The sequence below is a fragment of the Streptomyces shenzhenensis genome, assembly GCF_021462265.1.
Taxonomy (GTDB): Bacteria; Actinomycetota; Actinomycetes; order Streptomycetales; family Streptomycetaceae; genus Streptomyces; species Streptomyces shenzhenensis.
Map to the genome: position 1 here is coordinate 1 of NZ_JAJONF010000032.1, position 112,050 is coordinate 112,050.

The following is a 112,050-nucleotide window of genomic DNA, read 5'->3' on the forward strand; positions in this document are numbered from 1 at the left end:
CCCCGTCACCCCGCGTCGCCCCCCGTCACCCCGCGTCGGTCCAGCACCTCGGCCCGTCGAGCGGGCCGTGCGCTCCGGAACGCGCCCGCCGTAAGCTGTCGACCCGCTGTCGAACAGGCGGCCGAAAGGCCGTAAGACCGACATAGTGCGGGCAGTTGTCCACAGGCGAGTGACACGAATCGGTAACGGCAGCAAGAATGCGGTGTGGGACGTCACGCGGAACCATTCACGCGTGGTGTCCGTGATTCGGGGTGGGCCGGTTATGCGTGACGAAGCGCCGGCCCGAGCAATAACGGGCCGAGGAGGGCCGGGTGACGACCTATGACGATCGAGCGAGCCTTAGTGATCTGACCGCCACTGTGGAGCGGGTCCGCAGTTCGGTGGAGGGTGTGATCGAGGGCAAGCCCGAGGTCGTACGGCTCTCGCTGACCGTACTGCTCGCCGAGGGGCATCTGCTGATCGAGGATGTTCCCGGCGTGGGCAAGACGATGCTGGCGAAGGCGTTGGCGCGGTCCATCGACTGCTCGGTGCGGCGCATCCAGTTCACGCCGGACCTGTTGCCTTCGGACATCACCGGTGTGTCCATCTGGGACCAGCAGCGCCGGGACTTCGAGTTCAAACCGGGCGCGATCTTCGCCCAGATCGTGATCGGCGACGAGATCAACCGGGCCTCCCCCAAGACGCAGTCCGCGCTGCTGGAGTCGATGGAGGAACGGCAGGTCACCACCGACGGGCAGACCTACGAACTGCCCAGCCCGTTCATGGTGGTGGCCACCCAGAACCCGGTCGAGATGGAGGGCACCTACCCACTGCCCGAGGCCCAGCGCGACCGCTTCATGGCCCGCGTCTCGGTGGGCTACCCCAGCGTGGAGGCCGAGTTGCAGATGCTCGACGTCCACGGCTCGGCCAACCCTCTCGACGACCTCCAGCCGGTGGCGCACGCCCATGACGTGGTGAAGCTGATCGAGGCCGTGCGCGGAGTCCATGTCGCCGCGCCGGTCCGCCGGTACGCGGTGGACCTGGTCGCCGCCACCCGCACCCACCCCGACCTCAGACTCGGCGCCTCACCGCGCGCGACGCTGCACCTGCTGCGCGCCGCGAAGGCGTCCGCCGCCCTGAGCGGCCGGGAGTACGCGCTGCCGGACGACGTGCAGACGCTCGCCGTCGCGGTGCTGGCCCACCGGCTGCTGCCCACCGCCCAGGCCCAGCTCAACCGGCGCACCGCGGAGCAGGTCGTCCAGGAGATCCTGCAGTCCACCCCGGTGCCCGCGGCCCCCCAGCAGCAGACCGGCTTCGGCGGTCTGGGCCGGGGCGTGCCGGCGTATCCCCAGCAGCCCCCGCGGAGTCTGTGATGAGCGCCCCCGCGGAGGCCGACCGCGAGGAGGCGGGCGGGATCCGCACGGCCCTGGCCGGGCTGACCACCCGCGGCCGGTCCTTCCTCGCGGCCGGCATCGCGGCGGTGATCTGCGCCTACATACTGGGCCAGGCCGATCTGCGCCGGGTCGGGCTGCTGCTCGCCGTACTGCCGCTGATCTGCGCCACCGTGCTCTACCGCACCCGCTACCGGGTGGCCGGCAGCCGCCGGCTCTCCCCCGCGCGGGTGCCGGCCGGCAGCGAGGCCCGGGTCCATCTGCGGATGGACAACGTCTCGCGGCTGCCCACCGGCCTGCTGATGCTCCAGGACCGGGTGCCCTACGTCCTCGGCCCGCGTCCCCGCTTCGTCCTGGACCGGGTGGAGCCGGGCGGCCGCCGCGAGGTGTCCTACCGGGTCCGCTCGGACCTGCGCGGCCGCTATCCGCTGGGCCCGCTCCAGCTGCGCCTGACCGACCCGTTCGGCATGTGCGAACTGACCCGTGCCTTCTCGACGTTCGACACCCTGACCGTCGTCCCGCGCGTGGAGCCGCTGCCGCCGATCCGGATCGGCGGCGAGGCCAAGGGGTACGGCGACGGGCGGCAGCGCTCGCTGGCCCTGGCCGGCGAGGACGACGTGATCCCGCGCGGCTACCGCCACGGCGACGACCTGCGCCGCGTGCACTGGCGCTCCACCGCCCGCTACGGCGAGCTGATGGTGCGCCGCGAGGAGCAGCCGCAGCGCGCCCGCTGCACGGTGCTCCTCGACACCCGGGGCGGCGCCTACGAAGGAGCGGGCCCGGACTCGGCGTTCGAATGGGCGGTGTCCGGTGCCGCCTCGGTCCTGGTCCACATGCTCGAACGCGGCTTCTCGGTCCGGCTGTTGACGGACACCGGCAGCTCGGTGCCCGGCGAGGGCGCCGACGGTTTCGCCGGCTTCGGCCAGGAGTCGGCGGAGGCGGCCGGGCTGCTGATGGACACCCTGGCCGTGATCGACCACTCGGACGGCACGGGCCTGTCCCGGGCCTACGACGTGCTGCGCGGCGGCAACGAGGGACTGCTGGTGGCCTTCCTGGGCGACCTCGACGAGGAACAGGCGACGACGGCCGCGAAGATGCGCCAGCGCAGCGGCGGCGCCGTCGCCTTCGTACTGGACCCGGACACCTGGGTCAGGGAGCCGACCGACGTGCCCGCCCCCGGCAACGCGCACGAGGAGCGGCTGCGGATGCTGCGCGAGGCGGGCTGGACGGCCGTCGGCGTGGAGCGCGGCGCCTCGGTGGCCGAGCTGTGGCGGCAGGCCGACCGGGAGCGCACGGGGCTCGCCGCGCTGGGCGGGGAGGCACGGTGATGAGCGGACGGGCCCGGCTCGCCCTCACCGCGGCCGCGGCGACGCTGATGGCGTCCTGTGCCCTGCTGCCCCTGGTCTCCCCGGTGACCTGGCTGTTCCAGGCGGCGTTCCTGGTGGCGGTCCAGACCGGCGCGGGCGCGGCCGCCCGGCGGGTGCCGCTGACCCGCCCGCTGACCGTGGCCGCGCAGGCCCTGGTCACGCTGCTGATGCTGACCCTGGTGTTCGCGCGGAGCCACGCGCTCGCCGGGGTGGTCCCCGGCCCGGACACCTTCCGGTACTTCGGCGACCTGCTCCAGCAGGGCTCGGACGACGTCAGCCGGTACTCGATACCCGCGCCGCTGACACCCGGCATCCGGCTGATGGTGATCGGCGGCGTGCTGGCCGTCGGGCTGATCGTGGACACCCTCGCGGTGACCTTCCGCAGCGCGGCCCCGGCCGGGCTGCCGCTGCTCGCGCTCTACTCGGTGGCGGCGGGCCTGTCCGACGGGCCGACCGACTGGCTGTGGTTCCTGGTGGCGGCGGCCGGCTATCTGATGCTGCTGCTCGCCGAGGGCCGGGACCGGCTCTCGCAGTGGGGCCGGGTGTTCGGCGGCGCGCCGCGCACCCCGGGCGGCCAGGAGAGCGGCGCGGTGGCCCCGGTGCGCACCGGGCGCCGGATCGGCTTCGCCGTGCTGGGCGTCGCCCTGTTCGTGCCGTTCGCGATGCCCTCGATCCAGGGCGGTCTGCTGGACGCCGCCGGGACCGGTGTCGGCATCGGCAACGGGAACGGCGGCACGATCTCCGCCGTCAACCCGCTGGTGTCGCTGCGGGACAGCCTCAACGTGGACGAGGACCGGCAGGTGCTGTCCGTGAGGACCAGCGACAACGCCGGCGTCTCCGACCTGTACCTGCGGATCGTCTCCCTGGACGACTTCGACGGAACCACCTGGAAGCCGGCCCAGCGGCACATCACCGGTGTGCCGGACAAGCTCCCGACCCCGCCCGGCCTCGGCGGTGACGTCAGGCGGACGACGGTGAAGTCGACGATCACGGCGGCCGACTGGTACGCCCAGGACTGGCTGCCGATGCCGTACCCGCCGAGCGGGGTGAAGGTGGCGGGCAGCTGGCGCTACGAGCCGGTCGGGATGACCCTGGTCGGCGACCACGGGCAGAACACGCGCGGTGAGACCTACCAGGTCACCAGCCTGGACGTGCAGCCGACGGCGGAGCAGCTGGCCGCGGCGCCGGAGCCGTCGGCGGCGATGAAGAGGGAGTACACCGAGGTGCCCTCCTCGCTGCCGTCGGTGGTGGCGAAGACGGCGCAGGAGGTCACCGCCGGTTCGACCAGCCACTACGAGGAGGCGGTCAAGCTCCAGGACTACTTCGCGGTGTCCGGCGGCTTCCAGTACGACACCCAGGTGGAGGTCGGCCGGGGCGAGGGCGCGATCGCGAACTTCCTGAAGCAGAAGCGCGGTTTCTGCGTGCACTTCTCCTTCGCGATGGCCGCGATGGCCCGGACGCTGGGCATTCCGGCCCGGGTGGCGGTGGGCTTCGCGCCGGGCACCCCGCAGGCGGACGGCACGGTGTCGGTGGGCCTGAAGGACGCGCACGCCTGGCCGGAGCTGTACTTCGAGGGCGTGGGCTGGACCCGCTTCGAGCCGACCCCGACCCGCGGCACGACGCCGTCGTACACGCTGTCGCAGACGCCCGGCTCCGCCGTGCCGGACGAGCCCCTGCCGCCCAAGGGCGCCTCGACGGGGCCGTCTGCCTCGGCCTCGCAGAGCGAGAGCTGCGCGCCGCGGCTGCGCAAGCAGGACGCCTGCTCCAGCCCGTCGGCGGCGGCCGCGGTGCGCAGCGGGGACGGCGGGCCGCCCTGGTGGCAGCTGGCCCTGTGGGCGCTCGGCGGTCTCGCCGTGGCGACGGCGCCGCTGGCGCCGATGCTGTACCGGCAGGGGGTACGGGCCGGCCGGCTCGGGGCCTACGACCGCACGCCCGCCGGCGTGGCCGTGCACACGCTGGCGGTCTGGCTGGAACTGACCGACACCGCCTGGGATTTCGGCATCCTGCCCGACGAGTCGCTGACCCCGCGCAACGCGGCCGCCCGGATCGTCCGGCTCGGCCGTCTGGATCCGGCCGCCGGGGCCTCGGTGCACCGGGTGGCGGACGCGGTCGAACAGGTGCTGTACGCGCCGCGGCCGCGGCTGACGGCGGGCCTCGCGGACGACGTCCGCAGGGTCTCAGCCGCGTTCAACGGCACGGTCGGGGGGCCCGCGCGCCTGCGGGCGCTGTTCGCTCCGCGGTCGGCCGTGCGCGCGGTGTGGGCGGCGTCGGCGGGCTGGTCCCGGCTGCGGGACCGGGCGGCCGCGCTCCGGCCGGCCCCGCGAAAGCCCTCGAGGCAGCAGGGCTGACGCTGGACGGCGCGGGGGGGGCGCTTACCGGCGCTGGCAGGGTGCCTCCCCCAGCCTTCGGCCGGGGGGACCCCCAGCGCCCACCCGTGCCGCCCCAGCGGCACGACTGCCCGCGGCTGGATGAGCTGACACGAGCGCCCGCGGCTGGGAGGAAGCGGTGGCCGGAGCGCCCCGTCAGGGGCGCGGGGAACTGCGCGATCAGCCCCCACTCACCCGCAGTGGCTCACGGCCCGCAGTAAGGTCTCCGGCTACGGCCAGCAACGCCCTGAGGGGTGACCGCCGTCGGCGGTCACCCCTCAGTCACGCTCTGTTCGGCCTCTCGGCGTAGCCGTCAGCGGCCCTGTTCGTCGCGGCGGCGCTGCCAGCGCTCCTCGATGCGGTCCATCATGGAGCGCTTCGCCCGGCCCTGGCGGCGCGCCTGCGGGCCGCCCACGGGCTGCTCACCGGGCTTGGGGGCCTTGCGCCAGCCGGTGACGGCGAGGACCGCGCAGCCCAGCATGACGAGGAAGCCCACCACGCTGACCCAGACCTGCTGAACGACCATTCCGGCGATGAGGAGCGCGATACCCACGAGGAAGCCGGCGACCGCCTGGTAGACCCGTCGCCGGGTGTACATACGCAGGCCGCTTCCCTCAAGCGCTGTCGCGAACTTGGGGTCTTCGGCGTACAGCGCTCGCTCCATCTGCTCAAGCATTCGCTGCTCGTGCTCCGAGAGCGGCACGGCGTCCTCCTCATCGTGCAGTCGCCGGGGCGACCCGGGGGGTCCCTTCAGGATAGGCAGGGAATCGCCCCCGTGAAACCCGCCCCTCTAGGCCAATTGGCCAACCGGAATCCGCCACGACAGTCCCGGCTCTCTGAAGCTTCCATTCCCCAGCAGCCGACCCGTCATGCCGGGCGATCTCCCTCGATCATACGGCGCAAACCCCTCGATCGGGGGGCCTGTGGCGTACTCCATCCGCTGTCGAGCCCCTGATCAGCGGGGTCGCCTCAGGAGGCTCTCAGACCCCGGCGGCACCCGGTGTCTCGCCGAGCACGTGCAGCTGGGTGGCGACGGAGTGGAAGGCGGGGAGCTCGGCCGCGGCGGCCTCCAGCTTGAGCAGGGCGTCGAGGGCGCCGGGCTCGGTGTCCACCAGGACGCCGGGGACCAGGTCGGCGAAGACCCGCACGCCGTGCACCGCGGCGACGGCCAGGCCCGCGCCCTCGACCAGGCCGGTGAGCTGCTCGGCGGTGAAGCGGCGCGGCATCGGGTCGCCTTCGCCCCAGCGGCCGTCGGGGTCCTCCAGGGCCTGCTTGGCCTCCTTGAAGTGGCCGGCGAGGGCGCGGGCGATCACGGCTCCGCCGAGCCCGGCGGCGAGCAGGCTGAGGACGCCCTCGGAGCGCAGCGCGGCCACCGTGTTGCGCACGCCCTCGGCCGGGTCGTCGACGTACTCCAGGACGCCGTGGCACAGCACCACGTCGTGGCCGCCGCGCTCGACCACGTCGAACAGGCCGAGGACGTCGCCCTGGACGCCCTTGACCCGGTCGGCCACGCCGGCCTCGGCGATGCGGCGCTCCAGCGCGAACAGCGCGTTCGGGCTGGGGTCGACGACGGTGACGCGGTGGCCGAGCCGGGCCAGGGGGACGGCGAAGTTGCCGCTGCCGCCCCCGGTGTCCAGGACGTCCAGCGTGTCCCGGCCGGTGGCCTTGACCCGGCGGTCGAGGGCGTCCTGGAGGACCTCCCAGACCACGGCGGTACGGAGAGAGGCGCGGGGTCGAGTGGGGTCCGGCACGGCAGTTGACTCCTCGGCGCGGCACCGCCTGTTGCCCGGCGGCGCGAACTCGGTGCCTCCCCGGCCCGAGGGTGCGGGAGGAAGGAAGGCTTCAGGCGCTCTCCACCCTATTGCCTCCGCACCCGATTGCCGCCGCCTTGCCTGGTCATCCCGCGTCGGGCAGCTCCCTCCCCGGGGTACCGGCCGCCCGGTCGCCGTCGTCCCGGCGCGCCTGTGGCAGCACCGGCTGGAGGACGAGCATCCGCTCGACGATGCGAAGGAACATCGCCACGTCGCGTATCAGGTCGTCGGCGTCCCGGCGGCCCACCGCGCCCTGGATGCCGGCCTCGGCGCGGGCCCGGCGGCCGGCGCCGGAGGCGAACAGGGCGCTCCACTCGGTGAGCTCGGGCGCGACCTCGGGGAGCACCTCCCAGGCGCTGCGGATCCGGGCCCGGTGCCGGGGCGAGGTCTCGGGGCGGGCGCGGGCGGCGAGCACGGCGGCCGCGGTGCGCAGGGCGGCCAGGTGGGCGGTCGCGTAGCGCTCGTTGGGGGTGTCGAGCAGCTCGGCCTCGTCCAGCGCGGCGCGGGCCCGGGTGAGCAGGTCGAGGGCGGCGGGCGGGGCCGTGGCCCGGCGGAGTACGGGGTGCACGTCGCTCGCCGGGCCGGTCAGTGAGGGGGCAGGGCCGGTGGGGCGGCGCCGGTGGGCGGCGGCCGCTGACGAGTTGGCCATGACGAACCTCCTGTCGTCTCAGTGACGGCGCCCTCACACGGGGTGCCGTATGTGCCCATCGTGAGGTATGGCACTGACAATCCGTTCCGACCTGGGCTTTTGCTTCGATCGCGGGTTCGAGATAGTTTTTGAACTGACCAGTCAGTCTAAAAACTATGCCGCAGGGGGAACTGTGCACGGCGTATCTGTCACAGCCGAGCACCTCGGGCTCAAGGGCCCGCGGGGCTGGGCGTTCCGGGGGGTCTCCCTGGACGCCGGGCCGGGCGCGCTGATCGCGGTGGAAGGGCCGTCCGGCTCCGGCCGCACGTGCCTGCTGCTCGCGCTCACCGGCCGGATGAAGGCCACCGAGGGCACCGCGAGCGTCGGCGGAGCCCGGCTGCCCAAGCAGCTCGGGGCCGTACGGCGGATCAGCGCGGTGGCCAACGTGGCCGGGGTCACCGACCTCGAACCCGCCCTGACCGTCGGCGAGCACCTGCGTGAACGGGCCCTGCTGCAGAGCCGGTTCGGTGACTCGCTGCGTGATCTGGTGCGGCGCCGCGGGGCACGAGCCGCCGGCGCGGGGCAACGGGTGGGCGAGGCCCTGGCCGCCGCCGGGCTCGACCTCCAGTCGCTGCCGAAGGGCGCCCGGACCGCCGTACGGGATCTGGAGCGGATCGAGGCGCTGCGGCTGTCCGTGGCGCTGGCGCTGGTGGGCAAGCCGCGGCTGCTGGCCGTGGACGACGCCGACCTGAAGCTGTCGCAGGACGAACGCAGTGAGATGCGGCAGCTGTTGGCGTCGATCGCCGCGGCCGGGACGACGGTGGTGGCGGTGTGCGGGCAGGCGCCTCCGGGGGCCCTCGTCGTACGCACCGGGAACACGGAGGCAGCACAGCGGGAGGAGGCCGGCGATGCGCTCGCCACGACTGGCCGCGCTTGAGCTCAGGCGCTTCGGACGGGGCAGGCTGCCGCGCGCGGCCCTGGTGGCCCTGCTGGTGCTGCCGCTGCTGTACGGCGCGCTGTACCTGTGGTCGTTCTGGGATCCGTACGGCCGCCTCGACCGCGTTCCCGTGGCGCTCGTGAACGACGACAGGGGGGCGACGGCGAGCGGCCGGCGGATCACCGCGGGCGACGACATCGTCGCCGGGCTCAGGGACAGCAGGTCCTTCGACTGGCACGAGGTGAGCGCCGCCGAGGCCCGCCGCGGCGTCGAGAACGGCACGTACTACCTGTCGCTGACCATGCCCGCCGACTTCAGCGCGCGCATCGCCTCCAGCGCGGGCGACTCCCCGCAGACCGGAGCGCTGCAGGTGCGCACCAACGACGCGAACAACTACATCGTCGGACAGATCTCCCGCACGGTCTTCAACGAGGTGCGTTCGGCCGCGTCCGCCAAGGCGTCCCGGTCCTTCCTGGACCGGATCTTCATCTCGTTCTCCGACCTCCATGGGCAGACCGCGCGGGCCGCCGAGGGCGCCGACACGCTCGCCGGCGGCATCGGGAAGGCCGAACAGGGGTCGAAGGACCTCGCGGACGGCCTGTCGGACGCCAAGACCGGCAGCGGGAAGCTCGCCGGCGGGATCAGGAAGCTGGACGCGGGCGCGGGGACGCTGGAGGACGGCTCCCGGCAGGTCGCGGACGGCACCCAGGTACTGGCGGACCAGGTCAACGGCGTCTACGGCAAGGTCGGACCGTACCTGGCGAAGAACGAGAAGACCATCGGTGACACGGCCCGGCTGGTCGCCGACTCGGCGCGCACCGTACGCGGCAACCTGGGCGTCCTGGTGAAGACCGCCCCGGCGGCCGCGAGGACCGCGCACACGGCCGCGGACACCCTGGACGAGATCTACGCGACGCGCTGCCCGGCCCAGCAGCCGGCCGACCCGGTCTGCCCCGACCTGAAGAAGGCCAGGGACGCCGCCGCCGACGTGGCGTCGGTCGCCGACGACCTGAACAGGCTGATCGCCGACCAGAACGGCGACCTGAGCACGCTCGACCACAACCTCCGCACGCTCCAGACGCAGGCCCAGGCCCTCGCCGACCGCGCCCCGCGCCTGTCCGAGGACGTCGCCGGCGCCGCCAAGAAGATCAACAAGCTGAACGACGGCGCGGCCCGGGTCGCCGCGGGCGCGGCGCAGCTGCACACCGGCCTCGGCACGGCCACCACCGGCGCCACCGGCCTCGACGCGGGCCTGGGCAGGCTCAGGACCGGCGCGTACGACCTCGACGGCGGGCTCTACAAGCTCGTCGACGGCTCCGACACCCTCGCCGGCGGCCTGCACGACGGCGCGCGCAGGATCCCCGACTACGACAAGCAGGAGCGCGACCGGCGCACCGGGGTCATGGCCGACCCGGTGCAGCTCGCCTCCCAGGACCTGCACAAGGCGCCCAACTACGGTACCGGCTTCGCCCCTTACTTCATCCCGCTCTCCCTGTGGGTCGGCGCGATGGTGGCCTACATGCTGATCCAGCCGCTCAACCGGCGTGCCCTGGCGGCCGGTTCGGCGGCCTGGCGGATCGCGCTGGCCGGCTGGCTGCCCGTGGTCGCGGTCGGGGTGCTGCAGACGGCGGCCCTGATGGCCGTGCTGCACTGGGCGATCGGGCTCCAGATGGTCCGCGCGGCCGGCACGGTCGGGTTCCTGTTCCTGGTGGCGGCCTGCTTCGGGGCGATCGTGCAGTGGCTGAACGCGCGCTTCGGGGCGGCGGGGCGGATCCTGGTCCTCGCCCTGCTGATGCTCCAGCTGACGTCGGCGGGCGGCACGTATCCCGTGCAGACCAGTCCGGGCTTCTTCAACTGGATCCACCCGTTCCTGCCGATGAGCTACGTCGTGGCGGCACTGCGGCGGCTGATCACCGGCGGCGGGCTGGGACCGGTGTGGCAGGCCTGCGCCGTCCTGGTGGCGTTCACGGCGGGCGCCCTGGCGCTCACCGCCCTTTCGGCCCGGCGCCGCCAGGTGTGGACGCTGGACCGCCTGCATCCCGAGCTGAGTCTGTGAGGCCCGCCGCCATGCCCTCCTCCTCCGTGCCCGCGCGGGCCGCCGTTCCTGTGAGAATCGGGACCATGGAAAGCAGCAGCACCACGGGCGGCGGCACACGCCGTGAGGCCACCCGGCAGAAGCTCTACGAGGCCGCCGTCACGCTCATCGCCGAGCAGGGGTTCTCCGCCACCACGGTGGACGAGATCGCCGAACGGGCGGGCGTCGCGAAGGGCACCGTCTACTACAACTTCGCGAGCAAGTCGGTCCTCTTCGAGGAGCTGCTGCGGCACGGCGTGGGCCTCCTCACCGCCTCCCTGAGAGAGGCCGCCGAGCAGACCGCGCGGGAGGACGGCAGCCGGGTCGACGCCCTGGACGCGATGGTCCGCGCGGGCCTCGTCTTCATCGACCGCTACCCGGCCTTCACGCAGCTCTACGTGGCGGAGCTGTGGCGCACCAACCGGGCCTGGCAGTCGACGCTGATGGTGGTCCGGCAGCAGGCCGTCGCGGTCGTCGAGGGCGTACTGCGCGAGGGGGTGGACAACGGCGAGTTCAGCGACGAGATCGACATCCAGCTGACGGCGGCCGCGCTGGTCGGGATGGTGCTGGTGGCGGCCCTGGACTGGAAGTCCTTCCAGCCCGAGCGCTCCCTGGACGACGTCCACGCGGCCCTGTCCCGGCTGCTGCAGGGGCGGGTGAGCGGCAAAGGCTGAGCCCCGGCCGGCCCGCACGCGCGTGTGGGCGGCGAAAAGCGCCGGTCCGTGGTGGCCGCGTCCCCCGCGGGCCGCCGTCGGACCGGCGCCTTTCGCGCACCCCGTTTCCCCCGGGCCCCCTCTCCCCGGCTCCCCCGTGCTCCCCCGTGTCTCGCTTCCGCCGACGCGAATCGGCGGAAGGAGCGGTCAAGGCGCGATCGCCGTTCCGCCGCCCCGTGTCGGCGGTGCCGTGCCCCGCGCCCCTCTCCGTGTCTCCACTCTCCCGTTCACGCAGGTCGCCGCCCATCCGCGCGCGTACTCAACTCGCCCCTTAGGTACGCGTACTCAGGTGCGCGCGCACCGGCCCAGGACGTACGGCCGCCGACTGGTTACGATCTCGTCCGTGTCGGTACTCCCCTTGGTCTTCACCAGCGGCTGGGCCAGCGGAATCAACGCGTACGCGGTGGTGCTGCTGCTCGGCCTCTTCGGCGCGACGGGCCTGAGCGACGACGTCCCCGAGACGCTGCAGCGCCCCGAGGTGCTGATCGTCGCGGGCGCGCTGTTCCTGTGCGAGGCGGTGGCCGACAAGATCCCGTACGTCGACTCGGTGTGGGACTCCGTGCACACGGTGATCCGCCCGCTGGCGGGCGCCTGGGTCGGGGCGCTGCTCGCCGGGCACAGCGGCTCGCTCCCCGACGTGGCGGCCGGGCTGGTCGGCGGTTCCACGGCGCTGGCCAGCCACGCCGTGAAGGCCGGTACCCGGATGGCGATCAACACCTCGCCGGAGCCGGTCAGCAACATCGTGGTGAGCCTGGCGGAGGATCTCGGGGTCGCCGGGATCGTGACGTTCGCCATGTTCCATCCGCTGGCGGCGGCGATCGTCGCGGCGGTGCTGCTGGCGACCGGCCTGATCGTGCTGGTGTTCCTGATCTCGCGGATCCGGCGGTTCTGGCGCCGCCGCGCCCAGCGCCGGGAGGAACGGCGGCTCGCGGCGCAGGCGGGCCGGCCACCGGGCTGACGGCCCGCCGCGCGGGACTGTCGGCGGCGGTGGATAAAGTCGCGGGCATGGGACGGATTGCGGTGATCGGCGCCGGGATGGGCGCCATGGCGGCGGCCGCCCGGCTGGCCGTCGCGGGCCACCGGGTGACGGTGTACGAGCGTACGGAGACCTACGGCGGCCGGGTGCGCCGGTTCGAGCGCGACGGGTTCGCCTTCGACACCGGACCCGGGCTGCTGCCGCTGCCCGCCGTCTACCGCGATCTGTTCGTCAAGACCGGCAAGGAGCCGCTGGAGTCCTGCGTCGAACTGGTCCAGGTGGATCCGTCGGAGCGGCACGTCTTCGCGGACGGCACGGCGGTGTCCTTGCCGAACGCGTCCCGCGCGGGCGTCGTCGCCGCCCTGGACGAGGCCCTCGGCTCCGGCGCCGGGCAGCGCTGGGGCGACTTCCTGGTGCGGGCCCGGGAGGCCTGGGACCGCACCCGGCGCCCGCTCCTGGAGGAGCCGCTGTGGCCGAACTGGCAGGTGCTGGCCGAGCGCGAGCCGTACCCGTCGGTCCCGCACAGAAAGCTGCTGCGCACCCGCCGGGCCACCACCCTCGCCGAGATCGGCGCGTGGGAACTGCGCGACGAGCGGCTGGCCGCCCTGCTGAACAGCCACGCGCTCGCGTACGGCCTCAACCCCCGTGACACGCCGGCGAGCGCGGCCGTGCTGCCGTACCTGGAGCACGCCTTCGGCACCTGGTACGTGCGCGGTGGCCTACGGGAGTTGGCGCGTGCGGTCTACGAGCGGTGCGTGCAGCGGCGGGTGGAGTTCGTGTTCGGTGCCGAGGTCACGGCGGTGCTGGCGAAGGACGGCCGCGCGACGGGGGTGGAGCTCGCCGACGGCGGTGTGGTCGACGCGGACCATGTGGTGGCCGGAGTGGATCCGGTACGGCTCGAGACCCTCACCCGGCTGACGGGGTGCCGGCTGGACGCCGAGGGTGATGTGCGGGCCGGCCCGGAGTCGGCGCGCCCGGGCCGCCTCACCGTGCTGCTCGCGCTCCGTGGCGGGCCGGAGGCCGGCACCGTCCACCGCACGGTCGTGCACGCGCCGGACGACGAGACCGAGTTGGACCTGCTGACCGCGCCCGGCGGCGACCGGCCGGTGCGCCCCACCGTGACGGTGCTGCGCCCCGACGACCCGGCGCTCAGACCGGACGACGACCACGAGTCCGTGGTGGTGTCGGCGGTGCTGTCGAGGGACGCCGGCTGGGAGAAGGACAGCACGGTCCAGGCCTGCACGGACCTTCTCCTGGAGGCCGCCGAAGCCGCCGTCCCAGGACTGCGGCAGCGCCTGATCTGGCACGAGACGCAGCTGCCCGAACCCACCGCGGGCGCCCCGGGACCTGAGGAGATCCCGGCTCCCGCCCTCGCTGCCGGCAAGGGCCGCTTCCTGCACCCGGCCAACACCACCCGGCTCCCCGGGCTGTACCGGGTGGGCGGCTGGTCGCATCCCGGTGGCGGCCTACCGCATGCCGGCATGTCGGGGGCGCTGGTGGCCGGACTGATCGTGGAGGGGCCGGAGTTCCGCGGCTCGCAGTGAGCCAGGTCCCTTCGGGGACGCCTCGCCCTCAGAAGCGGTACTGCTGCTCGTCGTACCCGTTGCCCTGCTGCTGCCCCTGCCCGTCGCCCTGATAGGGGTACGGCTGCTCCTGCGGGAGTTCGCCGCCGTACGTCTCGTCGGCGCGCTGCTGCGGGACCCAGACCCCGCCGGCCGGGGTCTCCGCGTAGCCGCCGTTGCCGTACTGGCCCTGGGCGTACCCCTGCTGGTCGTACTGCTGGGTGCCGTACGACGACTGGTCGTACCCGGCGCCGCCGTAGGTCTGGTCGCCGATGTACGGGTCGGAGTAGTTGGCGTACTGCTGCTGGCCGCCGCTCGTGTCGTAGCCGTACTGCTGCTGGCCGTAACCCGAGTAGTCGTAGGCATAGTTCTGGTCGGTGCCCTGGGCGGCGTACGCCTGGTCCTGGCCGGCGGTCGCGTAGGCGGCGGCCTGCTGGTCGCCGGTGGCGGCGTAGCCGGAGCCGCGGTAGACGCCGTAGGAGCCGGTGTCGTCGGGCATCGGCTGCGGCTCGTACACCGCGGTGGACTCGGCCGCGCCGGGCTCCATGGTGCGGGCCGCCGGGGTGAAGACGTCGTCACGGTCGTAGTCGTCGTTGCCGTAGGACGGCGTGCCGTTCGTGGCGTAGGCGCTCTGCTGCTCGGCGTAGGCGGCGTCGGCCGCGTCCGGGTCGGTGGCCTCAAGGCCCCGGTCCTCTTCCGGCTCACCGCGGCGGCGCCTGATCAGGCCGCCGCCGTCACCCTCCGCGCCGGGACGCTTGACCGCCCAGCCCGCCTCGAAGCCGCGGCGGAACGACAGCGTGACGTAGGTCTGGCCGACCGCGAAGGCGATCGCGCCCACACCGATGACGATCACGGACGGGATCAGGACACCGAAGACGACGCCGAGGAAGCCGCCGAAGGCGAGCAGGCGCCAGCGCAGCCGCGCCTTGTACTGCAGCAGGACCTCGCCGAGCAACCACAGTGCGACGACGCCGAACGCTACGTAGAGGACCGTCCAGCCCATGTACGCCCCTCCTCCAGTGACCGCTACGCAGTGTGTCGTACTCCGGTGCGGCCGGTCTAGGCCTGCGGGGGATGGTGCAGGCCCAGGTTCTCGTAGATCTCCAGCGTCGCCGTGGAGTTGTTCAGCGTGATGAAGTGCAGTCCGGGCACTCCCTCGGACAACAGCCGGGCGCAGAACTCCGTGGCGTGTTCGATGCCAATGGAGCGTACCGCCGCCGGATCGTCTTTGGCTGCGAGGATCCGCTCTTTCAGGGCGTCCGGGAAGGTCGCGTTGCTGAGTTTGGGCAGCCGTTCCAGCATCTTCACACTGGTGACCGGCAGAATTTCCGGGATCACCGGGGTCTCGCAGCCGGCCGCGGCGACCGAGTCCCGAAGCCGGAGGTACGGCTCGGGCCGGAAGAACATCTGCGTGATGGCGTAGTCGGCGCCCGCGCGGCACTTGTCGACGAAGTGCCGGATGTCGGTGTCCCAGTCGTCGGAGCGCGGGTGCATCTCCGGGAAGGCGGCGACGCCCACGCAGAAGTCACCCGACTCCTTGATGAGCCGGACGAGTTCGGCCGCGTAGGTCAGCCCTCGCGGGTGCGCCACCCACTCGCCCATCGGGTCGCCGGGCGGGTCGCCGCGCACCGCGAGCATGTTGCGGATCCCGGCGTCCGCGTACTGGCCGATGATGTTGCGCAGTTCGGCCAGCGAGTGGTCGACCGCGGTGAGGTGCGCGACCGGGGTGAGCGTGGTGTCGGCGACGATCTGCTGGGTCTCCTTGACCGTGCCCGCGCGGGTGGAGCCGCCCGCGCCGTAGGTCACGGAGACGAAGTCGGGGGCGACCGCCTCGACCCGCCGGAGCGCGCTCCACAGGTTCCGCTCACCCTTGGGGGTCTTCGGCGCCGAGAACTCGAACGAGTACGTGGCCTTGCCGGTGGCGAGCATGTCACGCACAGTGCGTGCGCGGTCAGTCCTGGTGGATGCGGTTCCGAGGGCCATACCCGCAGGTTAGTCAGGCGCGGACGGCCACCCAACCGAACTCGTAATATTTGCCCGAATTGTCGATCTCATGTCCGCATACTGGACAAGTTTCCGGACAGCGGCCTCCTGCTCGTCACCGCGAGCGCAGCCGCTCGGCGAACTCGGCCGCCACCGCGCCCGGGTCGTCGGCCGCGGTGAGCGCGCGGACCACGACCACCCGGCGGGCACCCGCGTCCAGCACCTGGTCGAGGTTGCCGAGGTCGATGCCGCCGATGGCGAACCAGGGGCGGTCGGTGCCCAGGGCGGCGGTGTGGCGCACCAGGCCGAGGCCGGGGGCGGGACGGCCGGGCTTGGTGGGGGTCGGCCAGCAGGGGCCGGTGCAGAAGTAGTCCACACCGTCCTGCACGGCGGCCGCGGCTGCCTCGGACTCGGCGTGCGTGGAGCGGCCGATCAGGACGTCCGGGCCGAGAATCGCACGGGCGGCCGACACCGGCAGGTCGCCCTGGCCCAGGTGGAGCACGTCGGCCCCGGCCGCGTGGGCCACGTCGGCGCGGTCGTTGACCGCGAGCAGCTTGCCGTGCCGGGCGCAGGCGTCGGCGAACACGGCGAGGTGCTCCAGCTCCTCGCCGGCCTCCATGCCCTTGTCGCGCAGCTGCACGATGTCGACACCGCCCACGAGGACCGCGTCCAGGAACCCGGCAAGGTCGCCCTGCTCCTTACGGGCGTCCGTGCACAGGTAGAGCCGGGCATCGGCCAGCTGGGCGCGGGCGGTGTCGGACATCGTTCTTCCCCCGTTGTGTCGGTACTGGCTGCCTCAGACGGCGAGCGCCTGGGCGCGGCGCTTCACCTCCGTGCCGCGATTCTCGCTGAGTGCCTGCGCGGGGGTGCCGGGCAGGGTGGCGTCGGGGGTGAAGAGCCACTCCAGCATCTCTTCGTCCGTGAAGCCGTCGTCCCGCAGGAGCGTCAGGGTCCCGGACAGGCCCTTGACGACCTTGTCCTCGTCGATGAAGGCGGCGGGGACGTGCAGCGCCCTGTTCTCACCGCGGCGCACGGCGATGAGCTGGCCCTCCTTGACCAGCTGCCGCACGCGCGTCACCTCGACGTCCATCATTTCCGCGATGTCGGGGAGGGTGAGCCAGGCGGGCACGAGAGCATCGATCTTTACGTCAATCTCGGTCACGGGATCTAGGGTATGCGCTCCGCCAGGGGGGCCGCGATGGTAATGCCGGGAGGGTCGTCGTCCGGGTGCACCGCCGTAGGGGCTGGTCGAGCCCACGCGGCGGAGCCGCACATGTCACAGCCCCGCGCCCCTTTGGGGCGCGTTTCCCTCGGGGAGCTTTCAGGAAGTCGTGGCGTTCTTGAGCGGATTCCCCGGATCGGACAGCGCCTCCGGGTCCATGGGGCGCCCTGCCTCGATCAGGCGGCGGCCCTGGGCCAGGTCCCGGGGGCGGCCTACCGCCAACAGGGCTACCAGGCGGGTCTCGCGCAGCCAGCAGACGCTCCAGGACGGGCCGGCCGGGTCGCCGCGCCAGATCAGGCGGTCGGCCGCGGCGTGGTGGCCGGCGTACTGGACGAAGCGGCCGAACTGCTCGGACCAGAAGTACGGGACCGGGTCGTAGACGGCGTCGGTCTCGCCGAGGATGTTGGCCGCGACCGTGCGCGGGCCCTGCAGGGCGTTGTCCCAGTGGTGGATCAGCAGGCGCTCGCCGTAGCGGCCGGACGGGAAGGAGGCGCAGTCGCCGACCGCGTAGACGTCGGGTGCGGTGGTGCGCAGCCGGTTGTCGGCGAGCACCTCGCGGTGCGCGCCCAGCTCGATGCCGGAGCCGGTCAGCCAGGCGGTGGCCGGGCGGGCGCCGATGCCGACCACGACGGCGCCCGCGGGCAGCCGGGAGCCGTCGTCGAGCACCACCGCGCCGGGCTCGACGTGCGCCACGCGCGCGTGGGTGCGCAGTGCGGTACCGCTGTCCGCGTACCAGGCGGCCATCGGCGCGGCGACCTCGGCGGGCAGCGCTCCCGCGAGCGGGCGGTCGGCGGCCTCCACGACGGTCACCGCGCAGCCGGCCTCGCGGGCCGCGGTGGCGAACTCGGCGCCGATCCAGCCCGCGCCGACGACCACGACGTCGTGCTGCCGGGCGAGCACGGGCCGCAGCCGCTCGGCGTCGTCCAGGGTGCGCAGCAGATGGACGCCGGGCACGCCCTCGGTGCCGGGCAGCGTGATCGGCTCGGCACCGGTGGCGAGGACCAGGACGTCGTACGGCACCGGTCCGGCCTCGGTGTCCAGCTCGTGGTCGGCGGTGCGCACGCCCAGCGCCTCGCGGCCCAGCACCAGCTCGATGCCGAGCGCCTCGAAGTCGACCTCGAAGGCGGACCCCTCCGACTTGCCGAGCAGCACGGCCTTGGAGAGCGGCGGCCGGTCGTACGGCTGGTGCGGCTCGGCGCCGATCAGCGTGACGGTGCCGGTGAACCCCTGCTCGCGCAGGGCGACGGCGGTCTGCACCCCGGCCATGCCCGCGCCCACGACGACCACGCGCCGCGTCTGTGACGTGCCCCGTCGCTGCGTCTGCTCGCTCACCTGATCACCATAGACAAGAACGATAGACAACTGACAGAGAGTCAGTCAGGGGTCGTGGCGAGTGACCTGTTCCACAGCGCCGTCCGAGGCCGTCTTACGAGGGCGCAGCCGCGCGGGCTAGGGTGGCGGGGAAGCACACGCGGGAGCCCGGACGCACCGGGCTGAGAGGGAGGCTGGCGGCCTCCGACCGTACGAACCTGATCCGGGTCATGCCGGCGAAGGGAGGGGCTGGACGCCCATGTCCTCACGTACGTCCGACGTCCTCGTCATCGGGGGCGGGATCATCGGCCTGGTCACGGCCTGGCGAGCGGCTCAGCGCGGGCTCACCGTCGCCGTGGTCGACCCCGGGCCCGGCGGCGGGGCCGCGCAGGTCGCGGCCGGGATGCTGGCCGCGGTCACCGAACTGCACTACGGCGAGCAGACCCTGCTGGGGCTCAACCTGGCCTCCGCGCGCCGCTATCCCGGCTTCGCCGCCGAGCTGACCGAGCTCACCGGCCACGACCTCGGCTACCGGTGCTGCGGCACCCTCGCGGTCGCCCTGGACGCCGACGACCGGGCGCATCTGCGCGAGCTGCACGCCCTCCAGCAGCGGTCGGGCCTGGAGTCCGAGTGGCTGTCGGGGCGGGAGTGCCGGCGCCTTGAGCCGATGCTCGCGCCGGGCGTGCGCGGCGGGCTGCGGGTCGACGGCGACCACCAGATCGACCCGCGCCGGCTGGCGGGGGCGCTGGTGGCCGCGTGCGAGCGGGCCGGGGTGGTGTTCCACCGCGACTGGGCGGAGCGCCTGGAGGTGGTACGGGAGCGGGCCGCCGGTGTACTCACCCGCGCGGGCGAGGCGCTGGGCGCGGACCAGGTGGTGCTCGCCGGCGGGAGCCTCAGCGGGCAGCTGGCGGGCGTGCCCGAGGACGTGCTGCCGCCGGTGCGGCCGGTGAAGGGGCAGGTGCTGCGGCTGACCGTGCCCGCGCGGTACGCGCCGTTCCTCAGCCGGACCGTACGGGCCGTGGTGCGCGGCGGGAACGTCTACCTGGTGCCCCGGGAGAACGGCGAGCTGGTCGTCGGCGCGACCAGCGAGGAGCTCGGCTGGGACACCACGGTGACGGCGGGCGGCGTGTACGAGCTGCTGCGCGACGCGCACGAGCTGGTGCCCGGGATCACCGAGCTGCCCCTGACCGAGACCCGGGCCGGACTGCGCCCCGGCACCCCCGACAACGCGCCGCTGCTCGGGCCGACCCGCCTCGACGGGCTGCTGCTGGCCACCGGCCACTACCGCAACGGGGTGCTGCTCACACCGGTCACGGGGGACGTGATGGCGGAGCTGCTGGCCGGCGGCGAGCTGCCGCAGGAGGCCCGTCCGTTCACACCGGCACGGTTCGGCACCGTCGCCGCCGCACTCGTGGAGCAGACCGCATGAACACCTCCGTCACCGTCTCCGTCAACGGGGAGCGCCGGGAGATCGCCCCGGGCACCGCTCTCGACACCCTCGTACGGTCCCTCACGGCCGCGCCGTCCGGGGTGGCCGCGGCCGTCAACGAGACCGTCGTACCGCGCGGGCAGTGGGCGGCGACCGGGCTCGCCGAAGGCGACCGCGTGGAAGTTCTCACCGCCGTGCAGGGAGGCTGAGCCATGGCCGACGACACGTTCGTCCTCGGGGGTACGGCCTTCTCCTCCCGGCTGATCATGGGGACCGGGGGCGCGCCCAGCCTGGAGGTGCTGGAACGGGCGCTCGTCGCGTCCGGGACCGAACTGACCACGGTCGCGATGCGGCGGGTGGACCCGGGGGTACGGGGTTCGGTGCTGTCGGTCCTCCAGCGGCTCGGGATCCGGGTGCTGCCGAACACCGCGGGGTGCTACACCGCCGGGGAGGCCGTGCTGACCGCCCGGCTGGCGCGGGAGGCGCTGGGGACCTCGCTGGTCAAGCTGGAGGTCATCGCCGACGAGCGGACGCTGCTGCCGGACCCGGTCGAACTGCTGGACGCGGCGCAGGCCCTGGTGGACGACGGGTTCACGGTGCTGCCGTACACGAACGACGATCCGGTGCTGGCCCGGAAGCTGGAGGACGTGGGGTGCGCCGCGGTGATGCCGCTCGGGTCGCCGATCGGGTCGGGGCTCGGGATCCGCAACCCGCACAACTTCCAGCTGATCGTCGAGCACGCGCGCGTGCCGGTGATCCTGGACGCGGGAGCCGGGACGGCGTCGGACGTGGCGCTGGCGATGGAGCTGGGCTGTGCGGGGGTGATGCTGGCGTCGGCGGTGACGCGGGCGCAGGATCCCGAGCGGATGGCGCTCGCCATGCGGGCCGGGGTGGAGGCGGGGCGGCTCGCCCGGCTGGCGGGGCGGATTCCCCGCCGGTACCTCGCTGAGGCGTCCTCTCCCGCGGAGGGCCTGGCCGTGCTGGATCCCGAACGCCCCGCGTTCTGAGCGCCAGTCCGCTCCCGTCTCGTCTCCCACCCACGCACCGCCCGAAACCGTCTGCCGAGAAGCGGGGCTCTCCCGTGGAGGCCGGGCCTCGTCGGCGGCTGCGGGAAGGGGGAGAAGGCATGCCCGGGGCGGGCGTCGTCGGCGGCTGCGGGTGGGCAGGTGCATATTCCAGCCACGTGCGAAGCGTCACAGGTGCGCTGCAGTCGCCCGGGGCAAGCGGTCTCACCTGTGTGGGTGTCAGCCGGGGCTCGTACACTCGCCGGGTGGATACGACCCTTCAGGACCCCCTTGTCGGGCAGGTGCTCGACGGCCGTTATCGCGTCGACGCGCGGATCGCCGTCGGCGGGATGGCCACGGTGTACCGGGCCCTGGACGTCCGGCTGGACCGCGTCCTCGCGCTGAAGGTGATGCATCCGGCGCTCGCCGCCGACGCGTCCTTCGTCGAGAGGTTCATCCGGGAGGCCAAGTCGGTCGCCCGGCTGGCCCATCCCAATGTCGTCCAGGTCTTCGACCAGGGGGCCGACCGGTCGTATGTGTATCTCGCCATGGAGTACGTGGCCGGCTGCACCCTGCGGGACGTGCTGCGCGAGCGTGGTGCGCTGCAGCCGCGGGCCGCGCTGGACATCCTGGAGCCGGTGCTGGCCGCGCTGGGCGCCGCGCACCGCGCCGGGTTCGTGCACCGGGACATGAAGCCCGAGAACGTGCTGATAGGGGACGACGGGCGGGTCAAGGTCGCGGACTTCGGGCTGGTGCGGTCCGTGGACTCCGTGACCAGCACGACCGGCGCCGTCCTCGGCACCGTGTCGTACCTCGCGCCCGAGCAGGTCGAGAGCGGGGCCGCCGATCCGCGCGTCGACGTGTACGCGTGCGGTGTCGTGCTCTACGAGATGCTCACCGGGCAGAAGCCGCACGACGGGGACTCGCCCGCGGTCATCCTGTACAAGCATCTGCACGAGGACGTGCCGGCGCCGTCCGCCGTCGTGCCGGGGCTGGCCTACGAGCTGGACCAGCTGGTCGCGCTCGGGACCGCCCGCGATCCCGGGGCCCGGCCGTACGACGCGGTCGCGCTGCTCGCCCTGCTGCGGCAGGCGCGCGACCGCCTCGGTGCCGAGCAGCTGGACGCCGTACCGCCGCAGGCGCTGGCGGACGCGCATGACATCGCCGGGGACCGGACCAGTGTCATACCCCGGTCGCTGCACGTGCCCCGGCCCCTGCCGGTCAACGAGGAGGACGAGGGGGCGCTGCGGACCAGCAGGTTCGAGGCGCCGCCCGGGCCGGACCGGCGGCGCGGGGGCCGCCGGTCCCGGCGCGGGCTGGTGACGCTCGTGATCGCCGTGCTGGTCGTCCTCGGCGCCGGAGCCGGGGTCTGGTACATCAACTCCGGGCAGTTCACCAAGGTACCGCCGCTGCTGTCGAAGACCGAGGCCCAGGCCACCGCGCGCCTGAAGGCGGCCGGACTCGACGTCGGATCGGTGGAGCACGCCTACAGCGACACGGTGAAGCGGGGCACGGTGATCAGCACCGACCCGGCGGCCGGCGAGCGGATCCGCAGCAACGACTCGGTGGCGCTCACCGTCTCGGACGGCCCCGAGACGGTGAGCGTGCCGGATGTGCAGGGCCGGACAGTGGCGGGGGCCAAGGCGCTGCTGAGGGCCGGCGGGCTCGAACCGGGCATGGTGACCCGGGAGTTCAGCGAGAACGTGCCCAAGGGGTCGGTCATCTCGTCCGATCCGGGGGCGGGCACCGGGCGGCACGCGGGGACCGCGATCGCGCTCGTCGTCAGCAAGGGTGCCCCGGTCGACGTCCCGGACGTCACCGGCGACGACCTGGACGAGGCCCGGCAGAATCTCCAGGAGGCCGGGCTGAGGGTGACGGTGTCCGCCACCGAGATCAACTCGGAGTACGACCAGGGGCAGGTCGCCCGGCAGACCCCGGCCGGCGACGCGCAGGCCGCCGAGGGCGACACGGTGACGCTGACCCTGTCCAAGGGACCCGAGCTGGTCGAGGTGCCGAACGTGGTCGGGGCGAGCGTGGACGCCGCGACCAAGCTGCTGGAGCAGTCCGGTTTCCAGGTCAAGGAGGACCGCGGGCTGCTCGGGCTGTTCGGCGACACCGTGCGGAAGCAGTCGGTGAACGCCGGGGAGCAGGCGCCCAAGGGGTCGACGATCACCATCACCATCCGGTGACCGGGCGCGGGCCGCGCCGTGACACCCTTGACGGGTGAAGAGTCAGCAGTCGGGTCCCGCCCGCAACCCCGTCGGCGGCCATGTCCCGGTGGCCGGCGGCCTGCACTCCGTGGGGCTGTCGTACGCCCGTGAGCTGCGGGCCGAGACCGTGCAGGTCTTCGTGGCCAACCCGCGCGGCTGGGCCACCCCGGCGGGCAGCCCGAAGCAGGACGAGGCGTTCCGCGCGGCCTGCGCGCGGGAGTCGATCCCGGCGTACGTGCACGCCCCCTATCTGATCAACTTCGGCTCGCACACCGAGGCGACCGTGGAGAGGTCGGTGGAGTCGCTGCGGCACTCGCTGCGGCGCGGCCGGGAGATCGGGGCGCTCGGCGTGGTCGTGCACACCGGCAGCGCGACCGGCGGCCGGGCCCGGGACGTGGCACTGAAGCAGGTAAGGACGCGGGTGCTGCCGCTCCTCGACGAGCTGACCCATGACGACGACCCGTTCCTGCTCCTGGAGTCCACCGCCGGGCAGGGCGCCTCGCTCTGCTCGCGGACCTGGGACTTCGGCCCGTACTTCGAGGCGCTGGACGCCCATCCGAAGCTGGGTGTCTGCCTGGACACCTGCCACGTCTTCGCCGCCGGGCACGACCTGACCGGGCCGAGCGGGATGCACCAGACCCTCGACCTGCTGGTGTCGGCCGTCGGCGAGGGCCGGCTGAAGCTGATCCACGCCAACGACTCGAAGGACGTGGTCGGCGCGCACAAGGACCGGCACGCGAACATCGGCGCCGGGCACATCGGCGAGGACCCGTTCCGTGCGCTGATGACCCACCCGGCGACCGCGGGCGTACCGCTGATCATCGAGACACCCGGCGGCAAGGAGGGGCACGCGGCGGACGTCGAGCGTCTCAAGCGACTCCGGGACGGCTGACCCCGGCAGGATCCCGCGGGCCTGCCAGAGCCGGGCCTTCCGGAAACGCTCCGGCGGCTCGGTCTCAGAGCTCGGGGCCGTCCCCCGGCCCCTCCTGGTAGGAGTAGCGCTGCTCCCGCCAGGGGTCGCCGATGTTGTGGTAGCCGCGTTCCTCCCAGAAGCCGCGCCGGTCGGCGGTCATGTACTCGACGCCGCGGACCCACTTGGGGCCCTTCCAGGCATACAGCTGGGGCACGACCAGGCGGACCGGGAAGCCGTGCTCGGCGGTGAGGAGTTCGCCGTCCTTGTGGGTGGCGAAGACGGTGCCCTCGGCGGCGAAGTCCGCGAGGCGCAGGTTGGAGCTGAAGCCGTACTCCGCCCAGACCATCACATGGGTGGCCTCGGGGGCGGGCGGCGCAAGCTCCAGGACGGTCCGCGCCGGGATCCCGCCCCACTCCGCGCCGAGCATGCTGAACTTCGTCACACAGTGCAGATCGGCGACCACGGTGACGTACGGCAGGGCCGTGAACTGCTCGTGGTTCCAGATGCGCACGCCCCCGTCGGCGGTGGCGCCGAAGACCCGGAACTCCCACCGCTCGGGCCGGAACCTGGGCACCGGGCCGTAGTGCGTGACCGGCCAGCCGCGCTGCAACCGCTGACCCGGCGGAAGCCCGGCTCCCGCGGTTCCCCGAGACGCGTGCTCCACCGGATGACCCATGCCTTCCATCCTGACAGACCACGGGCGGTGCACTCGACCAGGCAGACCGCCCAAAGATCAGCAAATCGCTCAATTAGCACCAGACTTCCACTTACTTACTAAGTCCGCACTTACTGGACGATCTTCTGTGCCGGTGCAATCATGCGCCGCAAACGTCCCATCCGTCCGGTACGGAACCCATGCGGAAGGAGCCTCTGCGATGCAGGGCGACCCCGAGGTCATCGAATTCCTCAACGAGCAGCTCACCGGCGAGCTCACCGCGATCAACCAGTACTTCCTGCACGCGAAGATGCAGGAGAACTTCGGCTGGTACAAACTCGCGAAGTACACCCGGCACGAGTCGTTCGACGAGATGAAGCACGCCGAGGTGCTCACCGACCGCATCCTGTTCCTGGAGGAGCTGCCCAACTACCAGCGGCTGTTCCACGTCCGGGTGGGGCAGACCGTGAAGGAGATGTTCGAGGCCGACCGGCAGATCGAGGTGGAGGCGATCGACCGCCTCAGGCGCGGGATCAAGGTGATGCGCGACAAGGGCGACATCACGTCCGCGAACATCTTCGAGGACATCCTGAAGGACGAGGAACACCACATCGACTACCTCGACACCCAGCTGGAGCTGGTGGAGAAGCTCGGCGAGGCGCTCTACCTCTCGCAGATCATCGAGCAGCCCGAGAGCTGAGCACCGGGCCTCAGGCCGCTTCGTCGAGCGCGGCGACCGCCTCGACGTCGTCGACCGCGGCGAGCACCGGGCGGCCCTGGCCGGCCGGCTCGCGGCGGGGGCAGGCGCCCCGGCCGAGAATCGCCTGGATGCGGCGGACGCACGAACCGCAGTCCGTCCCCGCCTTGCAGGCGGACGCCACCTGCCGGGGGGTGCAGGCGCCGTCCGCCGCGTGCTGCTTGACCTGGGCCTCGGTGATGCCGAAGCAGCTGCAGACGTACACGCGGTTCACCTCCCGACGGGACGGATCTCTTCACTGCCATCCCGTTTTCCGGTGAGGCAAACCTAACCTTACCCACCCCTTGGGGATCGCGAAAGCGCGAGGGGCGCGGATCCGGTGTGATCCGCGCCCCAGAGCACCGCCGGGAGCCCTACTGGTCCCGGTACATCTCCGCGACCAGGAAGGCCAGGTCGAGGGACTGGCTGCGGTTCAGCCGCGGGTCGCAGGCCGTCTCGTAGCGCTGGTGCAGGTCGTCGACGAAGATCTCGTCGCCGCCGCCCACGCACTCGGTGACGTCGTCACCGGTGAGCTCCACGTGGATGCCGCCCGGGTGGGTGCCGAGGGCCTTGTGGACCTCGAAGAAGCCCTTGACCTCGTCGAGCACGTCGTCGAAGCGGCGGGTCTTGTGGCCCGAGGCCGCCTCGAAGGTGTTGCCGTGCATCGGGTCGGCCACCCAGGCCACGGTGGCACCCGAGGCGGTGACCTTCTCGACCAGCTCGGGGAGCTTGTCGCGGACCTTGTCCGCGCCCATCCGGACGATGAAGGTCAGCCGGCCCGGCTCGCGGTCCGGATCGAGGCGGTCGACGTACCTCAGCGCCTCCTCGGCGGTCGTCGCCGGGCCGAGCTTGAGACCGATCGGGTTGCGGATCCTTGAGGCGAACTCGATGTGCGCACCGTCCAGCTGCCGGGTGCGCTCACCGATCCACACCATGTGCGCCGAGACGTCGTACAGCTTGCCGGTGCGCGAGTCGACCCTGGTCAGGGCGGACTCGTAGGCCAGCAGCAGCGCCTCGTGCGAGGAGAAGAACTCGACCGTCTTGAACTCCTCCGGCTCCGCGCCGCAGGCCTGCATGAAGTTCAGCGCGTTGTCGATCTCACGCGCGAGCTGCTCGTAGCGCTGGCCCGACGGGGAGGACTTCACGAAGTCCTGGTTCCAGGCGTGCACCTGGCGCAGGTCCGCGTAGCCGCCGGTGGTGAAGGCGCGCACCAGGTTCAGCGTCGAGGCGGAGGCGTTGTACATCCGCTTCAGCCGCTCGGGGTCCGGGATGCGGGCGGCCTCGTTGAAGTCGAAGCCGTTGACGGAGTCGCCGCGGTAGGTCGGCAGCGTCACGCCGTCGCGGGTCTCGGTCGGCTTCGAGCGCGGCTTGCTGTACTGGCCGGCGATCCGCCCCACCTTCACCACGGGCACCGACGCGGCGTACGTCAGCACGGCACCCATCTGGAGGAGGGTCTTGAGCTTGCTGCGGATGTGGTCGGCGGACACCGCGTCGAAGGCCTCGGCACAGTCGCCGCCCTGGAGAAGGAACGCCTCTCCCTTGGCGACGGCCGCCATCCGGGCGCGCAGCTGGTCGCACTCGCCCGCGAAGACGAGCGGCGGATACGACTCCAGCTCCGCAACGACTGCGCGCAGAGCCTCGGGGTCGGGGTACTCGGGCTGCTGCGCCGCGGGCAGGTTTCGCCAGGTGTTGCCAGCACCGAGGCTGGTCTTAGCGTTCACGGTCACCTCGTAAACATTACGGGGTCGTGTCGCCATATTTTCCTCCGGCTCGACTGGTGAGACGCGGTGATTGTCCTGTGGACAGGGCGGGCGGTGGGGTAGGGTTTCCGGCATGTTCGCGCATTCGACTCGGAACTGGTGGTGGACCGCTTCTCCGGCGGCCCACTGACTGCGCGTACGCAAGACTTCGCGAAGGCCGCCCGGAGGGGCGGCCTTCGGCGTTCCCGGGGCCGTTCCTCTCCCACCTGTCTCCCTGACATAGGACCGCAGAGGAACCATGGACCTGAACCAGCTGCTCCACGACGACCGCCCCTTCGCCCTGCTCCGCCGCCGTACCCCCGGCCACGACGAGAGCACGGTGGAGGTCCTGCTCGGCCCGGTCACCGCCCACGACCGGCTCGCCGACCTGCCCGACGAGGGGCTCGCCCTGATCCCGTACCGGCAGATCCGGGAGCGGGGGTTCGACGTGCGGGACGACGGGACACCGCTGCTGGCGCTGACCCCGACAGTGGTATGTCACATTCCACTGGACGAGGCCCTCGCGACCCTCCCCGCCCACGACGTCCGCGTCGAAGGCGGCGCCTTCGACGTCGACGACGACGCGTACGCGCGGATCGTCGGCCGGGTGCTGCGCGAGGAGATCGGCCGGGGCGAGGGCGCGAACTTCGTGATCCGGCGGACGTACGAGGGCCGGATCCCGGGCTTCTCACGCGCCGACGCGCTGGCTCTGTTCCGGCGGCTCCTGGAGGGCGAGCGGGGCGCCTACTGGACGTTCGTCGTGCACACCGGGGACCGGACGCTGGTCGGCGCGAGCCCGGAGGTGCACGTCCGGATGTCCGGCGGCACGGTGGTCATGAACCCGATCAGCGGCACGTACCGCTATCCCGCCGAGGGCCCCACCCCCGAGCACCTGCTCGGCTTCCTCGCCGACGGCAAGGAGATCGAGGAGCTGTCGATGGTCGTCGACGAGGAGCTCAAGATGATGTGCACGGTGGGGGACATGGGCGGGGTGGTCGTCGGCCCGCGGCTGAAGGAGATGGCGCACCTCGCGCACACCGAGTACGAGCTGCGCGGGAAGTCCTCGCTGGACGCGCGGGAGGTCCTGAAGGAGACCATGTTCGCGGCGACCGTCACGGGGTCCCCGGTGCAGAACGCCTGCCGGGTGATCGAGCGGCACGAGGTCGGCGGACGCGGCTACTACGCCGGTGCGCTGGCCCTGCTCGGCCGGTCCGCGGCCGGCGGGCGGGAAGAATCCGGGGAATCCGGCGGCGCCCAGACCCTGGACTCCCCCATCCTGATCCGCACCGCCGACATCGACGCGGACGGCCGGCTGCGGGTCCCCGTCGGCGCCACGCTGGTGCGCGGCTCGGACCCGGCGAGCGAGGTCGCCGAGACGCACGCCAAGGCGGCGGGCGTACTGGCGGCCCTCGGGGTACGGCCGTCCCGGCCACGGGGCGAGGAGAAGCGGCCCCGGCTGGCGGACGACCCCCGGGTGCGGGCCGCGCTGGACGGGCGGCGGGCCGCGCTGGCGCCGTTCTGGCTGCGGATGCAGGAGCGGACCGGCGAACTGGCCGGGCACGCGTTCGTGGTGGACGCGGAGGACACGTTCACGGCGATGCTCGCGCATGTGCTGCGGGCCGGCGGACTCGACGTGACCGTCCGGCGCTACGACGAGCCGGGGCTGCGGGCGGCGGTGCTCGCGCACGAGGGTCCGGTGGTGCTCGGCCCCGGCCCCGGTGACCCGTCCGACCTGGACGATCCGAGGATGCGGTTCCTGCGGGAGCTGACGGCGACCCTGATCCGGGAGCACCGGCACGGGGTGCTGGGCGTGTGTCTCGGGCACGAGCTGATCGCGGCGGAGCTGGGGCTGGACATCATCCGCAAGCAGGTCCCCTACCAGGGCGCGCAGACGTCCGTGGACCTGTTCGGGCGCCCGGAGACGGTCGGCTTCTACAACAGCTTCGTGGCCCGCTGCGACGAGGAGGCGGCGCGGGAACTGGCCGCGCACGGCGTCGAGGTGAGCCGGGCGGGGAACGGCGAGGTGCACGCGGTGCGCGGCCCCGGCTTCGCCGGGGTGCAGTTCCATCCCGAGTCGGTCCTCACGCTGAACGGCGCCGCCGTGGTCCGCGAGCTGATCGGTCAGCTGCATGGCAGCGGCACGTTCCTGGCGGAGAGGCCGGTCCGGTAGTCCGCACCGCGCGCCGTCACGGTGGCCGTGGCGGCGCGCGGGTCGAGGAGAACCGGAGAGCCGAGGAGAGCCAGGGAGGTCCGGCCGGCGGCTGTCAGCCGAAGAACACCCCGACCTCCTCGTACAGCTTCAGGTCGACGGTCTTCAGCCTGGCCGTGGCCTCCGCGATCGGCACCCGGACGATGTCGGTACCGCGCAGCGCGACCATCTTGCCGAAGTCCCCGTCGCGGACGGCGTCGACGGCGTGCAGGCCGAAGCGGGTGGCCAGCCAGCGGTCGAAGGCGCTGGGCGTGCCGCCGCGCTGGATGTGCCCGAGGACGGTGGTCCGGGCCTCCTTGCCGGTGCGCTTCTCGATCTCCTTGGCCAGCCACTCGCCGACCCCGGAGAGCCGGACGTGCCCGAAGGAGTCGAGGGACTTGTCCTTGAGGACGACGTCCCCGTCCTTCGGCATGGCTCCCTCGGCGACGACCACGATCGGGGCGTACGACGCCTTGAAGCGGGAGGTGACCCAGGCGCACACCTGGTCGACGTCGAAGCGCTGCTCGGGGATGAGGATGACGTTGGCGCCGCCGGCGAGGCCGGAGTGGATGGCGATCCAGCCGGCGTGCCGTCCCATCACCTCGCAGACCAGGACCCGCATGTGGGACTCGGCGGTGGTGTGCAGGCGGTCGATGGCCTCGGTGGCGATGCCGACCGCGGTGTCGAAGCCGAAGGTGTAGTCGGTGGCGGACAGGTCGTTGTCGATGGTCTTCGGGACGCCGACGACCGGCACGCCGTACTCGTCGGTGAGGCGGGCGGCGACGCCGAGGGTGTCCTCGCCGCCGATCGCGATCAGCGCGTCGACTTCCAGTTTGGCGAGGTTGTCCTTGATCCGGCGGATGCCGTTCTCCTGCTTGAGCGGATTGGTCCGCGAGGAGCCGAGGATGGTGCCGCCGCGGGGCAGGATGCCGCGTACGGCGGGGATGTCGAGGCGGACGGTGTCGCCTTCGAGGGGTCCGCGCCAGCCGTCCCGGAAGCCGACGAATTCATAGCCGTACTCCTGCACGCCCTTGCGGACGATGCCGCGGATGACGGCGTTGAGCCCGGGGCAGTCGCCGCCTCCGGTCAGTACTCCGACCCGCATGGAAATGTCCCTTCGCCGCGGTTGCCTGTGGGACTCACGCTAATGGTGATCCAGCTCACACAGGGATGGGCGGGTAAGGGCAATTCCGGTGAATTGTCGGGCGGTTGGTTTACGCGCTGCCCGAAGATCAGATCAGATCAGTCGTCGAGTCCCGCCTCTATCGCGTACCTCACCAGTTCCACCCTGTTGTGCAACTGCAGCTTGCCGAGGGTGTTCTGCACATGGTTCTGGACCGTGCGGTGCGAGATGACCAGGCGCTCGGCGATCTGCTTGTAGCTCAGGCCCTTGGCGACCAGCCGCAGTACCTCGGTCTCGCGGTCGGTGAGCCGGGGCGCGCCTGGCCGGTCGGCGTCCGCGGTCGCCGGGGCCGGCTCGGAGGCCAGCCGGCGGTACTCGCCGAGGACCAGTCCGGCGAGGCCGGGGGTGAACACCGGGTCGCCGACTGCGGTACGGCGGACCGCGTCGAGCAGTTCCTCGGTCGAGGCGGACTTGAGCAGGTAGCCGGTCGCGCCGGACTTCACCGCCTCCAGCACGTCGGCGTGCTCCCCGCTCGCGGACAGGACCAGGACCCGCAACGCCGGGTTGTGGCCGACGAGTTCCTTGCAGACCTGGACGCCCGGCTTGGCCGGCAGATTGAGGTCGAGGACGAGGACGTCGGGCGCCGCGGCCTTGGCGCGGCGCACCGCCTGCTCGCCGTCCCCCGCGGTGGCGACCACCTCGAACCCGGACTCGGTCAGGTCCCGGGCGACCGCGTCCCGCCACATCGGGTGGTCGTCGACCACCATGACCTTGATGCTCATCACCGCTCCGCCTTCCCCGGGGAGACCTTCGGTACCGTCAGCTCGACTTCCGTGCCCTGCCCGGGAGTCGAGAACAGCTCGGCGCTGCCGCCGAGGTCGCGCAGCCGCCCCCGGATCGACTGGGCCACCCCGAGCCGCCCCTCCCCCTCGGCCTGGGCGAGCCGGCCCTCCGGGATGCCGGGGCCGTCGTCCCGTACGGTCACCACGACCGCGCCGGGCTCGTCCTCGACCAGGATCCAGGCCCGCGCCCCGTCCCCCGCGTGTCTGCGCACATTGTCCAGGGCGGCACCGACAGCGGCGGCCAACTCGCGTGCGGCCGCCGGTCGCAGCTCCACCGGCGCGCCGGGCTCGGCGAGGCTGACCCGGGATCCGGCGTACGGCGCGAGCAGCGTGCGCAGGTCGACCGGACCGCTGTCGTCCGGTTCCTCGACCAGGCGTACGACCGCGCCCTGGGCCTCGTCCTCGGAGACCCGTGAGGGGGGCACCAGGCCTGCGGAGACCAGCGTCCGCAGGGCCACCTCCTGTTCCCCGGCCAGCCGGCCCAGTTCCTCCGCCTCGCCGCCGAGGACCGTGCCCCGCCGCTGCACCATGGCGAGCACCTGGAGCACGCCGTCGTGGATGTCCCGGGCGAGCCGCTCGCGTTCCCGGGTGGCCGCCTCGATCTCCAGGGCGCGGGCGAGGGTGCGCTCGGAGGCGCGGGCGACCTCGACGACGTACCCGATGGCGATGGAGGCGACCCAGACCAGGACCACGTTGTGGACGGTGTCACGGGCGGGGTGGCCGCGCTCGACCAGGTTGGCGGCGGCGACCGGCGTGGAGGCGAACGCGGCCCAGCGCCAGCCGCCCTTGAGGGCGTAGGCGAGGACCGAGCCGGCGGTCCATATCGACGGCAGGGTCGAGCCGCCCCGGTCGATGTGGACCTGGGTGACCACCCACGGGGTCAGCACGATGCCGGTGAGCGCGATGGCGAGGTCCACGGCGAGGAAGCGCTTGGTGCAGGCCGCCGCGCTCTGCACGCGGGGCAGGGTCGCCAGGGTCCAGACGGTCAGGACGGCGTAGTAGGCGATGGCGACGCCCGCGCGGTCGTACTCGTGGTAGGCCGAGGCGAACAGGCCGATCGCGTACGGCAGGGTCAGCACGCGGTAGCCGGTGAGGGCACGCCACAGGGGCTGCTCGACCGACATCCGTATGACGCGTTCCCGCTTGCTCATGACCCCCCAGTCACTCCGCCGGCCCCCCGGCCGGCTTCCCCCGGTCCGCCGGTCTAGGACTCGGTGGCCTTCTTCTCCGCTCTCGCCGCTTCCTTCTCGGCCTTGGCGGCCTTGGCGGCCTCCGCGAGCTGCCGCTTGGCGGCCGTCGCGTAGATGTCCACGTACTCCTGGCCGGAGAGTTTCATGATCTCGTACATGACCTCGTCGGTCACCGCGCGCAGCACGAACCGGTCGTGCTCCATGCCCTGGTAACGGCTGAAGTCCAGCGGCTTGCCGATCCGGATGCCGGGCCGCATCAGCTTGGGCATCACCTGCCCCGGCGGCTGGATCTTCTCCGTGTCGATCATGGCGACCGGGATGACCGGGGCGCCGGTCGCGAGCGCCACGCGCGCGAGGCCGCCCGGTTTGCCGCGGTAGAGGCGGCCGTCGGGCGAGCGGGTGCCCTCGGGGTAGATGCCGAACAACTCGCCGCGCTCCAGCACGTCTATGCCGCTCTGCACCGCGGCCTCGCCGGCGCCGCGCGCGCCGGAGCGGTCCACCGGGAGCTGGCCGACGCCCTTGAAGAAGGCGGCCGTGAGACGGCCCTTCACACCGGGCGTGGTGAAGTACTCGGCCTTGGCGATGAAGGTGACCTTGCGGTCCAGCACCGCGGGCAGGAAGAACGAGTCCGAGAAGGACAGGTGGTTACTGGCCAGGATCGCCGGGCCCTCGGCCGGGATGTTCTCCAGGCCCTCCACCCAGGGCCTGAAGGCGACCTTCAGCGGTCCCCCGATAGCGACCTTCATCGCGCCGTACAACAACCGAGTGCCTCCTGTGTCCGTCGATCAGACCTTAACCCGCGGCGCCGCGAATGAGCCCGACGACCCTGGTCGGTGTCAGTGCCGTCGCGTACCGTGAAGCACAACTGGAGTCGTCGTCCGTGCCCTGTTCAGTTCCGCCCTCTCATGAATTGGAGACCGAAGGTGCCGGTTCTCCCCGGAGCCGAGCCGTTCCGCCATGACGGCGGGGAGGTCGGCGTCCTGCTCTGCCACGGTTTCACCGGCTCGCCCCAGTCGCTGCGCCCCTGGGCGGAGCACCATGCGGCGCATGGCCTGACCGTCTCCCTGCCGTTGCTGCCCGGGCACGGCACCCGCTGGGAGGACTTGCAGGTCACCGGCTGGCAGGACTGGTACGCGGAGGTGGACCGCGAGCTGCGGCTGCTGCGCGAGCGCTGTTCCCAGGTGTTCGTGGCCGGGCTGTCCATGGGCGGCACGCTCGCCCTGCGGCTGGCCGCCAGGAACGGTACGGGGGTGGACGGCGTCGTGATCGTCAACCCGGCGAACAAGGTGCACGGCCTGTCGGCGTACGCCCTTCCGGTGGCCCGGCATCTCGTGCGCACGACGAAGGGCATCGCCAGCGACATCGCCAAGCCGGGCGCCGCGGAGACGGGGTACGACCGGGTGCCGCTGCACAGCGCGCACTCGCTGCGGAACTTCTTCCGCCAGGTGGACAAGGAGCTGCCGCAGGTGACTCAGCCGCTGCTGCTCCTGCGCAGCACCCGGGACCACGTGGTCCCGGCGGCCGATTCGGCCCGCATTCTGAGCCGGGTGTCCTCCACGGACGTAACGGAGGTCGTGCTGGAACAGAGTTACCACGTGGCGACGTTGGACCATGACGCGGACCGGATCTTCGATGAGAGCCTCGCCTTCATCGGACGGCTCGCACCCAGTGTCGGCAAGGAAGGGACGGCCGCAGTTGGCTGAGCACGACTCCGACCGCGAGGACCGCGAGCCGGACGAGACGGGGGCGCCCTTCGACGAGGCGGCCGCCTGGGCGGCGATCGTCGCGGGGTACGGCGAGGAACCGCCGGACCCGCCGGGTACGACGCCCTTCAAGCCGGTGCAGGACCTCGCGCTGCCGCCGATGGAGGAGGACGAGCCCGAGGCGTCCGCGGAGGCCGCCGGAACCGGGGCCGGGGCGGCCGAGGAGCAGCGGCCCGTGGGGCCGCTGGGCAGTTCCGTCTCCTTCGCGCCCGGGGTGGGCGGCCCGCGTGACTACACGGCGCCGGAGCCGTCCGAGGACGACTTCGACGAGGACGACGAGGGGCACTTCGTGCCGCCCGAGCCCCCGCCGCTGCCGGAGGCCGACACCACGGCCAAGTTCGCCTGGCTGGGCGTGGTGGGCGGGCCGGTCCTGCTGCTGCTCGCGGTGGTGCTGGGCTGGGACATGACCTGGTGGCTGGCGACGCTGGGCATCGGCGGGTTCCTCGGCGGGTTCGTGACGCTGGTGACCAGGATGAAGACCGACGACGAGGGGGACGGCGACCCCGGGCGGGGAGCCGTCGTCTGACCGATCCGCCGCCGTCCGAGGGCCCGTCCGGAATCGCTCCGGACGGGCCCTGGCACTCTCTGGGGGGAGGGTGCCGGGCGTCGCGACGGGGCGAACGTTGCCCGGTGCGGCGCTAGGAGACGGCGGGGACTTTGAGAGCGGCCAGGACCGGGAGGTGGTCGGTGGCCGCCCGGAGATCCGCGTCGGTGAGGCCGGGCAGGCCGGTCGGTACGCCGCAGCCGAGCACCTCGATGCCCTTCGTCGCGAAGATGGCGTCGATGCGCTGATGGGGGTCGGTGGACCAGGAGGTGAACTCACCGCCCCAGGGTGCGGTGGTACGGCAGTCCTGGAAGGCGTCGGCCAGACGGCGGAAGGTGCGGCCGTCGGGGCGGTCGTTGAGGTCGCCGCCGGCGATGGCGTGCTCCACGCCCAGGCCGGCGACCCGGTCGAGCAGCATGCCGCCCTGCTCGTAGCGCTCGTCCTGCTGGAGGCTGAGGTGGAAGCTGGTGACGCCGAGGCGGGCGCCGCCGAACCGGACGACGGCGGTCGCGAGGCCGCGGCGGTGCAGGCCGGGGGTGAGGGGGAGGAGCACGTCCTCGGTGCGCTCGACGGTGGCGCGCAGGTCGCAGAGGATCGCCGGACCGGCCGCCGTGGCACCCCCGGTGAGGATCACCAGGCCGGATGCCGAGGCGAGGCGGGCGAGCTTCTTGCGCCAGCGGAAGAAGCGGGGAGCCTCCTGGACCAGAACCAGGTCGGGGGCGCAGGCCTTGATGACGCGGGCGAGGGCGTCGGTGTCGTCCCGCATGGAGCGGATGTTGTAGCTGAGGACCCGGATGACGGCCGAACCGTCGGGCTCCGTGTGGGAGTTGGGGAGCGACGCCATATTGATCAATGTACGCCCGGAGAGGGGCTGTGCGCTGCTGGGGTGGGGCGCGAGGCGGGTGTGCGACTGCCGGTGTGTGTGGCTTGTCGCGCAGTTCCCCGCGCCCCCAGGGGATTGCGGTTGCCGCATCCCGGAAGTCCAGGGCGTCACATGATCGGGTCGGGCTCTCTCGCCAGGTCGGCGGCGCCCACCAGGCCGGCCTCGTTGCCCAGCTGAGCCGCGATGACTTCGGCCACCGGGCGCCAGTTGCCGCCTACCAGCCAGCGCTTGTAGGACTTGCGGATCGGGTCCAGGACCAGTTCGCCCTCGTCCGAGAGGCCGCCGCCGACGATGAACGCGGAGGGGTCGAAGAGGGAGGCCAGGTCGGCGAGGCCGGCGCCGGCCCAGCGGGCGAGCTCGCGGTAGGAGTCGACGGCGACCGGGTCGCCCTGGCGGGCGGCCATGGAGATGTGCTTGCCCTCGATGCCGTCGGGGGTGCCGTCCCCGAGGCCGAGCAGGACCTCGGCGTTCTCGGGGGTGGCGTTGGCGCGCTGCTTGGCGTACCTGACCAGGGCGCGGCCGGAGGCGTACTGCTCCCAGCAGCCCTGCGAGCCGCAGCCGCACAGCAGTCCGTCCGGGACCATCCGGATGTGCCCGAACTCGGCGGCTACCCCGAAGTGGCCGCGGCGCAGCTTGTTGCCGATGATGATGCCGCCGCCGAGGCCGGTGCCGAGCGTGATGCAGATGACGTTGCGGTGGCCCTTGCCCGCGCCGAACTTGTACTCGCCCCAGGCGGCGGCGTTGGCGTCGTTCTCCACGACCACGGGGAGGCCGACCCGGGCCTCGACCTCAGCCTTCAACGGCTCCTGGCGCCAGTCGATGTTGGGCGCGAAGTAGACCGTGGAGCGCTGCCGGTTCACGTAACCGGCGGCACCGATGCCCACGCCGACGATCTCGTGCCCGGCACGGGCGCCCTCTACGGCGGAAGCAATGGCGTCCACGATGCCCTCGGGCGTGCCCGGGGTCGGCACCTTGTGGGTCGAGAGGATGTTGCCTTCCTCATCGACCACGCCGGCCGCGATCTTCGTGCCGCCGATGTCGACGCCGATGGTGAGTCCCATGAATCCCTCAGTTTCGGTCGAGCCCCGCTACGGCCAACCGTACCCGAGGCCCTGCCGTCGGGTTCTCGTCGTCCGTCCGGTGGATGGACCGTTCCGCGGTGCGGGCGCGGGACTCAGGGATGCGACGGGGCTGTCAGTCCAAGTCGATGCGTTCGCCGGGGCCGGGGCCCTCGCCCTTGTCGTGGCGGCCGGAGGTCCAGCGGGTCTCCTGGGCCTGGACCGCGGAGCGGTAGGCGGCGAGGAGTTCGCTGCCGGCCGCGGCCAGGTGGTCGAAGACGTCCGGGTTGCGCTCTATGACGGGCTCGACGGCGTTCTTCGCCTGCTGGACGACCTGCCGGACCACCTGCTGGGCGGCGGGTCCGGCGACCGCCCCGAGCAGCGGGGGCTGGATGCCGGAGAGCTTGTCGGCCACGGCGTCGACGAGTTTGCGCAGCTCCTCGGCGGCCGAACCGGGGGGCGGGCCGTACCGGGCGCGGCGGCGGGTCTTCTCGGCCTCCAGGTCCTCGGCGCAGGCGGTGGCCCAGGCGTCGTCGTCCGTCGCCCGTACCTCGTCCGCGGCCTCGGAGGCGTCAGCTGTGGGGCGCTCTTCGCTCATGGCGGACTCCTGACTACGGTTCGTCTCTACGACGTTACCCGAACGGGCGTACCGGTTTCACCGTCAGCGCGGCCACAGCGCCGGGTCCGGCGCGAAGCGCAGCCGCAGCTCGCCGTCGCGCAGGGCGGCCCCGGCGACGGTGCAGCGGCGCAGGGCCGACGGCAGGGCGACGATCCGGCGGAAGCCGCCCACGGTGACGACGACCTCGTCGCCGCGGCGGACCAGGTCGAGGTCGTCCCGTACGGCGCCGGCCAGCGGGATGTGCCAGACGAGGACGCCGTCCTCCTCGATCCGGTCGGCGACGGGCCACTCGACCGGGGCGGGTGTGATGTTGACGCCCGGTACGGCGAGCGCGGCCAGGTCGTCGGTGCCCCGCGGGTCGTGGCCGAGGTGGGCGACGGGTGTGACGTCGTACGCCTCTCCCCACTCGGCGAGGGCCTTGCGCTGCTGGGCGACGAGGGCGTGCAGCGGCGTGGCCTCGGGCAGCACGCGGTTGGCGACCAGGGTCGCGGCGGGCAGGCCGCGCAGGGCGAGGCCGAGGCGTGCGGTGCGGACGGCGTCGGCGCCGGCCGGCCCGGGTTCGGCGACCAGGCGTACGGCGGTACGGCGGTCGGCGAGGACGGCCTCCACGGCGGCCAGTTCGGCGTCCCAGCGGGCCGCGGTCTCGTAGAGCCAGTCGGCGGGCATCGGGACGCCGGCGAGGCGGCCGAGGACGGGGCGCAGGGCGCGGGCCGCCTGCCGCTCGGGCGGGAGCAGGCGGCGCAGGTAGCGGCGGAGCTCCTCGGGGAGGGAGAGGAGGGCGAGCGCCTGCGGGGCGGGAGGCAGGTCCACGACCAGCAGCTCGTACCGCTCGGAGAGGGCGGCGTCGCGCAGGGCGCGCAGGAAGGAGAGTTCCTCGGCGCCGGGCAGGGGCGTGAGTTCCTCGGTGTCCAGGCGGGAGGCGCCGAGGAGGTCGAGGACGTTCGCGGCGCGGGTCTGGAAGGCGGCGAGGTCCTCGCGGAAGCGGGCGGCGGCGTCGGGGCGCCATGTGCTGAGGGTGGGGGTGAGGCGGGTGGGCTCCGGTCCTGTCGCCGCGCCCAGGGCCGCGCCCAGGGTGTCGGTGCGGTCGGCGCTCAGGACGAGGGTGGGGGTGCCCTCGGCCGCGGCGCGCAGGGCGGTGGCCGCGGCGACGGTCGTACGGCCGCTGCCGCCCGGGCCGGTGATCAGGATGGTGCGCATGAGGGTGAACCGTAACTGAAGCGGGCCTCGCTTGATCGGTGCCCGGAGCTGGGGCTGGCCGCGGGGGGTGTCACTTACCGGCGTTGGCAGGGTGCCGCCGCGCCCACCCTCCCCCACTCTCGGCTTCGCTCGAGCGGGGGGACCCCCATCGCCCCAGCGGCACGACTGCCCGCAGTTATGTATGCCCGCTGCTATGTAGCTGACGCGACTGCAGCGCCCCGTAAGGGGCGCGGGGAACTGCGCGACCAGCCACCGCGCACCCGCACCCGGGGTCCTACGCGTACCCCAGCGACGCGCCCCTGGCTCACTTCTCCCCCGACTCGACCCTCTTCTTCAGCCCCGCCAGCGCCCGGTCGATGATGACCTTCTCGGCCTTGCGCTTGATCATGCCGAGCATCGGGATCTTCACGTCCACCGTCAGCGAGTACGTGACCTCGGTCGAACCCGTGCCCGCCGGCTTCAGAAGGTACGAGCCGTCCAGGGAGCGGAGCATCTGGGACTTCACCAGCGTCCAGGAGACCTCGTTGTCGCCGGTCCACGTGTATCCGAGGACCTGGTCGTCCTTGATCGCGCCGGCGTCCATGACCAGGCGGACCTGCTCGGCACGGCCCTGGGCGTCGGTCTTCAGGACCTCCGCCTCCTTCACTTCGCCGGTCCAGTCCGGGTAACGCCCGAAGTCGGCGATCACCGCCATGACGTCGGCCGGGGCCGCCTCGATCGTGATGTTCGAGCTGGTGTGTTCCGCCATCGCCGTGGCTCCTCCAGTGCGGGCCGGTGGGACCGGTGGGACCAGTAAAAGGGGTCGCCGTGCGCGAGCGTGCGCACGCGGGTGCAGCGTGAAGGCTACCGCGCGCCCGACCAGCCGACTTCACCCCCTGTCCGGGGCCGTCACCATTCCAGCGCCCAGGGCCGGCCGGTACCCGCGAAGTGCCCGACGTTCACGCACTCGGTGGCCCCGATCCGCATCCGCGTCGCCAACGGCTGGTGGACATGTCCGAAGAGCGAGTACCGGGGGCGGGTGCGGCGGATCGCGTCCAGCAGCGCCCGGCTGCCCCGTTCGAAACGGCGCGCGACGGTGTCGTACACCAGCTCCGGCACCTCCGGCGGGATGTGCGTGCAGAGCACGTCGACCTCGCCGACCGCCTCGATCTTCGCCGCGTACTCCTCGTCGGAGATCTCGTAGGGGGTGCGCATGGGGGTGCGCAGCCCGCCGCCGACGAAGCCGAAGACCCACCCGCCGATCTCGACCCGCTCGCCGTCCAGGACGGTGGTGCCCGGGCCCGCGTACTCCCGCCACAGCGGCGGCATGTCGACGTTGCCGTAGGTCGCGTACGTCGGTACCGGGAACGCCGCGAACAGCTCGGCGTACTGCTTGCGCACCGCCTTCTCGATCGCCGTGGCCCGGTCCATGCCGATCCCGCCCCACAGCCGGGCCCCCAGCTCCCGCGCCTCCTCGAAGCGTCGGGCGGTGCGCAGTTCGACGATACGGTCGGCGTTCTCGACGCCGAACAGGTCGGGGAAGATACCGCGGGAGTGGTCGGCGTAGTCGAGGAAGAGGACCAGGTCGCCGAGGCAGATCAGGGCGTCGGCGCCGTCGCCGGCTCTGGCCAGGTCACGGGCGTTGCCGTGCACATCGCTGACCACGTGGACACGGACCCTTGGGGTGCCGGAGGGTGTGGCTGCCATGGTGATCAAGGGTAGGCCTGTGCGGCATACGTGAACAGGCGGTGGCCGGACCTGCGGTTACTGGTCAGTCACTAAGGCCGTGGACTACCGTAAGCGAAGGAACACCAACCGTGTGACGCACCGAACATCTCGCCAGGACCCCCTGTCGAAGAACCCATACCGGCGGGTAACGTCCGGGCAGTCCAGTCGTGCTCAGGAATTCAACCACCGGATCTTCCCAGCCCGTGGCGAACCCTGAGCACCTGCCCGAGCCTTGGACCGTACCGTCGCATCGCACAACGTCGTGGCGCCGGCGCCCTATGAGGAGCAGCAGTCTTGCGCGAGTTCAGCCTTCCGGCTTTGTACGAGGTCCCCTCGGACGGCAATCTGACCGACATCGTCCGGAGAAACGCCGCGCAGCATCCGGACGTCGCCGTCATGGCCCGCAAGACCGGCGGGGTCTGGCAGGACGTGACCGCCACCGCCTTCCTGGCCGAGGTGCACGCGGCCGCGAAGGGCCTCATCGCCTCCGGCGTCCAGCCGGGCGACCGGGTCGGCCTGATGTCCCGCACCCGCTACGAGTGGACGCTCCTCGACTTCGCGATCTGGAGCGCCGGCGCGGTCACCGTGCCGGTGTACGAGACCAGCTCGCCGGAGCAGGTGCAGTGGATCCTCAGTGACTCCGGCGCGACCGCCTGCATCGTGGAACTCGACAACCACTCGGCCGCCGTCGAGTCGGTGCGCGAGACGCTGCCCGCCCTCAAGCACGTCTGGCAGATCGAGGCGGGCGCCCTGGAGGAACTCGGCAGACTCGGCCAGGGCGTCACCGACGCCACGGTCGACGAGCGCAGCTCGCAGGCGAAGGCGGACGACCCGGCGACCATCGTCTACACGAGCGGCACCACCGGCCGTCCCAAGGGCTGTGTCCTCACCCACCGCGCCTTCTTCGCCGAGTGCGGCAACATCGTGGAGCGGCTGCGCCCCCTCTTCCGCACCGGTGAGTGCTCCGTCCTCCTCTTCCTGCCGCTCGCGCACGTCTTCGGCCGGCTCGTGCAGATCGCCCCGATGATGGCGCCGATCAGACTGGGCTGCGTCCCGGACATCAAGAACCTCACCGACGAACTGGCCGCGTTCCGGCCGACGCTGATCCTCGGTGTCCCGCGCGTCTTCGAGAAGGTCTACAACTCGGCGCGCGCCAAGGCGCAGGCGGACGGCAAGGGCAGGATCTTCGACAAGGCGGCCGACACCGCGATCGCGTACAGCAAGGCGCTGGACACCCCGTCGGGCCCCGCCCTCGGCCTGAAGATCAAGCACAAGACCTTCGACAAGCTCGTCTACAGCAAGCTGCGCGCGGTGCTCGGCGGCAGGGGCGAATATGCGATTTCCGGCGGCGCCCCCCTTGGCGAGCGCCTGGGCCACTTCTTCCGCGGTATCGGCTTCACGGTCCTGGAGGGCTACGGCCTGACCGAGTCCTGTGCGGCGACCGCGTTCAACCCCTGGGACCGGCAGAAGATCGGCACGGTCGGGCAGCCGCTGCCCGGCTCGGTGATCCGCATCGCGGACGACGGGGAGGTGCTGCTGCACGGCGAGCACCTGTTCAAGGAGTACTGGAACAACCCGGCCGCGACCGCCGAGGCGCTGGCCGACGGCTGGTTCCACACCGGTGACATCGGCACCCTCGACGAGGACGGCTACCTCAGGATCACCGGCCGCAAGAAGGAGATCATCGTCACCGCCGGCGGCAAGAACGTCGCCCCGGCCGTGATCGAGGACCGGATCCGCGCGCACGCGCTGGTCGCGGAGTGCATGGTGGTGGGCGACGGGCGGCCGTTCGTGGGCGCGCTGGTCACTCTCGACGAGGAGTTCCTGCACCGCTGGGCGGCTGAGCACGGCAAGCCGGCGGGTGCCACCGCGGCGTCGCTGCGTGACGACCCGGACCTGATCGCGGCGGTCCAGGACGCTGTCGACGACGGCAACGCCGCGGTGTCGAAGGCGGAATCGGTGCGGAAGTTCCGCATTCTGTCCTCCCAGTTCTCGGAGGAGTCGGGCCACCTGACGCCGTCCCTGAAGCTCAAGCGCAACGTGGTGGCGAAGGACTTCGCGGACGAGATCGAGGCCATCTACCAGAAGTAGAACGGCACTTCGGGCCTCCTGAAACTCAGAAGTCCTCGGCGAGAACCCGTTCCATCGTCCGCTCGGCGAGTGCGGTGATGGTGACGAACGGGTTCACGCCGATGTTCCCGGGCACGAGCGAACCGTCGGTGACGTACAGCTTCGAATACCCCTTCACCCGGCCGTAGTCGTCGGTCGCCCGGCCAAGGACGCAGCCGCCGAGAGGGTGGTAGCAGAAGTCGTCCGCGAACACCTTGCTGGCCGAGCCGAACAGGTCGTACCGGTAGATCGTCGCGTTGGCCGAGTTGATCCGGTCGAACAGTTTCTTGGCCATGGCCACCGAGACCGCGCTCTGGGCCGCGGTCCAGCCCAGCTTCACCTTGTCGCTCGCCGGGTCGTAGGTGAAGGACGCCCGTTGCGGGTTCTTGGTGATCGCCAGGTAGAGGCTCACCCAGGTCTCGAACCCGATGGGCAGCGGGGCGATCTCCGCGAAGACCGGGTTGCCGGTGTTGGCCCAGTCGTCGATGCCCATGACCGGCATGGTGGACTGGTTGGCCCCGGTGGTGTCCCAGATGTGGTTGGCACGCCCGACCATGGTGTTGCCGTTGGTGCTCCAGCCGCCTCCCACCGTGGAGTCGAGCGCGGGCAGCGCACCGGTGTCCCGGGCCCGGACGAGCAGTTCGGTGGTCCCGAGACTGCCCCCGCCGAGGAACAGGTACGTGCAGCTGTACTGCTTGCTCTCGACGACGGCTCCGGTCGTGTCGATCCGGTCGACGCTCAGGACGTACGACCCGTCACCGGCCCGCGTGACGGACTTCACCCTCTCCAGGGTGTGGATGGTGACGTTGCCGGTGCCGAGGGCGGCGGCGAGGTAGGTCTTGTCGAGGCTCTTCTTGCCGTAGTTGTTGCCGTAGATGACCTCCTGGCCGAGCGCGGACTTGGTGACGGTGCCGGCGGCCTCCTGCTCCATGTACCCGAAGTCGTAGACGTTCGGTACGAAGGTGGTCTTGAGCCCGGTGTTGGCGGCGGCCTTCCGGGAGGTCCGGGCGAACTGGTACCACTCGGTCGACTCGAACCAGGCGGGGTCGATGGTGTTGACGCCGAGCATGGCGCGGGCCCGCGGGAAGTACGTGTTGTACATCGCGCTCGCGTCCACGGTCGGGAACTGCTCGGCGAAGTAGGACTGGAGCGGGGTCACCGCCATCCCCCCGTTGACCAGCGACCCGCCCCCCACCCCGCGTCCCACGTACACGGACATGTTGTCGTAGTGCACCCGGTCGAGCACGCCCGCGTAGGGGGTGATGTTCTTGTTGACGACGTCCAGCCAGAGGAAGGAGGCGAGCGGGGCCTCCGTGCGGGACTTGAACCACATGGACCGCTGGTCCGGGGCGGCGGTGGAACAGAAGACCTTGCCGTCGGAGCCGGCCGTGTTCCACAGCATGCCCATCTCGATCATGAGGGTGCGCACCCCGGCCTGCCCGAGGCGCAGCGCGGCCACGGCCCCGCCGTACCCCGAACCGACCACGATCGCGGGTGCGTTGTCGACGTCGGCCGCTTCCTCGGCGGCCTGCGCCGGCTGGAGCCCGACACGGGTGAGACCGGCCGCGGCGGCGGTCTGGAGGGCGATCGCGCCCAGGATGTGACGTCTCGTCAGCTGACGCTGCATCAGTTTTGCTGTCATGCACGCAGCATGTGCGGATTTTCGGCTTCCGCCTAGAGCTACGGCAGCAACAGCGCCCCGTCAGGGGCGCGGGGCACTGCGCGACCAGCCCCCACCGCCCCGCAGGCGAACAACGGCCTCAAAGCGCCCTACAGCAACGCCTTCAGCCGCTCCGCGAGGAGATCCCACCGCCACCGCTCCTCGACCCACCGCCGCCCCCGCTCCCCGGTCCGCCGGCGCAACTCCGCATCCCCCAGCAGCACGACGATCCGCTCGGCGGTCTCCTCCACCGAGCCGCCCCGCACCACCCACCCGGTCTCCCCGTCGAGCACGGCGTCCGGCGCCCCGCCCGAATCCCCCGCCACCACCGGCAACCCGGTCGCCGAGGCCTCCAGGTACACGATCCCGAGCCCCTCCACGTCCAGCCCGCCCCGCCGGGTCCGGCACGGCATGGCGAACACGTCGCCCGCGCCGAAGTGCGCGGGCAGTTCGGCCCACGGCACGGCCCCCGTGAACCGCACCGACGCCTCGACTCCGGTCTCCCGCGCCAGCCGCCGCAGCTTCTTCTCGTACGGCCCGCCGCCCACGATCAGCAGCACCGCGTCCGGCTCGGCGGCCAGGATCAGCGGCATCGCGAGGATCAGCGTGTCCTGCCCCTTGCGCGGCACCAGCCGCGACACGCACACGACCACCGGCCGCTCGCTCAGCCCCAGCCGCGCCCGCACCTCGTCCCCGCCCGACCCGGGATGGAAGGTCTTCTCGTCCACCCCGGGCGGCAGCTGCACCATCCGCCCCGCGGCCTCCGTGCTCAGCGCGGTCGCGATCCGGGACCGCGTGTACTCGCCGAGATAGGTGATCGTGTCGGTCGTGTCCCCGATCCGCCCGAGCAGCTGCCGGGCCCCGGGCAGCTGCGCCCAGCCGGCCTCGTGCCCGTGGGTGGTGGCGACCAGCCGCTCGGCCCCGGCCCGGCGCAGCGCGGGCGCCATCAGGCCCAGCGGGGCCGCCGCCCCGAACCACACGGACGTGCACCCGTGCTCCCGCAGCAGCCCGACCGCCGTCCGGGTCGCCCCCGGCGTCGGCAGCAGCATCGTCGTACGGTCGCGTACGACGGTGAAGGGCTGCTCGGCGTCGAACGCGGCGGTGGCCTCGGCGCCCTCCCGGCCCCGCCGCCACGTGGACGCGTAGACGACGAGCCGCTCAGGGTCCAGCCGCAGGGCCATGTTGTGCAGAAATGCCTGAATGCCACCCGGCCGGGGCGGGAAGTCATTGGTCACGATGAGGGTCTTGTCCATCGGCGCCGACCATACCCGCACAGGGTGACCGGCCGTGCTTCATGGCCCCCGCACAGGACGCCGGGAGATCATGTGGCCCACTCGACACGGCGACGCCGACGGACAGGGGCTCAGGTGGACAGGACGTGCGTGCGGCGTGCCCTGGCGTTGCCGCTGGTCACCTGGGGTGCCACCCGGGTGGTGCTGCTGCTGTTCGTCCTGAGGGTGTTCGTGTTCCCGGGCGCGGACGTCACGAGCGACGTGTCGGTCATCTACCAGGGCTGGTACGAGGTCCTCAGGCACGGAACGTTCCCTCTGGACGACGTCACCTGGCAGTACCCGCCCGCGGCCGCCCTGGCGATCCTCTCCCCCGCGCTGCTGCCCTTCCTGGACTACCCGACCGCGTTCTTCGTGCTGGCCTGCCTCGCCGACCTGGTGGTCCTCTCCCTGCTGCTCCACGCCGGCCGGCGCCCCGGCCGCACCCTGCGCGGGGCCTGGGTCTGGGTGGCCGGCGTGCCGCTCCTCGGCCCGACCGTCTACTCCCGCTACGACCTGATGGTCACCGCGGTCGCCGTCGCCGCGCTGCTCGCCGGGGCCCGGCACCCCCGGATCACGGGCGCGCTCGCCGGGTTCGGCGCCATGGTCAAGGTGTGGCCGGCGCTGCTGCTCGTGGGTGCCGTACGGCGGTGGACCTGGGCGTCGGCGGCGGTGACGGCGGGGGCGGTCGGCGCGCTGTTCGCGGTGGCCATGCCGGGGGCGTTCGCGTTCCTGACCTTCCAGCGGGACCGGGGCACCGAGGTGGAGTCGCTGGGCGCGCTGGCCCTGCACGTCGCCCGGCACCTCGGCTGGCACGGTGAGGTGCTGCTCAACTACGGCTCGATCGAGTTCCTGGGTCCGCACGTGCGGGCGGTGAGCACGGCGGCCCTGCTGCTCACCGTGCCGGCGTTCGGCTGGCTGCTGCTGTGGCGGCTGTCGGCGGTCCGCTTCCGGTCCCACACGCTCGCGGACGCGGCCTTCACCGCCGTCCTGATGTTCACGGTCACCAGCCGGGTGATCAGCCCGCAGTACATGGTGTGGCTGGTGGGGCTGGCCGCCGTCTGCCTCTGTTTCCGGGCCGGCCGCATGACCCTCCCGGCCGTCCTGGTCGTCCTGGCGGCCTTCGTGACGGTCCTGGAGTTCCCGGTCGGCTTCTCGCACGTCGTGGTCAGCGACTGGTACGGCATCACCCTGCTGGTCCTGCGCAACGGCCTGCTCCTCGCGGCCACCGGCACGGCGGCCCGCGTGCTGTGGCGCTCCACGGTGACCGGGGCCGCCGTCGCCCCCTTCCCGGCTCAGGCCGCCCGCACGAAGGAGACCCGGATCTCGTCCTGAGCCCGGGACAGCAGCACCCCCCGGCCACGCGCCGCGCCCCCGGCGTCAGGCGGGTCCCGGGCCGCCCGGCCCGCCCGCGCCGGAGAAGGCCTGCTGAGCCCGGTGGCAGGCCGGGCGTCGCGGGGCCGGCTCAGCCGTCGCCGAGCTGAGCCGCCACGTAGTCACGCCAGCGTGCGGTGAAGTCCGGCAGGGTGGTCCCGAGTTCCGTCCGCAGCGCGTCCTCGACCGCGCCCGCCCGCCCCTGGTGCGCGCCCACGGCCCGGTAGAAGGCGCCGAGCTTCCCCTCGCCCCAGTGGCCGGCGATCATCCGGCAGGCCAGCCAGCCCCCCTCATAGGCTTTGGCCAGGGTGGTGGGGTCGTCGGTGAAGCCGAAGTCCTGGTCCGCCGGAAGGCCGCCGGGTGCCTCGCCGGCCTGGACGGCGCGGGCGAGTTCCGGCGCCACCTCGGTGGGCGTGCGGCCGGTGCCGAGGTAGCCGATCCAGTCGGCGTAGCCCTCGGAGAGCCAGAGCGGGGTGGCGGGCGTGGTGTGGGCGCGGGTGGCCACATGGGTCGTCTCGTGGGTGAGGACGACCTGCCTGCCGACCGGGCCGAGGACGGCGTACGCCTCCGGGTTGAGGACGACCCGGTCCGCCGGGGCCTGGCCCTGCCCTCCCGCCTCCCCGGTGGTGACGGCGGCGATGCCCCGGTAGTTGGAGGCGGGGGCACCCAGCAGGGCCGCCATGCCGTTCAGCGACCCGGGCACCAGCAGGACCACCCGCCGGGTCCAGTCCGTGCCCCAGGCCTTGGTGACCCCGGGGACGGCGGTGTCGGCGAGCCGGGCATAGCCGCGCAGGGTGGCCAGGGACTGGCCGACGCCGAGGACGAGGCTGTGGGTGCTCTTGACGGCGGTCACCCTGCCCTGGTCCCAGAGTTGTTGCCCGGACTTCCCGGCGGGCTTGTCATAGGTGACATACCAGTGTCCGTCGGCGGTGCGGCTGAGAGTGAGCGTGCGGTCCGTCGTGACCGGTGCCCTGTCGTAACCCCGTATCCGGTAGCTGAGCCGCGCGTCGGCGGTGGCGCCGGCGCCGTCGGGGTGGAGGGCGGTCAGCCGGTAGCTCCAGTCGGCGAGCGGTACCGCCCGCAGGTTCGCGTACGGACCGCGGGTGCCGGTCCCGGCGTACGCCTTCTCGTCGTGAGCGAGGACCGCGGCCGCGCGGCGGTCCAGGACCTGCTGCACGGCGGACATCGCCGCGCCGGTCGACGACTGCCCGCCGCCGCATCCGGCCAGCGGCAGGAGCAGCAGGCACAGCCCCACCGCTCCTGAGCCCCACGCCCGTCCACGACCAGCCATTTTCCGATGGTACGGGTCGGGGCCCGTGCTTCAGGGCCGGGTGACGGAGGAGACGGGCATCATTCCGACCGGGTCGTAGCGGACCGGGGCGCCCGGGTAGGGGGCGTGGATGACCTGGCCGTTGCCGACGTACATGGCCACATGGCTGGCGTCGGAGCGGTAGACGACCAGGTCACCGGGGCGCATCTGGGAGAGCGGGACCTGGCGGCCGGCGTGGCGCTGCTCCTGCGAGCTGCGCGGGAGATGGATCCCGGCGTGGGCGTACGACCACTGCATCAGGCCCGAGCAGTCGAAGCCGGAGGGGCCGTCCGCACCCCAGACGTACGGCTTGCCGAGGGCGGAGCGGGCGGCGGCGATCGCGGCGGCGGCGCGGCCGTCGGGGGCGACGGCACCGAAGAGGTAGGGCAGCTCGTCGCGGCCGTCGCCACGGGAGGCGTGCTCGAAGGCGGCGCGGTCGGCGGCGGGCATCGCGGCGAGGAGTTTCCGGGCCCTGGCGAGCCTGCGCTCCACGACGGCCTTGTGGGAGGCGACCGTCCTGCGGCCGCGCTCCAGTTCGGCGAGTTTCCCGGCGGCCTCGGCACGCTCCTGGGCGAGTTCGCGCATCGCCGTCCGGAAGTCCTTGAGCCGGCCGGCCTGGCGGACGTCGATGCGGTCGAGGACGGAGGCCCGGTCGAGGTAGTCCTGGGGATTGTCGGAGAACAGCAGGGCCACGGTGGGGTCGACGCCGCCGGAACGGTACTGGGCGCCGGCGAGTGAACCGAGCGCCTCCCGCATGGTGTTGACGCGCTCCTGCTGGCGGGCGATGCGGTCCTGCGAGTCGTTCACCTCGCGGCGCAGCGCGTCGGCCCGCTCGTCGGCCTTGTCGTAGGCCTGGGTCGCCTCCTCGGCCTGCTGGAACAGCCGGTCCAACTCGGCGCGGCCGTCGGCGCGCGGGGCTGCGCTCGCCGGTACGGCGCCGAGCGCGGCGGCCGCGGCCGACAGCGCGCAGAGAGCCGCACCGGCGCCCCGGTTGAACCCGGACGGTGCGAGACGGCGATGAGACCCCACGGGAAAACAGCACCCCTTCCGTTTGTCGGACGACGGCGTTCCCCCCCGGGTACGGGGGAGACGTGCCGGACTTTGACGCCCTCCCCCGCCCGAAGACGGGGAATTCAGGTCCGCACCGCACGGCGGCGCCACCACGGGTTCCTGTTTCACAGGCCGCCGCCCACCCGCGTGGGCCGGTCCTGCGCGGCCTCCGCAGGCGTGACTTCCCGCCCGTCCGGCGGTAGGTCCGGCAACTCGGTCGCCGAACGCGGCGATGCTAGCCACATGACCGGCCGACGGCCAAAGGCCTCCACGGCCACGCAAACGCGACGCCCCGCCGCTGACGCAGGTCACCGGCGGGGCGTGGAGTCAGTTGTGGTCGCCGCGATTCGCCCGTTCGGACGCCACAGCGAGTTGATCCCGGGTCGTACGGGAGTGGGCGCGACCCGGTGGGGTCAGATGCGGACGCCGAACTCGAAGGTCATGTCGCCGATCGCCTCGTAGCGCACGACGGCGCCGGTGTGCGGGGCGTGCAGCACCTGGCCGTTGCCGGCGTACAGGCCGACGTGGTGGTAGTCGCCGAAGAAGATGACCAGGTCACCGACCTTGAGGTCGCTCTCGCTGTAGATGCGGGTGCCGGCGTTGGCCTGGGCCTCGGAGGTGCGGGGTATGGTCACGCCGGCCTGGGCGTAGGCCCAGGAGGTCAGGCCCGAGCAGTCGAAGGAGGACGGGCCGGAGGCGCCGTACACGTACGGCGAGCCGAGCCTGGACTGGGCGGCGGCGAAGGCGGCGGCGGCCCGGCTGGAGGCGGAGCCCGTGTTGCCGAGGTCGACGCGGGAGGAGGCGCGGCTGGCGGCCTGGGCCTGCTCCTGGTCCAGCGCCGCCTTCTCCTTGGCGGTCAGCGTGTTGAGCAGCCGCTGCGCGTCGGCGAGCTTGGACTGGACGGCCTTCTTCTGCTTGGCCAGCTCGGTGCGGGTGGCGGAGAGGTCCTTGAGCTTGTCGGTGGCCTCTGCCCGCTCCTGGGCGAGTTCGCGCTGTTTGTCCTGAATCTTCTTCAGGGCCTCGACCTGCTGGCCGCTCAACTGGTCGAGCGTGGACGCCTTGTCGAGGTAGTCGTCCGGGTCGGACGAGAGGAAGAGCTGGACCGACGGGTCGATGCCGCCGGAGCGGTACTGCGCGGTGGCCAGCGAACCGAGGCTGTCCCGCAGCTTGTTGAGCTCCTCCTGGCCACGAGCCACGTTGTCCTGGATCGTGGATATCTCCTTCTGCAGCTTCTGCTGCTTGTCCTTGGCTCCGTCGAGCTTCTCGGTGGCCTGCTCGGCCTCCTCGTAGAGCTTGTCGACCTTCGCCTTGACCTCGCCCTTGCTCAGCTTCTCGCTGGGCGCCGCGTTGGCGGCGTTGGCACTGAGGACTACGGCGGCTGCTGCTGCGGTCGTGAGCACGGTCACGCGCGCACGGCTGGTCTGCCTGGGTCGACGATGGGACGCCACGGAGACGGGCTCCTTCGTTTGAGTGATCACCCGTGTGGAGGTTCGAGGCCAGACCCTAGTGACCTACCTGTGATCAGTTCAAACCCAGCAGCCAAAAAAGTGGTCACGCAACGCACTCTTTGCACATAACTCACGACCAGTAATGCACGATTGACGCTACGTTGCGTGACGGTTCGGTCAATTCGGGCATTGCATATGCGGGTTGCACGTTCAGGACAGTCGCTTCAGAAGCATCGCAGAAGCGACCGGTCGGGCACCGGCCCGGGCGACCCCGTCGGCGACCTCACGGTCCGTGGAGGCGACGATCACCGGGCGGCCCGGCGGCTCGGCGCGCACCAGCTGGCGGATCAGCTCGTCCGCGGTGACGCCGGGCTTGGAGAAGAGGACGCGGACCCCGCGCGGCGGGGCGAGCAGCACCGGCGCGACCAGCTCGGCGCCGTCGAAGACACAGGTGACCTCGGCGCCGGTCTGGGCGGCGAGCTGGGAGAGCTGGCCGAGCAGCCGCAGCCGCTGCTTCTCCAGCGGCATCTGCGGATAGCCGGTCTTGGTCACGTTGTAGCCGTCGACGACCAGGTGCGCCTGGGGCAGGGCGAGCAGCTGGTCGAGAATGGCGGGGTCGTTTTCGGACAGCGCCCGCGCGGCGATGTCCTTCGGGGTCATCCGCCCCGGTTCGACCGCGTCCACGGTCTCGGCGGGCCGCACCGACACCGGCGGCAGCGCCAGCTCCCGGCGCAGCCCCTGGGCCGCGTCCAGCACGGTGTCGAGCAGCAGCCGCAGCCGCATGTCCTCGACGCTGCGCCCCTCGCGGGCAGCCCGGCGGCTGGCCTCCAGGGCCGCCTCGACCTCGCCGAGCCGGGCCTTGAGCCGCCGGCTCTCGCTCTCGGCGGCGGACACCAGGGACTGCCCCTCGGCCCGCCCCGCCTCCATCTCGCCCTGCAGCTTGCGCAGCGCCGCCTCACCACGCTTCACGTCGCTCAGCGCGGCTCGTAGCTTGCGGTGAAGCGACTCCGCTTCCTTCTTCGCCGCGTCCAGCTCGGCGCGCAGCCGCTCCGTCTCGGACCGGGTCTGCTCCCGGGCCCGGTCCAGCTCCTCGCGCAGCCGCTCCAGTTCGGCCCGGCTCTCCTCGTCGGCCCGCTCGGCGTCGGCCCGCTGGGCCTCCTCGCCGGCCGCCGCGACGAGCTTCACCCAGCCCGTGGGGCGCAGTACATAGGCCGCGGCCGCCACGTCGAGCGGGTCCGCGGCCGGGGGCGGGGAGCCGGAGTCCAGGGCGCCGGCCAGTTCCGGCTGGGCCTCTCTCAGCTTCTCCCCGATCCGCTGCCGGAAGAGGGTGTCCGTCTCCAGCGCGGCCGCCATGGCGTTCCCGGCGAACTTGGCCCGGCGGTTGGGGGCGAACCTGGCGTACTGCCGCAGCTGCGCGGGCAGCTCGGCGACGGTCAGCCCGCCGAACCCGTCCGACACGATCTGCACGACACGCCGTCGCACGCCGTCGGGCAACGGACGGTCAAGCACCTCGGCGGTGCCGTCGCCCGGCCCCCCGCCTGTGGTCTCCACCATCCGTCACACCCCATCACCTGTACGGGGCCGGCTCCCGGACTCAGGAGTCGGCGCCCGGCCTGTCCACTAGTTCCACCTGGTCCACCGCGTTGCACCAGCGGCAGCGCACCGACTCGATGGTCTCACTGACCACCTCGCGCTCCTCGACCGTGGGCTCACCGGCCAGATCGAGGTGCACGTACTCGACCACCTTCGACGAGCGGGTCACGTCGAAGCGCGTGAGGTTGCCGCAGAGAGTGCAGCGCCACCGCGTCGTGGCGGTCGGCAGGGGAACCGTCATCGTGGCTTGTTCGCTTCCTTCTAGTGTCCGTGACGCGTCGTCCCGACGCGTGTGGCTCGTAACCCTACGGCCTGGCGGGTACTCGACGCCGCCCTGTCCACGGCGGCGAGGCGATCTGCACCGCTGCGTCCGGTTACGTCATGCTCTATGTCCATGATCGGCAACTGGAACACGACGGCCGCCCGGACCCTGCGCAGCCTGCGGGGCACGTCGGCGCCCATGACGTACGCCCTGATCGCCGTGTGCTGCCTGATCTTCGCGCTCGGCCCCGCCTCGGGCCTCACACCGTCCTACGGCACCGGAGAGGCCCTGGCGGCCGCCCAGCGGGCGTATTTCCGGCGGTGGGGAGTGGTGCCCGCCGATCTGTTCGACGGTCCGGTACGGGAGGCGCTCACCCCGGCCACCGCGCTGTTCATCCACGGCAGCTGGGTGCACCTGCTCGGCAACATGCTCTTCCTCTTCGTCTTCGGGGCGATGACCGAGGAACGGATGGGCCGCACGCAGTTCACCCTCTTCTACGTCGGCTGCGGCTATCTCGCCCTGCTCGGCTACGCGGCCGCCAATGCCTCGTCCCAGCAGTCGCTGGTGGGGGCGTCCGGGGCGATCTCGGCGGTCCTCGGCGCGTTCCTGTACCTGTTCCCCAGCGCCCGCGTGACCAGTCTTCTCCCCTTCCTCTTCTTCCTCCCGCTCCGCTTCCCGGCCTGGGTCGTCCTCCCCTTCTGGGCAGCCCTGCAGTGGGTGGCGCTGAGCCAGGCCCCCGCCGGCCCCGGCGTGGCCTATCTCGCCCACCTGGTCGGCTTCGGACTGGGCTTCGGCTACGCGTGGGTCCGATACGGAAAAAGGAAAGGCGCGAAGCGCGGCCCCGGGAGGGCGGTGGTGGGCGACGGGCGGGCGACTAAAGTAAGGACCGCCCCAGCTCCGGCACCCGAGGGAGAGAACCAGCCGTGATCACCGCGATCGTCCTCATCAAGACCAGCGTGGACCGGATCCCCGAGATCGCGGAACAGATCGCCTCACTGGAGAGCGTGAGCGAGGTCTTCTCCGTCACCGGCACGTACGACCTCATCGCCATGGTCCGGGTGAAGCAGCACGAGGACCTGGCCGACGTCATCCCCGGCCGGATCAGCAAGATCCAGGGCGTGGAGGCGACGGACACGCACGTCGCGTTCCGCACGTACTCGCAGCACGACCTGGAGGCGGCGTTCGCGATCGGCCTGGACAGCTAGAGACTTCGCCTTCGAAGCGCCCGCCGCCGGAGCGCCCCGTAAGGGGCGCGGGGAACTGCGCGCCCAGCCCCCACCGGCCTGCGGCCGGGCACGGCGTGCGATGGCCCCCTGCGGGTACACGGCGGAGCCGCACATCGAGGACGGCCCCGCGCCCCTGGGGCGTTGCCCCTGAGGTCGGTCTGGATCACACCGCCGGGACACACCGGCCTTCCTCGGTGCGGTACGTCCACTTGGCACCGTCGGCGACCAGTTCCCGCACGGCGTTCACGAACCGCTCGACGTGCTCGTCCGGCGTCCCCGCCCCGAAGCTCACCCGGATGGCGTTGAGGGACTTCTCGCCCGGTGCCGCCTCCGGCGCCCCGCATTCGCCCTGGGTCCGGGGGTCGGAGCCCAGCAGGGTCCTGACCAGCGGGTGGGCGCAGAAGAGGCCGTCGCGGACGCCGATGCCGTACTCGGCGGAGAGGGCGGCGGCGAAGTGGGAGCTGTTCCAGCCCTCCACCACGAAGCTGATCACGCCGACACGCGGGGCGTCGTCGCCGAAGAGGGAGAGGACCCGGACCTCGGGTACCTCGGCGAGGCCCGCGCGGACCTCGGCGACCAGGCGTTCCTCACGGGCGACCAGGGTGTCCCAGCCCGCCTCCGTCAGCGCCTTGCAGGCGGAGGCGATGGCGTAGACGCCGATGACGTTGGGCGATCCCGCCTCGTGGCGCGCGGCGCTCTCGTGCCACTCCACGGCCACTCCCCCGTCCTCGCGCCGGGTGACCTTGCGGCTGGCGCCGCCGCCCGCGAGGTAGGGCCGGGCGGCCCGCAGCCAGTCGGCGCGGCCGGCCAGGACGCCGGAGCCGAAGGGGGCGTACAGCTTGTGGCCGGAGAAGGCGACCCAGTCGACGTCCAGGTCCCGGACCGAGACGGGGTGGTGCGGGGCCAGCTGGGCGGCGTCCAGGACGATCCGGGCGCCGTGCGCGTGCGCGACAGCCGCGAGGTCCCGTACCGGCCACAGCTCGCCGGTGACGTTGGACGCTCCGGTGACGCAGACCAGGGCCGGGCCGTGCCCCTCCTGAACAGATGCGGTGCGGCCGGCGAGGGCGCGCTCCAGGGTCTCGACGGCCTGCCGCGGGGTGCGGGGCGCGTCGAGGCAGGTGACCTGGGCGTCCGGCCAGGGCAGCAGGCTCGCGTGGTGCTCGGTCTCGAAGACGAAGACCTGGCAGTCGGCGGGGAGGGCGCGGGCCAGGAGGTTCAGGGAGTCCGTCGTCGAGCGGGTGAAGATCAGCTGGTCGTCGGGGCGGCAGTCGAGGAACCCGGCGACGGTCCGGCGGGCGTTCTCGAAGAGGTCCGTGGAGAGCTGGGAGAGGTAGCCCGCGCCACGGTGGACGCTGCCGTAGTAGGGGGCGTACGCCGCCACGTCGTCCCAGACCCGCTGCAGGGCCGGGGCGCTGGCCGCGTAGTCGAGGGCGGCGTAGGTGACCTCGCCGCCGGTGACGAGCGGGACGGTGACATCCCGTCCCAGAACAGACAGAGGGGCACAAACAGACTGGGCGCAGGCAGCGGTCGGGACAGACATGGCGGAACTCCCGTGAGAGGCAAGGCGGAACCACCGTGCGAGCACGCGGACGACCGCGGTGCCGGCCCGGCGAAACCGAAGAAACCCGAAGGAACCCGAGGGAAACGGAACGAACCCGAAGAGGGACGGAGAACCTCGGGGAAAAAGGAAAAGGGGATGCGGAGGCGGGGCTCTGCGGCCCTATCGCATTCGCTTGCTCACGGGAGGCTCCTCGACGACCAGGACCCCTGGTGTACGAGGGGTCCGCGCTTGCCGTGGACCTCGCTGCCCACGACCTGGTCTTCACCCGGGGCACCCCGCCACGGACGGAGGGTTGCCGGACAGTCGGCCGGGGCCTCATGACTGTCACTCATGACCTGGGAAGAAAAACTAGGTGAAGTGATCGCGGACGCGCAACTTCTGTCCGGATGACGGGACACCGCCGGTTCGGCACCGCCGGAGAGGTCCTGTGTGGTGGCGCGCCGTCGCGGCGGAAGAACGTGACCGACCAACGGCAGAGACCGACTGGAGGATCAGCCGCCGCTCACATTCTTCCCCGCCGCGACGGCGATCAGCCGCCACGGCGGATTCCGGCGGTGCCGAACCGCACCTCAGCCCCGCCGGCCGCGTCCCCTACTTGTTCGTCGCCGACGCCCAGCGCTCCAGGACCCGCTTGGCCGAGCCCGAGTCGATCGACTCGGCCGCTCTGTCCATGCCTGCCCGGAGCTGTTCGGCCAGCGTCCCCGTGCCGGGGTCCAGGGCCACCAGGGCCGCGGCCGAGTTCAGCAGCACCGCGTCCCGTACCGGCCCTTGCTCGCCGTCCAGCAGCCTGCGGGCCACCTCCGCGTTGTACGACGGGTCGCCGCCCCGCAGGGCCGCCACGGGGACCAGGTCGATGCCGACGTCACGGGGGTCGAAAACCTCCTCGGCGACCTTGCCGTCGCGGACGATCCAGACATGGGACGTGGCGGTCGTCGTCAGTTCGTCGAGGCCGTCGTCGCCGCGGAAGACCAGGGAGGAGTTGCCGCGCTCCGCGAAGACGCCCGCGACGATCGGTGCCATGCGCGGGTCCGCGACGCCGACCGCCTGGGCCCGGACCCGCGCGGGGTTGGTCAGCGGGCCGAGGATGTTGAACACCGTGCGGATGCCCAGCTGGCCGCGCGCGGCGCCCGCGTGACGCAGCGCCGGGTGGAACTTGATGGCGAAGCAGAAGGTGATGCCGGCCTCCTCGGCGACCTCGGCGACCCGCCGCGGGGTCAGCTCGAGGTTGACGCCGAGCCTCTCCAGGACGTCCGACGCACCGGACGCGGAGGAGGCCGCGCGGTTGCCGTGCTTGACGACCTTCGCGCCCGTGCCGGCCACCACCAGCGCCGACATCGTGGAGATGTTGACCGTCTTCGCGCCGTCGCCGCCGGTCCCGACGATGTCGACCGTGCGGCCCGGCACCTCGATGACGTTGGCGTGCTCGTACATCGTGCGGACGAGCCCGTTGATCTCCTCGACGGTCTCGCCCTTGGCCCGCAGGGCGACGACGAAGCCCGCGATCTGGGCGTCGGTGGCCTGGCCGCGCATGATCTGGTCCATCGCCCAGGCCGTCGCGTCGGCGCTCTGGTCCTGGCCGTACAGCAGCGCGTTCAGTACCTCGGGCCAGGAACGGCCCGCCGCGGTGTCGCCTCCAGCGGGGGTCACAGCGCTCATGAGGCCGCTCCTGATCGTCGTACGGGAAAGAGAGGTTTTTCCAGGCCTACCCTATCCAGCTCCGGGCACCGCGAAGGGCCCCCGTCCGGTGTGCGGACGGGGGCCCTTCGGCTGTGGCGTGGCGACGCCGTCGATCAGTGGTGGCCGTGGCCGCTCGTGATCTCCTTGTACTCCTCGACGGTGGGCTTCGGGATCTGGTTGTCCTCGCCGTAGTAGGCGTTGCTCAGCTTGGCGCGGAGCTTCTCGGAGCCCTTGATCTTGCGCTCCACACCGTTCTCGTCGACCGCCGGGCCGACCTGGGCCGGCTCGTACTGGTGGTGCGCCGTGAGGGTGTGCAGCTGCTCCTGCGAGAGCGGCTCGTGGACCTCGATGAACTCACCGTGCGGCAGCCGCTTGATGATGCCGGTCTCCCGGCCGTGCAGCACCTTCTCGCGGTCCCGGCGCTGCAGGCCGAGGCAGATGCGCTTGGTCACGACGAACGCGATCACCGGTCCGGCGAAGAAGAAGATCCGGACGAACCAGGTCACGTCGTTGATCGACAGGTGGAAGTGGGTGGCGATGAGGTCGTTGCCACCACCGACCAGACCCACCATGTACACGGTCACCCAGGCGACACCGAACCCGGTACGGGTCGGGGCGTTGCGCGGGCGGTCCAGGATGTGGTGCTCGCTCTTGTCGCCGGTGACCCAGGACTCGATGAACGGGTAGACCGCGATCGCCCCGAGGACCAGACCGAACAGGACCAGCGGGATGAAGACGCCGAGGACCAGGGTGTGGCCCCAGAAGTTGACCTCCCAGCCCGGCATGTACCGGATGAGACCCTCGGCGAAGCCCATGTACCAGTCGGGCTGGGCGCCGGTGGACACCTGGTCCGGACGGTAGGGGCCCATGGCCCAGATCGGGTTGATCTGGGTGGTCGCCGCGATGGCCGCGATGACACCGAAGACCAGGAAGAAGAAGCCTCCGGCCTTGGCCATGTAGACCGGCAGCAGCGGCATGCCGACGACGTTCTTCTCGCTCTTTCCGGGACCCGCGAACTGCGTGTGCTTGTGGTAGAAGACCAGGATCAGGTGGCCCACCATCAGGCCGAGCATGATGCCCGGCAGCAGCAGGATGTGGATCGAGTAGAACCGGGCGACGAAGTCGTGGCCGGGGAACTCGCCGCCGAAGAGGAAGTACGAGATGTACGTGCCGACGATCGGCATCGACAGGATGGCGCCCTCGGTGAAGCGGACACCGGTGCCGGAGAGCAGGTCGTCCGGGAGCGAGTAGCCGGTGAAACCGGTGAACATGCCGAGGACGAACAGCAGGAAGCCGAACAGCCAGTTGATCTCACGCGGCTTGCGGAACGCGCCGGTGAAGAACACGCGCATCATGTGCACGAACATGCCGGCGAGGAAGATCAGCGCGGCCCAGTGGTGGATCTGCCGGATGAGCAGACCACCGCGCACGTCGAAGGAGATGTGCAGGGTCGAGTTGAACGCCTCGGACATCAGCTGTCCCTGGAGCGGGACGTAGCTGCCGTGGTACGCCACCTCGTTCATCGACGGGTGGAAGAACAGCGTCAGGTACACACCCGTCAGGATGATGATGATGAAGCTGTACATGCACACTTCGCCCAACATGAACGACCAGTGGTCGGGGAAGATCTTGCGCATGTTGGACTTGGCGAGGGAGTAGATCCCGAGCCGTCCGTCGGCCCAGTCGGCGACACGCTCGCCGGCCGGCGCCTTCCCGCGTTCGCGGGACTGTGAGTTCTCTGAAGTGCTCATCCGCGCTCCCAGAATGCAGGACCGACGGGCTCCTCGAAGTCGCCGAGCGCCTGGAGGTAGCCCTCTTCGCTCACGCCGATGCGCAGCTGCGGCAGGGCGTGACCGGCCGGGCCGAAGATCACTCGGGCACCGTCGGAGAGGTCGAAGGTGGACTGGTGGCACGGGCAGAGCACGTGGTGGGTCTGCTGCTCGTACAGCGAGATCGGGCAGCCCACGTGGGTGCAGATCTTCGAGTAGGCGACGATGCCTTCGTGCGACCACTCCAGCTCGCGCTTGTCCTTGATGTTGTCCGGCTGCAGCCGGATGATCATCAGGGCCGCCTTCGCCATCACGTTCTGGAAGTCCTCCTGGGACTCCTCGACGCCCTCGGGCTTGGCGAAGGTCAGCGAACCGACGGCGACGTCGGAGGGACGCAGCGGCTCGTTGGTGTTCATGTTGACGAGCAGCTTGCCCTTCGACCACGCCGTGTGCCGCAGCGAGGTGCCGGGCAGCGGGCCGAGGTCGCGCAGCAGCACGACACCGGAGAGCGGGACCAGGGTCAGCGCGCCGAACATGGTGTTGCGGATCAGCTTGCGCCGGCCGAGCGCCGATTCCTTGGCGCCCTGCTTGAAGTCGGCCAGGACCTTGGCCTTGACCTCCGGCGGCGCCGAGATGGCGTGCCGCTCGTCGGCGACCTCCACGTCGGACATCAGGGTGCGGGCCCAGTGGACCGCGCCCGCGCCGATGCAGAACAGCGCCGCACCGAGGGTCAGGCCCAGCGCGAAGTTCAGCGCGCTGATGTGACCGATCGGGAAGACGAAGATCGACTTGTCTTTCGGGATGGTCACATAGGAGGCGATGAAGCCGACGGTGGCCAGCATCGACACCGTGAACAGCATGGCCACGACGCGCTCGGACCGCTTGGCGGCCCGCTCGTCGATGTCCTGGATGCGGTGCTCGTGCGGCGGCAGACCCGGATCCGAGAACGGGTCCTTCTCGTCCGCCACACTCACGGCGGTGTGCGCGTGCGCGTGGTCCTGCTCAGCGGGCAGGTTCTCTTCTGGAATGTCTTGGCTACTCATGACTTCTTGGCCTTTGCGGTCCGAGCGGCGACCCAGACGGCGACCGCGATCAGTGCACCGAGACCGAAGATCCACGCGAACAGACCCTCGCTGACCGGCCCGAGGCCGCCCAGGTTGAGACCGCCGGGGTTCTCCGTGTTGCTGCTGTTGACCGCGTTCAGGTACCCGATGATGTCCTTCTTGTTCTTCTCCGTCAGCGTCGTGTCGGGGAAGGACGGCATGTTCTGCGGGCCCGTCTGCATGGCCTCGTACATGTGCTTCGGGTCGACGCCCTCAAGGCTCGGTGCGAACTTGCCCTTGGTCAGCGCACCACCCGCGCCCACGAAGTTGTGGCACTGCGCGCAGTTGGTGCGGAAGAGCTCGCCGCCCTTGGCGATGTCGGCACCGTCCGGGCCGTACTGGTCCTTGGTCGGAACCTGGGGACCGGCGCCCAGCGAGGCGACGTACGCCGCGAGCTGGTCGATCTGGGCCTGGGTGTAGATGTTCTTCTTCTTGACGACCTGCGGGCCCTGCGAGGTGGCGGCCGGCATACGGCCGGTGCCGACCTGGAAGTCGACGGCCGCGGCGCCCACGCCCACCAGGCTGGGGCCGTCGGACGAGCCCTGACCCCCGGTGCCGTGGCAGCTGGCGCAGCCGACCGAGTAGAGCTTCTTGCCCTCTTCGATCGTCAGGGACTGAGAGGTCTCGTCGGCCTGCGCCTTGCTCGCGGGTGCGAGCGCGGCGTAGGCCCCCCCAGTGCCCACCAGCGCGAGGAGTAGGACGACGACCGCCGCCAGCGGATGGCGTCGTCGTGCGGAGAGCTTTTTCACGGATTACCCCGGTGTCAGGATCTTCTGCGTCGATGCTTCTGGAAAGTGCGCTTCTGTGGCGCGTGGAGCCGGCCCGGCTACTTGATCAGGTAGATCGTGGCGAAGAGGCCGATCCAGACGACGTCGACGAAGTGCCAGTAGTAGGACACGACGATGGCCGCGGTCGCCTGCTCGTGTGTGAACCTCTTCGCCGCGTAGGTGCGCCCCAGGACGAACAGGAAGGCGATGAGGCCGCCCGTCACGTGCATGCCGTGGAAGCCGGTGGTCAGGTAGAACACCGAACCGTACGGGTCGGAGGAGAGGGAGATCCCGTCCTCCTTGACCAGGCTCGTGTACTCGTAGATCTGACCGCCGATGAAGATCGCACCCATGACGAAGGTGAGGATGAACCAGCCCCGGAGCTTCTTCACGTCCCCGCGCTCGGCGGCGAACACGCCGAGCTGGCAGGTGAGGGAGGAGAGCACCAGGATCGTGGTGTTGGTCGCCGAGAAGGGGACGTTGAGATGACTCGCCATCTCCTTCCAGTGAGCCTCGCCGGTCACCGATCGCAGGGTGAAGTACATCGCGAAGAGGGCCGCGAAGAACATCAGCTCGGAACTCAGCCAGATGATGGTTCCGACGCTGGTGAGGTTCGGCCTGTTGACCGACGGGTGCGCGTGCCCGGTTTCTACTGTCGTTGCTGTCGCCACGACCGACATTATGTCGGTCCCTTATCTCGCGCTCACTCCGGGGGGTGCCGTTCGGAGTGTCCGCCCCCTGTGTAGTGCCCGGATGGCCCATCGAAGCGGTGTTCCCACAGGTGTTGGCGAGGTGTTCGGGGGAGTAGCATCCGGCGCATCGGTCCTGTCCGTACGACGCTGACGTCTCGGAGGAACAATGCAGCCGACCGCCACGGTGCTGGTCTACAGCGACGACTCCAACACCCGCGAGCAGGTACGGCTGGCCGCCGGCCGGCGGCCGGCTCCCGATGTGCCGTTCGTCGAGTTCCTGGAGTGCGCCACGCCTGCGGCGGTGCTGCGCGAACTGGACCGAGGGGGCGTCGACGTGTGCGTCCTCGACGGGGAGGCCGTGCCCATGGGGGGCATGGGGATGTGCCGGCAGATCAAGGACGAGGTGTTCAACTGCCCGCCGGTGCTGCTGCTCATCGGCCGGCCCCAGGACGCGTGGCTGGCCACGTGGAGCCGGGCGGACGCCGCTGTGACGCTGCCGGTGGACCCGGTGGAGTTCGCGTCGGCGCTGGCGTCCCTGTTGCGGCAGGGAAGGCTGCAGAGCGCCTAGGAGAGGGTGGGGCGCGGTGCGTGCGCGGGTACCGGCTGTGTGTGGCCGGTCGCGCCCGTGCGGCGGTGGCCGCATGTCGACCACCGCCCCGCGCCCCTTACGGGGCGCTTGCCGCTGGGGGCGTCTCACAGTGCGGCCGGCTGTACCCTCACCGCGTCCTGCGGCCTTTGGGCGTCCGGGGTGCCGGCGGTGAGGGCACTGCCCTTGCGCCAGTCCTTCCAGACGAGGTTCCAGTCCCCGAAGCCGTTGCCGAAGTTCTCCATCTCCTTGCCGTTGGAGTTGACGACCTTCACCAGGTCGCCCGGGTGGAAGGTGTCGAAGAACCACTCGGCGTTCGAGGTGCTCATGCCGGTGCAGCCGTGGCTGACGTTCTCGTAGCCCTGGGAGCCCACCGACCAGGGCGCGGCGTGCACGTACTCGCCTGACCAGGTCACCCTGGTGGCGTAGTAGACCGGCAGGTCGTACGAGTCCGAGGTGCCCGCGGCGATGCCGACCGTGGTACTGCGCATACGAACGAAGGGCTGCTTCTCCAGGACGACCTTGACACCGTTGCGGGTCTCGAAGCCCGGTTTGCCGGTCGTGATGGGGATCTGCTTGATCTCCTTGTCGTTCTTGTAGATCGTCATCTGGTGGGCGCCGGCGTCCGTGAGGGCCAGCATCTTGTCGCCGGTGGTGAGCGTGAGGGGCGTGGCCGTGCCGCCCCACAGGCGGTCGCTGATCTTCACGCCGTCCAGGTTGCTGTGCACCTGGACGGTGGCGTGGGCGGGCCAGTAGTCCTTGGGCCGGTAGTGGAGTTCCTTGTCGCTCACCCAGTACCAGGAGCCCTCCACGGCCGGGACGGAGTCGACCCGCAGGGCGCGCTCGACGACGGCGCGCTGGGCCTTGTCCTTGATGGCGCTGTCGAGTTGGGCGGTGACCGGCTGGCCCACGCCGTACTCGCCCGCCTTGGGGCCGAAGGTGACCTTCAGCCGCTGCCGGGTGGTGGGCGTGCTGGTGTCGAAGGTGAGGACCTTGCGGCCCGGCGTGCCGTCCTCGCCCTCGGTACTCACCTGGACCGTGTAGTGGGCGTTGGCGGCCAGCGGGGAGGTGCTGTGCCAGCGGTGGCCGTCGGCGTCGAGTTCGCCCGCCACGAAGCGACCGGTGGCGTCCTGGGCCGTGACGTCCGTGATGCGGTCCTCGTCGCTCCTGGCGACGACTTCCAGGGGCTTGTCGGGGTCGGCCCGCTTCCCCGCCCCGGTGGGGGCGTTGAAGGAGATCTGGTCCGCCGCGTCGTGCGGCTTGTCCGCGAGGGGGTTGCGGTCCGAATCACAGGCGGTGACGCCCGCGCCGAGGGCGATCACCAGCAGGGTGCAGCTGACGACGGTACGGGCGCACGGAGAGTGACTCATATTGTCACGCTATGAGAAGTTTTCCGGACCAGCACGGCAGGTAGCCCGGACGGGGGACCCGTACTGCTCCGGAAGAGGCAACGGGCGGGAACGGCGGGAGCCCGGACCCTCCTGACGGAGGGTCCGGGCTCCCGGTGCGCTCGGCGCGTGCCTACTGGGTGCGGTTCTCACCGTGGTAGTACTCGAACACCCAGCCGAAGAGACCGATCAGGATGATGGGCGCCGCGAAGTACAGCAGCCACCAGCCGACGGCGACACCGAGGAAGGCCAGCGCGCCACCGACACCGAGGGCGAGCGGCTGCCAGCTGTGCGGGCTGAAGAAGCCGATCTCGCCCGCCTCGTCCGCGACGTCGGCCTCCTTGTTGTCCTGGGCACCGGCGTCCACCCGCGAGGCCGTGAAGCCCAGGTAGAAGCCGATCATGATGCACAGGGCGAAGGACATGAAGAGTGCCGTGGTGCCGGCCGCCTCCTTCGACCACACGCCATAGACGATCGCCATGACGAGGACGAAGACGCTCAGCCACACGAACAAACGGCCCTGGATCTTCACTTGCCGGCCTCCTTGCTGCCCGCGACAGCGGCGGCGACCTGGCCGTGCTCCAGCTGCTCCAGGGCGGCGATCTCAGGGTGGTGCAGGTCGAACGCCGGGGATTCGCTGCGGATCCGCGGCAGCGTGACGAAGTTGTGCCGCGGCGGCGGGCAGGAGGTCGCCCACTCCAGCGAACGACCGTAGCCCCACGGGTCGTCGACGCCGACCGGCTTGCCGTACTTGGCCGTCTTCCACACGTTGTAGAGGAACGGCAGGATCGACAGGCCGAGCAGGAAGGAGCTGATCGTCGAGATCGTGTTCAGCGTGGTGAAGCCGTCGGCCGCCAGGTAGTCGGCGTACCGGCGCGGCATGCCCTCGGCGCCCAGCCAGTGCTGGACCAGGAAGGTGCCGTGGAAGCCGATGAACAGCGTCCAGAAGGTGATCTTGCCGAGCCGCTCGTCGAGCATCTTGCCCGTCATCTTCGGCCACCAGAAGTGGAAGCCGGAGAACATCGCGAAGACGACCGTGCCGAAGACCACGTAGTGGAAGTGGGCCACCACGAAGTACGAGTCGGACACGTGGAAGTCCATCGGGGGCGAGGCCAGGATGACACCGGTCAGACCACCGAAGGTGAAGGTGATCAGGAAGCCGGTGGCCCAGAGCATCGGTGTCTCGAAGGACAGCGATCCCTTCCACATGGTGCCGATCCAGTTGAAGAACTTCACACCGGTCGGGACCGCGATCAGGAAGGTCATGAAGGAGAAGAACGGCAGCAGCACGCCGCCGGTGACGTACATGTGGTGGGCCCACACGGTGATGGACAGACCGGCGATCGCGATGGTGGCCGCGATCAGACCCATGTAGCCGAACATCGGCTTACGGGAGAAGACCGGGATGACCTCGGAGATGATGCCGAAGAACGGCAGCGCGATGATGTACACCTCTGGGTGTCCGAAGAACCAGAAGAGGTGTTGCCACAGCAGTGCTCCGCCGTTGGTGGCATCGAACACGTGGGCGCCGAATTTTCGGTCCGCCTCCAGGGCGAACAGCGCGGCGGCGAGGACGGGGAAGGCGAGCAGGACCAGGACGGCGGTCAGCAGCACGTTCCACACGAAGATCGGCATCCGGAACATCGTCATGCCGGGGGCACGCATGCAGATGATCGTGGTGATGAAGTTGACCGCGCCGAGGATGGTGCCGAAGCCGGACATGGCCAGACCCATGATCCACATGTCGGCGCCGAGGCCCGGCGAGCGGACCGCGTCCGACAGCGGGGAGTAGGCGAACCAGCCGAAGTCGGCCGCACCCTGCGGGGTGAGGAAACCTCCGACGGCGATGGTCGAGCCGAACAGGTAGAGCCAGTAGGCGAACATGTTCAGCCGCGGGAACGCGACGTCCGGCGCGCCGATCTGGAGCGGCATGATCCAGTTCGTGAAGCCGGCGAACAGCGGCGTCGCGAACATCAGCAGCATGATCGTGCCGTGCATCGTGAACGCCTGGTTGAACTGCTCGTTCGACATGATCTGCAGACCGGGGCGAGCGAGCTCGGCGCGCATCAGCAGCGCCATCACACCGCCGATCAGGAAGAACGCGAACGACGTGACCAGATACAGCGTTCCGATGGTCTTGTGGTCGGTGGTGGTGAGCCACTTGACGACCACGTTGCCGGGCTGCTTGCGCCTGACCGGCAGCTCGTTCTCGTACGAGTCCTCAGCTGCCGCGGCACCCTGGGGTTCGTTGAGGATGCTCACAGGTTGTTCGTCTCCCGGTTCTTCTCGTGGCTCGTCTGCGCGATGCCGGCGGGAATGTAACCGGTCTGCCCCTTCTTGGCGAGGTCCTTGAGGTGCTGCTGGTAACGCTCGGGCGAGACGACCTTCACGTTGAACAGCATCCGGGAGTGGTCGACGCCGCAGAGTTCGGCACACTTGCCGAGGAAGGTGCCCTCCTGGTTGGGAGTCACCTGGAATGCGTTGGTGTGGCCCGGGATGACGTCCATCTTCATCAGGAACGGCACCACCCAGAAGGAGTGGATGACGTCACGCGAGGTGAGGACGAAGCGGACGGTCTCACCCTTGGGCAGCCAGAGCGTCGGACCGGGGTTGCCGGTCTGCGGGTTCTTCGTGCCGGGCGTGCCGACGTCGTAGACACCGCCGGCGGCCGCCGGGAAGTCCTTCTTGAACCGGTCCGGAATGGCGTCCAGGTTCGTGTCGGTCTTCGCGTCGCCGGTGACACCGTCGACGGGCGTGATGTAGTTGAAGCCCCAGCTCCACTGGAAGCCCACCACGTTCACCGTGACGTCGGGCTTCTTGTCGGTGAGGCTGAGCAGCTTCGTCTCGTCGCGGGCCGTGAAGTAGAACAGCACCGAGACGATGATGAGCGGCACCACCGTGTACAGGGCCTCGATCGGCATGTTGTACCGGGTCTGGGCCGGGACCTCGATCTTGGTGCGGCTGCGCCGGTGGAAGATGGCGCTCCAGATGATCAGACCCCACACCAGCACGCCGACGGCGAGCGCGGCGGCCCAGGAGCCCTGCCACAGGGAGAGGATCCGCGGAGCCTCTTCCGTGGTCGGGGTGGGCATACCAAGGCGGGGGAAGTCCTTGTATGTGCAACCGGTAGCGGTCGCCAGGACCAGGCCCGCGGTCATTGCCTGCAGCAGCTTCCGCCGCATCGGGCGCCGCGGCGAGCGGTCGGAGCCGTTGGGACTCACGTAGCGCCTTCCCGAGAGTCTCGCCCGCGCGGTCGGCTGCGGCCTTCTCGCTGGTCGGTCGCCGCCCTGCGTCGGGCAGGGGTTTGGATGTTTATGCGGAGCAAACCCTAGCCGACGCCCTCCGGGGGTTCGCGGGGAGGGGGGCATACGCGTCGCCTGTCACTCGGTTGGGGTGGGATTGGGCGCCCAATAGCTCGGGTTGTCGCGGTTTGCGGTGCGGGTGCGGGTGCGTTGTGGCTTGTCGCGCCCCGCGGCGGAGCCGCACAGGGACCTGGCCACGGCCCCGCGCCCCAGAGGCCGGGTGCTCCACCGGAGTCTTACCGTTGCCGTGTGCCCTACTTCGATGCCGCGTCCGCCGCCCCCCTCCATCCCGTCGCCCGTCAGGCGTTGTTGGCCGCCCTGGACGACGGGTGGGCCGACCCCTCCCGGCTGTATCGCGAGGGGCGCAAGGCGCGCATGCTGCTGGACGCCGCCCGGGAGGCGGCTGCCGAGGCCGTCGGCTGCCGGGCGGACGAGCTGACGTTCACGCCGTCCGGGACACGGTCCGTCCATACGGGCATGGCAGGCGCGTTGGCCGGTCGGCGCCGTACCGGACGCCACCTGATCGTGTCAGCCGTCGAACACTCCTCGGTACTGCATGCGGCCGAGGTGTTCGAGGCGGAGGGCGGTCAGGTGACCCGGGTGCCGGTGGCGCGGACGGGAGCGGTGGACGTCGGCTCCTACCGGGCCGCGCTGCGGCCGGACACCGCGCTCGCCTGCCTCCAGTCGGCCAACCACGAGGTGGGGACCGTGCAGCCGGTGGCGGCGGTGGCCGAGGTGTGCCGGGCGGCCGGGGTGCCGTTGCTGGTGGACGCCGCGCAGTCGCTGGGGTGGGGACCGGTGGAGGGCGACTGGTCGTTGCTGACGGCGAGTGCGCACAAATGGGGCGGGCCGAGTGGAGTGGGGCTGCTGGCCGTGCGCAAGGGGGTGCGGTTCGCGGTCCAAGGAGCGGTCGACGAGCGGGAGTCGGGGCGGGCGCCCGGCTTCGAGAACCTGCCGGCGATCGTCGCGGCCGCCGCGTCGCTGCGGGCCGTACGGGCGGAGGCCGAGCAGGAGGCCGTACGGCTGCGGGCGCTGACGGCGCGGATCCGGGCGCGGGTGCCGGAGTTGGTGCCGGACGTGGAGGTGGTGGGCGACGCGGAGCGCCGCCTGCCCGGGATCGTCACCTTCTCCTGTCTCTATGTCGACGGAGAGACATTGCTGCACGAGCTGGACCGGGAGGGTTTCTCCGTCTCGTCCGGATCGTCCTGCACGAGCAGCACCCTGACGCCGAGCCATGTGCTCAAGGCGATGGGTGTGCTGAGTGAGGGGAACGTGCGGGTGTCGCTGCCGACGGGGGCGGCCGAGGCCGACGTCGACCGCTTCCTGGCGGTGCTGCCGGGGGTGGTGGCGGGGGTGCGGGAGAAGCTGGGCGCCCCGCTGCCGGCGGCGACGGCGGTCCGCGCCGAGGAGACGGTCGTCGACTCACTGGGCAAGCGGTGCCCCATCCCGGTCATCGAACTGGCGAAGGTCATCGGCACCGTGCCGGTGGGCGGCAGAGTACGGGTCCTGTCCGACGACGAGGCGGCCCGGCTGGACATCCCGGCTTGGTGCGAGATGCGGGGTCAGGCGTACGAGGGTGAGGAACCGGCGGACGAAGGTACGGCCTACCTGGTGCGCCGGGTGAGCTGAGCGCCCCCTTCGGTGGCGCGGGGCTGTGTCGGTCCGCGGCTGCCGCCGCGTGGGCACGACCAGCCCCCACGCACCCGCACCCGGCGACGTCAGACCAGATGCTCCCGGACCTCCTGAGCGGCCTCGTCCCCGTACGCCTTGGTGAACCGCTCCATGAAGTGCCCCCGGAGCAGCTGGTACTCCTGCGTCCCCACGGTCTCGATGACGAGAGTCGCGAGCATGCACCCCACCTGAGCCGCCCGCTCCAGCGAGACCCCCCACGCGAGGCCCGAGAGGAACCCCGCGCGGAACGCGTCGCCGACCCCCGTCGGGTCGGCCTTGCGCTCCTCGTCGGGGCAGCCGACCTCGATGGTCTCGTCGCCGACCCGCTCGATCCGCACCCCGCGTGCGCCGAGCGTGGTCACCCGGTGGCCGACCTTCGCGAGGATCTCCTCGTCGCTCCAGCCGGTCTTCGTCTCGATGAGCCCCTTCTCGTACTCGTTGGAGAAGAGGTACGTCGCGCCCTCCAGCAGTATCCGGACCTCGTCGCCGTTCATCCGGGCGATCTGCTGGGAGAAGTCGGCGGCGAAGGGGATGGCCCGGGCCCGGCACTCCTCCGTGTGACGGAGCATGCCCTCCGGGTCGTCCGCGCCGATCAGGACCAGGTCGAGTCCGCCCACCCGGTCGGCCACCGTCTTGAGCTCGATCAGCCGGGCCTCGCTCATCGCACCCGTGTAGAAGGAGCCGATCTGGTTGTGGTCGGCGTCGGTCGTGCACACGAAACGAGCGGTGTGCAGGGTCTCCGAGATGCGGACGGAGTCCGTGTCGACGCCGTGCCGGTCGAGCCACGCCCGGTACTCGTCGAAGTCGGAGCCGGCCGCGCCGACCAGGATCGGCCGGGTGCCGAGCTGTCCCATGCCGAACGCGATGTTCGCGCCGACGCCGCCCCGGCGTACGTCCAGGTTGTCGACCAGGAAGGACAGCGAGACCGTGTGCAGCTGGTCCGCGACGAACTGGTCGGCGAAGCGGCCGGGGAAAGTCATGAGGTGGTCGGTGGCGATGGAGCCGGTGACTGCGATGCGCACGGCTGGGACTCTCCTGAGGAAATAAGAAGGCCGCGCGACAGCGCTCGTTGGAAGCGCGGTGACGGGCGGACGAGAGTGATGGACAGTTAACGCTACCGGGTCGGGTGGGCGCCCTGAAGGCGCCAAAACTACCCGATAGTAGCCCTTTCTTCGCGGCCTCTGGCGTGCTTACGGTTCCGACATGACGAACCTCAAGGTCCACGCCCCCGCTCCGGCCGACCTCGACGGCGACCTGGCGTCGCTGCGCGGGGACTGCGCCCGGATGGCCGGGCACTGGGCGGTTCCCGAGCACAGCGATGCCCGTCCCGTGCCGCCGTCACTCATCCACGGGGTGACCGTGCCGAAGAAGTCCGCCAGGCTCCTGGACGCGATGTCCGACTACGGCGACTGAGTCCCGCCCCGGCGCGTTTCCAGGGAACCGCGCGCTCCCCTCCCGCGTCCCATCGCCGTCCCCCGCGAGGGGGAGGCGGGATATGACACGGCAAGGAGCGATGCGGTGAAGAGCGAGCGACCCGAGAACGACGGCGACGCGGCCGCGGGCAGCGCCGGGGAGCCCCCCGAGGACCGGCAGGCCACGAAGCCGCCGAAGGCTGCCGAGGCCGACGCGCGGGCCGTGGCGGGGTCCGCCGAGGGCACCGCGGCACAGGTTCCGGGGCCGAAGGAGGCCGCCGAGCCGGGGGTGGCCCCCGACCCCGGGCCCGATGAGGCCCCCGAGCCCGACCTGTCCCCTGCCGCCGAGGCGGCCCCGAAGCCCTCGGACGCCTCCGCCGGGTCCTCGAGCTCCCCGACCGAGCCGTCGGACTCCCCCGCCGCGTCCCCGGACTCCCATGCCGAGCCCTCGGCCCCCTCCGCCGGACCCTCGGGCTCCCCGACCGAGCCGTCGGACTCCCCCGCCGCGTCCCCGGACTCCCATGCCGAGCCCTCGGACTCCCCGACCGGCTCCTCGGACTCCCCCACCAGCCCCTCGGGCACCTCCACCAGCCCCTCGGGCACCTCCACCAGCCCCTCGGGCACCTCCACCAGCCCCTCGGGCACCTCCACCGAGCCCTCGGTCTCCCCCACCGAGCCGGAAGCGGCTCCCGGTGTTCCCGAGACGGCGCCCGAGGCCGTGGCCGAGGGGGACGCCGATGACCTCGCCGCCCCCCGCCGCCGCTCCCCCGCCCTCGTCATCGCCTCCGTGGCCGCCGCCGTCCTCCTCGTCGGCGGTGGCGGCGCCTACCTCGCCGCGCACACCGGCTCCGGTTCCGGCTCCGGCGGTACCGCCGCGGGCGCGTCCGGCGGTGCCACTCCCCCGCCCCTCGCCCTGGACGGCTACTCCTCCGGCGGCAACGGCGTGGCCCCGGGTGAGCCCAACCCCTACGGGGTGACCTACAGGGCGAGCGGGACGCTCCCCGCCGGCCCCGGGTCGGCCGCCGTCTACCAGGCCTCCGGTGACGTCTCCAAGGACCGGGTCGCCGCCCTCGCGAAGGCGCTCGGGGTCGAGGGGGCCCCGGTGGCCGAGGGGCAGATCTGGAAGGCCGGCACCGACAACGACGGCTCCGGCGGGAGTCTCCAGGTGAACCGGACGGCCCCGGGCCTGTGGACGTACAGCCGCTACGCCCCGGGCACCGACAACTGCAAGACCGGCCCGGTGTGCACACGGGACCCGGTGGTGCCGGCCGGTGACCCGGTGAGCGTCGCCGACGCCGAGAAGGCGGCGGCGCCGGTGCTGAAGGCGCTCGGCCAGGACGACGCGAAGCTCGACGCGAGCCAGGTGATGGGGGGCCTGCGGGTGGTGAACGCCGGGCCGGTGGTCGGCGGGCTGCCGACGTACGGCTGGTCGACCGGGCTGACCGTCGGCACGCAGGGCGAGGTGGTCAGCGGCAACGGGATGCTCGCGACGCCGGCGAAGGGCGCCACGTATCCGGTGCTGAGCGCCGCGAAGACGCTGGCCCTGCTGAACGCGGCGCCGGGCTCCGGGCACCGGATGGGCATCGGCGGCTGCGCCGCTCCCGTCCCGCCGAAGGACCGGCTGGAGCAGCCGTGCGCCGCGGCGTCGCCGTCGGCGTCCTCGGCCGTGATCGAGAAGGCGGTGTTCGGGCTGGCGTCGCAGTCGGTCGGCGGCCGGCCGGCGCTGGTGCCGTCCTGGCTGTTCCAGGTGCGCGGGGCGGCGGACGCGTACACCGTCACCTATCCGGCGGTGGACCCGGAGTACCTGGTCCCGGCCTCGGCGGCGGCCCCCTCGCCGAGTGCGAGCGCGAGTGCCTCGCCGGGGTCCGCGAAGGACGTGAAGGTGGACGGGTACACGGCCGACGGCCGTGATCTGACCGTCGCCTTCACCGGCGGGGTGTGCGCCGACTACAAGGCGACGGCGGACGAGGGTTCGGAGCAGGTGGTGGTGAAGGTGACCGCGACGCCCTGGCCGGACAAGATCTGCGTCATGATCGCCAAGCAGTACCACCAGACGGTCCGCCTGGACGCGCCGCTGGACGGCCGGAAGGTGGTCGGCACGGACGGCAAGGCCGTACCGAAGGAGCAGGCGACGCCGCTGAACCCGCAGGCGGGCTGAGCCGGCACACGCGAAGGCGGCGGCCCCTCACCACGAGGGGCCGCCGCCTTGCCGCCGTTGCCGCTCGGCTCAGCTGAACGAGTCGCCGCAGGCGCAGGAACCGGTCGCGTTCGGGTTGTCGATCGTGAAGCCCTGCTTCTCGATGGTGTCGACGAAGTCGATCGACGCGCCACCCAGGTACGGAGCGCTCATGCGGTCGGTGACGACCTTGACCCCGCCGAAGTCCTTGACGACGTCGCCGTCGAGGGAACGCTCGTCGAAGAAGAGCTGGTAGCGCAGGCCGGAGCAGCCACCGGGCTGGACGGCGACGCGCAGGGCGAGGTCGTCACGGCCTTCCTGGTCGAGCAGGGCCTTGACCTTGGCCGCGGCGGCGTCGCTCAGGATGATGCCGTCGGTGGCGGTGCTGGTCTCGTCCGATACGGACATCTACATCTCTCCCGGGTTGTACGGAGACTGCTTGCCGACGAGTGCAACCGGCGCGTCCGCTGATTCATTCCGGGCCGGCATGCGCGTTCTCGCGTTGTCCTACCTCTTCATGCTCGCACATGCCCGAAGTGGCGCCCAGCAGTCGCCGCCACCCTCCCGTTGGGCGGCCGGGATTGATGTCACATCGACACTATGGCCATCGTCAAAGTGACGTGAAGCGGTTATGATAGATAACGTCAGAACGACGAAAAGTAGAAAGGGTGCGTGCCGTGACCACCGCCCAGACCACGGAGCTCGACGTACAGCCGACTCCGCTCGCCCTGCTGCTGCTCGGCCGTGAGGCCGACCCGAAGAGCGAGCGGGGCGTCGAGTGCCCCGGCGACCTGCCCTCCCCGTCCGACCCCGACCTGGTCGCGCGGGCCCGCGCCGCCAAGGAGAAGCTCGGCGACAAGGTCTTCGTGCTCGGCCACCACTACCAACGCGACGAGGTCATCCAGTTCGCCGACGTCACGGGCGACTCCTTCAAGCTGGCCCGGGACGCGGCCGCCCGCCCGGAGGCCGAGTACATCGTCTTCTGCGGTGTGCACTTCATGGCCGAGTCCGCCGACATCCTGACCTCGGACGACCAGAAGGTGGTCCTGCCCGACCTGGCGGCCGGCTGCTCCATGGCCGACATGGCGACGGCCGAGCAGGTCGCCGAATGCTGGGACGTGCTGACCGAGGCCGGGATAGCCGATCAGGTGGTCCCCGTCTCGTACATGAACTCGTCCGCGGACATCAAGGCGTTCACGGGCAGGCACGGCGGCACCATCTGCACCTCGTCGAACGCGCGGCGCGCCCTGGAGTGGGCCTTCGGCCAGGGCGAGCCCTCGGCGACGAAGGTGCTGTTCCTGCCCGACCAGCACCTGGGCCGCAACACCGCCGTCCGCGACATGGGCATGTCCCTGGACGACTGCGTGGTCTACAACCCGCACAAGCCGAACGGCGGCCTCACCGCCGACCAGCTGCGCGACGCGAAGATGATCCTGTGGCGCGGCCACTGCTCGGTGCACGGCCGTTTCTCGCTGGACTCGGTCAACGACGTGCGCGAGCGCATCCCGGGGGTCAACGTCCTCGTCCACCCGGAGTGCCGGCACGAGGTGGTGGCCGCGGCCGATTACGTGGGTTCGACGGAGTACATCATCAAGGCCCTGGAGGCCGCGCCCGCCGGCTCCAAGTGGGCCATCGGCACCGAGCTGAACCTGGTCCGCCGTCTGGCGAACCGTTTCGCCCCCGAGGGCAAGGAGATCGTCTTCCTCGACAGGACGGTCTGCTTCTGCTCCACCATGAACCGCATCGACCTTCCCCACCTGGTCTGGACCCTGGAGTCGCTGGCCGAGGGCAACCTGGTCAACCGCATCGAGGTCGACAAGGAGACCGAGGCGTTCGCCAAGCTGGCCCTGGAGCGGATGCTCGCGCTGCCGTAGCCGTACGGTCCGTGTGTCACCCCGAGCCGGACTTCCGCTCGGGGTGCGCGGGGTCGAGGCTGAAGAGGGTGCCGTCGGGGGTCATGACGGTCACCACGCCCGCGTACAGGAGCGCCTTGGGGTCGGACGCGTCGCCCGTCGAGGCCGTGCCGACGCGAGGGGAACTCTCCCAGAGGAGGGCGCCCTTGCGGGTGTCCAGGGCCGCCACCCGGCCGCTGGGACTGGCCAGGTACAGGGTGTGGGTGCGGGAGTCGTACGTCGGGGAGCCGGAGTTCTCCACGCTGGTGCGGGTGTGCCAGAGTTCCTTGCCGGTCAGCGGGGACACCGCCGCCACCTCGCCGTTCGCGCCGGTGATCCACAGGGTGTCCGAGGCCAGCGTCACCGAGCCCTCGTACGTCTTCGCGAGTCTCGTCGTGGTCTGACCGCCGGTCGTCGGGTCCGTCAGGAGGATCCTGGCGAACCTGGAGTCCTGCAGGGACGTCGAGCCGCTCTCCCGGTCGGCCAGGACCAGGGCCGGATGGCCGTCGACGACGCCGAGGAAGCCGCTCTCGAAGGGGATCCGCCGACGCGCGAGGACCGTTCCGTCGGCGCGGTCCACCTGCAGCAGCGAGGAGTACTCGGCGTTCTCCTCAGTGGGGTAGCACTGCGCGTACAGGCCGGTTCCGGCCGACAGGAACGTGCAGTAGTTCCGGGCCGGCAGCGTCATGGCCCAGCGGGCCCTGCCGGTGCGCGGGGAACGGGCCGTCACCGTCCGGCCGCCGCTGTCGGCGGTCAGCACGACGTCGCCGGACATGATCAGGTCGGCGTTCCCGTCGTCGACCTTGCGGATCCACCGTTGGTCACCGCCCGTCGCGTCGAGGGCGACGACGTAGGTCGGGTTGTTCGCGGCGCCCTCCTCGGTGATGGTCTCCCGGACGAGCACGGTGCCGTCGTACACACCGAGGACCCAGGAGTCGTACCGGGAGGGGTCGGTGCCGGCCGACGCGAGCGAGGCGCGCCAGAGCGTCCTGCCGGTCCGGCCGTCGAGCCGTACCGGCAGGACGCCGCGGCCTCCGCAGTAGACGCCGTCGCCCTGGCTCAGGCAGTCCGACTGGCCGTCCGCCGGCGTGCCCAGCGCGTTGACCTCGCCCCGGTCCGCCGGCTTGTACACCGTGGTCTGCCAGGGCCGCCAGCCGGTGGGCGCCGCGGCCCAGCGCGAGGACGTCGCGGTGCTCGTCTCCTGTGATCCGGCCGGGAGTCCCGGCCCGTACCCCCCGTACCACAGCAGTCCCAGCACCAGCGCGCCGGCCACACCGGTGGCGATCAGCAGCGGGCGTCCGCGACGCCGGCGCGCGGGGAACCGGTCCGTACGGCGGTCCTGACGGCTCCGTCGGCCGGGGCCGCCCGCGGCCGCCGTCGTGCCGGGGCGCGGCCGGTCCGCGAGCGGCACGTCGGACGCGCGCAGCGTCACGGTGCGCGGGTCGTCCTCCTCCGGTTCGGGCAGTGCGGCGAAGTCCCGGGCCAGATCGTCGAGTTCCGGGCGGTCCACGGCCTTCTTCGACAGACAGCGCTCCAGGATGCCGAGCAGCGGCTGCGGTACGCCGTCGAGCGCCGGCGGGTTGTGGATCACCCAGTACGCCGTCAGATACGGGCTCTCGGCGTCGAAGGGGCCCTTCCCGGTCACCGCGTACGCCAGCAGCGCCCCCAGCGAGAAGACGTCCGAGGCCGGGCCGACCGCGCGCGGGTCGGTGAACTGCTCCGGGGACATGAAGGGCGGGGTGCCGATCATCTGGCCGGTCTCGGTCAGGGTGTGGCCGCTCTCCACCGCCCTGGAGATGCCGAAGTCGATGACGCGGGGGCCGTCGTCGGCCATCAGGACGTTCGCCGGTTTCAGGTCGCGGTGCACGACACCCGCCCGGTGGATGTCCCGCAGCGCCTCGACCAGTCCCAGCGCCACCCGCCGCAGTTCGGTGCCGCGCAGCGGGCCGCCGTCGCGGATCCGGTCGGCCAGGGAGCGGCCGGCCACGTACTGGGTCGCCATCCAGGGCCGTACCGCCTCCGGATCGGCGTCCACCACCGGTGCGGTGAAGGCGCCGCTCACCCGCCGGACCGCCTCGATCTCCTGCCGGAACCGGGCCCGGAAGACGGTGTCCTCGGCGTACTGGGCGTGCACGATCTTGACGGCGACCTCACGTCCCGACCGGGACCTGCCCCGGTACACGATTCCCATGCCCCCGGCCCCGAGCCGGTCGACCAGCTTGTACCCGCCGACCGACCTCGGGTCCTCACCGCGCAGTGGCACTGCCCGAACTTCCTTCCCCAGCAGATCAGTTCGAGCCACAGAATACGGAACCGCGATATCCGGCGGCCGGGTACCGACGGGTTCGGTACCCGGCCGCCGTGGTTCAGCCGGTCACACGCCCGCGGCCGCCGGTTCCGCCGCGGCCGGCCGCGGCGCCCCGCCCGACTCGCCTGCCCCGCCGCCCCTCTTGGCTGCCCGCTTTGCGGCCCGGCGCTCCTTGCGGAGTTCGAGCATCGCGTACAGCGTCGGGACGAGGAGCAGGGTGAGCAGCGTCGACGTGATCAGGCCGCCGATCACCACCACCGCGAGCGGCTGGGCGATGAAGCCGCCCTCGCCGGTGACGCCGAGCGCCATCGGGAGCAGGGCGAAGATGGTCGCCAGGGCCGTCATGAGGATCGGGCGCAGCCGGTGCCGGCCGCCCTCGATCACGGCCTCGACGACGCCGTGGCCCTGCTTGCGGTACTGGTTGATGAGGTCGATCAGCACGATCGCGTTGGTCACCACGATGCCGATCAGCATCAGCATGCCGATCATCGCGGGGACGCCCATCGGGGTGCCGGTGACGACCAGCAGGCCGATCGCGCCGGTCGCCGCGAACGGGATGGAGACCAGCAGGATCAGCGGCTGGACAAGGGACCGGAAGGTCGCGACCAGCAGCATGAAGACGATCGCGATCGCCGCCAGCATCGCCAGGCCCAGGTTCTTGAACGCGCTGTCCTGGTCCGAGGTGACCCCGCCGATCGAGGCCGTCGCGCCGGCCGGCAGCTTCAGCGCCTTGATCTTCGCCTGGAGCTGGGCGCTGACCGCGCCGGTGTTGTCACCGGTCGGCTTGGCGGTGATGGTCGCGGCGCGCTGACCGTCGATCCGGGTCAGCGACACGGGGCCGGCCACCAGCTTCACGGTGGCGATGTCACCCAGCTTCACCGGGCCCAGCCGGAGGGCGCGCAGCTGCGCCAGCGTCTCGGCCGGCTCGGCCGGCTTCACGACGACGTCCCGCTCGGTGTCGTCGAGGGTCGCCTTCCCGGCCGTGGTGCCCTTGACGGCCTGGGTGACGGCGGCGCCCAGCGTCTGGTCGTCGAATCCGGCCGCCGCGGCCCTGGAGCCGGCCCGCACCGAGATGCGCGGCACGCTCTGGGAGAGGTCGCTGGTGACGTCGGTGACGTCGTCCAGCCCGGCGACCGCGGCCCGGACCTGTTCGGAGGCCTTGCGCAGCACGTCCCCGTCGGCCGCCTTCACGACGACGCTCAGGTCCTGGCTGCCGAATCCGGCACCGGCCGACACGGTGGTCGTACCGACGCCCGGCAGCTTGTGCAGGCCGTCCTCGATGGCGTTCCGCACCGTGTCGGACGACGCCGAGTCGTCCAGCATCACCGAGTACGACGCCTGGTTGGTGTCGGTGCCGCCGCCGAAGGCCGCCATGAAGCCGGACGAGCCGACCGTCACCTGGTAGTCCTTCACCCCGTCGACGGAGGCGAGCAGCTTCTCGACCTTCCTCGCCTGGGCGTCGGTCGCCGCCAGGCCGGTGCCGGGCCTGAGCTCCTGCTTGACGGTGAGGACCTCCTGGTCGCCCTGGTCGAAGAAGTTGGTCTTCAGCAGTCCGGCCATGCCGAACGTGAGGACCAGGACCACGACCGCGATCAGGACACTGGTGAGGCGGCGCCGGGTCGCGAAGCGCAGCACGGGAACGTAGGCGCGCTGCAGGCGGCTGCCCGCCTCCTTCGCCTCCGCCGTGCGGCGGGCCTCCGCGGCGTCCTCGGGGGTGCCCTTCGGGGCGCGCAGGAACCAGTAGGACAGGACGGGCACGACCGTCAGCGAGACCAGCAGGGACGCCAGCAGCGCGGCGGTGACCGTGATGCTGAACGAGCCGAACAGGGCGCCGACCATGCCGCCGACCAGGCCGATCGGAAGGAACACGGCGACCGTGGTGAGGGTGGAGGAGGTGACCGCGCCGGCCACCTCGCGGACCGCGCCGACGATGGCGGCCTGGCGCTCCTCGCCGTAGCCGAGGTGGCGCTTGATGTTCTCCAGGACCACGATCGAGTCGTCGACGACCCGGCCGATGGCGATGGTGAGCGCGCCGAGCGTGAGCATGTTGAGGGACAGACCGCGGGTCCACAGCACGATCAGCGCGAGGACCACCGACAGCGGGATGGACACCGCCGTCACCAGCGTGGAGCGGACCGAGGCCAGGAAGACCAGGATGACCAGGACCGCGAAGAGCAGGCCGAGGGCGCCCTCGGTGGTCAGGCCCTTGATGGACTTGGAGACCGCCGGGCCCTGGTCGCTGACGACGGTGAGGGCGGCGCCGGAGCCGAGGTCCTGACGCAGCTTCGGCAGCTTGTCCTTGACCGCGTCGGAGATGGAGACCGCGCTGCCGTCGTGGTCCATGGTGACGTTCACGGCGAGGCTGGGGCGGCCGTCGGTGCGGGTGATGGAGTCGGCCGGGGCCTCCTGCTCCCGCACCGCGGCCACGGCGCCGAGGCGCACCGGCTTCTTCACCCCCTGCCCGGTGACCATCAGGTCCCTGATCTGCGTCAGCGAGGTGAGACCGCCGCCGACCTGGACGGTGCGGTTGGCGCCGTCCTCGGTGAAGGAACCGGCCGCCACGGTCGCGCCGGCCGCCTGGAGCGACTGGGCGAGCGCGGCCGGGGTGAGCCCGGCCCGGGCCAGCTTCGCGTCGTCGGGGGTGACGGTGACCTGGAGGTCGCGGACACCGGTGACCTGGACGCGGCCGACGCCGTCGATGTCCTTCAGGGCCGGGACGACCGTCTTGTCGAGCTGGTCGGCGAGGGCCTGCTGGTCCTTGCCGGAGGTGACGGCGAGGACGACGGTCGGCATGTCGTCCGTGGAGCCGGTGATGACCTGCGGGTCGACGGAGTCCGGGAGCCGGGCGCGGTTGACGGCCAGCTGGACGTCGGCCACCAGCTGCTTGGTGTCGCTGCCGTAGTCGAAGGACGCCATGATCACGGCGTTGCCCTCGCTCGCGGTGGAGGTGACACCGGTGACGCCGTCGACACCTTGGAGGTTGTTCTCGATCGGCTCGACGATCTGCTTCTCGACGACGTCCGGTGCGGCGCCCTGGTAGGGGGCGAGGACGGAGACGACGGGGAGTTCGATGGTCGGCAGCAGCTGCTGCTTGATCTGGGGGATGGCGATCGCCCCGAAGACGAGCGCGATCAGGGAGACAAGGCCTATCAGGGCCCGCTGCGCGAGGCTGAATCTGGACAGCCAGGACATGGGTCGGGGTCTCTTTTCAGTGAGCTGCCGTGAGCTGCTGTGCGAAGCAGATGAGGCACCTGTGAGTGCCCACCGCACCACCCTCGCCCATCGAAGGCCCTGCTCACGTAGGCCCTGGGTGCCGTTCCCCGAGCCGGCTCCTACTGCCGCCGCAGTACGCCCGGGTGGAGGTCAGTCCATCCTCGGGCGGACCAGTCCGGACTCGTACGCGATCACCACGAGCTGCGCCCGGTCCCGCGCGCCCAGCTTGGCCATGGCCCGGTTGACGTGCGTCTTCACGGTCAGCGGGCTGACTTCGAGGCGTTCGGCGATCTCGTCGTTGGAGTGTCCGCCGGCGACCTGGACCAGGACCTCGCGCTCCCGTGAGGTGAGCGCGTCGAGCCGCTCGGAGCGGGCCGGGTCGCGGCCGGCGTCGCCGATGTCGCCCTGGGCGAGGAAGCGGGCGATCAGGCCCTTGGTGGCCGCCGGGGAGAGCAGCGCCTCGCCGCCGGCGGCCAGGCGGATGGCGCTGAGGAGTTCCTCCGGTTCGCTGCCCTTGCCGAGGAAGCCGGAGGCGCCCGCGCGCAGCGCCTGTACGACGTAGTCGTCGACCTCGAAGGTCGTCAGGATCACCACCCGGACGTGGGCGAGGGAGGGGTCGGCGCTGATGAGCCGGGTGGCGGCCAGTCCGTCCGTGCCCGGCATCCGGATGTCCATCAGGACCACGTCGGCCTCGCGTTCCCTGGTCAGCCGCACCGCCTCCGCGCCGTCGGAGGCCTCACCGACCACCTCCATGTCGGACTCGGAGTCGACGAGCACCCTGAAGGCGCTGCGCAGCAGTGCCTGGTCGTCGGCGAGCAGGACACGGATCGTCATGCGGAATCCCCCAGCGCGGCCGTACGGTCCCTGGTACGACCGCTCGTACGCTCGTCGGTGTCGGTCTTGACCGGCAGGATCGCATGGACGCGGAAGCCGCCGCCGTAGCGGGGGCCGGTGGTGAGGGTGCCGCGCAGGGCGGTGACGCGCTCGCGCATGCCGAGCAGGCCGTGGCCGCCGCCGGCCTCGGGGGCGGTGTCCTCGCCGGAACCGTTGTCGAGGACGGTGACCTCGATGCGCGGTCCGACGCGTACGACGCTGACCTCGGCCCTGGCATCAGGGCCGGCGTGCTTCTGCACGTTGGTCAGGGCCTCCTGGATGATCCGGTAGGCGGCCAGGTCGACGGCGGCCGGCGGGGTGGTGCCCTGGTCGGCGCGGGCGACCTCGACCTGGAGGCCGGCGTTGCGGAACGTGTCGGCGAGTTCTTCCAGGAGGTGCAGGCCGGGGGCGGGTTCGGTCGGCGCCTCGGGGTCGCCGGACTGGCGGAGCAGGCCGACGGTGGCACGCAGCTCGTTCAGCGCGGAGCGGCTGGCCTCGCGGACGTGCCCGAGGGCCTCCTTGGCCTGGTCGGGCCGCTTGTCCATGACGTGCGCTGCGACGCCCGCCTGCACGTTGACCAGGGCGATGTGGTGGGCGACGACGTCGTGCAGGTCCCGGGCGATCCGCAGCCGCTCCTCGGCGACCCGGCGGCGGGCCTCCTCCTCACGGGTCCGCTCGGCGCGCTCGGCACGCTCGCGGATGGCCTGGACGAAGGCGCGCCGGCTGCGGACGGCGTCCCCGGCGGTGGCGCCGATGCCGGTCCAGGCGAAGATCGCGAGGTTCTCCTGGGCGTACCACGGCAGGGGCCCCGCGACCATCGCGGCGGTGGTCAGCACGGTCATGGTGAGCAGCCCGGCCCGCAGGGTGGTCCGGCGGTCGGTGGTGGCGGCGACGGTGAACAGGGCGATCACGGCCGCCATCGCGACGGGGGCGCGGGGGTCGCCCATGACGCACTCCAGGACGGAGGCGGCGCCGGTGACGGCCAGGACCGTCTTCGGGGCGTGGCGGCGGAAGACGAGGGCCGCGGCGGCCAGTGTCATCAGGACGAGGCTGAGGGGGGCCGGGGTGCGGATGCCCCAGGCGACGCCACGGGCCCCGTGCGGAGCGGCGAAAGAGCTCACGGCCATGCAGACGAGGGCGCCCGCGGCGACGACCGCGTCCACGGCGAGCGGGTGGGCGCCGGCTCTGCAGCGGGCTCTTTCGAGAGTGCTCACGGTTTGAATCCTCTCCTCCCTGAAGGGGCGGAGATTCCTGGCTCACGCCGCCTGCCGGGCCAACGGCCCGTCAGGTCTTCCACGGTCGGCACCAGCCGGGTCGAAACCAGCCCGGGCAGCGATCCAGCTGCATGGTCACGCAACACAGAGAGGACTCCACGTGCTTGGTTCTCGCGACGCGTCGTCCGCAACCAAAGCTATCAGTACGCCGACCACGCCCAGGGAAGAATCGGCCTTTTCCTGCCCTGCTCCAGGCTCTTCTCGAACCTCAGCCCGGGATCAGGCCGTCGTCCCGCAGCAGCGCCCGGACCTCGTCCAAGGTCGCGTCCGGGGACGGCAGGATCAGGTCCGAGGGTTCCAGGGCGTCGTCCGGGAGCGGTGCGCCCAGATCCCGGACCTTGTCCAGGAGGGTGGTCAGGGTGCGGCGGAAGGCTGCCTCGTCACCGGACTCGATCTCCGTGAGGAGTTCGTCGTCCAGCTTGTTCAGCTCGGCGAGGTGGCTGTCGGCCAGCCTCACCTGGCCCTCCCCCATGATCCTCACGACCATGTCGGCCATGTCGCCCTCCAGGGGTCGGCTACTGCTTGTCGAAGCGCGGGGTGTCCTGCGGCTGCTGCGACTGCTGGCCCTGGCCGGTGCCGCCCTCGATCGCCTGCTGGGGCGCACCTCCGGCGAGCTCGGCCTTCATGCGCTGCAGCTCCAGCTCCACATCCGTACCACCGGAGAGACGGTCCAGCTCGGCGGCGATGTCGTCCTTGGCGGTGCCGGTCGGGTCGTCGAGGGCTCCGGAGGCGAGGAGTTCGTCGATGGCGCCGGCGCGGGCCTGGAGCTGCTGTGTCTTGTCCTCGGCGCGCTGGATCGCGAGACCGACGTCGCCCATCTCCTCGGAGATGCCGGTGAAGGCCTCGCCGATGCGGGTCTGGGCCTGGGCGGCGGTGTAGGTGGCCTTGATGGTCTCCTTCTTCGTACGGAAGGCGTCCACCTTGGCCTGCAGGCGCTGGGCCGCGAGGGTGAGCTTCTCCTCCTCGCCCTGGAGGGTGGCGTGCTGCGTCTCCAGGTCGGTCACCTGCTGCTGGAGGGCGGCGCGGCGGGAGAGCGCCTCGCGGGCGAGGTCCTCACGGCCGAGGGCGAGCGCCTTGCGGCCCTGGTCCTCCAGCTTGGTGGACTGCTGCTGGAGCTGGTTCAGCTGGAGTTCGAGGCGCTTGCGGCTGGTCGCCACGTCGGCGACGCCGCGGCGGACCTTCTGCAGCAGTTCCAGCTGCTTCTGATACGAGTAGTCAAGGGTCTCGCGCGGGTCCTCGGCCCTGTCCAGGGCCTTGTTCGCCTTCGCGCGGAAGATCATCCCCATACGCTTCATGACACCGCTCATGGGCTTCGCGCGCCCCCTTCTGACGGACTCCAGCTCACCGATCCTGCGACAGAACCCACAGTACGGGCCCTGCATCCATTACCGCACTGTTCGGGGACCGATGCGCTCATCCCCAAGGACGACTACGGACAGCTCCGCTCCGGCACAGGTAGTAGGTGAGCCCCCGAGCGAAGCGCCTGCAACGTCCCCTCTGTCCCCCATGGAGACGACTGGCGTTGCGGGATCGTTCCCCGCCGGGCTAGGGCCCACACCCCACCACCCCTTACCCTTGGGTTTTGTGTTCCGTAGCCGCGCCAAGGATGAGAAGGCCCCCGCCGACAAGGCGGCCGTGACCGACTCCAGGCAGACCCGAGACCCGCAGGCCCCCAAGGGCAGGCCCACGCCCAAGCGCAGTGAGGCCCAGTCCCAGCGGCGCAGCGTGGCCAGCACGCCGACGAACCGCAAGGACGCCGCCAAGCGTCAGCGCGAGGACCGGCGCGCCGCCATGGAGCGGCAGCGCCAGGCGCTGGCCACCGGCGACGAGCGGTACCTGCCGGCCCGTGACAAGGGCCCGGTCAGGAGGTTCGCCCGCGACTGGGTCGACTCGCGTTTCAACGTCGCGGAGTTCTTCCTGCCGCTGGCCGTGGTCATCCTGGTCATGAGCGTGGTCAACAACGCCGCGATCAAGAACATCGCGCTGCTGCTGTGGCTGGTCGTGATCGTGCTGATCGTGCTCGACGCGGCGATCAGCGGCCTGCGGCTGCGGGGACGCCTCGCGGAGCGCTTCCCCGACCAGAACAAGAAGGGCGCCGTCGCCTACGCCCTGATGCGCTCCCTCCAGATGCGCCGGCTCCGGCTGCCCAAGCCGCAGGTCAAGCGCGGAGAGCGGCCCTGAGCGCAGAGCCTTTCTCCGGGGGTGCGGCGAGGGCCTGGCTGACCAAGCTGGGCGGGCTGCGCGATGTCGTACGACAGGAGCTGGTGACCCGGCAGCTCGACGAGCAGATAGCCGGGCGGTTCCCGGTCGGGCAGCGGCTGCGGGTGCTCGACGTGGGGATGGGCCAGGGCACACAGGCGCTGCGGCTGGCCCGGGCCGGTCACCAGGTGACCGGTGTCGAGCGGGAACCGGCGATGATCGCGGCCGCGCGGGAGGCCCTGGCCGGTGAGCCGGAAGGCATCCGCGAACGGGTGCGGATCGTGCAGGGGGACGGGCGGGACACGGGTGTCCACTTCCTGCCGGGCAGCTTCGACGTGGTCCTCTGCCACGGGGTGCTGATGTACGTCGAGGAGCCGGACGCGCTGCTCGCCGGGCTGGCCCGGATGCTGGCCCCGGGCGGGCTGCTGTCGCTGCTGGTGCGCAACGCCGACGCGCTGGCCATGCGGCCGGGGCTGAGCGGCGACTGGGCAGGCGCCCTGGAGGCCTTCGACACCGTCTCGTACAGCAACCGCCTCGGCCTGCACGTCCGGGCCGACCGGCTGGCGACGCTCACCGGCGCCCTCGCCGGCATCGGCGCACCGCTGCAGGCCTGGTACGGGGTACGGGTGTTCACGGACACCGCCGCGGACGACGCCGAACCGCCCGCCGGCCTGGAGACGCTGCTCGCGGTGGAGGAACGGGCCGGGCGGACGGATCCGTACCGGGCGGTCGCGGCGCTGCTGCACCTGTGCGGGGTCCGCGGCTGACTCCTGACGCGGTGCCGCTCGTTCGGGCCAGCAGCACGCGCCGGAGCGTCACCGCCGCGGTGAGACTCGGGGCATGAACGCTTCCCCTGCCCGCCGGACCCTCCGTACGGCCGCCGCGTTCGGCTGCTGCCTCGCCCTGCTCTCGGGATGTTCCGCCTTCGGGGACGACACGAACGCGGACCCCCCGGCCGTCCGCGCGGCGGCCGTCCCCCTGGCGGCGGCCGATCTGCAGGACCAGTACCAGAAGGTGATCAAGAACGTCCTGCCGTCGGTCGTACAGATCCAGGCCAGCGGCGACCTGGGCTCGGGCGTGGTCTACGACGGCAGCGGACACATCGTCACCAACGCGCACGTCGTGGGGGCCGAGAAGAAGTTCAGGGTGACGACCGCCAGCACGGAGGAGCCGCTCACCGCGACGCTGGTGTACTCCTACCCCCAGCAGGACCTGGCCGTCATCAAGCTCGACAAGGTCCCGGCCGGGCTGAAGGCGGCCGCCTTCGGGGACACCGACAAGGTCCAGGTCGGGCAGATCACGCTGGCCATGGGATCGCCGCTCGGGCTGTCGTCCAGCGTGACCGAGGGGATCGTGTCGGCGACCGGACGGACCGTCAGCGAGAACACGGCGGGCGGCGGAACGGGGGCCACCATCCCCAACATGGTGCAGACCTCGGCGGCCATCAACCCCGGCAACAGCGGGGGCGCCCTGGTCAATCTGGACGGCCAGGTCATCGGCATCCCGACGCTGGCCGCGAGCGACCCCAACCTGGGCGGCAGCGCGGCGCCGGGGATCGGGTTCGCCATCCCGGCGTCGATGGTGACGACGGTCGCCGACCAGATCATCAAGCAGGGGAGGGTCACCGACTCGGGGCGGGCCGCGCTCGGCATCACCGGGCGCACGGTCGTCGACGTGAACTACCAGCCGGCCGGGGTGGCCGTGGTGACCGTGAAGCCGGGCGACGCGGCCGACAAGGCGGGCATCCGGCCCGGGGACACCATCACCAAGGTGGGCCGGGACGACATCACCACGATCACCTCACTGGCCGAGTCGCTCGCCTCGGACCGGCCGGGGCAGAAGACGACGGTGACCTACAGCCGGGACGGCGTCAGCAGGACGGTGGAGGTGACGCTGGGCGAGCAGTGACCCGGTGCCGGCGGGGCGGCCACGGCCGCCCCGCCGCCCTGCCTCAGGACTCGTCAGCGTGCAGACTCATCGGGCCGTAGATCTCGGTGGCGTCCTCGTAGAGCCGCACCTGGTCGGCGCCGCCGGCCAGCAGGGCCTTCCACTGTTCGCCGATCCACGACTCGGCGTCGCCCTGTGTGGTGAACTCCTCGGGCTCCACCGCGGGCTGGACCTCCGTCCCGTCGGCCTTCTCGAACCGCCACGTCCATGCCGCCATGTAGGCCTCCCTTTGATCCAACTGAGGCATCGTATAAGGGCGCCGGAAAAAACTCCGCTGGTTGCGGGGCGTGTGCGGGCGCGGTGGGGTTGCCCGCGCCGCTGACGGGGCGCGTCGCGGGAGGCGCCGGCTGAAGCGAGAACCGTCAGGACGGGTGAGAATCGGTCCGTGGAAGTGACTTTGCTCGGTACCGGTGCTCCTGCCGGGCTGCCCAGCCCCGGCTGTCCGTGCGCGGCTTGTTCCTGTGCCGTCGGGGAGGACGCCCGGGCCGCCGCCTCGCTGCTGGTCGACGGGACGCTGCTGCTCGATCTGACGCCCGGCGCGGCGTTCGCGGCGGCGCGGGCCGGGCGGTCGCTCGGAGGCGTACAACAGGTGCTGCTGTCGCATCCGCACGACGGGCCCGCCGTCGAGGTGCCGGCCGGGCTGCCGCAGCCGGCCCGGGTGCCGGACGGGCGGGAGCTGGCGCTGCTGACGGGGCATCGGGTGCGGGCGGTGGCGATGGACGCGGGCGGCACCGGGTACGCGGTGACCGGTCCCGACGGGCAACGGCTGCTGTACCTGCCGCCGGGCGCGGCGCCGGCCGGGCTGGAGAACGGGAGCGCGGACTCGTACGACCTGGTGCTCCTCGACGTCGTGGGGCGTCCCGACGCGCTGGCGCGGCTGCGGGCGGTCGGCTCGGCCGGGCCGACCACGGACGTCGTCGCCGTCCATCTCGGCCACGACGTGCCGCCCGGGCCGGAGTTGCGCCGGCGGCTGGCGGCGGCCGGGGCACGGGCGGTGCCGGACGGGACCACGCTGACGGTGGGGGTGTACGAGGACGTGCCCGACGTGCCGCGGCGGACCCTGGTGCTCGGCGGGGCCCGGTCCGGGAAGTCCGTGGAGGCCGAACGGCGGCTGGAGTCCTTCCCCGACGTGCTGTACGTCGCCACCGGCGGTACGCGCGGCGGGGACACCGAGTGGGCCGAGCGGGTGGCCGCCCACCGCGAGCGGCGGCCGGGGTCGTGGCGTACGACGGAGACGTGCGACCTCGTGCCGTTGCTGACGCAGGACGGGCCGCCGTTGCTGGTCGACTGTCTGTCGCTGTGGCTGACGGACGCGATGGACTCCGCCGGGGCGTGGGACGACACGGAGTGGGCGTCGGGCGGGGAGAAGACGCTGCGGGAGCGGGTACGGGAGCTGACGGGGGCGGTGCGGGCGAGTCGCCGGACGGTGGTCGCGGTCTCCAACGAGGTGGGGTCGGGGATCGTGCCGGCGACGGCGTCGGGGCGGCGCTACCGGGACGAACTGGGCCGCCTGAACGCGGCGTTCGCGGCCGAGTGCGAGCAGGTGGTGCTGGTGGTGGCGGGGCAGGCGGTGGTGCTGAGGTAGTGGGCCGGGGGGGTGGGGACGCCCACCAGCGCTCCCAGGGCACCGCCGCGCCCACCCTCCCCCACGCTCGGCTTCGCTCGCGCGGGGGGACCCCCATCGCCCTGGGGGCACCTCCCAGGCCCTTAAGGCACTGGGGAAGGCACGACTGCCCGCGGCTTTATGAGCCACGGCTGGACAGCGCCCCTTCAGGGGCGCGGGGCTGAGTCGATGTGCGGCTCCGCCGCGTGGGCGCGAGCAACCCACCACCGCCCGCAGCCGCGCAACCGGCTCTCACCGCCCCTTTCTCGCGACGATCCGGTACGCGTTCGAGAAGGGCGTCCGGCGCAGCAGCGGTGCCAGGGTGTGGTCGGCGGCCCTCGCCACGGCGACCAGCGGCGCCGCCGCGCGCAGCCACCGCTTCGGCAGGAGCCGGCCCAGGAGCAGGCCGAGCGCGGCGGAGATGTCGTACGGCGTGTGGGGCGACTTCCGGTCGGTTCTGAGGATCTCGCAGCCCTGGGACTCCAGTTCCGCCCGCAGGTTGTCGAGTGGCATCAGGTGCAGGTGCCGGGGCTGGCCGTGCGGGATCCACCACTTGCCCAGGAGCCTGGCGAACGCGCTGTGCGGGTTCGGGGCGTCGATCAGCAGGTGGCCGCCGGGGCGCAGCGCCGTGAGGGCGGCGCGGAGTTCGGCGCGCGGGTCGGGGGTGTGTTCCAGGTGGTGGAACATGCTGACGACGTCGTAGCGGGCGCGCAGCCGGGCCAGCACCTCCGGGGCGGCCAGATGGCCGCAGTGGGCCTCCTCGATGTGGCCCTCCGCCTGGGCCCACACCACGCGCAGGGTCGGGTCCAGGCCGTCGAAGGACGTGTAGGGGAAGAGTTCCCTCGCCCTGCGCGGGAAGTGGGCGTGGCCCGTGCCCACGTCCAGCCAGCTCTCCGGCTCCGGCAGCGCCAGCATCACGCGGGCGGCGGCGAGGTGCCGGCGGCGGCTGGTGCGGGTGGCGAGCAGTCGGTCGGCGTAGTCCTCCAGGTGCCCTTCGTGGAAGTCCCGGTGGTAGCGGGCGAGGCCCGCCGGGGACAGCCGGGGGTTCTGGAAGATGTGGGCGCAGTCGCGGCACTCGTCGACGGTGAACGTGCCGGGCCGGTGGTGGAGGAGGTCGGGCGTGCGCAGGCGGGTGCGCAGGCGCCTGGAGCCGCACCAGGGGCAGTCCTCGCGGCGCGGCTCGTGGAACCGGTCGGGGCCCGGGGCGGGTCCGGGCGTGGGCGGCGGCATGGTCGGCTCCCTGTACTCCCTGTGCTCCCTGAACGCAATCCACTGCAAACCGGAACGTATGGGATCCCCGTCTCGCCTGCCAAGGCGCCGTGCGGGTGGGGTACGGAGATCCGGCACCGAACCGCTGACGTGCTCCCCGCTGCCGCGTACCGGGGCCAGCCGGATCCTGGTGTGTGAAACACCCCGGCCGCGCGCCCGGCACGGAGGTGCGGCGCCGGTTCGGCGGGCACCGCGGCCGCGACACCCCGGCCGCCGGTACGGCGGCGCCCGGATCGGCCCGCCGGGCGCCGACTGGCAACGCCGTCGCGTGGAACTCGTACCAGCGGCTCCCGGCGAGACCGGCGAGGGGACGACATGTGAAGGAGGGCGAGCCATGACCGACAGCGGCGGCGACGAGACCCGCGGGGCGCGGCCGGACCCGAGGCACGGAAACCTGCTGTCCGGCCCGCAGCCGGACGTGGCGGGCGCGGCCGGTTATCCGGACAGCCCGCCGCGGATGGGCTTCTTCACCGACACCTCCGTCTGCATCGGCTGCAAGGCGTGCGAGGTGGCCTGCAAGGAGTGGAACGCGGTCCCCGAGGACGGCCTGGTCCTGACCGGCATGTCCTACGACAACACCGGGGGGCTGGGCGCGGACACCTGGCGCCATGTGGCCTTCATCGAGCAGCGCAAACCGCTCGGCCGCCAGGAACCCGGGGTCTCCCACGACGACGCAGACGTGTTCGCCGCCGCCCGTACCCTCGGCACCTGCGCCTCCTCCCCCGGCCCGGGCGCCACGGCACCGGCCGCCGGCACCGCGCCGGCGGGCGCGCCGGCCGGGGAGATCTCGCCGGTGCACCCCGACGGGCGCGCCGAACTGCGCTGGCTGATGGCCTCCGACGTGTGCAAGCACTGCACCCACGCGGCCTGCCTGGACGTCTGCCCCACCGGCTCGCTGTTCCGCACCGAGTTCGGGACGGTCGTCGTCCAGGAGGACATCTGCAACGGCTGCGGCTACTGCGTGCCCGCCTGCCCGTACGGCGTGATCGACCAGCGCAGGGACGACGGCCGGGTCTGGAAGTGCACGCTCTGCTACGACCGGCTCGGCGTCGGCATGGAACCGGCCTGCGCGAAGGCGTGCCCGACCGACTCCATCCAGTTCGGCCCGCTGGAGGAGCTGCGGGAGCGGGCGGCGGGCCGGGTGGCCCGGCTGCACGAGGCCGGCGTCCCCGACGCCCGGCTGTACGGCGCGGACCCCGGCGACGGGGTGGGCGGCGACGGGGCCTTCTTCCTGCTGCTGGACGAGCCGGAGGTGTACGGCCTGCCCCCGGACCCCGTCGTCACCACCCGGGACCTGCCGGACATGTGGCGGCACGCGGCGCTGGCGGCGGCCTCGCTGGCCGCGCTCGCCGTTTCCAGTTTCGTGGGCTTCGGCCGGAGGAGGCCGTGATGACCGGTTCCGATGTGACACGCGAGGGCGTCCGGGGTGCCCGGCCCGGGCGGGACGCCCCCACCGGAAAGCACGGGCGGCGCCGCCGGGGGCGCGGCGAGCGGAGCATGGTGCCGGACGCCGAGTTCTCCTCGTACTACGGCAAACCGGTCCTGAACAAGCCGACCTGGAAGCCGCTCGACATCGCCGGTTACCTCTACCTCGGCGGGCTCGCCGGCGGCTCCTCGCTGCTGGCGGCCGGAGCGCAGCTCACCGGACGTCCGGCGCTGGCCCGGGTGGCGAAGCTGGGCGCGGCGGGCGCCATCTCGCTGTCGCTGGCCGCGCTGGTCCATGATCTGGGCCGCCCGTCCCGTTTCCTGAACATGCTGCGGGTGCTCAAGCCGACCTCGCCGATGAGCGTGGGCTCGTGGCTGCTGGCGGGTTACGCACCGCTGACCATGGCAGCGGCGGCGACCGACGTGGCCGGGCGCCACCGGCTCGTCGGCTCGGCCGCCACCGTGTCGGCCGCCGTCCTCGGCCCGGCCGTCGCCACCTACACCGCGGTGCTGCTGTCCGACACGGCGGTGCCCGCCTGGCACGCGGGCTACCGCGAGCTGCCGTTCGTCTTCGCGGGCTCCGGCGCCACGGCCGCGGCCGGGCTGGCGCTGCTGGCGGTGGAACCGGGACAGACGGGCCCGGCCCGGCGGCTGGCGGCCCTGGGCACGGCGGCGGAGCTGGGCGGCTTCCAGCTGATGAAGCACCGCATGGGCGGCCTGCTGTCCGAGCCGTACGAGCAGGGCAGGGCGCACACGCTGCTGCGGACGGCGGAGGTGCTCACGGCGGGCGGCGCGGCCCTGGCGGCCCTCGGCGACCGGGGTCCCCGCCGGGTCCTCGCGGCGCTGGCGGGCGCCGCCCTGCTCACCGGCTCGGCGGCGCTGCGGTTCGGGGTGTTCCGCGCCGGGGTCGCCTCCGCCGAGGACCCGAAGTACACGGTCGTACCCCAGCGGGAGCGGGCGAACGCCGCCGCGGCGGCGGACGGGCCCCCGGCCGTGCCGTGAGGCGGGCGGTGCGTCGGAGTCCGGCCCCGCCGCGGGCCCGTGCACCGGGTCCGCCGGCCCATCCGTCCACGACCCCCGGGGATGGTTCCGGCCGGCCGTCCGGTCCACCACCCCCGGGGACGGTTTCGGCCGGCGTCCCGGGGGTACTCCGGCGCAGCGGGAGAACCGGTACGCGGAAGGAGGCGGCGGCGATGCCCGTCCGGAGTCAGACGCCTCGGCCGCTCGCCGGCGGCCCCGGCCGTACGAAGGCCGGCCGGCCCGCCCCGCAGCACGCCCCGGCGGTGGTCGCCGGGACCGTGGCGGCGGCCGTGGGCCACGTCAGGGACGCGCTCGGCGGACGGCCCGCCGGCCGGCGCGGCACGGAACGGGAGGTCTGAGCCATGGGCGTACGCACCTGGATCGACTCCTGGCCGGTCTACCGCCAGCTCACCGGCACCGACCCGCTGGGCCGCGGGGCCGCCGCGAAGAGCGCGCACAGCGCCCGGCTGACCCCTCGCACGGCGCGCGCGGACCGCGTGGTGAAGTCGGTCTGCCCGTACTGCGCGGTGGGCTGCGGCCAGAACGTCTACGTCGAGAACGGCAAGGTCACCCAGATCGAGGGCGACCCCGACTCGCCGATCTCCCGCGGCCGGCTCTGCCCCAAGGGCTCGGCCAGCCTCCAGCTGACCACCGGCGACGCCCGCGAGCACCGGGTCCTGTACCGGCGCCCGCACGGCACCGGCTGGGAGCACCTGGATCTCGACACGGCGATGGACATGATCGCCGACCGGGTCGTCGCCGCCCGCCGGGCCGGCTGGCAGTGGGAGGCCGACCGGACCCGGACCCGCCGCACCCTCGGCATCGCCAGCCTCGGCGGGGCCACCCTCGACAACGAGGAGAACTACCTCCTCAAGAAGCTGTACACGGCGCTCGGCGCGATCCAGATCGAGAACCAGGCCCGCGTTTGACACTCCTCCACCGTTCCCGGTCTGGGAACCTCGTTCGGACGCGGCGGCGCGACCACCTTCCAGCAGGACCTGCAGCACTCGGACTGCATCGTCATCCAGGGCTCGAACATGGCCGAGTGCCACCCGGTCGGGTTCCAGTGGGTGATGGAGGCGAAGGCCCGTGGCGCGAAACTGGTCCACGTCGACCCGCGGTTCACCCGCACCAGCGCGCTGGCCGACCTGCACGTGCCGCTGCGCGCGGGCACCGACATCGCCTTCCTCGGCGGGATCATCAACCACGTCCTGACGCACGAGAAGTACTTCCGTGACTACGTGGTCGCGTACACCAACGCGCCCGTGATCCTCGGTGAGGACTTCCGCGACACCGAGGACCTGGACGGTGTCTTCTCCGGCCTGGACTTGGACCACCGCCGCTACGACAACAGCAGTTGGCAGTACGAGGGCATGGAGGTGCAGGCCGCCTCCGGGGAGCGCGACCAGGAGTACGACGAGCGCACCGGCGGCGGCGGTTCGGTGACCGAGGCGGCCCGCGGCGAGGCGCACGGCTCCGGCGGCGCGGCCCTCGGCGAGGGCGAGCCCGAGCGGGACGAGACGCTCACCCACCCGCGCTGCGTCCTCCAGGTCCTCAAACGGCACTACGCGCGCTACACGCCCGAGACGGTCGAGCAGATCTGCGGGGTCCCGCGGGACGTCTTCCGCCAGGTGTGCGAACTGGTCACGGAGAACTCCGGACGGGACCGGACGACGGCCTTCGCCTACGCGGTCGGCTGGACCCAGCACACCGTGGGCGTGCAGTACATCCGCGCCGCCGCCATCCTGCAGAGCCTGCTCGGCAACATCGGCCGCCCCGGCGGCGGCATCCTCGCGCTGCGCGGCCACGCCTCCATCCAGGGCTCCACCGACATCCCCACCCTGTTCAACCTGCTTCCCGGGTACATCCCGATGCCGCACGCCCACCAGAACCAGGACCTGGACGCCTTCGTGGCGGCGGAGGCGGCCCGCAAGGGCTACTGGGGCAACATGCGCTCCTACCTGGTGAGCCTGCTCAAGGCGTACTGGGGCGAGGCGGCCACCGCGGACAACGACTTCTGCTTCGACTACCTGCCGCGCCTGACCGGCTCCCACTCCACCTACGAGACGACCATGGCCCAGCTGGACGGCGTCTGCAAGGGCTACTTCCTGCTCGGCGAGAACCCCGCCGTCGGCAACGCCGACTCCAAGCTGATGCGGCTCGGCATGGCCAACCTGGACTGGCTGGTCGTGCGCGACTTCTCCCTGATCGAGTCGGCCACCTGGTGGCAGGACGGCCCCGAGATCGAGACCGGTGAACTGCGCACCGAGGACATCCGCACCGAGGTGTTCTTCCTGCCGGCCGCCGCGCACACCGAGAAGGACGGCAGCTTCACCAACACCCAGCGCCTGCTGCAGTGGCACCACCAGGCCGTCGAACCGCCCGGGGACTGCCGCAGCGACCTGTGGTTCGCCTTCCATCTCGGCCGGATCCTCCGCGAGAAACTGGCCGGCTCCACCGACCCCATGGACCAGCCGCTGCTCGACCTCACCTGGGACTACCCCACCGGGGGCGAGCACGCCGAACCCGAGGCGGAGGCCGTCCTCGCCGAGATCAACGGCCACGACGCCAAGGGCAGCCCGCTCGCCTCCTACGAGCAGCTGGCCGACGACGGTTCCACGTCCTGCGGCTGCTGGATCTACTGCGGGGTCTACGCCGACGGCGTCAACCAGGCCGCCCGCCGCAAACCCGGCAGGGAACAGGACTGGGTCGCGAACGAATGGGCCTGGGCCTGGCCGGCCAACCGGCGCATCCTCTACAACCGGGCCTCCGCCGACCCCGACGGAAAGCCGTGGAGCGAGCGCAAGGCGCTGGTGTGGTGGGACGAGGAGCAGGCGAAGTGGGTCGGCCACGACATCCCCGACTTCGCCGGCACCAAGTCCCCGCACCACCGGCCGCCGCCCGGCGCCACGGCCGCCGAGGCGCTCTCGGGCACCGACCCGTTCATCATGCAGGCCGACGGCAAGGCCTGGCTGTACGTCCCCTCCGGCCTCACGGACGGGCCGCTGCCCACCCACTACGAGCCGCAGGACTCCCCGTTCCCGAACCTGCTCTACCGTCAGCAGCGCAACCCGGTACGGCAGTTGCTGCCCCCGCATCCCGACAACCGCTACCAGCCCAGCGGCACCGAACCCGGCTCCGAGGTCTTCCCGTACGTGGCCACCACCTACCGGCTCACCGAGCACCACACGGCGGGCGGCATGTCCCGCTGGCTGCCCTACCTGGCCGAACTTCAGCCGGAGTTCTTCTGCGAGGTGTCACCCGAACTCGCCGCCGAGCGCGGCCTGGCGCACACCGGCTGGGCCACGATCGTCAGCGCCCGGGGCGTCGTCGAGGCACGGGTGCTGGTCACCGACCGGATGACCCCGCTGACCGTGCGGGGCCGCCGCCTCCACCAGGTCGGCCTCCCGTACCACTGGGGCCCGAACGGCTACAGCACCGGGGACGCGGCCAACGAGCTGCTGCACCTGTCCCTCGACCCCAACACCCACATCCAGGAGGCCAAGGCCTTCGCCGTCGACATCCGCCCCGGCCGGCGCCCACGCGGCCCGGCCGCCGTGGAACTGGTGCGCGCCTACCGGGACCGCGCGGGCATCGACGAGCACACGGGCACGGAACCGTGACCCGCCTTCCGCCGCGCGGGTGCGGGCGCGGGTGCCTGCGGGCGTCCAGGGTCCGCCGGGGGGCGCGGGGTGCGGTGCGCGCGGGGATGCGCCTACGCGGAACTTGGGGTACGCGGGCGCGAAGGGGCGAGAGGCGCGCGTACGCGGGGCGCGGTGGGCGCGGCACGCACGGTGGGCGCGGGGATCACCTGAGTACGAGCGAGTGGTCGCCGCGCGGCACCAGCTCACCGATCACCGGCGCCCCCGGTACCTCCCCGGCCACCAGCAGCCCGCCCGAGGTCTGGGCGTCGGCGAGCAGGAGCCGGGTGCCCTCGTCGGTGTCGCCGAAGTCGGTGTGCGGCGCCACCCACTCCAGGTTGCGCCGGGTGCCCCCGCTGACATATCCGTCCCGGACCGCCTCCCGGGCGCCCTCCAGGTAGGGCACCGCGGCCGTGTCGAGGACCGCGCTCACGCCGGAGGCCCGGGCCAGCTTGTGCAGATGGCCGAGGAGGCCGAACCCGGTGACGTCGGTGGCGCAGTCCGCCCCGGCGGCCAGGGCCGCCTCGGCGGCGTCCCGGTTGAGGGCCGTCATGGTCGCGACCGCTAGCTCGAAGCGCTCACCGGTCGCCTTGTGCCGGTTGTTCAGCACACCCACCCCGAGCGGCTTGGTGAGGGACAACGGCAGCCCCGGGCGCCCGGTGTCGTTGCGCAGCAGCCGCGCCGGGTCGGCGACACCGGTGACGGCCATGCCGTACTTGGGTTCCGGATCGTCCACGCTGTGTCCGCCGCCGACATGGCAGCCGGCCTCCGTGGCCACCGCCAGCCCGCCGCGCAGCACCTCGCGGGCGAGGTCGAACGGCAGCCGGTCCCGGGGCCAGCCGAGGAGGTTGACGGCGAGCAGCGGCCGGCCGCCCATCGCGTACACGTCGGACAGCGCGTTGGCGGCGGCGACGCGACCCCAGTCGTAGGGGTCGTCGACGACCGGGGTGAAGAAGTCGGCGGTGCAGACGACCGCCGTGCCCTCCTGCCCGGGCAGCGTGACCACGGCCGCGTCGTCGCCGGTGTCGATGCCGACCAGGAGCGGGCCGCCGCCGGCCGGAACGGCGGGCCGCAGCGCGCCGACGATCTCCTCCAGCTCACCGGGTGGGATCTTGCAGGCGCAGCCGCCGCCGTGGGCGAACTGTGTGAGCCGTACGGACGCCTGGCGGGTCGCTGGTGTCATTCCGGTCTCCTGGGGAACTAGCGTGGCGGTCGGTGGAGGCGTGTGGGTGCCTGGTGGCCCTCCCGGTCTTCAAAACCGAGGTGCCCGAGGATCTCGGGCAGGCGGGTTCGATTCCCGTCCGCCTCCGTTCCCCGGCCGCCGGCAGCACCGGCGCCGGTCGTCCACCCGCTCCGTGTACCCCTGGGCGTCCAGGTACTCCAGCAGCGGTACGGCCACCCGGCGGGTGGTGTCCAGGGCCTGCCGGGCCTCGCTCGGGGTGAAGGGCTGCGGCAGGCGGGCGAGTACGGCGGCCGCGCGCGCGGCCGCGCCGGGCAGCAGCACGATCCCGTCGGCGATCCGCAGCAGCGCCCCCGCGGTCTCCGCGGCGGCCACCGCCTTGCGGGTCAGTCCCAGCGCGGCGAGCCGGTCGGCGTCCGGGGCGCGGAAGGGGGTACGGGCGAGGTCCGCGCACACGGCGTCCACGGCCTCGCGGACCGCAGGCGGCAGCGCCGGGCCGAGACCGCCGGCCTCGTACAGCCGGCCCTGCCGGACGGTGAGCCGGGGAGCGGTCACGGCGAGCGCGTCGACCAGCTCCCGGTCGGGCAGGCCCAGCAGGTGCCGGGCGGCCTCCGCCGGCAGCCCGGGTTCCAGGGGGTGTTCCTTCGCGTGCCGTAGCACCTCGGTGACCAGGCGCTCGCCCAGCCGTGCCCAGTGCGCCGGGTCGGCGAGCCAGTCCCCGGCCACGGGTGCGGCGGGCACCGGCACCCCCGCCGCGAGCAGCTCCGCGCGCCGGGCCAGTCCGCGCCGCCGCAGCTCCGCCGCCCCGTCCGGGACCCCGGTCATGGTGGCCAGTTCGGCCGCCCGGACCCGCGCCGCGCCCCGCCGGGCCAGGCGCGGCGGCCGGACGTCGAGCACGGTCGCGGCACAGGGCGTGCGGTGACCGCCCGGTTCGCGGAGCACCGCGCGGTCGCCGACGCGCAGCGGGAGTTCGCGGTCCAGGGTCAGCCGGGCGGTGTCCTCGCCCAGCGGGCGGACGGCCACCGGGACGGCGGCGGTGCCGATGTGCAGGGTGACGGTCCGGGGCAGGTCGGCGACGGGTTCCCCGACGATCCGGACGTCCACGAGTCCGGTGCGCAGCCAGCGCTCCGGTGTCAGCAGGACGTCTCCGCGCCGCAGTTCACCGGCGCCGGGCCCGTGCACGTTCACGGCGACCCGTGCCACCGCGCCGACCGCGGCGCGGTCCTCGTGCAGGGACTGCAGTTCGCGCACGCGCAGCACGGTCGTACCGTCGCCGGTCACCAGCCGGTCCCCGACGCGCAGGGTGCCGGCCCCGAGCGTCCCGGTGACCACCGTGCCGTGGCCGCGGACCGTGAACGCCCGGTCCAGCCACAGCCGTACGTCGGCGTCGGCCGACGGCACCGGCAGGGCAGCCGCCAGCCGCCCGAGTTCGGCGCGCAGCCGGTCGAGGCCGGCGCCGGTGACCGAGCTGACCGCGACCGCGGGGACGGCGCCCAGCGAGGTGGCGGCCAGGCGCCCGGCCGCGTCCGCCAGCACCGGCCCGGGATCCGCCAGGTCGCTGCGGGTCACCGCGAGGACGGCGTGCCGTACGCCGAGGGCGTCCAGGATCGCCAGGTGCTCCTCGGACTGGGGCTGCCAGCCCTGGTCGGCGGCGACCACGAAGAGCACCGCCGGTACCGGACCCACCCCGGCCAGCATGGTCGGCACGAACCTCTCGTGGCCGGGCACGTCGACGAAGGCGAGAGGCTCGCCGTCCGGGTCCGGCCGGGTCCACACGAACCCCAGGTCCAGGGTGAGCCCCCGGCGCCGCTCCTCCTCCAGACGGTCCGGTTCCATCCCGGTGAGCGCCCGGACCAGGGCGGACTTGCCGTGGTCGACGTGGCCGGCGGTGGCCAGTACCCGCATGCCGCGCGCCTCCTATCGTCGGGCCGCGCTGCCGGCCGCCGCGCGTACCGCTTCGGCCAGCCGGGCGTCGTCCGCCGGGGGCACCGCCCGCAGATCGAGCAGGCAGCGTCCCCCCTCCAGCCGGCCGACGACCGGGATCCGCCCGCCGCGCAGGGCGGCCGCGAACCGCTCCGGCAGGGACAGCGCGGCGCTGGGCAGCACCACGCCGGGCGCGCCGCCCCCGCCGACCGTCGCCGCGCTCTCGACCGCCCGTACGTCGATGCCGCCGGTCTCCGGAAAGGCGCCCAGGGCGGCGGCGAGCCGGTCGGCGCGGGCGCGGAGTCCGGCGGGGTCGGCGGTCAGCGCCTCGGCGGTCGGGGTGGGCGGTCCGCCGAGGGTGGCCTCCAGGGCGGCGAGGGTCAGTTTGTCCACGCGCAGGGCGCGGGCGAGGGGGTGCCGGGCGAGGGTGCGGACCAGGCCGGCCTCGCCGAGGAGCAGCCCGCACTGGGGGCCGCCGAGGAGTTTGTCGCCGCTGGCCGTGACGAGGGCGGCACCGGCGCGCAGCTGGGTCGTGGCGTCCGGTTCGCCGGGGAGCAGCGGATGGGGGGCCAGCAGCCCGGAACCGATGTCGACGACGACCGGGACGCCCAGCCCGGCGAGTTCGCCGACCTCCGCGGCACGGGTGAAGCCGGTGATGCGGAAGTTGGACGGATGCACCTTCAGGACGAACCCCGTGCCCGGCCCGAGCACGGCCGCGTAGTCCTCGGCGGTGGTGCGGTTGGTGGTGCCGACCTCGCGCAGCCGGGCGCCGGTGGCGACCAGCAGGTCGGGCAGCCGGAAGCCGTCGCCGATCTCCACCATCTCGCCGCGGCTGACCACGATCTCCTTGCCGGCGGCGAGCGCGGTGGCCGCCAGCACCAGCGCGGCGGCGCCGTTGTTGACGACGTGCACGGCTCCGGCGTCGGGCACCCGGACCTGCAATGCCCGCAGCGCGGTGCGCCCGCGGCGGGCCCGTACGCCGGTGTCCAGGTCCAGTTCCACATCGGTAGGCCCGGCGGCCTCGGCCACCGCGCGCCGGGCCGCCGCCGACAGCGGGGCCCGGCCCAGGTTGGTGTGCAGCAGCACGCCGGTGGCGTTGATCACGGCACGCAGCCCGCAGGCCGTGTCCGGCAGCAGCCCGGCCGCCTCGTCGGCCACGGCCTCGGGCGGGATCCGGCCGGTCCTGGCCCGGTCCTGCGCTTCCCGGACGGCAGCCCGGACGGCAGGCGCCCCGAGCCGGCCGGCCGCGTCGGCCAGCCGTGGATCGCGGAGCAGGACATCGGTGCGCGGCACCCGGCGCCGTACGTCCTGGTCCGGCGCTTCGAATGGCACCGTTCGCGGGCACCGGTCCGCGCCCGGCTGCTCCGCCGTACCCCGCGGATCCATGCGGGCCCCTGTCTCTCCCGCCCGCCGTCGGCCGTGCGGGCGCTCCCATCGTCTCCCAGTGCCCCGGACGGCACCGGCGACACGCCCGCCAGGGGTGCGAGTAGCGCCCCGAGTGCCTGGATTCTGGTGATTTCGAGCGGTTTGCACTGGGTACCCGGGTGCCACCCGAGGACGAACCGTCCCGCTTTCAAGCCGAAAGACCGAGGTGAAAGAAATGACCACATCTCCCAGGCCGTCCATGGAGACGCACCCGGACATCGTCGAGATGCGGCTGCGCCACGAGACGGCGGAGCGCGCGACGAGCACCGCACAGGGGCAGGCCGTCGGGACGATGGCGTTCCTCACCGGCATCTACCTGGCGGCCTCACCGTGGATCGCCGGCTTCAACGGCCTGTCCACCCTCGCCGTCACCAACCTCATCGTCGGCATCGCCTACGCGATGGCGATGAGCGGCGGGTTCGGCCGGGCCTACGAGCGGACCCACAGCATGGCGTGGTGCGCCTGTCTGCTGGGGGTGTGGACGATCATCGCGCCGTGGGTGGTCGCCGGTTCGGTGCACACGACCAGGACCATCGTGAACAACGTCGTCACCGGCGCGGTGGCCTTCCTCCTCGCGCTGGCCGCCGCCGCGACCGCCCGGGCCGCGGAGTCGTCGACCCTCAGGGGAGGCATCGCGGCACGGTAGGCCGCGTGCCGCGGCCCCGGACCGGGGCGCGGTGCCGGCGCCGCTCCGGGTGCGGCGGCGAGCCGGGGGGCGCCGGCCGTGCCGGGGCACCGTCCAAGCCGGGTGCGCTGTCCGTGCCGAAGGCGCCGTCCGTGCCGGGTGCGCTGTCCGTGCCGAAGGCGCCGTCCGTGCCGAAGGCGCCGTCCCGTGCCGGGTGCGCCGTCCGTGCCGGGCCGGCAGTGCACCAGCCGGCCGTCCGGGCCGACGGCGTCGGCCCCGGCGCGGGGTGAGCCGGACCCGCCGTATGGCCTGTCCACCGGATTCGGCCCGATTCGCCCCGGAGCCGCAGGGAGGCGCCGATACCCGCTCCGACCAGGGCGGGAGGGCACGGCAGGAGACGCCGGCTGAACCGTTCGTTCGGTGCCGGTACTGTTCGGCGAATGAGCTCGCTGAATCTCGACGACTTCACCGATCTGATCGAGCGCCCCGACGGCGGTGTGCGCCGTGACGCCGAGGCGCGCCGGGAGCGGCTGATCGTGCCGCCCGGATCGCTGGGCCGCCTCGGCGACCTGGGTGAGTGGCTGGCCGCCGCGCAGGGCTCGGTACCGGTACGGGCCGTGGAACGGCCCCGGGTAGTGCTCTTCGCCGGTGACCACGGGGTCGCCGAACTCGGCGTCTCCGCGCGGCCCGCGGGCAGTGCGGGGCTGCTGGTGCGGGCGGTCCTGGAGGGGGCCAGCCCGGTGGCGGTGCTGGCCCGGCGGCTCGGGGTGCCGGTACGGATCGTGGACATGGCACTGGACTGCGACCCGGAGACGCTGCCCGAGGAGGTCGTACGGCATCGGGTGCGACGGGGCAGCGGCCGTATCGACATCGAGGACGCGCTGACCCTGGAGGAGGCCGAGGCGGCCTTCCGGGCGGGGGTGGCGCTGGCCGACGAGGAGGCCGACTCGGGGACCGATCTGGTGGTGCTCGGCGATGTCAGCGTCGGCGGCACCACGGCGGCCTCCGTCCTGGTCGCGGCGCTGTGCGGGACGGACGCGTCGGTGGTGACCGGGCGGGGCGGGCTCGCCATCGACGACCTCGCGTGGATGCGCAAGTGCGCGGCGATCCGGGACGCGCTGCGGCGGGCGCGGCCGGTGCTCGGGGACCAGTTGCAGTTGCTGGCGACGGTCGGCGGGGCCGACCTCGCGGCGATGACCGGGTTCCTGTTGCAGGCGGCGGTGCGGAAGCTGCCGGTGGTGCTGGACGGCGTGGTGGTGGCCGCGTGCGCGCTGGTCGCCCAGCGGATCGCGTTCCGGGCGCCGGACTGGTGGCTGGCCGGGCATGACAGCGGAGAGCCGGGGCAGGCGAAGGCACTGGACCGGATGGCTCTGGAGCCGCTCCTCGACCAGGGCGTGACGGTCGGTGAGGGCGCGGGCGCACTGCTCGCCCTGCCGCTGGTCCAGGCCGCGGCGGCACTGGCGGCGGAGCTGCCGGAGAAGCCGGAGAAGCCGGAGAAGCCGGAGAGCGAAGAGCAGCCGGAGGGTTAGCGGGACCGCGGGTCACGGCCGGGACGGCACCGCCGGAACGCGCCGTCCCGGCCGATCGCCGTCGCGGCGGCCAGAAGAGACCGGCACAGCAAGGGACCGGCGAGCCCCAGTAGCGACACCCCGCACGCCAAGCCAGTCGGCACCGCCGGAACGCGCCGTCCCGGCCGATCGCCGTCGTGGCGGCCAGAAGTGACCGGCAGTGCCCCCCGCACGCCAAGGCCGGGACGGCGCCGGGATACGCCGTCGCGGTGGGCGGAGTGGGTGGGCGGGGCGCCCCTTCAGGGGTGCGGGGCTGTATCGATGTGCGGCCCCGCCGCCTGGGCGCGATCGGCCGCGGTGGCGCGGCACTCGGCATGCGGCCGGTACGGCCGCGGCGAGACCCGCGGCCCATGGATGCGTCCGGTGAAAAAGGGTGCGTGTGGCCGGGTTCGCCATCGGAGCCCCCATATGATCGCTCTCCATGGGAGATGTCCGAATTGCCGTGGAGCGGTGTGATGGACGTGGGCCGGGGCGTCGGGGAGCGGGGGTTTCCGGGCGGGCCGCCGCCGTTGCCGTGTGGTACCTGCGGGCCGTCGCCTTCGTCAATTTCCTCAGCGCGGTGTGGGTGTCGCTGGGGCAGGACGTGCGGCGGCACAACCAGGAGAACTTCTTCACGCCGTACCTGCTGACCGCCGGCTTCGCCTCCGGGGTGTTCACCGCGTTCCTCGCGATCACGATGCGGCGGCGCAAGCGGGCCGCGTGGATCCTCAACCTGGTGCTGAGCGGGCTCTTCCTCGCGCTGTTCGCGTTCGCCATGGCTTTCCCGGAGATCCGGCGGTACGCGCAGAACTGGATCTCGATCGCGCTGACCGCGGCCTTCGTGGGGGCGCTGCTGGTCGGGCGGCGGGAGTTCTACGCCAAGGGCGACCGGTCCAACCCGCGGCTCGCCGCCACCGTCGCCGTCGGCGGTGGGCTCGTCGCCTCACTGCTCGCCGCCTTCCTCGTGACCATGACCAACCAGGCGCCGCACGCCGCACGTTCGACGTTCCCGGAGCGCTGGCACTACGGCACCCTGCGCCTGGTGTCGGTCGCCGCCGACCCCTCCCGGTTCCCGTACATCGCCCCGCCCAACTGGGTGAACGTCGTCATCAACGTGCTCAGCACGCTCCTTCTCCTCGCCGTCCTCTACGCCGCCTTCCGCTCCCGTCGTGCCGTCGACCCGATCACCGAGGACGACGAGAAGCAGCTGCGGGCGCTGCTGGAGCGGCACGGCGAGCGGGACTCCCTCGGGTACTTCGCGCTGCGGCGGGAGAAGAGCGTGGTCTGGTCGCCGACCGGGAAGGCGGCGGTGGCGTACCGGGTGGTGGGCGGGGTGTCGCTCGCCTCCGGGGATCCGATCGGGGACCCGGAGGCGTGGCCGGGGGCCATCGCGCCGTGGCTCGCCGAGGCGCGGGCGCACGGGTGGATCCCCGCGGTGATGGGAGCGAGCGAGGAGGCCGGGACCGTGTACGCCCGGCACGGGCTGGACGCGCTGGAGCTCGGGGACGAGGCGATCGTCGAGGTCGCCGAGTTCACGCTGGAGGGGCGGGCGATGCGGACCGTCCGGCAGGCCTGCAACCGGGTCGGGCGGGCGGGGTACACGGTGCGGATCCGCCGGCACGAGGACATCCCGGCGGACGAGATGTCGTATCTGATCCGGCGCGCCGACGACTGGCGGGACGGCGCCACCGAGCGCGGGTTCAGCATGGCGCTGGGACGGCTCGGGGATGCCCGGGACGGGCGGTGCGTGATGCTGGAGTGCGCGGACGGGGAGGGGGACCTGCGGGGCCTGCTCTCTTTCGTGCCGTGGGGGCCGGGCGGGCTCTCCCTCGACCTCATGCGGCGGGACCGGGACTCCGACAACGGGCTGATGGAGTTCATGGTCATCGAACTGCTGCGCCGTGCCGGGGAGATCGGGGTCACGCAGGTCTCGCTCAACTTCGCGATGTTCCGCTCGGTCTTCGAACGTGGTGCGCGGCTCGGCGCGGGACCGGTGCTGCGGCTGTGGAGGTCCTTGCTGAGCTTCTTCTCCCGGTGGTGGCAGATCGAGTCCCTGTACCGGGCCAACGCCAAGTACCGGCCCATCTGGGAACCCCGGTTCCTGCTCTTCGAGAAGAGCGCCGACCTGCCGCGCATCGGCCTGGCGTCGGCGCGCGCGGAGGGGTTCCTGGGGGCCGTGTCCGCGGGGCTGCCGAAGTCGGCGCGCCGCGAGCGCCTGGAAACACGGAGGGACGCCCGACGAGTCCCGCAGCAGGACACGCACGGATGATGAGGGCCGCCGCGTGAAACCGCTCGCCCGCTGGGCCCGAGCCGAATGGGTGCTGTTGTACGCCGCCGTGCACGGCCCGCTGACGGAGCGCCGGCTGCGGGCGGTGCCGATGACGGCCGGGGCGGTGTGCCTGACCGCGCTGCTGCAGTTCGCGCAGAACCAGCCGTGGGGCTACCGGTTCGTGCAGGACGTCGGCGCGGTGCGCGCCGAGGACCCCCTCTGGACGGTCCTGCTGCGCACCCCGCTGTCGCTGTTCGTGCCGGCCCTGGACCTGCCGGTGTGGGGCGCGCTGGTCCAGATCCTGGTGGTGTTCGGCATCGCCGAGGTGTGCCTGGGCTGGTGGCGGAGCCTGACCGTCGCGTACGTGGCGACCCTCGCCGGCACGCTGTACGCCCGGCTCGGCATCGCCCTGGGGCCGCACGGTCCGCTGGGTCTGCAGGCCTCGGACGCGCGGGTGGTGGACGCCGGGCCGTCGGCCGCCGTCGTCGGGCTCGCGGTCTACCTGGGGTGGCGGTACGGCGCTCAGGTCACCGCCGGCGCGGTGGCGGCCGCCATAGTGGTCGAGGTGGCGCTCAAGGACAACCTCGCCGGCAAGGAGCACCTGGCGGCCATCGCGGGCGTTTCGGCACTGTGCGCGACGGTGACGGCGGGACGGCGGCTGTGGCACCGCCGACGTCAGCGGCGGCCGGTACCGGACCCGGAGCCGGGCTTGAATCCGGAGCCGGGTTCAGGGCCGGGGCCGGGGCCGGGGCTGAGTTTGCGTCCGGAGCCGGATCCGGGGCTGAGTTTGGGTCCGCGGCCGGGACCGGGTTCGGCGCCAGATCCGGGGACGAGGCCGGGTTCGGGTCCGGAGCCGCGTTCGGGCCCGGAGCCGGGTTCGGGCCCGGAGCCGGGTTCGGTCCCGGAGCCAGGTTCGGTCCCAGGCAGTTGGGCCGGTTCAGGGCGATCGGGTCTGCCGCCGATCCAGTCCTGAAGGGTCCGGGCGGGCCGGGACCAGCGGCGGTCGTGGCGATGGGCGCGCAGTTCGGCCCGGGCCCGGGCGCGCGGCCGGTTGACGTAGAAGCGGCGGGCCCAGGGCGAGCCGGGGCGGGCCAGGCGGACCGCGCCGACGAGCGCGACCAGCGGGACGATCACCCCGAAGATCGCGGTACGGGCCTTGCCCTTGCCCAGGGCGACGAGGGAGAAGAGGAAGCTGGCCGCGACGTTCGCGATGACGGCCCCCCGGCTCTGGAGTTCGTCCCCCGTGACGTCGTTGACGCCGAACGGCGAGAACCCGGCGAGCAGCAGCCCCACCAGCGCGGCCGTGATGACGACGATCTCGACGCTCTTGCGGCCCTCCTCGGTCCAGTAGACGTCGCCGAGATGCAGGATCAGCGCGAACTCGTCGAGGACGAGCCCCGCGCCGGTCCCGAAGACGACCGCGGCGAGGGCCGCGCCGACGCCGTTGCGGGAACTGGCGACCGCGGCGAAGCCGCCGATGACGACGAGGACGACCCCGGGGACCACGTGGTGGATGTGCAGCCCGCCCGCCCGCACGTTGCCGAACGGGCCCTTTCCGGCACGGATCAGCCGGGTGATCGCCCGGGTGACCGCGAAGGTCAGGACGAAGGCGGTCAGCGCCAGCAGCAGCGGGAGTTTGCCCGGCTCGATGATGTTCCGCTCCACCCAATGTCCCATGTGCGCACTTTATCCCTGGCTGCCCTCCCGGCCGCACGGCCAGGGGCACCGCCCTTGCTGACCACCGGGTAACCTGCGCCGGTGGCTGCGACCTCTACGACTCCCTGGCCCGACGGCGTCCGCTTCGCCTTCGGCACACTCACCGTCTTCCCCGTGAAGGTGACCCGCTGGGACCGCGAGGCGGCCCGTGGCGGCATGCTGTCCGCCCCGCTGGCCGGCCTGGCGGTCGGCCTCTGCGCGGGGACGGTCGGCGCACTGCTGGTGGTGCTCGGGGCGGGTGCGCTGCCGGCCGCGGTCGCCGCCGTCGCCGTACCGGCCGTGCTCACCCGGGGACTGCACCTGGACGGTCTCGCCGACACCGCCGACGGTCTGGGCAGCGGCAAGCCCGCCGAGGACGCCCTGCGGATCATGAAGCAGTCGGACATCGGGCCGTTCGGGGTCATCACGCTCGTCCTCGTCCTGCTCGGTCAGGTGGCCGCGCTGGCCCAGGCGTACGGCGACGGGTGGGAGCGGGGTGCCCTGGCGGCGGTCGTCGCGGCGACGGTGGCCCGGCTGGCGCTGACGCTGGCCGCGGTGGAGGGGGTGCCCGCCGCCCGGCCGGAGGGGCTGGGGGCGGCGGTCGCCGGGGTGGTTCCCAAGGTGGGGGCGACCGTGGTCACGTTCGCGGTGATGCTGCTGGCGGCGGGCGCCGGGGCGCTGGTCGGGCCGGGCGACAGCCTGCGGGCGCTGCTCGCGGTGGTGGTCGCCGAGGCCGCGACGGACGGGCTGCTGCGGCACTGCAGGCGACGGCTGGGCGGGGTGACCGGGGATGTGTTCGGGGCGCTCGCCGAGACGGCGGCCACCGCGGCGCTCGTGGTGTTCTCGTTCGGCGGCCACTGAACGGGCCCCGGCGAAGGGGCACTTCAGCAGGCCCGGCCTCAGCAGGCCTGCCGCCACGCCCCCAGCTCGTACTTCTTCTCCAGCGAGCTGAGCCGCAGTCTCCGCGACTGGGCGCAGAACCTGCTCGTCGGCAGTTCGTACTCCACGTGGAAGACCGCCTTGTCCGCCTTGATGAACGGCTTCAGGTCGTCGCACTCGCCGTACTGGGCGCACTGCTCGTTCACCGCGAAGTCGAAGTCGCCCACCAGCTGCGGGATCTGGTCCAGGTCGTTCTTCAGGCCCACCGACAGGCCCCGGTCATGGGCGAGCCGGGCGACGAGCCGGTTGTAGCGGAGCTGGTCGGCCGCCGTGAGGGGGAAACCCGTGCGGTTCTTGTAGCCGTCCATGTTGTCGGGCTCCACCGCGTCGAAGCCCTTCTTCGCGCACATGTCGAAGCGGGCCGCCATCAGCGGCTTCAGCACGTCCGTACGACGGATGTCCAGCCAGCGCTCGCCCTTCCAGCCGTTGCCGCGGCCGAGCACCGAGGCGGGGAACCTCCGCGCGTCGGGGCGCCAGTCCTCGTAGGCGCCGGTGGAGATGTAGCAGATCGTCCTACGGCCCTTGCGGTGCAGCGTGGCGACCGTCGCCTTTGACTGGTCGAAGCCGTCGATGTCGTAGACGGATGCCTTGACGGAGGTGTCGACACGGCCGCTCAGCTGCCACTGCCAGCTGACCCCGGGTCTCGGCTGCCAGCGCCCGGTGTCCTCGGGGGCCCGGGTGCAGGCGGACAGCACGGCCGGCAGGAGCAGCAGGGCGAGCAGAGACGTGGTGCGGGACATCACCGGGCGGGCTCCAGGGCGGGTGGCGGACGACGCAGTCGATGATCTCCCATACCGGTCGCGGGACGGCAAGTGGCCCGGATGCCACCCTCAGGTGAACGCCCGCAGGAATGAGCGAGCGCATCCACACGCGTAGGCTCGTCCCGGGTGTTCGCCGACGGGGTGAAGGCCCCGGTCGCAACGCGTCCCGCGGGTATGGCCCGGGGTCGCCGCCCGGGCCCGGTCGACCCACCCGCTCGGCCACTGCAACTCAACATCGGAAGCGAGATTCCACCACCGTGACTGCTCTCACACTCAGCACCTCAGCGGCGCCCGGCCTCCGGGCCGACGCGATCGTGATCGGTGTCGCCAAGGGCGCCAAGGGCCCGGTCGTCGCCCCGGGCGCCGAAGCCGTGGACACGGCGTACGACAGCAGGCTCGCCGCCGTCCTGGAGACCCTCGGAGCCTCGGGTGCCGAGGGCGAACTGACGAAACTGCCCGCTCCGGCCGGCTTCAAGGCACCGCTCGTCATCGCGGTGGGCCTGGGCGCCGAGCCCGACCGGGACGCGGAGTACGAGGCCGAGGCGCTGCGCCGGGCGGCCGGTGTCGCCGCCCGCGCGCTGGCCGGGGCCCGGAAGGCGGCCTTCGCGCTGCCCGTCGAGGACGCGGCCGCCGTGGCCGCGATCGGCGAGGGCGTGCTGCTCGGCGCGTACTCCTTCGACACGTACAAGGACAACGGTGCCAACGGTGCGGGCACCGGCAAGAGCGTGAAGGCGAAGAACGGCAGGACGCCGCTCGCCGAGGGCGTGCTGCTCGGCGGCAAGCCGCGGGACGCGGCCCACAAGGCGGCCCTGGCCCGTGCCACGACCGTCGCCGAGGAGCTCAACCGGGCCCGCGACCTGGTCAACACCCCGCCGAACGACCTCACGCCGGCCGCGTTCGCCGCGATCGCGCAGGGCGCCGCCAAGGAACACGGCCTCAAGATCCAGGTGCTCGACGACAAGGCCCTCGCCAAGGACGGCTACGGCGGCATCCTCGGCGTCGGCGGCGGCTCGGCGGCGACTCCGCGGCTGGTGAAGCTGTCGTACACGCACGCCGAGGCGGACAAGCACCTCGCCTTCGTCGGCAAGGGCATCACCTACGACTCGGGCGGCATCTCGCTCAAGCCGGCCGGCCACAACGAGACGATGAAGTGCGACATGAGCGGGGCGGCGGCGGTGTTCGCGGCGGTCGTCGCGGCAGCGCGGCTCGGTCTGCCGGTCAACGTGACCGGGTGGCTGGCGCTGGCCGAGAACATGCCGTCCGGCACCGCGGTGCGCCCCGGTGACGTGCTGCGCATGTACAGCGGCAAGACCGTCGAGGTGCTCAACACGGACGCGGAGGGCCGGCTGGTGCTCGCCGACGCGCTGTGGGCGGCGTCGGCGGAGCGGCCGGACGCGATCGTGGACGTGGCGACGCTGACCGGCGCGATGATGCTGGCGCTGGGCAGCCGGACGTTCGCGGTCATGGGGAACGACGACGCGTTCCGCTCCGCGGTGCACGAGGCCGCGGAGGAGGTGGGCGAGCCGGCGTGGCCGATGCCGCTGCCGGAGCACCTGCGCAAGGGGATGGAGTCGCCGACCGCCGACATCGCGAACATGGGTGAGCGGATGGGCGGCGGGCTGGTCGCGGGGCTCTTCCTGCGGGAGTTCGTGGGCGAGGGGATCACCTGGGCCCACCTGGACATCGCGGGGCCGGCCTTCAACGAGGGGGGTGCCTTCGGGTACACGCCGAAGGGGGGCACGGGGTCCGCGGTGCGGACGCTGGTGCGGCTGGCGGAGCTGACGGCCGAGGGCGACCTGGGCTGACGTCGGTTTTCCTGGACGGGACCTCGCGCGCGGGTAGGGCGGGGTCCCGTCGCCTGTCGACTCGGTCCGGTCCGTCGTACGGCGGCTGCGGGCCGTGGGGGGCTGCTCGCGCAGTCCCCCGCGCCCCTTCGGGGGCGCTGCGTGTGGTGTCTCACACCCCGGCCCCGCGTCTCGTTCACCTCCGACAAGTGCGAAGATGGGGCTCGGCAGGACAGGGCCCCACCCACAGGGCCGAAGAGTAGAGCGGCCGGACACCAGCCGACCGACCGGTCAACCACCCGTATGGGACAAAGGTGCCCGGCGTACGGCGCACATGCATGGAGGACGTGACGTGGCGAACGACGCCAGCACCGTTTTCGACCTAGTGATCCTCGGCGGCGGTAGCGGCGGTTACGCCGCGGCCCTGCGCGGGGCGCAGCTGGGCCTGGACGTCGCCCTGATCGAGAAGGACAAGGTCGGCGGTACCTGCCTGCACCGGGGTTGCATCCCCACCAAGGCCCTGCTGCACGCGGGCGAGATCGCCGACCAGGCCCGCGAGAGCGAGCAGTTCGGTGTCAAGGCCACCTTCGAGGGCATCGACGTGCCGGCCGTCCACAAGTACAAGGACGGCGTCATCGCCGGTCTGTACAAGGGTCTGCAGGGTCTGATCGCCTCGCGCAAGGTGACGTACATCGAGGGCACGGGGCGGCTGTCCTCCCCCACCTCCGTGGATGTCAACGGCCAGCGGATCCAGGGGCGCCACGTGCTCCTCGCCACCGGTTCCGTGCCGAAGTCGCTGCCGGGTCTGGAGATCGACGGCAACCGGATCATCTCCTCCGACCACGCCCTCGTCCTGGACCGCGTACCGAAGTCCGCGATCATCCTGGGCGGCGGTGTCATCGGCGTCGAGTTCGCCTCCGCCTGGAAGTCCTTCGGGGCCGACGTCACCGTCATCGAGGGCCTCAAGCACCTCGTCCCGGTCGAGGACGAGAACTCCTCCAAGCTTCTTGAGCGCGCCTTCCGCAAGCGCGGCATCAAGTTCAACCTGGGCACCTTCTTCTCGAAGGCCGAGTACACCGCCGACGGCGTCAAGGTCACCCTCGCCGACGGCAAGGAGTTCGAGGCCGAGATCCTGCTCGTCGCGGTGGGCCGCGGTCCCGTCTCCGCGGGCCTCGGCTACGAGGAGCAGGGCGTCGCCATGGACCGCGGTTACGTCCTGGTCGACGAGTACATGCGGACGAACGTCCCGACCATCTCCGCCGTCGGTGACCTGGTCCCGACCCTCCAGCTCGCGCACGTCGGCTTCGCCGAGGGCATCCTGGTCGCGGAACGCCTGGCCGGCCTGAAGACCGTCCCGATCGACTACGACGGCGTGCCGCGGGTGACCTACTGCCACCCCGAGGTCGCCTCCGTGGGCATCACCGAGGCCAAGGCCAAGGAGATCTACGGTGCGGACAAGGTCGTCGCTCTGAAGTACAACCTGGCGGGCAACGGCAAGAGCAAGATCCTGAACACCGCGGGCGAGATCAAGCTCGTCCAGGTGAAGGACGGTGCCGTGGTCGGCGTCCACATGGTCGGCGACCGCATGGGCGAGCAGGTCGGCGAGGCCCAGCTGATCTACAACTGGGAGGCGCTGCCCGCCGAGGTCGCCCAGCTCATCCACGCCCACCCGACGCAGAACGAGGCGCTCGGCGAGGCCCACCTGGCCCTGGCCGGCAAGCCCCTGCACTCGCACGACTGACCCTCGGTCGAACACGCGACGACTCAGACTTCCGCAATTCGTAAGGAGCAACCGAAACCATGGCGGTTTCCGTAACCCTTCCGGCGCTCGGTGAGAGCGTCACCGAGGGCACTGTCACCCGCTGGCTGAAGGCCGAGGGCGAACGCGTCGAGGCCGACGAGCCACTGCTCGAGGTCTCGACCGACAAGGTCGACACCGAGATCCCGGCCCCCGCCTCGGGCGTGCTGGCCTCGATCAAGGTCGCCGAGGACGAGACGGTCGAGGTCGGCGCCGAGCTGGCCATCATCGACGACGGCACGGGCGCGCCCGCAGCCGCTCCCGCCCCGGCCGACGAGCCCGCCGCCGCCCCGGCCCCCGCCGCCCCCGCGCCGGTCGCCGAGGCCCCCGCCGCCCCGGCCCCCGCTGCCGCCGCCCCCGCCGCTCCGGCCGCCCCCGCCGGTGGCGCCTCCGGTACGGACGTGGTCCTGCCCGCGCTCGGTGAGTCCGTCACCGAGGGCACCGTCACCCGCTGGCTGAAGTCGGTCGGCGACTCCGTCGAGGCCGACGAGCCGCTGCTGGAGGTGTCGACCGACAAGGTCGACACCGAGATCCCGGCGCCCACCTCCGGTGTGCTCCTGGAGATCGTGGTCGGCGAGGACGAGACCGCCGAGGTCGGCGCCAAGCTCGCCGTCATCGGCGCCCCGGGTGCCGCTCCGGCGGCCGCCCCCGCCCCGGCCGCCCCGGCACCGGCACCGGCGCCCGCCGCCGCAGCCCCGGCCCCCGCGCCGGTCGCCCCGGCCCCGGCCCCCGCCGCTCCGGCTCCGGCTCCGGCTCCGGCTCCGGCAGCCCCCGCCCCGGCCGCGCCGGCGCCCGCCCCGGTCACCGCCGCTCCGGCTCCGGCCGCCCCGGCACCGGCCCCCGCGCCCGTCGCCCCGGCCCCGGTCACCCCAGCACCCGCCCCCGCGGCTCCGGTCGACGAGGGTGCCTACGTCACCCCGCTGGTGCGCAAGCTCGCCGCCGAGAACGGCGTCGACCTGGGCTCCGTCAAGGGCACCGGCGTCGGCGGCCGGATCCGCAAGCAGGACGTGCTCGCCGCCGCCGAGGCGGCGAAGGCCGCCGCCGCTCCGGCCCCCGTGGCCGCCGCCGCCCCGGCCGCCGCCGCTGCCAGGAAGGCTCCGGCGCTGGAGGTCTCCCCGCTCCGCGGCCAGACCGTCAAGATGACCCGCATCCGCAAGGTCATCGGCGACAACATGGTCAAGGCGCTGCACGAGCAGGCCCAGCTGTCCTCGGTCGTCGAGGTCGACGTGACCCGCCTGATGCGCCTGCGCGCCCAGGCCAAGGACTCGTTCGCGGCCCGCGAGGGCGTCAAGCTCTCCCCGATGCCGTTCTTCGTCAAGGCCGCCGCCCAGGCGCTGAAGGCCCACCCGGTCATCAACTCCCGGATCAACGAGGCCGACGGCACCATCACCTACTTCGACACCGAGAACATCGGTATCGCGGTGGACTCCGAGAAGGGCCTGATGACCCCGGTCATCAAGGGCGCCGGTGACCTCAACATCGCCGGTATCGCCAAGGCCACGGCCGACCTGGCCGGCAAGGTCCGCGGCAACAAGATCACCCCGGACGAGCTGTCCGGCGCGACCTTCACCATCTCCAACACCGGCTCGCGCGGCGCGCTGTTCGACACGATCATCGTGCCGCCGAACCAGGTCGCGATCCTCGGCATCGGTGCCACGGTCAAGCGTCCGGCCGTCATCGAGACGGAGGAGGGCACGGTCATCGGCGTCCGCGACATGACGTACCTGACCCTGTCCTACGACCACCGTCTGGTGGACGGCGCCGACGCGGCCCGTTACCTGACGGCCGTCAAGGCGATCCTGGAGGCGGGCGAGTTCGAGGTCGAGCTCGGTCTGTAGCAGGGCCGAGGGTCCCGGCGACGCCGGGACCGGCCCCTGAGCCCACGGGTTCCACGGTGCCCCGTCCGGAGTTCTTCCG

93 protein-coding genes, 1 tRNA gene, 3 pseudogenes and 2 riboswitches are annotated in these 112,050 nt (G+C 72.2%); of the genes and pseudogenes, 44 read left to right on the plus strand and 53 right to left on the minus strand.

Annotation, left to right across the window (positions count from 1 at the left end; genetic code table 11):
* Positions 1-311 precede the first annotated feature (311 nt).
* From LQ326_RS32155 to LQ326_RS32165, 3 genes are read left to right on the plus strand one after another with little or no spacing between them, the layout of a single operon-like run.
* A complete protein-coding gene (locus LQ326_RS32155) occupies positions 312-1,352 on the plus strand; it encodes an AAA family ATPase (protein WP_234542575.1) in 1,041 nt (346 codons plus the stop codon).
* Positions 1,352-2,698, plus strand: a complete 1,347-nt coding sequence (locus LQ326_RS32160; RefSeq protein WP_234542576.1) for a DUF58 domain-containing protein — start codon at positions 1,352-1,354, stop codon at positions 2,696-2,698. Before LQ326_RS32155 ends, LQ326_RS32160 begins: the two co-directional genes overlap by 1 nt.
* The gene (locus tag LQ326_RS32165; RefSeq protein ID WP_234542577.1) at positions 2,698-5,085 is read left to right on the plus strand and encodes a transglutaminase TgpA family protein; all 2,388 of its coding nucleotides are present in this window, start codon (positions 2,698-2,700) and stop codon (positions 5,083-5,085) included. The genes LQ326_RS32160 and LQ326_RS32165 overlap by 1 nt, the downstream gene beginning before the upstream one ends.
* 331 nt (positions 5,086-5,416) lie before the next feature.
* Here the strand turns inward: LQ326_RS32165 and LQ326_RS32170 are convergent, their stop codons facing one another.
* From LQ326_RS32170 to LQ326_RS32180, 3 genes are all read right to left on the minus strand, one after another.
* Positions 5,417-5,806 (minus strand): SCO2097 family morphological protein, encoded by a 390-nt coding sequence (locus LQ326_RS32170; protein WP_234542578.1) that lies wholly within the window; start codon positions 5,804-5,806, stop codon positions 5,417-5,419.
* 277 nt (positions 5,807-6,083) lie between these two features.
* Positions 6,084-6,854 (minus strand): methyltransferase, encoded by a 771-nt coding sequence (locus LQ326_RS32175; protein ID WP_234542579.1) that lies wholly within the window; start codon positions 6,852-6,854, stop codon positions 6,084-6,086.
* Positions 6,855-6,999: 145 nt separating this feature from the next.
* The gene (locus LQ326_RS32180; RefSeq protein ID WP_234542580.1) at positions 7,000-7,563 is read right to left on the minus strand and encodes an SAV_6107 family HEPN domain-containing protein; all 564 of its coding nucleotides are present in this window, start codon (positions 7,561-7,563) and stop codon (positions 7,000-7,002) included.
* Between the two features lie 172 nt (positions 7,564-7,735).
* Between LQ326_RS32180 and LQ326_RS32185 the strand changes: the two genes are divergently transcribed.
* The 5 genes from LQ326_RS32185 to LQ326_RS32205 all read left to right on the plus strand — a co-directional run bounded on the left by LQ326_RS32185 (position 7,736) and on the right by LQ326_RS32205 (position 13,786).
* Complete coding sequence (locus LQ326_RS32185; protein WP_234542581.1) at positions 7,736-8,479, plus strand: ATP-binding cassette domain-containing protein; 744 nt, start codon at positions 7,736-7,738, stop codon at positions 8,477-8,479.
* Positions 8,451-10,535, plus strand: a complete 2,085-nt coding sequence (locus LQ326_RS32190) for a YhgE/Pip domain-containing protein (protein ID WP_234542582.1) — start codon at positions 8,451-8,453, stop codon at positions 10,533-10,535. The genes LQ326_RS32185 and LQ326_RS32190 overlap by 29 nt, the downstream gene beginning before the upstream one ends.
* Positions 10,536-10,600: 65 nt before the next feature.
* Positions 10,601-11,227, plus strand: a complete 627-nt coding sequence (locus tag LQ326_RS32195) for a TetR/AcrR family transcriptional regulator (RefSeq protein ID WP_234542583.1) — start codon at positions 10,601-10,603, stop codon at positions 11,225-11,227.
* 382 nt (positions 11,228-11,609) lie between these two features.
* A complete protein-coding gene (locus tag LQ326_RS32200) occupies positions 11,610-12,224 on the plus strand; it encodes a DUF4126 domain-containing protein (RefSeq protein ID WP_234542584.1) in 615 nt (204 codons plus the stop codon).
* A 47-nt stretch (positions 12,225-12,271) separates the two neighbouring features.
* Complete coding sequence (locus LQ326_RS32205) at positions 12,272-13,786, plus strand: phytoene desaturase family protein (protein WP_234542585.1); 1,515 nt, start codon at positions 12,272-12,274, stop codon at positions 13,784-13,786.
* Between the two features lie 28 nt (positions 13,787-13,814).
* On the opposite strand, the gene LQ326_RS32210 is transcribed toward LQ326_RS32205, so the two are convergent.
* From LQ326_RS32210 to LQ326_RS32230, 5 genes are all read right to left on the minus strand, one after another.
* Positions 13,815-14,807, minus strand: coding sequence for an SCO2102 family sporulation regulator (locus tag LQ326_RS32210; protein ID WP_234542586.1), 993 nt, complete (start codon positions 14,805-14,807; stop codon positions 13,815-13,817).
* Positions 14,808-14,863: 56 nt separating this feature from the next.
* Entirely contained in the window at positions 14,864-15,787 is a 924-nt protein-coding gene (gene metF / locus LQ326_RS32215) for a methylenetetrahydrofolate reductase [NAD(P)H] (protein WP_234542587.1), read from the minus strand.
* Positions 15,788-15,902: 115 nt separating this feature from the next.
* Positions 15,903-16,550, minus strand: a complete 648-nt coding sequence (gene thiE / locus LQ326_RS32220; protein WP_234542588.1) for a thiamine phosphate synthase — start codon at positions 16,548-16,550, stop codon at positions 15,903-15,905.
* A 33-nt stretch (positions 16,551-16,583) separates the two neighbouring features.
* Complete coding sequence (locus LQ326_RS32225; protein ID WP_234542589.1) at positions 16,584-16,949, minus strand: Rv2175c family DNA-binding protein; 366 nt, start codon at positions 16,947-16,949, stop codon at positions 16,584-16,586.
* Between the two features lie 159 nt (positions 16,950-17,108).
* Positions 17,109-18,341, minus strand: a complete 1,233-nt coding sequence (locus LQ326_RS32230; protein ID WP_234542590.1) for an NAD(P)/FAD-dependent oxidoreductase — start codon at positions 18,339-18,341, stop codon at positions 17,109-17,111.
* A 129-nt stretch (positions 18,342-18,470) separates the two neighbouring features.
* A riboswitch (TPP riboswitch) is annotated at positions 18,471-18,582 on the plus strand.
* Between LQ326_RS32230 and thiO the strand changes: the two genes are divergently transcribed.
* The 5 genes from thiO to LQ326_RS32255 all read left to right on the plus strand — a co-directional run bounded on the left by thiO (position 18,580) and on the right by LQ326_RS32255 (position 23,855).
* Complete coding sequence (gene thiO / locus LQ326_RS32235; RefSeq protein WP_234542591.1) at positions 18,580-19,749, plus strand: glycine oxidase ThiO; 1,170 nt, start codon at positions 18,580-18,582, stop codon at positions 19,747-19,749. (Overlaps the previous riboswitch by 3 nt.)
* Positions 19,746-19,958 (plus strand): sulfur carrier protein ThiS, encoded by a 213-nt coding sequence (gene thiS, locus LQ326_RS32240; RefSeq protein WP_234542592.1) that lies wholly within the window; start codon positions 19,746-19,748, stop codon positions 19,956-19,958. Before thiO ends, thiS begins: the two co-directional genes overlap by 4 nt.
* A 3-nt stretch (positions 19,959-19,961) precedes the next feature.
* Positions 19,962-20,756 (plus strand): thiazole synthase, encoded by a 795-nt coding sequence (locus LQ326_RS32245; RefSeq protein ID WP_234542593.1) that lies wholly within the window; start codon positions 19,962-19,964, stop codon positions 20,754-20,756.
* 263 nt (positions 20,757-21,019) lie between these two features.
* Positions 21,020-22,942, plus strand: coding sequence for a Stk1 family PASTA domain-containing Ser/Thr kinase (gene pknB / locus LQ326_RS32250; RefSeq protein WP_234542594.1), 1,923 nt, complete (start codon positions 21,020-21,022; stop codon positions 22,940-22,942).
* A gap of 34 nt (positions 22,943-22,976) precedes the next feature.
* The gene (locus LQ326_RS32255) at positions 22,977-23,855 is read left to right on the plus strand and encodes a deoxyribonuclease IV (protein ID WP_234542595.1); all 879 of its coding nucleotides are present in this window, start codon (positions 22,977-22,979) and stop codon (positions 23,853-23,855) included.
* 64 nt (positions 23,856-23,919) lie between these two features.
* Here the strand turns inward: LQ326_RS32255 and LQ326_RS32260 are convergent, their stop codons facing one another.
* Positions 23,920-24,552: a sulfite oxidase-like oxidoreductase gene (locus LQ326_RS32260; RefSeq protein ID WP_234542596.1), complete on the minus strand. Its 633-nt coding sequence runs from the start codon at positions 24,550-24,552 to the stop codon at positions 23,920-23,922.
* 199 nt (positions 24,553-24,751) lie between these two features.
* Between LQ326_RS32260 and bfr the strand changes: the two genes are divergently transcribed.
* Positions 24,752-25,231 (plus strand): bacterioferritin, encoded by a 480-nt coding sequence (gene bfr, locus LQ326_RS32265; protein ID WP_234542597.1) that lies wholly within the window; start codon positions 24,752-24,754, stop codon positions 25,229-25,231.
* 10 nt (positions 25,232-25,241) lie between these two features.
* Here the strand turns inward: bfr and LQ326_RS32270 are convergent, their stop codons facing one another.
* The gene (locus tag LQ326_RS32270) at positions 25,242-25,502 is read right to left on the minus strand and encodes a (2Fe-2S)-binding protein (protein WP_234542598.1); all 261 of its coding nucleotides are present in this window, start codon (positions 25,500-25,502) and stop codon (positions 25,242-25,244) included.
* 139 nt (positions 25,503-25,641) lie between these two features.
* The gene (locus LQ326_RS32275; protein ID WP_234542599.1) at positions 25,642-26,994 is read right to left on the minus strand and encodes a class II 3-deoxy-7-phosphoheptulonate synthase; all 1,353 of its coding nucleotides are present in this window, start codon (positions 26,992-26,994) and stop codon (positions 25,642-25,644) included.
* A gap of 106 nt (positions 26,995-27,100) precedes the next feature.
* Between LQ326_RS32275 and LQ326_RS48850 the strand changes: the two genes are divergently transcribed.
* A complete protein-coding gene (locus LQ326_RS48850) occupies positions 27,101-27,157 on the plus strand; it encodes a trp operon leader peptide (protein ID WP_362754581.1) in 57 nt (18 codons plus the stop codon).
* 108 nt (positions 27,158-27,265) lie between these two features.
* Positions 27,266-29,176, plus strand: coding sequence for an anthranilate synthase family protein (locus LQ326_RS32280; protein WP_234542600.1), 1,911 nt, complete (start codon positions 27,266-27,268; stop codon positions 29,174-29,176).
* A 94-nt stretch (positions 29,177-29,270) separates the two neighbouring features.
* Here LQ326_RS32280 and LQ326_RS32285 read toward each other — a convergent pair whose 3' ends face one another.
* The 4 genes from LQ326_RS32285 to LQ326_RS32300 form a co-directional block, all read right to left on the minus strand.
* Positions 29,271-30,299: a 6-phosphofructokinase gene (locus tag LQ326_RS32285; RefSeq protein ID WP_234542601.1), complete on the minus strand. Its 1,029-nt coding sequence runs from the start codon at positions 30,297-30,299 to the stop codon at positions 29,271-29,273.
* A 137-nt stretch (positions 30,300-30,436) separates the two neighbouring features.
* On the minus strand, positions 30,437-31,099 hold the full coding sequence (locus tag LQ326_RS32290; protein ID WP_234542602.1) for a response regulator: 663 nt from the start codon (positions 31,097-31,099) through the stop codon (positions 30,437-30,439).
* The gene (macS, locus tag LQ326_RS32295) at positions 31,099-32,310 is read right to left on the minus strand and encodes a MacS family sensor histidine kinase (protein ID WP_234542603.1); all 1,212 of its coding nucleotides are present in this window, start codon (positions 32,308-32,310) and stop codon (positions 31,099-31,101) included. The genes LQ326_RS32290 and macS overlap by 1 nt, the downstream gene beginning before the upstream one ends.
* A gap of 53 nt (positions 32,311-32,363) precedes the next feature.
* Positions 32,364-33,095, minus strand: a complete 732-nt coding sequence (locus LQ326_RS32300; RefSeq protein ID WP_234542604.1) for a lysophospholipid acyltransferase family protein — start codon at positions 33,093-33,095, stop codon at positions 32,364-32,366.
* Between the two features lie 177 nt (positions 33,096-33,272).
* Here LQ326_RS32300 and LQ326_RS32305 point away from each other — a divergent pair, with 177 nt between their 5' ends.
* Together LQ326_RS32305 and LQ326_RS32310 are read left to right on the plus strand one after the other, a co-directional pair.
* The gene (locus LQ326_RS32305) at positions 33,273-34,052 is read left to right on the plus strand and encodes an alpha/beta hydrolase (RefSeq protein WP_234542605.1); all 780 of its coding nucleotides are present in this window, start codon (positions 33,273-33,275) and stop codon (positions 34,050-34,052) included.
* The gene (locus LQ326_RS32310; protein WP_234542606.1) at positions 34,045-34,638 is read left to right on the plus strand and encodes a hypothetical protein; all 594 of its coding nucleotides are present in this window, start codon (positions 34,045-34,047) and stop codon (positions 34,636-34,638) included. Before LQ326_RS32305 ends, LQ326_RS32310 begins: the two co-directional genes overlap by 8 nt.
* Before the next feature lie 112 nt (positions 34,639-34,750).
* Here the strand turns inward: LQ326_RS32310 and LQ326_RS32315 are convergent, their stop codons facing one another.
* The 6 genes from LQ326_RS32315 to LQ326_RS32340 all read right to left on the minus strand — a co-directional run bounded on the left by LQ326_RS32315 (position 34,751) and on the right by LQ326_RS32340 (position 40,099).
* Positions 34,751-35,500 carry an endonuclease/exonuclease/phosphatase family protein gene (locus LQ326_RS32315; RefSeq protein ID WP_234542607.1) on the minus strand — a complete coding sequence of 250 codons (750 nt, stop codon included), beginning with the start codon at positions 35,498-35,500 and terminating at the stop codon, positions 34,751-34,753.
* A gap of 146 nt (positions 35,501-35,646) precedes the next feature.
* A complete protein-coding gene (locus tag LQ326_RS32320; RefSeq protein ID WP_234542608.1) occupies positions 35,647-36,600 on the minus strand; it encodes an ROK family glucokinase in 954 nt (317 codons plus the stop codon).
* A 133-nt stretch (positions 36,601-36,733) separates the two neighbouring features.
* Entirely contained in the window at positions 36,734-37,195 is a 462-nt protein-coding gene (locus LQ326_RS32325; RefSeq protein ID WP_234542609.1) for a DUF5304 domain-containing protein, read from the minus strand.
* 63 nt (positions 37,196-37,258) lie between these two features.
* The gene (locus tag LQ326_RS32330; RefSeq protein WP_234542610.1) at positions 37,259-38,413 is read right to left on the minus strand and encodes an ArsA family ATPase; all 1,155 of its coding nucleotides are present in this window, start codon (positions 38,411-38,413) and stop codon (positions 37,259-37,261) included.
* A 304-nt stretch (positions 38,414-38,717) separates the two neighbouring features.
* Positions 38,718-39,161, minus strand: a complete 444-nt coding sequence (locus LQ326_RS32335) for an SRPBCC family protein (protein ID WP_234542611.1) — start codon at positions 39,159-39,161, stop codon at positions 38,718-38,720.
* 140 nt (positions 39,162-39,301) lie between these two features.
* Positions 39,302-40,099, minus strand: coding sequence for a metallophosphoesterase family protein (locus LQ326_RS32340; RefSeq protein ID WP_234542612.1), 798 nt, complete (start codon positions 40,097-40,099; stop codon positions 39,302-39,304).
* Between the two features lie 315 nt (positions 40,100-40,414).
* On the opposite strand from LQ326_RS32340, the gene LQ326_RS32345 reads away from it, so the two are divergent.
* A complete protein-coding gene (locus LQ326_RS32345; RefSeq protein ID WP_234542613.1) occupies positions 40,415-42,211 on the plus strand; it encodes an AMP-dependent synthetase/ligase in 1,797 nt (598 codons plus the stop codon).
* Between the two features lie 25 nt (positions 42,212-42,236).
* Here LQ326_RS32345 and LQ326_RS32350 read toward each other — a convergent pair whose 3' ends face one another.
* Together LQ326_RS32350 and LQ326_RS32355 are read right to left on the minus strand one after the other, a co-directional pair.
* Positions 42,237-43,871 (minus strand): GMC oxidoreductase, encoded by a 1,635-nt coding sequence (locus tag LQ326_RS32350; RefSeq protein ID WP_234542614.1) that lies wholly within the window; start codon positions 43,869-43,871, stop codon positions 42,237-42,239.
* A gap of 128 nt (positions 43,872-43,999) precedes the next feature.
* Positions 44,000-45,142 carry a glycosyltransferase family 4 protein gene (locus LQ326_RS32355; RefSeq protein WP_234542615.1) on the minus strand — a complete coding sequence of 381 codons (1,143 nt, stop codon included), beginning with the start codon at positions 45,140-45,142 and terminating at the stop codon, positions 44,000-44,002.
* 114 nt (positions 45,143-45,256) lie between these two features.
* Here LQ326_RS32355 and LQ326_RS32360 point away from each other — a divergent pair, with 114 nt between their 5' ends.
* Positions 45,257-46,492, plus strand: coding sequence for a glycosyltransferase family 87 protein (locus LQ326_RS32360; RefSeq protein WP_234542616.1), 1,236 nt, complete (start codon positions 45,257-45,259; stop codon positions 46,490-46,492).
* Between the two features lie 130 nt (positions 46,493-46,622).
* Here the strand turns inward: LQ326_RS32360 and LQ326_RS32365 are convergent, their stop codons facing one another.
* From LQ326_RS32365 to LQ326_RS32385, 5 genes are all read right to left on the minus strand, one after another.
* Positions 46,623-47,822: a hypothetical protein gene (locus tag LQ326_RS32365; RefSeq protein ID WP_234542617.1), complete on the minus strand. Its 1,200-nt coding sequence runs from the start codon at positions 47,820-47,822 to the stop codon at positions 46,623-46,625.
* A 30-nt stretch (positions 47,823-47,852) separates the two neighbouring features.
* A complete protein-coding gene (locus tag LQ326_RS32370) occupies positions 47,853-48,869 on the minus strand; it encodes a C40 family peptidase (RefSeq protein WP_234542618.1) in 1,017 nt (338 codons plus the stop codon).
* 434 nt (positions 48,870-49,303) lie between these two features.
* The gene (locus LQ326_RS32375; RefSeq protein WP_234542619.1) at positions 49,304-50,338 is read right to left on the minus strand and encodes a C40 family peptidase; all 1,035 of its coding nucleotides are present in this window, start codon (positions 50,336-50,338) and stop codon (positions 49,304-49,306) included.
* 210 nt (positions 50,339-50,548) lie between these two features.
* Positions 50,549-51,892, minus strand: coding sequence for an NYN domain-containing protein (locus LQ326_RS32380; protein ID WP_234542620.1), 1,344 nt, complete (start codon positions 51,890-51,892; stop codon positions 50,549-50,551).
* A gap of 40 nt (positions 51,893-51,932) precedes the next feature.
* Entirely contained in the window at positions 51,933-52,172 is a 240-nt protein-coding gene (locus LQ326_RS32385) for a hypothetical protein (RefSeq protein WP_225096775.1), read from the minus strand.
* 153 nt (positions 52,173-52,325) lie between these two features.
* Between LQ326_RS32385 and LQ326_RS32390 the strand changes: the two genes are divergently transcribed.
* Positions 52,326-53,120, plus strand: coding sequence for a rhomboid family intramembrane serine protease (locus LQ326_RS32390; RefSeq protein ID WP_234542621.1), 795 nt, complete (start codon positions 52,326-52,328; stop codon positions 53,118-53,120).
* Positions 53,117-53,398 carry an Lrp/AsnC family transcriptional regulator gene (locus LQ326_RS32395; RefSeq protein ID WP_181803323.1) on the plus strand — a complete coding sequence of 94 codons (282 nt, stop codon included), beginning with the start codon at positions 53,117-53,119 and terminating at the stop codon, positions 53,396-53,398. Before LQ326_RS32390 ends, LQ326_RS32395 begins: the two co-directional genes overlap by 4 nt.
* A 184-nt stretch (positions 53,399-53,582) precedes the next feature.
* Here LQ326_RS32395 and LQ326_RS32400 read toward each other — a convergent pair whose 3' ends face one another.
* The 6 genes from LQ326_RS32400 to ctaE form a co-directional block, all read right to left on the minus strand.
* Entirely contained in the window at positions 53,583-54,959 is a 1,377-nt protein-coding gene (locus LQ326_RS32400; protein WP_234542622.1) for an aminotransferase class V-fold PLP-dependent enzyme, read from the minus strand.
* 240 nt (positions 54,960-55,199) lie between these two features.
* Positions 55,200-55,316: riboswitch (SAM riboswitch) on the minus strand.
* 255 nt (positions 55,317-55,571) lie between these two features.
* Complete coding sequence (gene trpD / locus LQ326_RS32405; RefSeq protein ID WP_234542623.1) at positions 55,572-56,636, minus strand: anthranilate phosphoribosyltransferase; 1,065 nt, start codon at positions 56,634-56,636, stop codon at positions 55,572-55,574.
* A 134-nt stretch (positions 56,637-56,770) separates the two neighbouring features.
* Complete coding sequence (gene qcrB / locus LQ326_RS32410) at positions 56,771-58,408, minus strand: cytochrome bc1 complex cytochrome b subunit (protein WP_234542624.1); 1,638 nt, start codon at positions 58,406-58,408, stop codon at positions 56,771-56,773.
* Complete coding sequence (qcrA, locus tag LQ326_RS32415) at positions 58,405-59,469, minus strand: cytochrome bc1 complex Rieske iron-sulfur subunit (RefSeq protein WP_234542625.1); 1,065 nt, start codon at positions 59,467-59,469, stop codon at positions 58,405-58,407. Before qcrA ends, qcrB begins: the two co-directional genes overlap by 4 nt.
* Positions 59,466-60,278, minus strand: a complete 813-nt coding sequence (gene qcrC / locus LQ326_RS32420) for a cytochrome bc1 complex diheme cytochrome c subunit (protein ID WP_234542626.1) — start codon at positions 60,276-60,278, stop codon at positions 59,466-59,468. Before qcrC ends, qcrA begins: the two co-directional genes overlap by 4 nt.
* 77 nt (positions 60,279-60,355) lie before the next feature.
* Positions 60,356-60,976, minus strand: a complete 621-nt coding sequence (gene ctaE / locus LQ326_RS32425; protein ID WP_181803329.1) for an aa3-type cytochrome oxidase subunit III — start codon at positions 60,974-60,976, stop codon at positions 60,356-60,358.
* A gap of 178 nt (positions 60,977-61,154) precedes the next feature.
* On the opposite strand from ctaE, the gene LQ326_RS32430 reads away from it, so the two are divergent.
* Positions 61,155-61,556 (plus strand): response regulator, encoded by a 402-nt coding sequence (locus LQ326_RS32430; protein WP_234542627.1) that lies wholly within the window; start codon positions 61,155-61,157, stop codon positions 61,554-61,556.
* A gap of 125 nt (positions 61,557-61,681) precedes the next feature.
* On the opposite strand, the gene LQ326_RS32435 is transcribed toward LQ326_RS32430, so the two are convergent.
* The 4 genes from LQ326_RS32435 to ctaC all read right to left on the minus strand — a co-directional run bounded on the left by LQ326_RS32435 (position 61,682) and on the right by ctaC (position 66,183).
* Positions 61,682-62,944 (minus strand): L,D-transpeptidase, encoded by a 1,263-nt coding sequence (locus tag LQ326_RS32435; protein ID WP_234542628.1) that lies wholly within the window; start codon positions 62,942-62,944, stop codon positions 61,682-61,684.
* Positions 62,945-63,095: 151 nt separating this feature from the next.
* Complete coding sequence (locus tag LQ326_RS32440) at positions 63,096-63,494, minus strand: cytochrome c oxidase subunit 4 (protein ID WP_234542629.1); 399 nt, start codon at positions 63,492-63,494, stop codon at positions 63,096-63,098.
* Positions 63,491-65,224 (minus strand): aa3-type cytochrome oxidase subunit I, encoded by a 1,734-nt coding sequence (gene ctaD / locus LQ326_RS32445; protein WP_234542630.1) that lies wholly within the window; start codon positions 65,222-65,224, stop codon positions 63,491-63,493. The genes LQ326_RS32440 and ctaD overlap by 4 nt, the downstream gene beginning before the upstream one ends.
* Entirely contained in the window at positions 65,221-66,183 is a 963-nt protein-coding gene (ctaC, locus tag LQ326_RS32450; protein WP_234542631.1) for an aa3-type cytochrome oxidase subunit II, read from the minus strand. Before ctaC ends, ctaD begins: the two co-directional genes overlap by 4 nt.
* 330 nt (positions 66,184-66,513) lie before the next feature.
* On the opposite strand from ctaC, the gene LQ326_RS32455 reads away from it, so the two are divergent.
* On the plus strand, positions 66,514-67,893 hold the full coding sequence (locus LQ326_RS32455) for a cysteine desulfurase/sulfurtransferase TusA family protein (RefSeq protein ID WP_234542632.1): 1,380 nt from the start codon (positions 66,514-66,516) through the stop codon (positions 67,891-67,893).
* Between the two features lie 89 nt (positions 67,894-67,982).
* On the opposite strand, the gene LQ326_RS32460 is transcribed toward LQ326_RS32455, so the two are convergent.
* Positions 67,983-68,957, minus strand: coding sequence for a carbohydrate kinase family protein (locus LQ326_RS32460; protein WP_234542633.1), 975 nt, complete (start codon positions 68,955-68,957; stop codon positions 67,983-67,985).
* A gap of 181 nt (positions 68,958-69,138) precedes the next feature.
* Between LQ326_RS32460 and LQ326_RS32465 the strand changes: the two genes are divergently transcribed.
* Complete coding sequence (locus LQ326_RS32465) at positions 69,139-69,348, plus strand: hypothetical protein (protein WP_234542634.1); 210 nt, start codon at positions 69,139-69,141, stop codon at positions 69,346-69,348.
* 105 nt (positions 69,349-69,453) lie between these two features.
* Complete coding sequence (locus LQ326_RS32470; protein ID WP_372497009.1) at positions 69,454-71,505, plus strand: hypothetical protein; 2,052 nt, start codon at positions 69,454-69,456, stop codon at positions 71,503-71,505.
* A gap of 69 nt (positions 71,506-71,574) precedes the next feature.
* Here LQ326_RS32470 and LQ326_RS32475 read toward each other — a convergent pair whose 3' ends face one another.
* Positions 71,575-71,931, minus strand: a complete 357-nt coding sequence (locus LQ326_RS32475; protein WP_030951236.1) for an iron-sulfur cluster assembly accessory protein — start codon at positions 71,929-71,931, stop codon at positions 71,575-71,577.
* A 269-nt stretch (positions 71,932-72,200) separates the two neighbouring features.
* On the opposite strand from LQ326_RS32475, the gene nadA reads away from it, so the two are divergent.
* Positions 72,201-73,397 (plus strand): quinolinate synthase NadA, encoded by a 1,197-nt coding sequence (gene nadA, locus LQ326_RS32480; protein ID WP_234542635.1) that lies wholly within the window; start codon positions 72,201-72,203, stop codon positions 73,395-73,397.
* Positions 73,398-73,413: 16 nt separating this feature from the next.
* Here the strand turns inward: nadA and LQ326_RS32485 are convergent, their stop codons facing one another.
* The 6 genes from LQ326_RS32485 to LQ326_RS32510 all read right to left on the minus strand — a co-directional run bounded on the left by LQ326_RS32485 (position 73,414) and on the right by LQ326_RS32510 (position 82,390).
* On the minus strand, positions 73,414-75,678 hold the full coding sequence (locus LQ326_RS32485) for a protein kinase domain-containing protein (protein ID WP_234542636.1): 2,265 nt from the start codon (positions 75,676-75,678) through the stop codon (positions 73,414-73,416).
* Positions 75,679-75,789: 111 nt separating this feature from the next.
* Positions 75,790-78,915 (minus strand): efflux RND transporter permease subunit, encoded by a 3,126-nt coding sequence (locus LQ326_RS32490; protein WP_234542637.1) that lies wholly within the window; start codon positions 78,913-78,915, stop codon positions 75,790-75,792.
* A 171-nt stretch (positions 78,916-79,086) separates the two neighbouring features.
* Positions 79,087-79,770, minus strand: a complete 684-nt coding sequence (locus LQ326_RS32495) for a response regulator (protein ID WP_234542638.1) — start codon at positions 79,768-79,770, stop codon at positions 79,087-79,089.
* Complete coding sequence (locus LQ326_RS32500) at positions 79,767-81,023, minus strand: sensor histidine kinase (RefSeq protein ID WP_234542639.1); 1,257 nt, start codon at positions 81,021-81,023, stop codon at positions 79,767-79,769. The genes LQ326_RS32495 and LQ326_RS32500 overlap by 4 nt, the downstream gene beginning before the upstream one ends.
* 268 nt (positions 81,024-81,291) lie before the next feature.
* On the minus strand, positions 81,292-81,570 hold the full coding sequence (gene pspAA / locus LQ326_RS32505) for a PspA-associated protein PspAA (protein ID WP_234542662.1): 279 nt from the start codon (positions 81,568-81,570) through the stop codon (positions 81,292-81,294).
* 28 nt (positions 81,571-81,598) lie between these two features.
* A complete protein-coding gene (locus tag LQ326_RS32510; protein WP_234542640.1) occupies positions 81,599-82,390 on the minus strand; it encodes a PspA/IM30 family protein in 792 nt (263 codons plus the stop codon).
* Between the two features lie 277 nt (positions 82,391-82,667).
* Here LQ326_RS32510 and LQ326_RS32515 point away from each other — a divergent pair, with 277 nt between their 5' ends.
* The 3 genes from LQ326_RS32515 to LQ326_RS32525 all read left to right on the plus strand — a co-directional run bounded on the left by LQ326_RS32515 (position 82,668) and on the right by LQ326_RS32525 (position 85,190).
* Positions 82,668-83,264 carry a DUF3043 domain-containing protein gene (locus LQ326_RS32515; RefSeq protein WP_234542641.1) on the plus strand — a complete coding sequence of 199 codons (597 nt, stop codon included), beginning with the start codon at positions 82,668-82,670 and terminating at the stop codon, positions 83,262-83,264.
* A gap of 83 nt (positions 83,265-83,347) precedes the next feature.
* Positions 83,348-84,049 (plus strand): class I SAM-dependent methyltransferase, encoded by a 702-nt coding sequence (locus LQ326_RS32520; RefSeq protein ID WP_234542642.1) that lies wholly within the window; start codon positions 83,348-83,350, stop codon positions 84,047-84,049.
* 73 nt (positions 84,050-84,122) lie between these two features.
* A complete protein-coding gene (locus LQ326_RS32525) occupies positions 84,123-85,190 on the plus strand; it encodes a S1C family serine protease (RefSeq protein ID WP_234542643.1) in 1,068 nt (355 codons plus the stop codon).
* A 43-nt stretch (positions 85,191-85,233) separates the two neighbouring features.
* On the opposite strand, the gene LQ326_RS32530 is transcribed toward LQ326_RS32525, so the two are convergent.
* Positions 85,234-85,446: a hypothetical protein gene (locus LQ326_RS32530; protein WP_234542644.1), complete on the minus strand. Its 213-nt coding sequence runs from the start codon at positions 85,444-85,446 to the stop codon at positions 85,234-85,236.
* 168 nt (positions 85,447-85,614) lie between these two features.
* Here LQ326_RS32530 and LQ326_RS32535 point away from each other — a divergent pair, with 168 nt between their 5' ends.
* The gene (locus LQ326_RS32535) at positions 85,615-86,814 is read left to right on the plus strand and encodes a bifunctional adenosylcobinamide kinase/adenosylcobinamide-phosphate guanylyltransferase (RefSeq protein WP_234542645.1); all 1,200 of its coding nucleotides are present in this window, start codon (positions 85,615-85,617) and stop codon (positions 86,812-86,814) included.
* A gap of 270 nt (positions 86,815-87,084) precedes the next feature.
* On the opposite strand, the gene LQ326_RS32540 is transcribed toward LQ326_RS32535, so the two are convergent.
* On the minus strand, positions 87,085-88,062 hold the full coding sequence (locus LQ326_RS32540) for a class I SAM-dependent methyltransferase (RefSeq protein WP_234542646.1): 978 nt from the start codon (positions 88,060-88,062) through the stop codon (positions 87,085-87,087).
* A gap of 373 nt (positions 88,063-88,435) precedes the next feature.
* Here LQ326_RS32540 and LQ326_RS32545 point away from each other — a divergent pair, with 373 nt between their 5' ends.
* From LQ326_RS32545 to fdh, 4 genes are all read left to right on the plus strand, one after another.
* Positions 88,436-89,491 carry a 4Fe-4S dicluster domain-containing protein gene (locus LQ326_RS32545; protein WP_234542647.1) on the plus strand — a complete coding sequence of 352 codons (1,056 nt, stop codon included), beginning with the start codon at positions 88,436-88,438 and terminating at the stop codon, positions 89,489-89,491.
* Positions 89,491-90,528 (plus strand): NrfD/PsrC family molybdoenzyme membrane anchor subunit, encoded by a 1,038-nt coding sequence (gene nrfD, locus LQ326_RS32550; protein WP_234542648.1) that lies wholly within the window; start codon positions 89,491-89,493, stop codon positions 90,526-90,528. The genes LQ326_RS32545 and nrfD overlap by 1 nt, the downstream gene beginning before the upstream one ends.
* Positions 90,529-90,719: 191 nt before the next feature.
* The gene (locus LQ326_RS32555; protein ID WP_234542649.1) at positions 90,720-90,905 is read left to right on the plus strand and encodes a hypothetical protein; all 186 of its coding nucleotides are present in this window, start codon (positions 90,720-90,722) and stop codon (positions 90,903-90,905) included.
* Positions 90,906-90,908: 3 nt separating this feature from the next.
* Entirely contained in the window at positions 90,909-94,169 is a 3,261-nt protein-coding gene (fdh, locus tag LQ326_RS32560; RefSeq protein WP_234542650.1) for a formate dehydrogenase, read from the plus strand.
* 184 nt (positions 94,170-94,353) lie between these two features.
* Here fdh and selD read toward each other — a convergent pair whose 3' ends face one another.
* A complete protein-coding gene (gene selD / locus LQ326_RS32565) occupies positions 94,354-95,370 on the minus strand; it encodes a selenide, water dikinase SelD (protein WP_234542651.1) in 1,017 nt (338 codons plus the stop codon).
* A 34-nt stretch (positions 95,371-95,404) separates the two neighbouring features.
* On the opposite strand from selD, the gene LQ326_RS32570 reads away from it, so the two are divergent.
* A tRNA-Sec gene (locus tag LQ326_RS32570) sits at positions 95,405-95,497 on the plus strand.
* Positions 95,498-95,529: 32 nt separating this feature from the next.
* On the opposite strand, the pseudogene LQ326_RS32575 reads toward LQ326_RS32570, so the two are convergent.
* Positions 95,530-97,272 (minus strand): annotated as a pseudogene (locus tag LQ326_RS32575) (SelB domain-containing protein); the annotation flags it as partial.
* Between the two features lie 12 nt (positions 97,273-97,284).
* The gene (gene selA / locus LQ326_RS32580) at positions 97,285-98,622 is read right to left on the minus strand and encodes an L-seryl-tRNA(Sec) selenium transferase (protein WP_234542652.1); all 1,338 of its coding nucleotides are present in this window, start codon (positions 98,620-98,622) and stop codon (positions 97,285-97,287) included.
* A 268-nt stretch (positions 98,623-98,890) separates the two neighbouring features.
* Here selA and LQ326_RS32585 point away from each other — a divergent pair, with 268 nt between their 5' ends.
* The 4 genes and pseudogenes from LQ326_RS32585 to LQ326_RS32600 all read left to right on the plus strand — a co-directional run.
* Positions 98,891-99,361, plus strand: coding sequence for an SPW repeat protein (locus tag LQ326_RS32585; protein WP_234542653.1), 471 nt, complete (start codon positions 98,891-98,893; stop codon positions 99,359-99,361).
* Positions 99,362-99,780: 419 nt separating this feature from the next.
* Complete coding sequence (gene cobT, locus LQ326_RS32590) at positions 99,781-100,869, plus strand: nicotinate-nucleotide--dimethylbenzimidazole phosphoribosyltransferase (protein ID WP_234542654.1); 1,089 nt, start codon at positions 99,781-99,783, stop codon at positions 100,867-100,869.
* Positions 100,870-101,329: 460 nt separating this feature from the next.
* Positions 101,330-103,156, plus strand: a complete 1,827-nt coding sequence (locus LQ326_RS32595; protein WP_234542655.1) for a phosphatidylglycerol lysyltransferase domain-containing protein — start codon at positions 101,330-101,332, stop codon at positions 103,154-103,156.
* Between the two features lie 13 nt (positions 103,157-103,169).
* A pseudogene (locus LQ326_RS32600) lies at positions 103,170-103,841 on the plus strand (hypothetical protein); the annotation flags it as partial.
* A 248-nt stretch (positions 103,842-104,089) separates the two neighbouring features.
* Here LQ326_RS32600 and LQ326_RS32605 read toward each other — a convergent pair.
* A pseudogene (locus tag LQ326_RS32605) lies at positions 104,090-104,833 on the minus strand (hypothetical protein); the annotation flags it as partial.
* An 81-nt stretch (positions 104,834-104,914) separates the two neighbouring features.
* Between LQ326_RS32605 and LQ326_RS32610 the strand changes: the two are divergent.
* A complete protein-coding gene (locus tag LQ326_RS32610; RefSeq protein WP_234542657.1) occupies positions 104,915-105,712 on the plus strand; it encodes an adenosylcobinamide-GDP ribazoletransferase in 798 nt (265 codons plus the stop codon).
* A gap of 38 nt (positions 105,713-105,750) precedes the next feature.
* Here the strand turns inward: LQ326_RS32610 and LQ326_RS32615 are convergent, their stop codons facing one another.
* On the minus strand, positions 105,751-106,530 hold the full coding sequence (locus LQ326_RS32615) for an endo alpha-1,4 polygalactosaminidase (RefSeq protein ID WP_234542658.1): 780 nt from the start codon (positions 106,528-106,530) through the stop codon (positions 105,751-105,753).
* A 278-nt stretch (positions 106,531-106,808) separates the two neighbouring features.
* Between LQ326_RS32615 and LQ326_RS32620 the strand changes: the two genes are divergently transcribed.
* The 3 genes from LQ326_RS32620 (at position 106,809) to sucB (ending at position 111,971) form a co-directional block, all read left to right on the plus strand.
* The gene (locus LQ326_RS32620) at positions 106,809-108,356 is read left to right on the plus strand and encodes a leucyl aminopeptidase (protein WP_234542659.1); all 1,548 of its coding nucleotides are present in this window, start codon (positions 106,809-106,811) and stop codon (positions 108,354-108,356) included.
* 331 nt (positions 108,357-108,687) lie between these two features.
* Positions 108,688-110,076, plus strand: coding sequence for a dihydrolipoyl dehydrogenase (gene lpdA / locus LQ326_RS32625; RefSeq protein ID WP_181807790.1), 1,389 nt, complete (start codon positions 108,688-108,690; stop codon positions 110,074-110,076).
* 59 nt (positions 110,077-110,135) lie between these two features.
* The gene (gene sucB, locus LQ326_RS32630; protein ID WP_234542660.1) at positions 110,136-111,971 is read left to right on the plus strand and encodes a 2-oxoglutarate dehydrogenase, E2 component, dihydrolipoamide succinyltransferase; all 1,836 of its coding nucleotides are present in this window, start codon (positions 110,136-110,138) and stop codon (positions 111,969-111,971) included.
* The last annotated feature ends 79 nt before the right edge of the window (positions 111,972-112,050 follow it).

Coding starts and splice junctions, on each gene's coding strand:
- LQ326_RS32615 (WP_234542658.1), bottom strand. CDS start 106,530: ATGTCCCGCACCACGTCTCTGCTCGCCCTGCTGCTCCTGCCGGCCGTG.
- LQ326_RS32400 (WP_234542622.1), bottom strand. CDS start 54,959: ATGTCTGTCCCGACCGCTGCCTGCGCCCAGTCTGTTTGTGCCCCTCTG.
- cobT (WP_234542654.1), top strand. CDS start 99,781: ATGAGCTCGCTGAATCTCGACGACTTCACCGATCTGATCGAGCGCCCC.
- LQ326_RS32190 (WP_234542582.1), top strand. CDS start 8,451: ATGCGCTCGCCACGACTGGCCGCGCTTGAGCTCAGGCGCTTCGGACGG.
- LQ326_RS32325 (WP_234542609.1), bottom strand. CDS start 37,195: ATGAGCGAAGAGCGCCCCACAGCTGACGCCTCCGAGGCCGCGGACGAG.
- LQ326_RS32340 (WP_234542612.1), bottom strand. CDS start 40,099: ATGGCAGCCACACCCTCCGGCACCCCAAGGGTCCGTGTCCACGTGGTC.
- nrfD (WP_234542648.1), top strand. CDS start 89,491: ATGACCGGTTCCGATGTGACACGCGAGGGCGTCCGGGGTGCCCGGCCC.
- LQ326_RS32330 (WP_234542610.1), bottom strand. CDS start 38,413: ATGCGCACCATCCTGATCACCGGCCCGGGCGGCAGCGGCCGTACGACC.
- LQ326_RS32525 (WP_234542643.1), top strand. CDS start 84,123: ATGAACGCTTCCCCTGCCCGCCGGACCCTCCGTACGGCCGCCGCGTTC.
- trpD (WP_234542623.1), bottom strand. CDS start 56,636: ATGAGCGCTGTGACCCCCGCTGGAGGCGACACCGCGGCGGGCCGTTCC.
- LQ326_RS32260 (WP_234542596.1), bottom strand. CDS start 24,552: ATGGGTCATCCGGTGGAGCACGCGTCTCGGGGAACCGCGGGAGCCGGG.
- selD (WP_234542651.1), bottom strand. CDS start 95,370: ATGACACCAGCGACCCGCCAGGCGTCCGTACGGCTCACACAGTTCGCC.
- LQ326_RS32385 (WP_225096775.1), bottom strand. CDS start 52,172: ATGACGGTTCCCCTGCCGACCGCCACGACGCGGTGGCGCTGCACTCTC.
- pspAA (WP_234542662.1), bottom strand. CDS start 81,570: ATGGTCGTGAGGATCATGGGGGAGGGCCAGGTGAGGCTGGCCGACAGC.
- metF (WP_234542587.1), bottom strand. CDS start 15,787: ATGGCCCTCGGAACCGCATCCACCAGGACTGACCGCGCACGCACTGTG.
- LQ326_RS32435 (WP_234542628.1), bottom strand. CDS start 62,944: ATGAGTCACTCTCCGTGCGCCCGTACCGTCGTCAGCTGCACCCTGCTG.
- LQ326_RS32585 (WP_234542653.1), top strand. CDS start 98,891: ATGACCACATCTCCCAGGCCGTCCATGGAGACGCACCCGGACATCGTC.
- LQ326_RS32465 (WP_234542634.1), top strand. CDS start 69,139: ATGACGAACCTCAAGGTCCACGCCCCCGCTCCGGCCGACCTCGACGGC.
- LQ326_RS32280 (WP_234542600.1), top strand. CDS start 27,266: ATGGACCTGAACCAGCTGCTCCACGACGACCGCCCCTTCGCCCTGCTC.
- LQ326_RS32355 (WP_234542615.1), bottom strand. CDS start 45,142: ATGGACAAGACCCTCATCGTGACCAATGACTTCCCGCCCCGGCCGGGT.
- LQ326_RS32545 (WP_234542647.1), top strand. CDS start 88,436: ATGACCGACAGCGGCGGCGACGAGACCCGCGGGGCGCGGCCGGACCCG.
- LQ326_RS32510 (WP_234542640.1), bottom strand. CDS start 82,390: ATGAGCGGTGTCATGAAGCGTATGGGGATGATCTTCCGCGCGAAGGCG.
- bfr (WP_234542597.1), top strand. CDS start 24,752: ATGCAGGGCGACCCCGAGGTCATCGAATTCCTCAACGAGCAGCTCACC.
- LQ326_RS32320 (WP_234542608.1), bottom strand. CDS start 36,600: ATGGGACTCACCATCGGCGTCGACATCGGCGGCACGAAGATCGCGGCC.
- qcrA (WP_234542625.1), bottom strand. CDS start 59,469: ATGAGTAGCCAAGACATTCCAGAAGAGAACCTGCCCGCTGAGCAGGAC.
- LQ326_RS32245 (WP_234542593.1), top strand. CDS start 19,962: ATGGCCGACGACACGTTCGTCCTCGGGGGTACGGCCTTCTCCTCCCGG.
- LQ326_RS32315 (WP_234542607.1), bottom strand. CDS start 35,500: ATGGCGTCGCTCCCCAACTCCCACACGGAGCCCGACGGTTCGGCCGTC.
- LQ326_RS32490 (WP_234542637.1), bottom strand. CDS start 78,915: ATGTCCTGGCTGTCCAGATTCAGCCTCGCGCAGCGGGCCCTGATAGGC.
- thiE (WP_234542588.1), bottom strand. CDS start 16,550: ATGTCCGACACCGCCCGCGCCCAGCTGGCCGATGCCCGGCTCTACCTG.
- LQ326_RS32530 (WP_234542644.1), bottom strand. CDS start 85,446: ATGGCGGCATGGACGTGGCGGTTCGAGAAGGCCGACGGGACGGAGGTC.
- ctaE (WP_181803329.1), bottom strand. CDS start 60,976: ATGTCGGTCGTGGCGACAGCAACGACAGTAGAAACCGGGCACGCGCAC.
- LQ326_RS32495 (WP_234542638.1), bottom strand. CDS start 79,770: ATGACGATCCGTGTCCTGCTCGCCGACGACCAGGCACTGCTGCGCAGC.
- LQ326_RS32595 (WP_234542655.1), top strand. CDS start 101,330: ATGGGAGATGTCCGAATTGCCGTGGAGCGGTGTGATGGACGTGGGCCG.
- macS (WP_234542603.1), bottom strand. CDS start 32,310: ATGAGCAAGCGGGAACGCGTCATACGGATGTCGGTCGAGCAGCCCCTG.
- LQ326_RS32335 (WP_234542611.1), bottom strand. CDS start 39,161: ATGGCGGAACACACCAGCTCGAACATCACGATCGAGGCGGCCCCGGCC.
- LQ326_RS32285 (WP_234542601.1), bottom strand. CDS start 30,299: ATGCGGGTCGGAGTACTGACCGGAGGCGGCGACTGCCCCGGGCTCAAC.
- LQ326_RS32475 (WP_030951236.1), bottom strand. CDS start 71,931: ATGTCCGTATCGGACGAGACCAGCACCGCCACCGACGGCATCATCCTG.
- LQ326_RS32555 (WP_234542649.1), top strand. CDS start 90,720: ATGCCCGTCCGGAGTCAGACGCCTCGGCCGCTCGCCGGCGGCCCCGGC.
- LQ326_RS32290 (WP_234542602.1), bottom strand. CDS start 31,099: ATGAGCATCAAGGTCATGGTGGTCGACGACCACCCGATGTGGCGGGAC.
- qcrB (WP_234542624.1), bottom strand. CDS start 58,408: ATGAGCACTTCAGAGAACTCACAGTCCCGCGAACGCGGGAAGGCGCCG.
- LQ326_RS32430 (WP_234542627.1), top strand. CDS start 61,155: ATGCAGCCGACCGCCACGGTGCTGGTCTACAGCGACGACTCCAACACC.
- thiS (WP_234542592.1), top strand. CDS start 19,746: ATGAACACCTCCGTCACCGTCTCCGTCAACGGGGAGCGCCGGGAGATC.
- LQ326_RS32160 (WP_234542576.1), top strand. CDS start 1,352: ATGAGCGCCCCCGCGGAGGCCGACCGCGAGGAGGCGGGCGGGATCCGC.
- sucB (WP_234542660.1), top strand. CDS start 110,136: ATGGCGGTTTCCGTAACCCTTCCGGCGCTCGGTGAGAGCGTCACCGAG.
- LQ326_RS32380 (WP_234542620.1), bottom strand. CDS start 51,892: ATGGTGGAGACCACAGGCGGGGGGCCGGGCGACGGCACCGCCGAGGTG.
- LQ326_RS32195 (WP_234542583.1), top strand. CDS start 10,601: ATGGAAAGCAGCAGCACCACGGGCGGCGGCACACGCCGTGAGGCCACC.
- LQ326_RS32540 (WP_234542646.1), bottom strand. CDS start 88,062: ATGCCGCCGCCCACGCCCGGACCCGCCCCGGGCCCCGACCGGTTCCAC.
- LQ326_RS32350 (WP_234542614.1), bottom strand. CDS start 43,871: ATGACAGCAAAACTGATGCAGCGTCAGCTGACGAGACGTCACATCCTG.
- LQ326_RS32365 (WP_234542617.1), bottom strand. CDS start 47,822: ATGGCTGGTCGTGGACGGGCGTGGGGCTCAGGAGCGGTGGGGCTGTGC.
- LQ326_RS32205 (WP_234542585.1), top strand. CDS start 12,272: ATGGGACGGATTGCGGTGATCGGCGCCGGGATGGGCGCCATGGCGGCG.
- LQ326_RS32300 (WP_234542604.1), bottom strand. CDS start 33,095: ATGAAGGTCGCTATCGGGGGACCGCTGAAGGTCGCCTTCAGGCCCTGG.
- LQ326_RS32165 (WP_234542577.1), top strand. CDS start 2,698: ATGAGCGGACGGGCCCGGCTCGCCCTCACCGCGGCCGCGGCGACGCTG.
- thiO (WP_234542591.1), top strand. CDS start 18,580: ATGTCCTCACGTACGTCCGACGTCCTCGTCATCGGGGGCGGGATCATC.
- LQ326_RS32180 (WP_234542580.1), bottom strand. CDS start 7,563: ATGGCCAACTCGTCAGCGGCCGCCGCCCACCGGCGCCGCCCCACCGGC.
- LQ326_RS32210 (WP_234542586.1), bottom strand. CDS start 14,807: ATGGGCTGGACGGTCCTCTACGTAGCGTTCGGCGTCGTCGCACTGTGG.
- LQ326_RS32390 (WP_234542621.1), top strand. CDS start 52,326: ATGATCGGCAACTGGAACACGACGGCCGCCCGGACCCTGCGCAGCCTG.